The following is a 113614-nucleotide window of genomic DNA, read 5'->3' on the forward strand; positions in this document are numbered from 1 at the left end:
TGTTGTTCGATGCTGCCGGCCTCGACCTGAGTGCAGTTGAAGGCAGGTCCTGCAGCTTGGGTGTGCGACAGAGGCAGGGTGAGCAGCAGGGGAAGCCAGTGCTTCATGGGAACCACCATTAGCGATTCAGAATACTGGGCTCAGTCTAGCTCTGCGCTGACTGACGTGGAGGGTGGCCTAGCTTTTCGGCGGCTAATGACTGCTGTTGGCCGATTGCGGTACTTTGCGAGGGGCCACCTCACGCCCTGAGGAAGTCAGTAAACCCAAACCGGGCTCCCATAATCCTGACTTAATCGCCAACTGTGATGATCTCTACCTAGACAAAAATGAAACCTAGCAAAAGTCATTAGATTGCTCACACATAGGCAGACTGGCCTAACTTTTTTGTAATGGAGATACAGCATGACCTCTACCCGGACCCTACAAGGGAAAGTGGCTTTTGTACAAGGCGGCTCTCGCGGTATCGGTGCGGCCATCGTAAAACGCCTGGCCCGCGAAGGCGCAGCAGTGGCTTTCACCTATGCATCGTCAGCCGAGCGAGCTAATGCTTTGGCCAGTGAAGTGATTGCAGCGAGTGGTAAGGCTTTTGCTATCAAGGCCGACAGCACTGATGCTGCAGCCGTGCAGCAAGCTATTCGCGCGGCAGTCGAGCACTTCGGCGGCCTGGATATTTTAGTCAACAATGCCGGCGTACTTGCTTGGGGTAGCACCGAAGAGCTCACCCTAGAGCAACTTGACCATACCTTAGCGGTGAATGTGCGCAGTGTATTCGTCGCCAGCCAGGAAGCTGCCAAGCACATGGTCGACGGCGGGCGCATAATCAACATCGGCAGCACCAACGCTGAGCGTATCCCGGTTGCCGGCGGTGCAGTGTACGCTATGAGCAAATCGGCGCTGGTTGGCTTGGCCAAAGGCATGGCTCGCGATCTAGGTCCACGCAGCATCACTGTAAATAATGTGCAACCCGGTCCGGTGGACACAGAGATGAACCCGGCCGATGGAGATGGCGCCGAGTATCTGAAAAGTCTGATGGCATTGGATCGCTACGGCAAGGCTGAGGAAATTGCCGGCTTTGTTGTTTACTTGGCCGGTCCGGAAGCCGGCTACATCACCGGCGCCAGTTTGACGATTGATGGTGGTTTCTCCGCTTAATTATTTGCGACTCGGGACAGCTATTAAGTAAGTCGTCTGGAGTCGCCTTTGTTACCCCTACATATCTGATGGCCGAATTGGCCGGAAGCGATCCATAGTGGGTGGCTTCTGAATCGCCACAGGTTTCTTAGACACCTCGAACGGCTGCAAAGGGTCGACAGCGGACTGTGGGAGGTGGGTGTAGCTGACGACCCAGGACAGATCTTGGTTGGCAGAACGCCTGGATGGGGGAATAAAGCTGTCTAAAACCGCCCGAAAGCGTCTCGGTTTTATTGGGCCAAAGTCGCTGAAACTGGCTGAACCGTATTAGACAGGCCAGATGGTCCACCAGGCGGTCAAGACTGGGAAGGTAAAAGGGAGCAGCCCGAGGACCGCGACGATTGCGCGCAGACTCGGCCCTTTCGAGGCAGGCAGAGACCAGGCCCGCCGGACCCATCGCGGGCATCCAACGCCGAGCGCTATAGTTGTCACAAGCGCCCACTGGAGTAACTGCCAGTACAGTGTGTAAAGGCTGGCAGAAGTACTGTTCAGCCCAACTGATTGAAGCCCAGCCCCGCGCTGGTTTTTGCATTCATGCGACGCCATGAGGCGCTTGTGATAGCAGGGCCGGGCATCGACGTTCAGCGGTGGATGAGCGAGAGCTCGCTGATGATGCAGATTGAGCCGTCCTCGACGGGTGTTGCGTCGGTGTAATCGATCTGGTTGTAGACCCCGCCGTGGAACTCGAACAGGTGTGAAGCCCAGGTGCTGTCGAGCTGCAAATTGCCCGACGAGGCGGTTACCCCGTTGCATTCGGCCGTCACGGTTACCACGCCTTCAGACGTGGTGTGAAGGCTGATGTGGAACGTCGCACCCAGTGGCACCCCCTTCAGGACTGTGGAATTCACCGGGTCGGTCTGGTTGAAGGTTCGCCGAAACCCCAGGGTGATGTTGCCCTTGTTCCAGAACACCTTTACCGGCGGGCCGTCATCCCCGCGTACGTGCATCTGGGCAATGACCACCTTCTGCGCGGAGTTGACCTTGGTCAGCGTCATGGTCTGGCGATTCCAGTGATTCTGGGCGCTGGCCAGCGTCCAGTCATGCGTTTCTGTCCATTCGCAGCGTGTCCTGTGGGTGCTTTTGCTCGAAGCACCTTTGGTGGGGGCTGAGAACTGGATCGAGCCATCGCTGAGCACCGTCACGATGCTGGGAAAGCGGGCAATCGCTTTAGCACCGTTTAGCTCCAGAGCAACGGGATTGGTTGAGGAGACGGCTACCGGTGTGGCAATGGTGAGGTTGCTGATATCTACGGCCATGGGGAACTCCTGGCGAAAGGGTTTGAGTGGTGGAGCAGCCGTGCAAATGGCGGCTGAACACAAAGTTAGCCCACGGCTAAAATCAAATCAATAGCTTTCGGCTAAATTAATTTCGCTTTGGGGGATGTTACCTATTGGCGAAATTTTTCGCGGTGGGGGGCTTTACGCTGTATTTGGCGGTGAGATAAGCTTTCGCTAAGCACTGTACGAATATACAGCTATCAGGATAAGAATATGTCTAGGCACATGCAGTCGGAACCCCAACAGCGCCAGGAAATGACTGGAATAGAGCGGCTTAGCCTGCGGGTATCGTCAATGATCAACCACCCGCTCGCGCAGACGCAGCGTTGGGTAGTGGTGCACCGTCTGGATAACGACGGTGAAGCGGAATGGGAGGAGGTAATGGGCCAGTTGCGGGAAACGCCCGAGTTGCAGCTGACGTTTAATGATGACGCTAGCGTGACAGTGCGATGGGCGCGCTCTAGCGTGGAAGAGCGTGATGATTTTGTCGTCGAGCGCGACTGCGAGGTGCAGGTCGAGGAGGCGGCACCTTTCTGAGCTTCAGCAAAAGCCCGCCGGTCAGGGCGGGCTTCGGTTTACACCAGGTGGGCATTCCAAACCAGGAGGACCCTGGCCTGTATGTAGGTCTCTTCCCGACGAATCATGCGGTCTTTGTGCCGCGAGTTGTCGGAGATCATTTCGAAGTGGTCCTCGTCCGCGATCTGTAACCGCTTGATGTATATGTGGTCGCCCCAGGAAAAGAAGTAGATGCCATCGCCGACGAACTCGCGGATGCTGACATCGACGATCAGCGGGTCGCGGTGCCTGATGGTCGGCTCCATCGACTGACCCCAGCCGGTCACCATCTTCAGGTGATAGTGCTCGCTGAACTCCACGCCCAGCTCGCGCAGGTGGCTGGGGCTGACGCGAACGTCCTTGAACATCTCGGGGTAGTCGTGGGGGATCTGACCGCCGCCCATGGCAGCCCGCACGTCATAGTGGGCAATCCACACTTCGTCACCGACCAGGCCAGGGCGAAGCGGCTCGGCTTTCAGCAGCGTGGCATCTGCAGGCTCTTGCGCAGCTGCGAGCAGCCTTTGCCGGGTTTCTTCAGAAATGCCTTTGCCGCTTCGGGCAAGCATCTGCTTGACCAGGTCGGCTGCGGAGAGCCTGTTATCACCTGACTCGACTGCCGCTTGCACGTGTTCGCCTGGTGACAGTGCGTCGAACCAGCCCCGTGGCAAGCCTTCGATGCCCTCGATGCGGCGGGCCACGTCATCGCCCAGGTTTTTCACGGTTTTGTCGGAAAGAATCTGGCTCAGGTGTGCAGGCGCCATCCCCCAGCGCTCTGCGCAGGTGCCCTTTCTCTGGCTGCCGATCAGTTTCACCAGGTTGTGCTTGCGAATTTGGTAAATGTCCATGGGGTGAAGCATGCCAGTGTTTAGCTTGCTGCTAAATGTGCGCACGGCTAAATCTGCCCTTGTAGTAATGTTAGCTGTAGGCTAAATTAAACGCACGAACAAGGAAAGCTATCGAGACATTTTTCTCCAGGGCTGATCACACCATCATCTGTAATGAGGTTCACATGGATCCGACCGACCTCGGCCCGGGCACCGTCACTTGGTTGGGCGGTACGGGGACTGTACTGCTAGGTGCGTTTCTTTGGCTGCGCAAGTGGTTGTCCCGCGATGCAGTCGACCGTGCGATGGACAATGCCGAGATTGCAGTCATCCGTCGTCTGACAGAACTCCTGGATATCGAACGGGACGCCCGAAGAGAGGCGCAGGCAAAAGCTGATCTGCTGACCAAGGAACGAAACGAGCTGGTGATGACCGTGGGCCGGCTACAGGGCAAGGTCATGGTGCTGACCAGTCAGCTGGGCAGTAGCGGCCGAACACGAGGTGGCAACCCCGGCAATCCGTGAAGAACAAAAAAAGCCCGCCAGTTTGGCGGGCAACAGGGCTTAGGGAGCAACGCACAACAAATTCGGGTCAGGCAGCCAAGGTGCCTGGCTGCAACTGTTCGGCCAGTGCCCGGGCTGAGGCGAGCGTCGGCATCGGGCCGCTGACGGCTTCACCGTTGCGAACCAGGTACCAGCACGCCAGCAGGCCCTGCTCACGCAGTGAGGCGGGAACGGCGCTACCGACAACGGACATGATCTGGATAGTGGCCATGGGGACCTCCTGTGAAACATGGCTTCACCATACGCAGCAGCCGGGGCTGTTTGAAATTAACTTCCTCGATAGTGATCATTGGTTCTATCAACCGTTACCACGTCCGGCCTTGTTACTTTGACTCCGTTGTTTGTCAACCGAGCACAGTGAAGCGGTAAAGGTTGTGTCAGGGGCGACCAGTGGCTGACTCTGTTACGCTGGATAAACGTTTCAGTCATGACTAAGGAGCCTGTTATGCCGACAACTCCAAGCCGGGACACCGTGCTTTGCATCTCTCTGGCCGGTCGCCCGGGGACCTTCGGTGTGCGCTTTCACAACCACCTGTACCAGCAGCTGGGCCTGGACTTCTACTACAAGGCCATGCGCACCGATGACCTGCCGGCGGCGGTGGCAGGGATCCGCGCTTTGGGTATTCGCGGCTGTGGGGTGTCGATGCCCTACAAGGAAGCCTGCATGGCTTTGGTCGATGAAATCGATCCCTCGGCGGCGGCCATTGAGTCGGTCAATACCCTTGTCAACTGCAATGGCCGCCTGAAGGCTTACAACACCGATTACCTGGCCGTGCGCCAATTGCTGGTGCAGCACCAGGTCGATCCGGGCACTGCGTTTGCCCTGCGAGGCAGCGGGGGCATGGCCAAGGCCGTGGCCAGCGCCTTGCGCGATGCCGGCTTTGCCGAAGGCATTATCGTTGCACGCAACGAGCAGGCCGGGCGTCAGTTGGCGGATGTCTGTGGTTATCGCTGGATGCCTGAGCCTGGCGATATCTGCCCGCCGATGCTGGTAAACGTGACGCCGATCGGTATGGCAGGCGGGCAGGAGGCAGATGAGCTGGCGTTTCCCGAGCACGCCATCGCGGCGGCGGAGCGGGTGTTCGATGTGGTGGCGATGCCGGCGCAGACGCCGCTGATTCGTCGGGCTCAGGCGTTGGGCAAGCCGGTGATCACTGGGCTGGAGGTCATAGCGTTGCAGGCGCTGGAACAGTTCGTGTTGTACACCGGGGTAAGGCCATCGCAGGAGCAGGTGGATGCGACTGTGGCGTACGCGCGCGCTATCTAGTTGCCCCAGCCCCCTTCACGGTTTCAACTGCGAAGGGGGCTGGCGAAACCAGGGTCAGAACACCTTGTTCCCGCCATCGAGCTGCTTGTCGACCAGTGCACGGCCGTGGGCCAGTGACACATGCTGCGCATTCTCAAGGTCGGAGAAGAACTGCATCGGCATCGACATGCGCTTGCTGGTGTGCCCGTCAGGGGCCGTGATCAGGCAGCCGGCGGCATAGGGCAGGGGTGAGTCAGGGTGGGGCATCACGCTGGCGGTGATGGTGTGCTCGCGGTATTCACAGTGAAGAGATTGCATCGTCCTTACCTCGCTGTGGCATGTGAAGCAGTTACCTTCATATACCACAGCAAGAGGCCGGGAGTTCCCGGCCCGACGAGCGCGCCGCGACGAACGCTCAGCCTTTGAGCTCGGTTGGCTGGATCACTTCGACCCAGTAACCGTCCGGGTCCTTGACGAAGGCCAGGTGGTTCATGCGCCCGTCTTGCAGGCGTTTCTGGAACGGTACTTCCAGTTCCTCGAAGCGCGCGCAAGCGGCACGTACGTCGGGTACCGAAATGCAGATATGGCCAAAGCCGCGCGGATCGGTGTTGCCATTGTGGTAGGCGAACTCGGCATCGTTTTCGGTGCCATGGTTGTGGGTCAGCTCCAGCACGCCGGGGATCGACTTCATCCACTGGTGGCGGGCGTTGTCATCAGCGGGGATCTGTGCCGGGTCGACCAGGGCCAGGAAGTACAGGCTGAAAGCGGCTTCAGGGAAGTCACGCTTGTCCACCAGGCGGAAGCCCAGCACGCGGGTGTAGAAGTCCAGCGACTTCTCGATGTCCTTGACCCGCAGCATGGTGTGGTTGAAGACGAACTGGGCGGTGGCGGCGTCAGGTTGTGCGGTGACGCCAGGCAGGGTTTGCAGATCGTGCAGGCTCATGGGAACTCCTGAGACGGGGCCGGGCGCAAGGCGCCGGCAAAACAGACAGGCTGGCCATGATACGGCAGTGCGACGATTGCGCAAATGAAAGCGCCCTGCAAAGGCAGGGCGCTGAAATTAGAGGCCCGCATGTGCGGGCGCGTGATGGGGTCGCTAATCCTTTAGCTGTTTCGATACTGAGCCAGTCCTTGTGAAAAAAGTGTGAAGCCTGTGTGCACATTTCATCAGCGTACCCAGCTTTCTACCGTGGCGGCCCCATACTGTTCTTTCCAGGCTTTGAGGCCGCGGTGGTTGCCGCCTTTGGTCTCGATTCGCTCGCCAGTGTGCGGGTTCTGATAGACCTTGACCACCCGCGGGCGGCGTTGTTGCTTGGGCGGTGTGCTGGAAGTGCGGGCCACAGCTTTCGGGTCGAGGATGGCGATGATATCGCGCAGGCTCTTGTCATAGCTTTTCATCAGGCCGACTAGTTTCTGCTCGAATTCGATTTCGCGTTTGAGGCCGGCATCCTTTTTCAACGCTTCCAGTTGCGCCATCTGTTCCTGGAGCGCTTTTTCGGCAGCACGAAACTCTGCAAGTCTGGACACTGTAATCACTCCTGTACGTCAGTCGTGGCAGGGCGTGACGAACATTGAAGAAGAGTAAAAACGCCGGCCACGCAGGTGGGTTCCACTGTTCGCTGATATCGAGTGTAGTCATTCATGGCTACTGGGTAAACTGCTAACTTTTTGTAAGTAATCCGGGAACTTTCCCAGTTTTGCGGGCGATATTTGGCAGTTTTTCTGCGGTTGCGCGACCGGATGCCTAGACCATGGTCCAATGGCCCGCACCAGAGCCTTTACGCGATCATTTCAGATGATGGCCGACTCATGTTCGGACCTCCCGCAGTGCCGTGGCCAGCCCGTGCCACAGGTTGTTAACTCGTCTTCATTCTGGATGTTTCCTCGCATGTTTTCCCCTTTCCCCCTCGCTCCCGGGCGCCGTGTTACCGGCCTGTTTCTATTGTGTGCCGGTGTCAACGCCCAGGCTGCCGGGTTTCTTGAAGACAGCAGTGCCAGGGTCGAAGCACGCAATGTCTATTTCAACCGGGACTTCCGGGACGGTTACAGCAGTTCCAGCCAGGGCGCATCCAAGCGCGAAGAGTGGGCACAAGGCTTCATCCTCAATGTGCAATCGGGTTATACGCAAGGCCCGGTAGGTTTCGGTGTGGATGCGCTGGGCATGTTCGGCTTCAAACTGGATTCCAGCCCGGCCGACAGTAACAGTGGGTTACTGCCCTCGTCCGGTCACGATCCCCGGCACTCGGCCGACCAGTATGCGAAGATGGGCCTGGCGGCCAAGGTCAAGGTCTCCAGTACTGTGCTGAAGTACGGCTCAATGATGCCGGATGTGCCGTTGCTCAAGTACAACGATGGCCGTCTGCTCCCGACCCTGTTCCAGGGTGCCATGCTCACCTCCGAAGAACTGCACGACCTGAAGTTCACCCTGGCTCGCCTGGACAAATACACGGCTCGGGATTCCACCGACCGCCAGGACATCCGCGTGCATTGCAAGAACAAGCGTTATGCTTGCGGTACCGAAGCCGACCACTTCGACCTGGCCGGTGTCGACTATCGCTTCAACGAGCGTTTCAGCGCTCAGTACCAGGTGGCCAGGCTGGAGAACATCTATCGCCAGCACTTTCTCGGGCTGGTGGCCAGTCAACCGCTGGCGGTGGGCAGCCTGTCGGCTGACTTACGGCTGATCAAAAGTGATGACATCGGCAATGCCCGTGCGGGCGAAATCGACCATCGCGCCTTCAGCGGCATGTTTGGCTACAACGTCGGTGGCCACAAGATCAGCGCCGGCTGGCAACGCATGTATGGCAATAGCGCCATGCCGTACCTGGATGGCAGCAACCCGTATCTGGTCAACTACGCCCAGGTCAATGATTTCGCCGCTGCCCAGGAGCGCTCCTGGCAAATACGCTACGACTACGACTTCAAGGCGCTGGGTGTGCCCGGCCTGACCTTCTTCACCCGTTACATCAACGGCGACAATATCAAGGTGCCGGGCAGCCTTGCTGAAGGCAAGGAGTGGGAACGCGACACCGAGTTCAAGTACCAGGTACAAAGTGGCACTTTCAAGGATGTCAGCGTACGCCTGCGTAACTCCACCTACCGCAGTAACTATGAAAAGTGGGCGCGTGACATGGATGAGACGCGGGTCATTGTAAGTTACAATTTCTCGCTGTTCTAGACATCCCAGGGCAACGCATTCAATACTGCTGGCGCGCGGGGATGCAGGTAAGGACACCACGTCGTGTGAAGAAGTGCCCAAGCCTGTATCCTGCGCAGTGGTATTTTGCCATGTGGCGCAGTTTTTAATACTGACAGCCCGACTTGAAAATATCCTTGCCTGCCAGTTGTGCCAAGGGGCTGTGCCCCTCGCTCGAGCTCCAGTAATAGACGTTATAGTTCATCGCAAAGGGGTCTCGACCATAGAGGCCGAAGAAGATTGTCTGTGTAGTACTGCGGTTGTCGTCTGCCACGCTTCGCACGACCCACAACGGCTTGTCGGGTTCGGTCGCTTCCACCTGAATGTAATAAGGGATTCGGAAGTTAGGATTCGGGTCCTTCCATTTTAACGTCATGGTGCCTGAGATTCCGTTGAAGTTGTCTACGCACAAATCAGTAGGGGGATTTTCAAGAGCAGGCGTTGTAAATGTTCCTTTGTCCTCGCGGTCAGGCGCCTGACCTTCGCTTTGATATATCTTGATGGTGTACTCGTACCGAGTGTCAGGGCGCAGATCATAAAGTGGTGTGGCGTTATTGGACAGGTTGTGGCGAGTAAAGGGTTGGCCATTCAGGGAGATTTCCACGAACGGTAGGCGAACGTCCCGCGGCCTGTTTTCGTACATAAGCAGTCCGCTGATTGCATTACCGCCTGGCTGGGTACTGAATTTGAACGTCGGCGCGGGCGGGAGCAGGTGCAAGGGAATCGTGGTCGGCGTGGCGTTATCGGTGTCGTTGTTGGTGACGACATTGACAACCAAACGGCCTCGCCCCTCGTCCAGCTCGGCCGTGAGGAACCCTCGCCGGAAGCTTGCCCCAGCGTCATATACTGGCGTGTCGCCAATGGGTTGCTTGACTCCGACGTTGTGGTGGTGGCCATGGAAGATACTCAGGACCCGGTATTGTTTGACCAGGTTGTAAAACCGGTTCCTGTCGGCTGCCGATCCGAATGTGGCATCCCCGGGCGAGCGATGCATGTTGATGACAATATATTTGCCATTTTTGTTTGCCACCTCCATCTGCTGCTCAAGCCAGGCGAGTGAAGAGGTAATTTCGAAACGGACCTCTCTGGGGTGAAGTGGGCTGCTGTTGCTGGAAAAACTGTTGGTGTAGTTATAGTGGTCGTTGAGCTGGATGAACATGATGCTGCCAATGGTTTTGCTGTAACCGTAGCTTCCGGTCCAGCGTCTGTAGTCAGGCCGGTCTTCATCTGTTATGTGGAATGCGTCAACCTGCCATCCTCTCACCGCGGCCTCAAGGTGCTGGATGGAGTCTCGTGCGCAGCCGTTGTTGGCGCACTTGCCAACATTGTTCTGATAATCGTGGTTTCCCAAACTCCAGTAAGTGCCGGGCACCGTCGACAGGTGTTGGAACATCACACCCCATTCGCTGCCGTGGCCGAACTCCGTCACGTCACCATTAAGAAAAACAGGGATGGCACCGCCTGAGGCATTTCGCCAGTTGTTGATAGCGTTATCTTGTTCTGTCATTAACTGTTTCGACAGTAGCGGTTCGTCGGAGGAGTTTGGCCCACGAGGGTATTGGGTGTCCGCGCGTATGACGAAGCGTTGAATAGAATCTTGAGGGCTTGATACGTTCAATGCTTTCGGTGGAGCAAGCGAAGCGCATGCGGCCGTCGACAGGCCTGCCACAATCAGGGCAGCGCGTATCGTGTGTGTTGTAAGGTGCATTACCGGGAACCTGCATTTCAGACAAGGTCCCCGAGCGTATGGTTTTCCTTTGTTTTGAAATACTATCAGCCCCACCAGTTGCTGATGTACAAGGTATAAGGTAGATAAATGAATGCCAACATACTGTTGATAGGCATTGGGCCAGGCGATCCACGCCAGGTTACCTACGAGGCGGTGGAGGCGCTGCGACGCGCCACGCTGTTCTTCGTCCTTGCCAAGGGCCCGGAAACGGATGAACTGGTGCGCTTGCGCAAGGTTATCCTTGAGCGGTACCGACCCGAAGGCGGATATCGCTTGGTGCAGGTGGATGACCCACGTCGTGATGCTCAGGCCGAGGACTATGTGGGGGCTGTGCATGATTGGCACCGTCAGCGTGCAGCGCTTTATGCCCGGCTAATCGGCGAAGAAATGGCCCCTGATGATATTGGCGCCTTCCTGCTGTGGGGCGAGCCCACCCTGTACGACAGCACCCTGCGTATCCTCGACCTGGTCCGCGAGCGCGGCGTGACGCTGCGTTTGCAGGTCATCCCTGGCATCAGCAGTGTGCAGGCGCTGGCGGCGCGGCACCAGGTACCGCTCAACCGCATCGGCGAGCCCCTGACTGTGCTGCCGGGGCGGCGCCTGGCCGGGCAGGGGCCAATCGACAATGTGGTGGTGATGCTCGACGGGCAGTGCGCCTTTGCCGGGCTCGATGACCAGGCGTTGAACATCTATTGGGGTGCGTACCTGGGGACGGAGGATGAAGTGCTGATTGCCGGGCCGTTGCAGGCGGTGAAGGCACAGATATTGGAAGTGCGTGCGCGAGAGCGGGCGCGCAAGGGGTGGATCATGGATACCTATCTGCTGCGCAGAGCGCTGTGAGGTGGGTCGCCTGTGCCGGCCTCTTCGCGGGCAAGTCCGCTCCTGCAAGCGAAACAGGCGACACCGTGCTCAAGGGTTACCCAGAATACCCACCACCGTGTCCCGCAACTTGTCGATGCTGAAGGGCTTGCCGATCAGGTGCATGCCCTCCGGTACATTGAAGCTGTCGGCGTAGCCGCTGGCGAACAGCACCGGTAATAGTGGCCGCAGTTCGCGCGCTTTTCCCGCCAGCTCCTCACCTCGCATGTCCGGCAGCCCCACATCGGTCATCATCAGTGCCAGCGCCTGGCTGGGGTCTTCAAGTACACGCAGGGCGGCTGTGGCGTCTTCTGCCTCGATGACCTTGTAGCCCAACTCGTCGAGCACTTCGACCATCAGCATGCGTACGATGTCGTCGTCTTCGACTACCAGAAGGTGCATGGTTCAAATCCTGTACAAATGAGTGTCTTTAATCTGTGCACCGCGCGGCATCAGAAGTTCCCGAGGATACCGCTCCATGCAAATAGATGGAACGATTGCCGAACGCAACCTTCAAATACTGGCTTAATGCCCTGCCAGACCTGTCAAAGCTGGTTAGACTCGCTTATCAGGACAGTGCAGTGGCAGATAACAATAACGACTGATCGGCCACTCTTTTCAATGGACTTTTCTAGCTCGGGCGTTTTCTCATGATTCAAGCAGCCTCGATGGACCAGCGAAGCTTTCGCAAGCTGTTGAGCCGCAACATCGGCCTTCCCCTGGGGGTTGGCCTGCTGGGGGCCGTGGCCTTCGTCGCGGTGATCAACTACCTGCTTTCGGCCATGCAGTGGGTCGAGCACACTGACCGGGTGATCGGCAATGCCAACGATACGGTCAAGCTGTCGATCGACATGGAAACGGGCATGCGCGGCTTCCTGATCACAGGCGACGAGCGCTTCCTTGACCCCTACGAGGTGGCCAAGCCACGCATTTTCGGCAGCCTGCAGAGCCTGCGCGGCATGGTCGAGGACAACCCCCAGCAGGTCGACCGCATTGATCGGCTGATCGCCTTGCAGCAGGCCTGGAACGACTTCGGCAACCAGATGATTAACCTGCGCCGCAGCCAGGGCGATTACCAGACCTTGATCGGCAACGGCCGGGGCAAGCGCATCACTGATGAAATCCGCAAGGAATTCGACGACCTGATCAGTACCGAACAACAACTGCGCATGGCCCGCAACGAAAAAGTCAGTTCCGTCACTGTGATGGCGATCTCGTCTTTCGTGCTGTTCATTGTCGGCCTCAGCGCATTGCTGGCTTACCTGGGCCGTCGTGACCTGCTGGCACTTTCGGCCAGCTATGACGAAAACCTGCAGGCCCAGCAACGCTCGGCGCAGCGTCTGGAGCACCAGGCCTGGTTGCGCAACGGCCAGACCCAGCTGGCGCAGCAGGTGCTCGGACAGCTGACCTTGCCCATGCTTGGCGAGAACATCCTGCGCTTTTTTGCCTCTTATCTGGGCAGCGTGGTGGGTGCCGTGTACGTGCGCGACGAGCATGGCCGGCTGGTGCGCGTGGCCTGTTATGGCCTGGGAGCCGAAGAGCAGGCCCGCGAGCAAGTCGAGCCGGACCACCATGGCCTGTTGGCCCAGGCGGTCCGCGAAGGCCGCTTGCTGCGCCTGGACGACCTGCCCGAAGACTTCTATCGCCTCAGTTCCGGCCTGGGTAGCGGCTTGCCGCGCAGTGCGCTGCTGATGCCGGCGACCGAAGACGGGCAGATCAACGGGGTGATCGAGCTGGGTTTCCTGCGCCCCTTGCAAGAGCGGGATGAAGAGCTGCTGGAGCGGGTCGGCGGCAACCTGGGCATGTCGATCGAGAGTGCCCGTTATCGTCAGCGCCTGCAGGAAGTGCTGGCCGAAACCCAGCAACTCAACGAAGAGCTGCAGGTGCAGCAGGAAGAACTCAAGACTGCCAACGAAGAGCTCGAAGAGCAGTCACGGGTGCTCAAGGAGTCGCAGGCTCATCTGGAGACCCAACAGGCCGAACTCGAGCAGACCAACGAGCAGTTGTCAGAACGCACCGAAGCGCTGGACCGCAAGAACGATGAGCTGAGCCAGGCGCAACTGGAGCTGCAGGCCCGTGCCGACGACCTGCAGCGATCAAGCAAGTACAAGTCCGAATTCCTCGCCAACATGTCCCATGAGCTGCGAACGCCGCTCAACAGCTCGCTGATCCTGGCCAAGTTGTTGGCTGAGAACGGTGAGGGCAACCTCAGCGAAGAGCAGGTCAAGTTCGCCGAATCCATCTACTCGGCTGGCAACGATCTGCTTAACCTTATCAACGACATTCTCGATATCGCCAAGGTCGAGGCCGGCAAGCTTGAAGTACGGCCCGAGTCCACCCAGGTCGAGCGCCTGGTCGAAGGCTTGCGCGGCATGTTCCAGCCACTTGCCGGTCACAAGGGGCTGGCCTTCGAGGTCAAGGTCGAGCCGCAGGTACCGACCACGCTGTTCACCGACCGTCAGCGCCTGGAGCAGATCCTCAAGAACCTGCTGTCCAACGCCATCAAGTTCACCGAGCGTGGTCAGGTCAGCATGAACGTCAGCTTCCAGGCTGGCAGCGGTATCGTGTTCGCAGTCCGTGACACCGGCATCGGCATTGCGGCCGATCAGCAGCAGGCGATCTTCGGCGCCTTCCACCAGGTCGATGGCACCAGCAATCGCCGCTATGGTGGCACTGGCCTGGGCCTGTCGATCTCCCGTGACCTGGCGCATTTGCTCGGTGGCCAGATCAATGTCGATAGCAGCCCTGGGCAGGGCAGCGTGTTCAGCCTGATTCTGCCGGAGCGCTATGCCGCCGAGGCCGAAGACGTCGGGCCGCAAAGCCTGCGCCCGGCTGTCGATGCGTTGCCGCCTGCACCGCAAGCGCCGCTGGCTGCCGCGGTCATGCGCCCGGCACCGGCCTTTGCCGACGACCGCGAGCGTGCCCCTTTCGATACCCGTTGCATTCTGGTGATCGAAGACGAGCCCAACTTTGCCCGCATCCTCTTCGACCTGGCCCATGAACTGGGCTATAGCTGCCTGGTGGCCCATGGCGCCGACGAAGGCTTCGAGCTGGCGGCCCAGTACATTCCGGATGCGATCCTGCTGGACATGCGCCTGCCCGACCACTCGGGCCTGACTGTCCTGCAGCGCCTCAAGGAGCAGGCCGGCACTCGCCATATCCCGGTGCATATCATTTCGGTGGAAGACCGCGTCGAGGCGGCCATGCACATGGGGGCGGTGGGGTATGCGGTCAAACCCACCAGCCGCGAGGAGCTCAAGGAGGTGTTCGCTCGCCTGGAAGCCAAGCTTACGCAAAAGCTCAAGCACATCCTGCTGGTGGAAGACGACGACCTGCAGCGCGAGAGCATCGCCCGGCTGATCGGCGACGACGATGTCGAGATCACGGCCGTGGCCATGGCCCAGGATGCCCTGGCGCTGTTGCGCCAGAACATCTACGACTGCATGATCATCGACCTCAAGCTGCCAGACATGCTCGGCAACGAGCTGCTCAAACGTATGACAGCCGAGGATATTCGCGCCTTCCCGCCGGTGATCGTGTATACCGGCCGCAACCTCACCCGCGAGGAAGAAGCCGACCTGCTCAAGTATTCACGCTCGATCATCATCAAGGGCGCACGTTCGCCGGAGCGCCTGCTCGACGAAGTAACGCTGTTCCTGCACAAGGTCGAATCGCAGTTGTCCAACGAACGTCAACGCATGCTCAAGACCGCGCGCAGCCGCGACAAGGTGTTCGAGGGCCGCAAGGTGCTGCTGGTGGACGACGATGTGCGTAATATCTTCGCCCTGACCAGTGCCCTGGAGCACAAGGGCGCCATCGTCGAAATCGGCCGCAACGGGCGCGAAGCCATCGAGCGCCTGGAGCAGCACGACGACATCGATCTGGTGCTGATGGACGTGATGATGCCGGAGATGGACGGCTTCGAGGCCACCCGCCTGATCCGTCAGCAACCGCGCTGGCGCAAACTGCCCATCATCGCCGTGACCGCCAAGGCCATGAAGGATGACCAGCAGCGTTGCCTGCAAGCCGGTGCCAATGATTACCTGGCCAAGCCGATCGACCTGGACCGCCTGTTCTCGTTGATCCGTGTCTGGCTGCCGCAACTGGAGCGAATTTGACTAGCGAACGCAACACCGACATCGAGATCCGGCTGCTGATAGAGGCGATCTACCTCAAGTACAGCTACGATTTCCGCAATTATTCCGGTGCTTCGATCAAGCGCCGGATTCTCCACGCGCTGCGTCAGTTCGATTGCCTGACGGTGTCTGCGTTGCAGGAGCGCGTGCTGCACGACCCGGGCATGTTCATGCAGTTGCTGCAGTACCTGACGATCCCGGTCAGCGAGATGTTCCGTGACCCTGACCACTTCCTTGCCGTGCGCAACGAAGTGGTGCCGCTGCTGCGTACCTGGCCCTCGATCAAGGTCTGGATCGCGGGCTGCAGCACGGGGGAAGAGGTGTATTCCATGGCCATCCTGTTGCGTGAGGAAGGGCTGCTTGAACGCACCATCATCTACGCCACCGACATCAACCCGCATTCGCTGGACAAGGCCAAGCAGGGCATCTACTCGATGCAGAGCATGCGCGAATACGAGGAAAACTACCGCCTGGCCGGTGGCCGTCGTGACTTTGCCGAGTACTACACCGCCGCCTATGGCAACGCCATCATGGACAGCAGCCTGCGCGACAACGTGACCTTCGCCGACCACAGCCTGGCCACCGACAGCGTGTTCTCCGAGACCCAGCTGGTGTCGTGCCGCAATGTGCTGATCTACTTCAACAAGGACCTGCAGGATCGGGCGCTGGGCCTGTTTCATGAATCGCTCTGCCACCGGGGTTTCCTGGTGTTGGGTAGCAAGGAGTCGGTGGACTTTTCGGCCTACAGCGAACGTTTCGAGCCGCTGGTCAAGCCCCAACGGATCTTCCGTAAATCATGAACGGCGTACGTGCAGTGGTGATCGGCGCCTCGGCGGGTGGCGTGGCGGCATTGTTCCAGGTGCTCGGCACGTTGCCATCGGCGTTCGCCATACCGGTGCTCTGCGTGCTGCACCTGCCGGACGATCGCCACAGCCAGCTGGCTGGTGTGATGCAGCGGCGGCTGCATCGACCGGTGTGCGAGGCACGTGACAAGGAGAGGATCCGCAGCGGGCAGATCTATGTGGCGGGGCCGGGTTACCACTTGTCGGTGGAGCGCGACCTGACGCTGTCGCTGAGCCAGGAAGAACCGGTGCATTTCTCGCGCCCCGCGATTGACTTCCTGTTCATCTCGGCGGCCGATGCCTATGGCGACGGCTTGCTGGGTGTGCTGCTCACCGGGGCCAACGAAGACGGCGCCAGGGGCCTTGCCTACATCAAGAACAATGGGGGGCGCACGATTGTCCAGGACCCTCGTGACGCACAGGTTGCCCTGATGCCGGAGGCTGCTCTGGCCCTGCACCAGCCCGACCATATCCTTACTCTGAGCGGTATCGGGCAGTTGCTCGCGACCTTGGAATACAGCGCATGCTAAGCCACACCATCGCCAAACTGCTGATTGTCGACGACTTGCCGGAAAACCTGCTGGCGCTCGATGCCCTGATCCAGGGCGAGGACCGTGAGGTGCACCAGGCCCAGTCTGCCGAGGCTGCGTTGTCGTTGCTGCTCGAGCACGAGTTTGCACTGGCCATTCTCGATGTGCAGATGCCGGGCATGAACGGTTTCGAACTGGCCGAGCTGATGCGCGGCACCGACAAGACCAAGCATATCCCGATCGTCTTCGTCAGTGCGGCGGGCCGCGAGATGAATTATGCCTTCAAGGGCTACGAGAGCGGGGCCGTGGACTTTCTGCACAAGCCGCTCGACACCCTGGCAGTGAAAAGCAAGGTCTCGGTGTTCGTCGACCTGTTCCGCCAGCGCAAGGTGCTTGGCCGGCAGTTGGAAGCCTTGGAGCAGAGCCGCCAGGAACAGGAGCTGCTGCTCAGCCAGCTGCAGGTGGCACGGTGTGAGCTGGAGCATGCCGTGCGCATGCGTGACGACTTCATGTCGATCGTCTCCCACGAGGTGCGTACGCCGCTCAATGGCCTGATCCTGGAAACCCAGTTGCGCAAGATGCACCTGGCACGGGGCAACCTGGACGCGTTCAGTGTCGACAAGCTGCAGGCCATGGTCGAGCGCGACGAACGGCAGATCAACAGTCTGATCCGGTTGGTCGAGGACATGCTTGATGTTTCGCGCATCCGTACCGGTAAATTGTCGCTGCGGCCCAAACTGTTTGACCTGGGCCAACTGGTGCGTGGGCTGGTGGAAAACTTCACGGCGCAGGCCATGGCGCTGGACACCCACATCGAACTGCAGCGTTGCGAAGCGCTGAAGGGGGAGTGGGACGAATTCCGGATTGAACAAGTAGTGGCCAACCTGTTGTCCAATGCAATGCGTTACGGCGAGCGCAATCCGGTGCAGGTACGGGTGTTCGAGCAGGACGGCATGGCCTGGGTGCAGGTGCAGGATCACGGCATCGGTATCAGCGCCGTCAATCAGCAGCGGATCTTCCAGCAGTTCGAGCGGGTCGCTGCCCAGCAGGCCAGCGGAGGTCTGGGCCTGGGGTTGTACATCTCCGAGCAGATCGTCCAGGCGCACGGTGGCCGGATACAGGTTGAAAGCGAGGAGGGCAAGGGTGCCACATTCACCCTGCAATTGCCGCTGGCAACATTCAAAGAACAAAACGACCAGGCTCGGGCAACCTCTGTGTAAGCCTGGGGTCTGATGGCCAACTGTAAGTATTTCAAGGCGTTAACATGAGTGAAGATGCACAAGATGTGGTTCTGGTCGTCGAGGATGAACCGGCGATTCGCATGATTTTGCGCGATTACCTGGCGGGTGAGGGGTACCACGTCCTGGTGGCTGAAGATGGCGAGCAGGCGTTTGCCATCCTGGCCAGCAAACCGCACCTGGACCTGATGGTGACGGACTTCCGTTTGCCGGGAGGGATCTCGGGCGTGGATATTGCCGAGCCCGCGGTGAAGTTGCGGCCAGACCTGAAGGTGATCTTCATCAGCGGCTACCCGGCGGAGATTCTCGAGTCTGGCAGCCCGATCACTCGCAAGGCACCTATCCTGGCCAAGCCGTTTGACCTGGATACCTTGCACGAGCAGATCCAGTCGCTGTTGCGCTGAGGCATCCGGCCTCTTCGCGGGGCAAGCCCGCGCAGAGGCCATGGCAGGCTATCGCAGCGTCCGCTCAATCCCGCCGACCAGCAAGTTTTCCATCAGCTCCAACCCCTGCTCTTCAGGCATTGCTTTAAGCAACCCCGGCAGTTGGTTGAGAAGCGTCGCCAGTACATGCGCTGTGGCGTCCAACGCTTGCCCCGGCAGTTTCGCTTGCGGTGCGATCAGGCGCAGCAATCCTGCCTCATAACGCTTGCGCAACGCTGCCAGGTGCGCCTGTTGCGCCTCACTCAAACAACACAAATCCCGCTCGGCCAGCCGAAACTGCAGCGGCCGCTCGGCATGCAGCTGCCAGTGCGCAGCAATCAGGCAGCTCAACGCCGATGCCCCACGGGCCATGGCCCGACGGGCCTGGTCCAGCGTGGCTTGCAGCTCTTCGTACAACTCCTCGATCAAGTCGTACAGCAGGTCCTGCTTGCTGGGGAAGTGATGGTACAGCGAGCCGGCGGTCAGCCCCACATGGGCTGCCAGCTCGCGCATGCTGACCTGGCCAAAGCCCTTCTCGGCAAACAATGCCATGGCCCGGTCACGTCGCTCCTCAAAGTTGGCACAGCGCATTGCGGCATTGACCGGGGGCATGGCGCTTGGTCCTCAGTAGGTGAAGAAACCGCGACCGCTCTTGCGCCCCAGCCAGCCGGCCGCGACCATTTCCTTGAGCAGTGGAGCAGGGCGGTACTTGCTGTCGTTGAAGCCGTCATGGAAGGCCTCCATGATCGCCAGCAGGGTGTCCAGCCCAATCAGGTCGGCCAGGGCCAGCGGGCCGATCGGCTGGTTGCAGCCCAGGCGCATGCCGGTGTCGATGTCCTCTGCACTGGCCAGGCCTTCCTGGCGTACGAAGATTGCCTCGTTGATCATCGGCACCAGGATGCGGTTGACCACGAAGCCCGGGCGATTGCCGGCGGTGATCGGGGTCTTGCCGACTTTTTCGGTCACCACCAGGGCCTGGGCGTAGGTGCTGTCGCTGGTCTGCAGGCCACGAATGATCTCCACCAGCGCCATCATCGGTACCGGGTTGAAGAAGTGCACACCAATGAAGCGTTCGGGGTGCTCGATGCTCGCGGCCAGTTGAGTCACTGACAGCGACGAGGTGTTGGTGGCGATCAGGCAGTCGGCGGCGACGTTGGCTGCCACCTGCTGCAGGATGCGTTGCTTGAGCTGCAGGTTCTCGGTAGCCGCCTCGATCACCAGGTGGGCAGCGCTGAGCTGGGTGTAGTCGGTGCTGGTGCGGATGCGGGCTTTGGCGGCTGCGGCTTTGTCGGCGTCGAGGGTGCCTTTGCTGACCTGGCGCTCGAGGTTCTTGCTCAAGGTGGCCACGCCGCGCTCAAGCGCTGCATCGGAAACATCCACCAGCAGCACCTGGTAGCCGGCAATTGCGCACACTTGGGCAATGCCGTTGCCCATGGTGCCAGCGCCGATCACGGCGATCTGTTCAATGCTCATGTGTCAGCCTCCCTCAGACGCGCTCGAACACGACGGCGATACCTTGGCCACCGCCGATACACATCGTGGCCAGGGCGTAGCGGCCCTGGATGCGCTGCAGCTCATGGATGGCCTTGGTGGCGATGATCGCACCGGTGGCACCCACCGGGTGGCCCAGGGAAATGCCCGAGCCGTTGGGGTTGACCTTTTCCGGGTCGAAGCCCAGCTCGCGGGCAACTGCACAGGCCTGGGCGGCGAAGGCCTCGTTGGACTCGATCACATCCAGGTCTTGTAGGTTCAGGCCGGTTTTTTCCAGCACTTTGCGGGTGGCGGGGATCGGCCCCAGGCCCATCAGCTCAGGCTCCACCCCGGCGTGGGCGTAGCCCACCAGGCGTGCCAGTGGCTTCAGGCCCAGGCGGCGCACCGCGTCACCTGTGGCCAACACCAGGCCGGCGGCGCCATCGTTGATACCGCTGGCGTTGCCGGCGGTGACGGTACCGTCTTTCTTGAATACCGGCTTCATACCGGCCAGTTGCTCGGCGGTTACATCAGCACGCACATGCTCGTCGACACTGAACTGCACGCTGCCCTTGCGGGTTTTCAGCTCCAGCGCAACGATCTGGCTGGCGAAGCGGCCCTCGGCAATGGCCCGAGCAGCGCGGCGCTGGCTGGTCAGGGCCAATTCGTCCTGCATTTCGCGGGTAATACCGTGCTTGGCCGAAACGTTCTCGGCGGTAATGCCCATGTGGAAGTGCTGGAACGGGTCCTGCAGCACGCCGACGGTATAGTCGATGCCTTGCAGATCACCCATGCGTGCACCCCAGCGCGCTTGTGGCAGCAGGTAAGGGCCACGGCTCATGGATTCGGCGCCGGCCGCGACGGCCACGTCGGTGTCGCCCAGCAACAGGCCCTGGGCCGCAGAGACAATGGCCTGCAGGCCAGAGCCGCACAGGCGGTTGACGTTGAATGCCGGCGTTTCCTTGGGGATGCCGGCGTTCATTGCCGCTACCCGTGCCAGATAGGCGTCACGCGGTTCGGTGGGGATTACCGTGCCCATCACCAGGTGGCCGACTTGCTCGGCGGCCAGGCCCGAACGCTCGATGGCGGCGCGGGTCACGGCGCTGGCCAGGTCGGCCAGTGGCAGGTCCTTGAGGGAACCGCCGAAGCCACCAATGGCTGAACGGACGGCACTGACGACGTAGATTTCTGCGCTGCTCATAAGGGCTCCGATTGCGAAGGCGTGGCGGGACCGGGCCAGGCTCTGCGAGAATGGTCGGCGGCCCCGAAGTGGGTTCGAGTCTAGGCAAAGGCTCTGTTGCAGCCTATGCCGGATCTGTTCAAAGAACCTGGCACTTTTTGCCACTCAGCATAGACAGCGAAAACCGCCATGCGCGAAAGCGATTCAGTCGCCGTGTACTTTCTCAACGCCATGCTCCACGCCTTGCGCGACACCCCCGCCGAGCGTGATGCCCAGCTGCTTGCGGTGGGCATCGCCCCGCAGCTGCTCGATCAGCCTCAGGCACGGGTGCCGGCCAAGGCGTTCGCCCAGCTGTGGCTGGCGTTGATCCAGCGCCTTGACGATGAGTTCTTTGGCCTCGACAGCCATGGCATGCCGCTGGGCAGTTTCGCCCTGATTTGTCGGGGTTTGATCCTCGAGCCGAACCTGGAAAAGGCCTTGCGCCAGTGCATGGGGGGCTTCGGTCTGTTCCTGCGTGACCTGCATGGCAGCCTGACGGTACGTGGCGGGCGGGCGCTGATCAGTGTGCAGTCGAACATTGCCGACCCCTTGACCCGTGTCTATGCCGAGGAAACCTACCTGGTGCTGATGATCGGCATGCTGTGCTGGCTGGCCGGGCGGCGGATTGCCATCGACCGCACGGAGCTCGCAGTGTCGCGCCCGGCCCAGGAGGACGACTTGCTGCTGTGGGGGCCAGACCTGCGCCTGGGCAGCGGACGCACCGAGGTGGAGTTCGACAGCGCTTACCTGCGCCTGCCGGTGGTGCAGGACCGTGCAGCCCTGAAGACCTTTCTGCGCAGTGCACCTCAGGGGCTGGTGATCCGCTTTCGCAATCAGAACGGGCTGGTGGCTGAGGTGTATCGGCACCTGCGGGCATTGCGCTATGGGCAGTGGCCGACATTGGCCGCGCTGGCGCAGCAGCAGGGGATCAGTGCCAGTACCTTTCGCCGGCAGCTGGAGCGGGAAGGGCGTTCGTACCAGCAGATCAAGGATGAAGTGCGCCGGGCCATGGCCTTCGAGCGGCTGCGCGAAGGCACGTTGAGCATCGCCGAAATTGCCGAGCAGGCGGGGTTTCAGGAACCGAGTGCCTTCCACCGGGCGTTCAAGAAGTGGACCGGCCAGAGCCCTGGGAGCTACCGGGCGCGGCTGGCCGGCCTGCGTTCTACCTGTGGGAGCGGGCATGCCCGCGAAGAAACCAACGCGGTGGATGGCACCGGCTCTGCCGGTGTTCGCGGGTAAACCCGCTCCTACAGGGCACGCACAGAATTGTAGGAGCGGGCTTGCCCGCGAACAGGCCTGCACAGGCCACCCGAAAGGATCAGGCCGGCACCATGGCAAAGCCGACGCCGAACCGGTTCCAGGCATTGATGGTGGCAATTGCCAAGGTCAGGTTGGCCACCTCGGCTGGCTCGAAGTGTTCCTGCAGGGCTTCATATTGCCCCTGCGGCGCGCCCTGCTCAGGCAAGCGGGTCAGGCTCTCGACCCAGGCCAGCGCAGCACGTTCACGCGGCGTGAAGTAGCTGGTTTCCTGCCACACGCACAGGGTCTGCAAGCGTGCTTCGGTCTCACCGGCCTTGCGTGCATCGTTGGCGTGCAGGTTGACGCAGTAGGCGCAGCCGTTGATCTGCGACGCGCGCAGGCGTATCAGCTCCAGCAGCGAGTTTTCAAGGCCGCTGTTGGCCAGGGCCTGCTCCAGGCCGACCATGGCTTTGTAGGCTTGCGGCGCGTGTCTGGCCCATTCGATACGGTTGTGCATGGCAGTCTCCAAAGTGCGGGGTGGGTATGGCGCTACTGTAGCGCCGCTCATTGGTCACCCCGATAGCCAATTTTGCGCATAAGCGGGAGGCCAATCGCCCATTCAGGTGGCCACTGACCTGCATCCAATCTCTTCATTTCTGCCAAGCCAGCCGAGCCGGGATAATGGCCAGTTCCTGCTTCAAGAGAACCGATTCACAATGAGAGCTGCATTGAACCTGTTGCTGGTGATCCTGCTGGCGTTGAACCTGCGGCCGATCCTGACCAGTATCGGCCCGTTACTCGAACCCATGCGCGCCAGCACCGGCCTGGGTTACCAGCAGGCCGCCCTGCTGACGGCGCTACCGGTGCTGTGCATGGGCCTGGTGCCCCTGTTGCAACCGTGGCTGCGACGCTGGGTCAGCGAGCATGGCGGCATGCTTGCAGGCCTGGCCGCGATTGCCTTGGCCTGCCTGTGGCGCCTGCAACTGGACAGTGCCTGGGCGCTGATCGCCAGTGCGCTGGTCGCCGGCCTGGGCGTGGCGGTGGTGCAGGGCATGATGCCGGGGCTGGTCAACCGCTGGTTCCCCGGGCGTCTGGCCGGGGCAATGGGGCTGTACTCGGCGGCACTGATGAGCGGCGGCGGCCTGGCTGCAGTACTCGGTCCACACATCAGCGGCCATTTCGGTTACTGGCAGGCGGGCCTGGGCGTTTGGGCTGTCCCGGCCGTGCTGGCGGTGCTGGCCTGGGCCGTGCTGCGGCCAAGGCAGGAGGCGCCAAAGCTGTCTGGGGCCGCAGGCGGGCACTGGTTCGGCACCCGCCGGGCGTGGTTGCTGGCCCTGTACTTCGGCCTGATCAATGGCGGCTATACCAGCATGGTGGCCTGGTTGCCGGCTTACCACATCGAACACGGCGGCAGCGCCCAGGGCGGCGCCGACCTGGTGGGCTTGATGACCGTCTTCCAGGTGCTCGGTGCGCTCGGCTTGCCGCTGCTGCTGCGACGTTGGACAGACAGGCGTCCAGGGCTGTGGTTGGCGTTGACGATCCAGCTGGCGGGCTTCCTGGGGCTTCTGCTGATACCTACGGCGGCTTCCGGGTTTTGGGTAGCCATGATCGGCTTTGGCTTGGGTGCCTGTTTCAGCCAGTGCCTGACGTTGACCCTGGAACACCTGAAAACGCCTGCCAAGGCCGGCAGCCTGGCGGCGTTCGTACAGGGCATCGGCTTTATCATCACCGGCATCGTGCCGTATATCACCGGTTGGTTGCGGGATGTCAGTGGCGACTTCCAGGCTTCGTGGACGCTGTTGACCGTGACCGTGCTGGCAATGCTGCTGGTGACCGCGTGCTTCAACCCGCGCGGCTATACGGCAGCCATCGCCCGCCCGACTGCAACAGGCAAGGCCGCAGCAATCAACTGAGGCGTTGCAGGGTATCGCGCACCCGGTCCAGCGCCGGGTCGATATCCAGCAGTTCGATGGCGCCGAAGCCCATCAACAGCCCCGGCCGTACCGGCGCCTCGCTGAAGAAGGGCGCCAGTGAATACAGGCCGACTTCTACCTTGCGTGCGAGATTGGCCAGCAACTCCACATCCACCCCAGGTGTAGCCAAGGCACTGAGGTGGAAGCCGGCGCTGGCCGGGATGGTGCGGAACCACGGTGCCAGATCGCCGCCCAGGCGCGCCAGGATGCGCTCGCGGCGTGCGCTGTAGACCTCGTGGCAGCGGCGGATGTGCTTGTTCAGGTGGCCTTCGCCAAGAAAGCGCGCCAGCGCCCACTGCAGCAGGGTTGGGCTATGCCAATCGCTGAGGTGCTTGGCCACGCAAGCGGCCTGCAGTACGGCAGGCGGCAATACGGCATAACCCAGGCGCAGCTCGGGCAGCAAGGTCTTGGAGAAGGTCCCGACGTAGGCTACCAGCCCATGCCGGTCCAGGCGCTGCAGCGCGTCCGAGGCTGGCCCGTGGTAGCGGAACTCACAGTCGTAGTCGTCTTCGATGATCAGTGCACCCAGTTCGGCGGCCCGCGCAAGCAGGGCATGCCGGCGTGGCTCGCTCATCGGCATGCCCAGCGGGAACTGGTGCGAGGGTGTTACGTAGATCAGCCGGGTGCCGTCAGCGATCTGTTCCACGCACAGGCCCTCATCATCCACCGGCACCGATTGCAGGCGTGCACCCAGGGCCAGGAACAATTGCCGTGCCGGCGGGTAGCCAGGATCTTCCATGGCCACCTGGCAGCCCGGTTCGACCAGTACCCGGGCAATCAGGTCCAGCGCCTGCTGGGCGCCGTTGCACACCAGCAGGTCGGCTGCGCTGCAGTGCACCCCGCGCGAGTAGGCGATGTGGTGGGCAATGGCTTCGCGCAGTTCCGGCAAGCCCTGGGCCGGGAATTGGCGCTCGGGGTGGCGCTGGCTACGGCGCAGGGCGTAGTTCAGGCAACTGCGCCATTGGTCGAACGGGAACTGCGCCTTGCTCGAAGCCCCACCGACGAAGTCATAGCGCGATGGCGCCTGCAACTGGCGTTGGCTGAGCACGGTGGCGCGCTGCTGCCAGCGCTCGAGGGATGCGGCGCCGGCCAGGGGGATGGTGGCTGATTCGTTGCTGCGCAGCGGATGGCGTGGGGTGACGAATGTGCCACGGCCGACCACGCCGCTGAGCAGGTTATCGTAGGTCAGCCGCGAATAGGCCTCGGCCACGGTCTTGCGCGATACGCCCAGTTGTTCAGCCAGCAGACGGGTAGGCGGCAGTTGGGAGCCGGCGGCCAGGTGGCCGCTGTCGATACCGTCGCGCAGTTGCTGGTAAAGCTGATCGGCCAGGCCTTTGCGGCCCTCCAGGCGAATGTGCAGTTCCATGGTCGGGTCCGGAGCGGAGGATTGCTCAGGATAGCGGATTGGCTGCGACTCAGGTGCTTGTCACAGGCGACGAAGAGGCCGAGCCAACCGCTCAGAGCCGAGCGGTGCTGACGGTGATATAGCCTTTTTCTGCCAAGGCAATGCGTATCACGGTTTCGTCTTCCGGCGCGTTGCGGTTGCGCTTGATGCGCACGCCTTCAACCGTCGAAGCTTTCATATGCTCTGAAATGGCCCGCCCGTTGGCGTCGAAGAACACCTCGCTGGCCAGCAACTCGATGCGTTCGATCAATTGCCGGGAATGTTCATCGGTGGCGCAGAAGAACATGACCCCCGACAAGTGCGGGTCGTTGTCGGGGTTGGTCATGTCATGGGCCAGCATTTCGCGCAGGCTGCTGCGCAGTTCGGCGATGGGGCGGGCGTACGGGTGCATGCGGAGCCTCCTCTGGATCGCGACCTTGCGTCCTCCAGTGCCGATCATGTTTTCTGTGGGCAGAGGCAGCAAGTAGGGCGCTTCTGAGGGCTGCGTAGGAAACGTCTTAAGATGCTGGGCGGTGGTCGAACCCCAGGGTCTACAAGGCAGCAGCCCCCGCCTTGGCCACCTGGGCATCCTGTTCGGATTTGACGCCGGATACACCAATGGCGCCCACCACCTGGCCTTCCACCCGCAGCGGCACGCCACCTTCAAGGCTGGTCAGCAGGGGGGCGGTCACGAATGCAGTACGGCCACCATTGACCATCTCTTCATAATCCCGCGTCTCTTTGCGCCCCAGTGCGGCGGTGCGGGCCTTTTCCATCGCGATGTAGGCACTGGCCGGTGCGCAGCCGTCCAGGCGTTCCAGGGCCAGTGGGTGGCCGCCGTCGTCGACCACGGCGATGGTCACGCTCCATTGCCGGGCCTGGGCTTCCTGGCGGGCGGCGCTCAGTACGCGGGCGATTTCGGCCTGGCCGATAACGGATTTGCTAAGCATGGGCGGGCTCCGGGTTCAAGGCTGCTTCGACAATTTCGATCCAGTGGCGCACGGGCGTACGTCCAGCCCCGTCGAGGTGGGCCTGGCAGCCTATGTTGGCTGTGGCAATGAGGTGCGGCTTACCGCTTTCCAGCGCATTCAGACGATTGTCGCGAAGTTGCAGTGACAGCTCAGGCTGGGTCAGCGAATAGGTCCCCGCCGAGCCGCAGCACAGGTGGCCATCGGGCACCGAGGTCAGGGTAAAGCCGAGCCGCGTCAGCAACGCTTCTACCGCACCGCCCAGCTTCAGGGCGTGCTGCAGGGTGCATGGGCAGTGGAAGGCCAGGCGCTGTTCGGCGCACAGGGCCAATTGTTCGATCGGCTCATCGCGCAAGATTTCCACCAGATCGCGGGAAAGGGCGCTGACCCGGGCGGCCTTGACAGCGTAATGGGGGTCTTTTTCCAGCAGGTGCCCATAGTCGCGGACAAACGCACCGCAGCCGCTGGCGGTCTGCACGATAGCCTCGGCACCCGCTTCGATGGCGGGCCACCAGGCGTCGATATTGCGCCGTGCCCGCTGCAGGCCTTGCTCCTGGGCATTCAGGTGATAGTCCACCGCGCCACAGCATCCGGCTTGCCGGATCGGTTGCACGCTGATGCCCAGGCGGTCGAGCAGCCGCGCAGCAGCGGCATTGGTATTGGGTGACAGGGCCGGTTGCACGCAGCCTTCCAGCATCAGTACCCGGCGCGCATGGCGCACTGCCGGACGCTGGCAGGGTGGGGTGACCTGCGCCGGCAACTTGCGTTTGACTGAGGCCGGTAGCAGCGGGCGCAGCGCCTGGCCGCTGCGGGTCAGGGCCTTGAACAGTGCCGGGCGCGGCACCACCGCACGCAGGCCCAGGCGCAACAGGCGCTGGCTGAGCGGGCGTGGCACTTGCTGCTCGACCACTGCGCGGCCGATGTCCAGCAGATCGTGGTACTTCACCCCGGATGGGCAGGTGGTTTCGCAATTGCGGCAGGTCAGGCAGCGGTCCAGGTGCAGTTGGGTGCTGGCGGTGACCGGCTCGCCTTCGAGCATCTGCTTGATCAGGTAGATGCGCCCGCGCGGGCCGTCCAGCTCGTCGCCCAGCAACTGGTAAGTGGGGCAGGTGGCTGTGCAGAAACCGCAATGTACACAAGTGCGCAGGATGCGTTCTGCTTCGTCGGCGCGGGCCAGGCGGCGCGATGGTTCGCTAAGGTTGGTTTGCATGGTCTGGCCTCACAGGTCCGGGTACAGGCGGCCAGGGTTGAACACCCCCTGGGGATCGAGTTGCTGCTTGAGGGCGCGGTGGTAGCGCATCAGTGCAACCGGCAGTGGCGGGCTGCTGGTTGCACCGGGGGCGTAGCAGGTGGCGTGGCCACCCACCTTGGCCACCTGGTCGCGAATGGCCTGCGCTGGTGCGCGGGTCTTGAGCCAGCGCTGGGCACCACCCCAGTCGATCAGTTGCTGGCCGGGCAGTTCCAGCTCGCCGGTGATGGTGGGTACGGACAGGCGCCACAGGGGGGCGGCGTCGGTAAAGAACGCCAGGCGCTGCTCGCGCAGGTCGCTCCAGAAGCGGTTATCGAGTGTTTCGCCCCCCAGCCGCTGGCGTGCCGACTGCACCGACCCTTCGCCGCCTTCCAGGCGCAGGTACAGCGTTTCGCCGTCATGGCAGGCGGCGCTGATCGGCAGCGGTTGCTGGCCCCATTCGGCCAGCTCGGCCAGCGCTTCATTGCGGCCCATCGGCAGGCGCAGGCTCAGGCACAGGCGTGGCCGTGGCAGCACTTTCAACGAAACTTCGGTCAGCAGCCCCAGGCATCCGAAGCTGCCCGCCATCAGGCGTGACACATCGTAGCCGGCGACGTTCTTCATCACCTCGCCACCAAAGCGCAGCAGTTTGCCGTGGCCGGTGATCACCCGTGTACCCAGTACAAAGTCGCGCACCGACCCGGCCCACGGCCGTCGCGGGCCAGACAACCCGGCCGCGACCATGCCCCCCAAGGTGGCCTCGGGGCCCAGGTGGGGCGGCTCGCAGGGCAGCATCTGGCCAGCCTCGTGCAGGGCTGCCTCGATCTCGCGCAGGGGGGTACCGGCGCGGGCCGTGAGTACCAGCTCGGTGGGGTCGTAGCTGACAATGCCGCGGTGGTTGCGGGTGTCGAGTACTTCGCCGGCCACCGGGTTGCCGAGCATCGCTTTGCTGTTGCTGCCCTGGATACGCAGCGGCGTACCTTCGTTCAGCGCCTGGTTGACCTGCTCCAACAGCGTCTGGCTCATGTCGCGGTCCATGCTCATTAGAAGCGCTCCAGCTCGGGGAAGGGCAGTTGCCCATGGTGCACATGCAGGGCGCCGAATTCGGCGCAGCGGTGCAGGGTGGGAATGTTCTTGCCGGGGTTGAGCAGGCCCTGAGGGTCGAAGGCGGCCTTCACCGCGTGGAACAGGGTGATCTCGTCGCTGTTGAACTGCGCGCACATCTGGTTGATCTTCTCGCGCCCCACACCGTGTTCACCGGTGATGCTGCCGCCCACCTTCACACACAGCTCCAGAATCTTGCCGCCGATCGCTTCGGCACGCTCCAGCTCGCCGGGCAGGTTGGCATCGAAGAGGATCAAAGGGTGCATGTTGCCGTCGCCGGCATGGAACACGTTGGCCACCCGCAGTCCATACTTCGCGGACAGGTCGCTGATGCCCTTGAGCACCCGTGGTAACTCGCGGCGCGGAATGGTGCCGTCCATGCAGTAGTAGTCCGGCGAGATGCGCCCCACGGCCGGAAAGGCGTTCTTGCGTCCGGCCCAGAAGCGAACACGCTCGGCTTCGTCGCAGGCCTGGCGCACCTCGCGGGCCCCGGCTTGCGTCAGCACGGCGGCGACGCGCTGGCAGTCGTCGTGTACATCGGCTTCCACGCCATCCAGTTCGCACAGCAGGATCGCCGCCGCGTCCACCGGGTAACCGGCATGGATGAAGTCTTCAGCGGCGCGGATCGCCAGGTTGTCCATCATCTCCAGGCCACCGGGAATGATGCCGGCAGCGATGATGTCGGCGACTGCCCGGCCAGCGTCCTCGACGCATTCGAAACTGGCCAGTATCACCCGCGCCACCTGGGGCTTGGGCAGCAGCTTGACAGTGACTTCGGTGACGATACCGAGCATGCCTTCGGAGCCGGTGAACAATGCCAGCAGGTCGAAGCCGGGGCTGTCCAACGCATCGCTGCCCAGGCTCAGGCGTTCGCCCTCGACTGTGAGGATTTCCACCTTGAGCACATTGTGTACGGTCAGGCCGTACTTGAGGCAGTGCACGCCACCGGCGTTTTCGGCGACGTTGCCCCCGATCGAGCAGGCAATTTGCGAGGAAGGGTCTGGTGCGTAGTACATGCCATGGGGTGCGGCGGCCTGGGAGATGGCCAGGTTGCGTACGCCCGGCTGCACGCGGGCGTAGCGCCCCTGCGGGTTGACCTCAAGGATGCGGTTGAAGCGTGCCATCACCAGCAGGATGCCCTTGGCCAGCGGCAGGGCACCACCCGACAGGCCGGTACCGGCGCCACGCGCAACCACCGGTACGCCGCGCTGGTGGCAAAGCTTCAGCAGCGTCTGCACCTGTTCCAGGCGCTCGGGCAGCACCACCAGCAGTGGCACTGTGCGGTAGGCCGACAGGCCGTCGCATTCGTACGGTTTGAGGTCTTCATCGCGGTGCAGGATTTCAAGGTCCGGCAGGGCGTCGCGCAGCGCCTGCAACAGGGCGGCCCGGTCCACGTCAGGCAGCACGCCATCGACGCGTTCGTCGTACAGGATATTCATCGGCTCACTCGGCAACGGTTTTTATTGTTGTTGGCAAAGCGGTCACCGATGCAGCGTGCGCGGGCTAGCGGCCGGGGTCGAGTGAGATGTTGACTGGTCCTACCAGTTTCTTCGGACAGTGCTGGTTACTCACGGCTCTGTCCGGCTAGATTGGCGCTATAAGTCAAAGTGGTCCTACCAGCAGGAGTGTGTGCAGTGGGTACTGAAGGCAAGGTCAAGGTCGCTGATCAGGTGGCCGAACGGGTCGAGCGGCTTATCGTCGAGGGCGTGCTCAAGGTGGGGCAGGCGCTGCCATCGGAGCGGCGGCTGGTGGAGAAGCTTGGCTGTTCACGTTCGGCGTTGCGGGAGGGACTGCGCGTTTTGCGCGGGCGCGGCATCATCGACACCGAACAGGGGCGGGGTTCGTTTGTCGCCGATCTCACCGGGCAGGCGGGTGCTACGCCTTTGATGCACCTGTTCAGTTCGCAACCGCGTACGCTGTTCGACCTGCTGGAGGTCCGGGCGTTGCTGGAGGCTGAGTCGGCGCGGTTGGCTGCGTTGCGCGCTACCGACGTCGACCGCCTGCTGATCCGCCGGCGCTATGAAGAAATGCTGGCTGCGCACGAGGCTGCGCAGGCGCTCGATGCCCGTGAGCATGCCCGTCGTGACCATGCCTTTCACCGGGCGATCAGTGAGGCGTCGCATAACCCGGTGCTGGTGCATACGCTGCAATCGCTCAGTGACCTGACGCTGAGCACCGTGTTTGCTTCGGTCAACAATTTGTATTGCCGGTCAGCGCAGAAACGCCAGATTGATCGGCAGCATGCGCGGTTGTATCGCGCGGTGATGGAGCAAATGCCCGAGCAGGCGCAGCGGGCGGCGCGTGAGCATATCTACGGCATACGCGACAGTTTGCAGGAGATCGAGCAGGAAGAGCAGCGCCTGGTCAGGGCGACCATGCGCATGGATGGCTGGGGGTGAAGCGGCACTGTACCGGCCCTGTCGCGTTGAACCGCCGCGAAAGGGCCGGTACAGGTTTACTCAATGGTCAGCCACAGGGTCATCTTGCGACAGGATGGCCCGGGCCAGCTCTTCATCACTGGCCTGCAGCCCTGGGTGGTCCTTGCGGGCCTGTTCAAGCGCCGATTCCACATAGGCGCCACGGATTGCACCGCCGCTGGCGACGAACGCTGAAAGTTCGTCACGGGCCGGGATGATCCGTTTGTCATCCTTGAAGGTCGAATACAGCGAAGCGGAAATACCGGCCGAGGTGGCGACGTCGCCCGCATCGACGCGGGCCAGGGCAGCGCCGGCAGGCATCAGGAGCAGCAGCGCAGGGGCGAGCAGTAGGTGGCGCATGTCGTGTTCTCCAGTAGCGTGAAGCACAGGGAAATAAACCACTCAGTGTCTAAGACGGCCGGGGCGTTCGGGTAGTTCCCTGCTCTTGGGTGGAGCGTGTCGAGAGGGAAAGTGCACCTGCCGCTGACGAGGCGGCTGAACTCACGGTTTTCAAGGTGCCGGCGGAGTGCGTGATGGATTGACCGCGTCGGGATGCGCGTGATTTGCTTGGGTGGATGGCACTTCACGGGCAAGCCCGCAGAGGGCCCTGCCGATCATTCAAAGGAAACTGAAGGTTCGCCCATGTCCGACTACAAGCTGCATTGCTTCGCCGAATCCGGCAACGCCTACAAGGTTGCGCTCATGCTTGAACTCACCGGTCAGAAATGGCAGCCGGTGTTTGTCGACTTCTTCCATGGCCAGACCCGTGAGCAAGCCTGGCGCGATGAGGTGAACGAGCAGGGCGAGGTGCCGGTGATGGAACACGCTGGCAAGCGCTTCACCCAATCTGCGCTGATCCTGGAATACCTTGCCGAACAGACCGGCCAGTTCGGGCCCCGCGATGAAGACGAAAAACGCGAGATCTGGCGCTGGATGCTGTTCGACAACCATAAGTTCACCAGCTACTACGCTATGCTGCGCTTTCTGTTCTGCCTGAAGAACACCGGTGAAACCGATGTCACGAGGTTCCTGCGCGAGCGTGCCAAGGCGGCTTACCGTATTGTCGACGCGCACCTGGCGAAGACGCCATTCATGGTCGGTGGCCGGTTGACCATTGCCGACCTGTCGTTGGCGGGGTATGTGTTCATGCCAGAAGACACCGGTATCCCGCTGGCAGAGTTCACCCACATCGAGGCCTGGAAAGCCCGCATCCAGGCGCTGCCGGGGTGGAAGCACCCGTATGAGCTGATGCCGCGCACGGCATCCTGACTCGTTCGCGACCAAGGCCGTCTCCACTGCGGCCCCGCAAAATCAGGTGTGTGGCACACCCCGAGTGGGTGCGCCACCCGCATACTCCGGCTTCAGGTGCCCTTGCTCATCCAGCAGATAGGCGTCCATCACCTCCCGCACCACCGGCCCTGCGACTCGGCCCCCAGCTTCGCCGTTCTCGATCATCACCGCCACTACCACGCTGGGATGCTCGGCCGGAGCAAAGCCGACAAACAGGGCGTTGTCGCGGTGGCGCTCCAGGGTCTTGTTGCGGTTGTAACGCTCACCCTGCTTGATCGCCACCACCTGCGCGGTACCGCTTTTGCCGGCAATTCGGTACTGGGCACCGGCGGCCGCGGCGCGGGCAATACCGCGCGGGTCGTGCATGACCATCTGCATGCCCTGGTTGACCTGGTCCCAGGCATGCTTGTCGTGCAGAACGATGTCGGGCATGGGGTGGGGGTCGATCGGCGTGTCGCCGCCCACGGTCATGGCCAGGTGCGGGCGGTGCCATACGCCCTTGCTTGCCAATAGGCTGGTGGCCTGGGCCAGCTGCAGGGGGGTGACCTGCATATAGCCTTGGCCAATGCCCAGGATCAGTGTCTCGCCCGGGAACCAGGCCTGGCGTCGCGTAGCGCGCTTCCACTCGGGCGAGGGCATCAGCCCGGAGGCCTCCTCGAACATGTCCAGCGACACCTTCTGGCCCAGGCCGAACTCGGCCATGTAGTCGTGCAGGCGGTCGATGCCCAGCTTGTGCGCCAGGTCGTAGAAGTAGGTGTCGTTGGAACGCATGATGGCGGTGTACATGTCCACCCAGCCGTCGCCGCTGCGGTTCCAGTTGCGGTACTTGTGGTGATAGTTGGGCAGCTCGTAGTAGCCCGGGTCGAATACCCGGCTGCCAGGGGTGATCACCCCGCTGTCGAGGCCAGCGATGGCCACTTCAGGCTTCACGGTCGAGCCGGGCGCATACAGGCCGCGCAGGACGCGGTTGAACAGTGGACGGTCGATGGAGTCGCGCAGCGCAGCATACTGCTTGAAGCTGATGCCCTTGACGAACAGGTTGGGGTCGAAGCTGGGGTTGCTGACCATCGCCAGTACGTCACCATTGGCCGGGTCCAGCACCACCACCGAGCCACGGCGGTCACCCAGCGCTTTTTCTGCGGCTATCTGCAAATGGGCGTCCAGGGTTAAAACTATGTCCTGCCCTGGGGTTGGGTCCTTGTGGTTGAGCACGCGCATCACCCGCCCTTGAGCGTTGGTCTCGACCTCTTCGTAGCCCACGTGGCCATGCAGTTGGCTTTCGTAGAAGCGCTCGATGCCGGTCTTGCCAATCGATTGGGTGCCGCGGTACTCCGTGCTGTCGAGCGTCTTGGCTTCTTTCTCGTTGATGCGCCCCACATAGCCCACTGAATGAGCGAAATGCTCGGCCAGTGGGTACTCGCGGATGAATTGCGGCTCTACGTCCAGGCCTGGCAGGCGGAACTGGTTCACGGCGACCAGGGCGATCTGTTCCTCGCTCAGGCCCACCATAAGGGTCACGGGCTCGAACGGTTTGCGGCCACGGCGCAGGTCCTTGTCGAACTGCTTACGGTCGTCTTCGGTCAGGCCCAGCACCTGCGTCAGGGTGTCGAGCACTTTGGCCGAGTCGCCGCCGGCCCGCTCGCGGGTCATGGTCAGGTCGAAGCTGGGCTTGTTGTCGGCCAGCACCACGCCGTTGCGGTCGTAGATCAACCCGCGTTCGGGGGCGATGGGCAACACGTGCACGCGGTTGTTTTCCGACACGGCCGTTTGTTGGGCGTGCTGCAGCACTTGCAGCACATAGAGCCGGCCAACCAGGACGGCACACAGGCTGAACACCATGGCGGCGCAGGCCAGAAGCCGACGGTTGACCAGGTGTTTTTCCTTTTCGTGGTCCTTTAGAGGGATAGGTTGCGGCATCAGTGAATCGATCCTGAGGGGTAGCAGTACGCGCGCGATCGGGCCGCGGATGCTACGCAACCCGTACTGCCCCCTCAAGACGAGCCCCGGCTGCCCGCTGGCTGGCATCGGCTGTGTGCCCCATGATCAGGGCGCTGAGGGGGAACATGAAGATTTGTTCATTGCGCATTGATGAGGGTGGCACAAGTCTGGTTTGCGATGACTTTGTGGATCCATAATTGGATTTTGTGCGATAACCGAACATCAAGTTTCTAATGTTGTCATAGATTAAATAGTTGATTTAAATGGAAAAAATTATTGTGCTCACAGCTATTTACTGAAATTGGCCCGGAAAAATTGAGATTCAGTGCTTTCGTCATGTTGTCTATGGATCCATTATCTGGTTGATTAGCGCCTGACAACGGCCGGAGCCCTCCTGCCGTATGCGATAACAATTACAAAAAGGGTCCAGTCATGAATGGCTATCCAACGGCACTGAACCGTCAGGGTTCCGCCTGCGCGTGCGCATCTTTCCTCTCGCCTGTGGCCAAGCCTGGCCGACAGGTGACCCCATGAATACCGATCTCAAGCAACGTCTGGACAACGACCCGATGGGCCGCTTTCAGTGCCTGGCCATTGGTATTTGCATCATCCTCAACATGATCGATGGCTTCGACGTGCTGGTCATGGCCTTTACCGCCGCCTCTGTGTCTGCCGAGTGGAACCTGAACGGGGCGCAGGTAGGGCTTCTGCTCAGTGCCGGCTTGTTCGGTATGGCGGCCGGGTCATTGTTCATCGCGCCGTGGGCTGACCGCTTTGGCCGACGCCCGCTGATCCTGCTGTGTCTGGCGCTGTCCGGTATCGGCATGCTGCTCTCGGCACTGAGTCAGAGCCCGTTGCAACTGGCGCTGCTGCGTGGCCTGACCGGGCTGGGCATCGGTGGCATCCTGGCCAGCAGCAATGTGATTGCCAGCGAATATGCCAGCAAACGCTGGCGCGGCTTGGCGGTGAGCCTGCAGTCCACTGGCTATGCGCTGGGCGCGACCCTGGGTGGTTTGCTGGCGGTATGGCTGCTGGGGCATTGGGGCTGGCGTTCGGTATTTCTGTTTGGCGGCATCGTCACCGTACTGGTGATCCCGCTGGTACTGCTGTGGCTGCCAGAGTCGCTGGACTTTCTGCTGGCGCGCCGGCCGGCCAATGCTCTGGCCCGGGTCAACCGTCTGGCCGTGCGCCTCGGTCAACCGGCATTGGCGCAACTGCCGGCCGTTGCCGCAAGGGCAGAGGGTGCCAGCAGCGGTTTCAGGCAACTGCTGGCGCCGGCCATGCGCCGCACCACGCTGGTGATCTGGTTGCTGTTCTTCCTGGTCATGTTCGGCTTCTACTTCGTCATGAGCTGGACGCCGAAACTGTTGGTGGCCGCCGGCTTGTCGGCCCAGCAAGGCATCACCGGCGGCGTGCTGTTGAGCGTGGGCGGCATCCTTGGCGCGGCGCTGATCGGCGGCCTGGCTTCGCGCTGGCCACTGACTCGCGTGCTGGCGTTGTTCATGCTCATTACCGCAGCGCTGCTGGTGCTGTTTGTGGCCAATGGTGCCTCGGTCACTGCGGCGCTGGCGTTGGGGCTGCTGATCGGGCTGTTTTCCAACGGCTGCGTGGCTGGGCTGTATGCCTTGTCGCCGGTGGTCTACGACGCCTCGGTACGCGCCACCGGCGTGGGCTGGGGTATCGGCATCGGTCGCATGGGCGCGATCCTGTCGCCGACCGTGGCTGGCGTGCTGCTCGATGGCGGCTGGCAACCCCTGCATCTGTATGGCGTGTTCGCCATCGTGTTCGTGCTTGCCGCGGGTTGCCTGCTGTTGCTGCGCCCGATGAACAAGCCGGCGTCCACCCTGCCTGCTGATGCACTGAGTCACTGAGTGCAACCCGGCCTGGCCGGGTATCTGAATGCAACTTCCTGCTCCGGGTCAAGCTGGCCTGGGGCGGCCTGCTGCGCCTATTGAAAGCGGAGAACAATAATAATGATGGATACAACCTGCACGCTGGCCCGTTCGGCCCTGGCAGTTTCGCTGGCGTTTGGTCTCGGTTTGCCGGCCTGGGCCGATGAAGGGGGCTTCTTTGAAGGAGCCAAGGGCGGGCTGACACTACGCAACTACTATTTCAACCGTGATTTCCGCGACCCGGGGGCCGCCAAGGGCAAGGTTGAAGAGTGGGCCCAGGGTTTCATTTTCAAGTTCAGCTCGGGCTACACCCCAGGGCTGATCGGGTTTGGCCTGGACGGTATCGCCCTGTTCGGCGTGAAACTGGACAGCGGCCGCGGTACCAGCGGCTCAGAACTGCTGCCGGTGCACGATGACGGGCGTGCGGCCGACGACTACGGTCGGGCAGGGCTGGCGGCGAAGTTGCGTATTTCCGCGACCGAGCTGAAAGTGGGGGAGTTGTTGCCGGATATTCCACTGCTGCGCTACGACGATGGTCGCCTGCTACCGCAGACCTTCCGTGGCGCGATGCTCGACTCGCGAGAAATCGAAGGCCTGAGCCTGCAGGCCGGCCAGTACCGCGAGGTGAGCCTGCGCCACTCTTCGGACATGCAGGACCTATCTGCCTGGGCCGCGCCCGGGGTCACCTCGGACGGCTTCAACTACGCCGGCGCCGAGTACCGCTTCAACCAGCAGCGAACACTGATCGGCGCCTGGCACTCGCAGTTGGAGGACATCTACCAGCAAAGCTATTTCAACCTGCTGCACAGCCAGCGGGTCGGGGAGTGGACGTTGGGGGCCAACCTTGGCTACTTCATTGACCGGGATGACGGACAGGCGCGCATCGGCGACATCCAGAGCCGCACCGGCTACGCCTTGCTGTCAGCTTCACACAGTGGCCACACCCTGTACCTGGGGTTGCAGAAGGTCAGTGGCGACAGCCCGTGGATGTCGGTGTACGGCAGCAGTGGGCGAACCCTGGGCAACGACATGTTCAACGGCAACTTCAGCAATGCTGACGAGCGCTCGTGGCAAGTGCGTTACGACTACAACTTTGCCGCGCTGGGTGTGCCAGGGCTGTTGGCCATGGTGCGCTACGGCCACGGCGAGAATGCCACCACGGCGGCGGGCAGCAATGGCAAGGAGTGGGAGCGCGATGCCGAGGTGAACTACACCTTCCAGAGCGGGGCTTTGAAGAACCTCAACATCCGGCTGAACAACGCGACCAACCGGCGCAGCTTCAACAGTGATCTCGACCAGACGCGCCTGATCGTCAGCTATCCGCTGACCTTGTAGGGGCGGGTTCACCCGCGAACACCGGCGCAGCCGGTGCCATGTTCTGCGTCGCCTGCTTCGCGGGTAAACCCGCTCCTACATTTACGGCGCATGTCTTGCGCCAGGTTGGTTTCTTGGCGCGCGCCCCCCCGTAGGAGCGGGTTCACCCGCGAACACCGGCGCAGCCGGTGCCATGTTCCGCGTCGCCTGCTTCGCGGGTAAACCCGCTCCTACATTTACGGCGCATGTCTTGAGACAGGTTGGTTTCCATGCGTTAGCGCGCCCCCCGTAGGAGCGGGTTCACCCGCGAACACCGGCGCAGCCGGTGCCATGCCCCGCGTCGCCTGCTTCGCGGGTAAACCCGCTCCTACACAGGCCTGCAGCAACCCCTCGGCTTGCGCTAAGATGCCCGCTCATGTCTTTGGAAGTCGCCTGGATGAGCAAACCCGGTCAAATGGTGCTGGTCGCGTTGCGCAAGATGATCGCTTCGGGCGAGCTGGCGGCCGGCGAGCGCTTGATGGAAGTCCCAACCGCTGAACTGTTCGGCGTTTCACGCATGCCGGTGCGCATGGCATTTCGCACCCTCGAACAGGAAGGCCTGCTGGTGCGCTTTGGCGGCCGGGGGTTTCAGGTGCGCTCGGTCAGCGCCGACGACATCGCGGGTGCGGTCGAGGTGCGTGGTGTGCTGGAGGGGTTGGCTGCGCGTCAGGCTGCAGAGCGTGGCTTGTCGGTGCAGGCACGCGCTGCGCTGCAACAATGCCTGGTCGACGGCGACCAACTGTTCGACAAGGGCTTTGTGAGTGAAGACGACTTGCAGGCTTATCACGACCTGAACATGCGTTTTCATCAGGTGATCATCGAAGCCAGCCACAACCCGGCCATTGCCGTTGCCCTGGCGCGTAACGACCACCTGCCGTTCGCCTCGGTCACCGCACTGGCGGTGGATCGCCATGATCTGGCCCGTGAGTACCGGCGCTTCAACTTCGCCCACATGCAGCACCACGCTGTGTTCGATGCCCTGGTCAACCGCCAGGGTGCCCGCGCTGAAGCGATCATGCGCGAGCACGCCAATGCCACCTTGCGCTATGCCGAAACCTTTGGCGGGGCAGCGGCAGACGCGGGCATGAAAGTCATCCTGCCCTCGTCGTAAGCCGGGTCAGATATCCAGCACCAGCAGCGGCGTCTTCGAGCGCGAGCAGCAGGGCGTGAACTGATCGTTCAAGGCCTGCTCCTGTTCGGTGAGAAACAGATCGCGATGGTCCGGTGTACCCTGCAGCACGCGTGTCAGGCAGGTGCCGCAGATACCCTGCTCGCACGACATGGCGATCTCGATACCGTTTTCTTCCAGCACCTGCACCACGGTCCGGTCGGCTGGCACCTCGAACACCTGGCCCGTGCTGCCCACCTGCACCGAGAAACTGCCATCGTTGCTGGCATCCACCGGTGCTGCGGCGAAGTACTCGCGGTGCAGGTTGGCTTCCTGCCAGCCCAAGCCCTTCGCGCTGTCCAGCACATGCTGCATGAACCCGCCCGGCCCGCATACATACAGGTGCACATCATCTTGCGGGTTGCCCAGCACCTGGGCGATGTCCAGCGCCGTTTCCGGCTGCTCGTCAAAATGCACGAACAGCCGATCAGCGAACGGCGCACTGCGAATCCGCTCGACAAACGCTGCACGCTCGCTGGAGCGGGCACAGTAGTGCAGCTCGAAGGCATGGCCGCTGTGGGACAGTTGCTCGGCCATGCACAGGATCGGGGTAATGCCGATGCCGCCAGCAAACAGCAAGCTGCGCTGCGCCCCCTCGGCCAGCGGGAACAGGTTGCGCGGCGCACTGATACGCAACCGGGTGCCGGCCTGCACCTGCTCGTGCAGGCTACGTGAACCGCCCCGCGAAGCCGGGTCGTTGAGCACGCCAATCAGGTAGCGATGGCGTTCTTCGGGGTGGTTGCACAGCGAGTACTGGCGCACCAGCCCGTCGGGCAGGTGCACGTCGATATGCGCGCCAGCGCTGAACGCCGGCAGCAGGCTGCCATCTGCCGCTGCCAGCTCGAAGCTGCAGATACCCTGGGCTTCATCGTTACGGGATACCACTACGGCATCGATCATGTCGGCTGTTCCTCAGGCAGGGGTGGCGCTGGTGGCGATCAGTTGCGGCTGCGGCGCACGCTCTTTGGCGATGATCCGCTCCAGCACCTTGCGTGACTGCACGCCGCCGGCATCGATGTTCAGCTTCAGCAAGTTGCGCTCGGGGTGGGCCAGCAGGTTCTGCTGCTGGCGTTCGAGCATTTCCAGGTCTTCGCTGAAAATCTTGCCCTGGCCCTCCCGGATGTTGTCGGTCAGGGCCTGGTCGTGCGCAGCGAAGTTGCGCGCCATGCCCCAGAAGTACCAGATAGAGGTATCGCTTTCCGGGGTGATGAAGTCGACCACGATGCTCGACGCCTTGTGCTGTGCATCGGCGTGGTAGCCACCCTTGCCGGCATGCGCCACGCCCACTTCGATCAGTACATGGCTGGGTGGGGTGAAACGGCAGATCTGCCAGCGGTCCACCGGTACATCATCGGCCAGGCCGTTGCCACGCAAGGCCATGCGCCAGAAGGGCGGAGCCATGATGTTTTCCATGTGCCGGGCGGTGACCACTTCGTCGCCGGTGACGGTGGTGACCGGCGGTGCTTCGTCGATCTCCTTCTGGCCGATGCTGGACGCGTGCACATAGGTTTCATGGGTGAGGTCCATGAGGTTGTCGATCATCAGGCGGTAGTCGCAACCGATGTGGAACAGCCCGCCGCCGTAGGCCCACTCATCATTCACCGCCCATTCCAGATGCGGAATCAGCGCCGGGTCGGCCTGCGCCTGGTCGCCGGGCCAGACCCAGACGAAGCCATAGCGCTCGACAGCCGCAAAGGTCTTGTTGCAGGGGAAACCACGCACCCGCTGGCCCGGCATCGACACAGTCTTGCCGTCGCAACCCATGACCAGACCGTGGTAGCCGCACACCAGGTTGCCGTCCTCGACATAGCCCAACGACAACGGTGCGCCGCGGTGCGGGCAGAAGTCCTCGACGGCGGCCACTTGGTTCTCTTGGGCGCGGTAGAACACGATTTTTTCCCCGCAGATCTGCCGGCCCAGAGGTTTGGTGGCGATCTCATCGGGGGTGCAGGCGACGTACCAGGTGTTTTTGGGGTACATGGGAGGCTCTCCGGGGTTTTGTTTTTATTTAATGGATCCATTAAGGCTGCGCATGCAGTGAATGGTCAATGGGTTTTGCTCGTATTAAGTGAATTCTGTGCGATTATCGGTTTTTAGTGGATCCATTGATGGGCGTCTCCAGCGATTCGAGGGGGCGGCTACAGCAGCACGTCGTCTGACCAGAAGAGCGCTGGCGAGCGCCGGTGCAGAAGCAGGCCTGGCCGAACCTGCTATGCCTAAAGGGACACCCAACCCATCAAGGCCACTCGATGCTAGCCATCGAAAAACTCTACAAATCATTCCCCACCCCCCAAGGCCCGCTCCCCATATTGCAGGGGGTCGATGTGCGCCTGGCGCGGGGCAGCAGCCTGGCGCTGATGGGCGAGTCGGGCAGCGGCAAGAGCACTTTGCTGCACCTGGTGGCTGGCCTGGACCGAGCTGACAGCGGCCGTATTCTGATCGACGACGTTCCGCTTGACGGCCGTTCGGAAGCTTCCTTGGCGCAGTGGCGGCGGGAAGGGATCGGCCTGGTGTTTCAACAGTACAACCTGATCAGTAGCCTGGACGTAGGCCTGAACCTTACTTTCCAGGCGCGCCTGGCCGGGCGGCATGACCCGCATTGGGCGGCTTACCTGGCGCAGCGCCTGGGCCTGGCGGACCTGCTTGAGCGTTATCCGGAACAACTGTCTGGCGGCCAGCAGCAGCGGGTCGCGATCGGCCGTGCACTTGCCGGGCGTCCGGCCTGGCTGCTGGCTGACGAACCGACCGGCAGCCTCGATGAAGCCAGCAGTGACGAGGTGCTGAGTTTGTTGCTGCAGTTGGTCGCCGAAGCCGGCAGCGGGGTACTGATGGTGACCCACAGCCCGCGGCTGGCGGCGCGTTTGCAGCACCGTTGCTACCTGCAGGCCGGCCGTGTGCGGCCCGAGCAGGGATGATGAAGCTTTTGTCGCTGGCCCTGTTGGCGCTGCTCAGCCATTGGCGGCGCCATCGTGTGCAGTGCTTCAGCATCTTCACTGGCCTGTGGCTGGCCACGGCGTTGTGGACCGGTGTGCAGGCGTTGAACAGCCAGGCACGCAGCGACTATGCCCGGGCCAGCGCGGTATTGACCGGGCCGCTGCAGGCGCAACTGACAGCGCGTAATGGTGAGCGCTTCGATCAGGCGTTGTATGTGCAACTGCGCAGGCTGGGCTGGGCTGTTTCGCCGGTGCTGGAAGGGCGCTTGCGCTTGCCGGGTGAGCCCGCACGCAGTGTGCGGCTGATCGGCATCGAGCCGTTGAGCCTGCCGCCTGCCAGCAGCATTGCCGGAGTGCAGGTGCAAACATTCGACCTGCAAGCGTTCATCGGCTCACCCGGGCAAGCCTGGGTTGGGCCAGACACCTTGCGTCAACTGAACACAAGCCCCGGGCAGCCGACCCGCGACAGTGAAGGGCAGTTGCTGCCGCCTTTGGTTTTGCAGCCTGCGTTGGCGCCCGGGGTCATCGTGGTGGACATCGGCCACGCGCAGACGTTGCTGAACGCACCGGGGCAGTTGTCCCGTCTGCTGCTGGCCGATACGTCCAGGCCGTTGCCTGCGGATATCGCCCGCTACCTTGAACTGCAGCCGCAGCAGGACGATGGCGGTTTGCAGCGCCTGACCGACAGTTTCCACCTAAACCTGACCGCGCTCGGCCTGCTGGCGTTCGTCGTCGGCTTGTTCATCGCCCACGCCGCGATCGGTCTGGCGCTGGAGCAGCGCCGTGGGCTGATCCGCAACCTGCGCGCGTGCGGCGTCAGCCTGAAGCCCCTGCTGGGTGCCCTGGTGCTGGAGCTGTGCCTGTTCGCGGCACTGGGTGGGCTGGCCGGGGTGGCCAGTGGTTATGCATTGGCCGCATGGCTGCTGCCTGACGTGGCCGCCAGCCTGCGTGGTCTGTATGGCGCCCAGGTCGCTGGCACGTTGAGCCTGCCGGCGGGGTGGTGGCTGCAGGGTGTGCTGGTGAGTGTACTCGGGGCATTGCTGGCAGGGCTGGAGAGTGTAATGCGCGCTGCCCGATTGCCTTTGCTGGCGCTGGCGCAACCCCAGGCCTGGCGACTGGCGCAGGGGCCATGGTTGCAACGGCAGGCATTGCTAGCGGGCCTGCTGCTGTTGCTGGCCTTGGGTTGTGGTGTCTTCGGGGCTGGCTTGCTTGGCGCGTTCGGCATGCTGGCAGGGTTGCTGCTGGCGGCGGCGCTGCTGTTGCCGGCCTTGCTCGATCGGGTACTGGCCTGGCTGGCGCGTCGTTGCCACCGGCCATTGGCGCAATGGTTCGTGGCTGACAGCCGCCAGCAGTTGCCAGCGCTGAGCCTGGCGTTGGTCGCCCTTTTGCTGGCCCTGGCTGCCAGTGTTGGCGTGGGCAGCATGACCGAGGGTTTTCGCAAGACGTTTGTCGGTTGGCTTGACCTGCGCCTCTCCGCCGACCTGTATGTCACCCCGCGGGACACAGCCCAAGGCTTGCAGATAGTCGAGTGGCTCAAGCAGCAGCCCGGGGCCAGCATGGTCCTGCCCGGCTGGCGCGCAGACATGCAGCTGCAAGGTTGGCCGGTGCAAGTGCAGGGCATTGTCGATCACCCTGCCTATCGTACGCGCTGGCCATTGCTGGAACAGCATTCGCGTGCTTGGCAGCAACTGGCCAGCGGACAAGGCTTGATGCTCAGTGAGCAGTTGGCCAGGCGACTGAACCTGCAACTGGGCGACAGCCTGCAGCTGCCCGTAGACACGCCAGCCTTGCCCGTGGTGGGGATCTATGCCGATTACGGCAACCCCAAGGGGCATGTACTGGTCAATGCCGGCTGGTTGCGCGCCCACTGGCCACAGGCAACCCTAGCCGGCCTGAGTGTCGACCTTAGCGCTGAACGGGCGCCGGTGCTCAAGGCCGCGCTGCAACAGCACTTTGCCCTGGATGACAGCCGAGTGGTCGAGCAGGCGCGCCTGAAACGCTGGTCGACCGACGTCTTCAACCGCACCTTTGCCGCCACCGCAGCCCTCAACAGCCTTACCCTTGGCGTGGCCGGTGTGGCGTTATTCATCAACCTGCTGACCCTGGGCCAGGCCCGGCTGGGCCAGTTGGCGCCGCTGTGGGCGTTGGGGGTGCGGCGCATGCAACTGGTCTGGCTGAGCCTAGGGCAGACACTCATGCTAAGCAGCTTCACCGTGTTGCTGGCAATCCCGCTTGGGCTGTTGCTGGCCTGGTGCCTGGTCGCGGTGGTGAACGTGCAGGCCTTCGGCTGGCGCTTACCGCTGTATGTGTTCCCCATGCAACTGCTGCAGTTGACCGTGTTGGGCATGCTCACCAGCCTGCTGGCCTGCGCCTGGCCGCTGTGGCAACTGGCGCGCCGCCAGCCGCGCGAACTGTTGAGGCCGCTGGCCGATGAAGCTTGATGCGTGGCTGTTGCTGACCGGGTTGTTGTTGTGCGGCTGTGATCAGCCAGCACCGCAAAGCTATGCCGGGCTCGGGCAGCAGGCTGGCGAATTCAGCCAGGTGACCCGCGATCATCGTCTGGTCTTCCCGCATGACCACGGCCCCCACGATGGCTTTCGTATCGAGTGGTGGTATGTCACCGCCAACCTCAAGGACGCCCAGGGCCGAGATTGGGGCGCCCAGTGGACACTGTTCCGCTCGGCCCTGCGCCCCGGTCCGGAGACCATCGGCTGGAACAGCCCGAACCTGTGGATGGGGCATGCAGCACTGACCGGGCCGGGTGGCCATCAGGCTGCGGAAACCCTGGCGCGGGGTGGTGTCGGCCAGGCCGGCGTGCAGGCCCAGCCGTTTCGGGCATGGATCAATGACTGGGTGTTACAAGGCCAGGGCGGTATTGAACAGCTGCAGATGGCCGCAAGTGGCGACGGTTTTCGCTATGACTTGCAGTTGCACAGCGATCTTCCCTTGGTGCTGCACGGGGAGCAGGGCTACAGCGAAAAATCAGGCAAGGGCCAGGCTTCGTACTATTACAGCCAGCCGTTCTACCACGTCCAGGGGCAAGTCCAGCGTGGCAGCCTGTGCATCGCGGTTACCGGGCAGGCCTGGCTGGACCGGGAATGGAGCAGCCAGCCGTTGGCGCCCGGGCAGACCGGCTGGGACTGGTTTTCCCTGCACCTGGACAGTGGCGCCAAGCTGATGCTGTTCCAGGTACGGGAGACCCACGGGGAACCGTATCGCGCCGGGACCTGGGTAGGGCCACAGGGGGAGGTGGTGGCGCTGGACGCGGCACAGATCCGCCTGCAGGCGCTGGCCTGGTCTGCGCAGAAAAACGGCAAGCAGGTACCGACGCGCTGGCGGGTACAAGTGCCGGAGCATGGGGTGGATGTGCAGGTCGATGCCGTTGAGCCGCAGGCGTGGATGCAGACACGGTTCCCGTATTGGGAAGGGCCGGTACGCTTGAACGGGAGTGCGGGCGGGCGCGGGTATCTGGAGATGACCGGGTACTAGTGCAACAACGTTCAAGCAAGACAGTTGCGCCCATGAAGATCGCGCCAGCCCCTTCAATCCTTGATCATCCCTCGCAGCACTGCCCGCGCTTCTTCAGTACGCAAGCATTCGATGAACAGTCGGCTTTCCCGCGCCACCGTGGCCTCCAGCTCCGCCCGCTGGCTGTCCTTGAGCAGCCGCTTGCTGATCCGCAGTGCCGCCTGCGGGTAGCCTTGCAGCTGCCGCGCCAGCGTGCGGGCAGCGTCCAGGCACTGTTCGCCGTTTTCATGCAGCTCATTGGCCAGCCCCCAGGCCAGCATCTGTTCGCCATCCAGCAATGCACTGGTCAACAGCAAACGTGCCGCCCGGGCCTGGCCAAGCACACGCGGCAGCAGCAGGCTGGAACCAAACTCCGGGCACACACCCAGCGGCGCGAAAGGCATGCGCAGCTTGGTCGAGCGGCTGACCAGCACCTGGTCGCAGTGCAGCAACAGGGTGGCCCCGATGCCGATCGCCGCACCACTGACCGCTGCGATCAGCGGCTTGTCCAGGCCCATGACCACGTGCATCAGGCGGAACACCGGGCTGTCCAGGTCGCTGGGCGGGTTGTCGAGGAAGTCGCGAAGGTCGTTGCCAGCGCTGAAGCAGTGCGGCCCACCGGTGATGATGATGGCATCGACAGCGGGGTCTTCACCTGCTGCCAGCAACAGGTCACCCAGCAACTGGTACATGGCAGTGTTCAGGGCATTGAGCTTGTCGGGGCGGTTGAAGGCCAGGGTCAGCAGGCCTTGGTCCAGCTCGCGTGTGATCAGGTCGTTCATGGCAGCCGCTTTTGTTGTTGTGAGGGGGCCCTGCCGGGCAGTGGCGCTTAGGGTTTATCACGCAGTCCGGCTTGTTGTACAGTCGTTCAGCCCAGCCCCTAACCAGAGACCCACTGATGACTCAGGAAGCCCGCTACCACCGCATGCTGCCGGAATTGCGCAAAGCCAACCTGGTCGAGGCGACCCTGGTGTGCCTCAAACGCCATGGTTTCCAGGGGGCTTCGATCCGCAAGATCTCGGCCGAGGCCGGGGTCTCGGTCGGGCTGATCAGCCACCATTACGCGGGCAAGGACGAACTGGTTGCAGAGGCTTACATGGCCGTCACCGGTAGGGTGATGGGCCTGTTGCGTGAGGCCATGGCCCAGGCCGCGCCCAATGCCCGCGAGCGGCTGTCCGCGTTCTTTCGTGCCTCGTTCTGCGCCGAGCTGCTCGACCCGCAATTGCTCGATGCCTGGCTGGCCTTCTGGGGCGCGGTGAAGACCGCCGACGCGATCAACCAGGTGCACGACCACTCCTATGGCGAGTACCGCAACGAGCTTGGCCAGCTACTGGCCAGACTGGCCGAAGAGGAGGGCTGGCAGGGCTTCGATGCCGACCTGGCGGCCATCAGCCTGAGCGCCTTGCTCGACGGCCTGTGGCTGGAGTCGGGCCTGAACCCCGGCACCTTCAGCCCCGAGCAGGGCGTGATCATCTGCGAGGCCTGGGTCGACGGCCTGCAGGCCGGTGGCCGGAGGCGCTTCAGCCTGCCCGAGGGCTGTTGATCACCTGTTCAGTAACGAGTACGCTGCTGTCGCGAGTGTGTAGAACAACACCAATAAAAAAGAGACAACACGCAATGACGCCTCGGGTATTGATCGTCGATGACGATCCGCTTATTCGTGACTTGCTGCAGGCTTACCTGTCCCAGGAAGGCTACGACGTACACTGCGCCGATACAGCCGAAGGGGCCGAAGCCCTGCTTGCCAGCCAGGATGTCGACCTGGTGCTGCTGGACATCCGCCTGCCCGGCAAGGACGGCCTCACCCTGACCCGCGAACTGCGGGTGCGCTCGGAGGTTGGCATCATCCTCGTCACCGGGCGCAATGACGACATCGACCGCATCGTTGGCCTGGAATGCGGGGCAGATGACTACGTGATCAAACCGCTCAACCCCCGCGAGCTGGTGTCCCGGGCGAAAAACCTGATCCGCCGCGTGCGCCATGCCCGCGAGGCGCACCCCACCTCGGCCTGTGCGCAATCACTGAAGCAGTTCGCCGACTGGGCACTGGACACCGACCGCCGGCGCCTGATCGACGCCCGTGGCGGGCAAACCCTGCTGACCCACGGCGAGTTCCAGTTGCTCAGCGTGTTCCTGCGCAACAGTGGCCACACTCTCAGCCGCGACCAACTGATGGACCAGATTCGCAACCGCGAGTGGGTGCCCAACGACCGCTCCATCGACGTGCTGGTCGGCCGCCTGCGGCGCAAGCTGCATGACGACCCGGCCGAACCGCAGTTGATCATCACCATTCACGGCACCGGCTACCTGTTCACCGCCAGCGTGGCAGCATGATTCCTCGCGCCTGGCGGTTGGCGCTGGCCTTGACGTTGCCCACTCTACACGCCAGTGCCAGTGAACCGGTGCGTTACTGTGACTACCCGGTGTACCCGCCCATTTCCTGGAGCGACGGCCACCAGGTGCGGGGCCTGGCCCCGACCGTGGTGCGCGAACTGTTTGCGCGCATGGGCTACGAGGTGCAGACCGTGGTGCTGGGCAACTGGAAGCGCTGCCTGATGGACGCCGCCGCCGGGCGGGTGGACGTGGTGCTGGCCTACAACAGTGACCAGCGTGACCAGCGCATGCGTTTTTCCACAGAGCCGGTGGTGCGCGAGGAAGTGGCCGTGTTCTACAACCGCAAGCGGCCGGTGCAGTTCCAGCAGCTGGAGGACCTGGCGGGTTACCGCGGCGGCCTGCTGTACGGTGAAAGCTATGGCGCCGAGTTCGATCGCTTCGTCGCCCGCCACCAGAACATCGAGCGGGTATCGTCCAGCCAGCAGAACTTTGGCAAGCTGATCCGCGGGCGCATCGACTATGTGATTCAGGAGCGGCGCACCGGGCTGCTGTTCATCGAACACCTGCCCGGGGCGCAGGATATTCGCGCATTGCCCACGGCACTGAGCGTGGACTACCTGCGAGTTGCGGTATCGCGACAGTCACCCTTGAGCCAGCGCATGGCTGAAATCGATGCGCAGTTGCAGCGGATGAACCAGGCGGGTGAGATCGCGCGTTGGCTGGAGCAAAGTGAGGTCACTTACCGCGACATGATCAACCTGCCGGCGGATGCACGATGATCCACCTGCGCACCGATGGCCTGCTGCGTCGCCTGCTGCTGTTCATCCTGCTGTTCAGCTTGTGCTTCACGGTGCTGGCCAGCGGCGTGCAGTTGTACTTCGAGTACCGTCGCGAAATGCGGGATATAGAGGCACGCATGGCGTTGATCCGTGCCGGCTACCTGGCCAGCCTGGAACGCAGCCTGTGGGACCTCGACGAGGCGCAGCTGGATGTTCAGTTGCGCGGCCTGGTGGACTTTTCCGATGTGGCGCGGGTGCGTCTGCTCAGTGATGATTTCCCGCTGTTGCGCGGTGAGCCCGACCCCCAAGGGCCGCTGCGCATCGAGCGCTTTCCCCTCGACTACCAGCCGTTCTCAGGGCCGGTCAGGCATCTGGGGGAGCTGGAAGTCAGCATCGACCTTGGCGCGGTACACCGGCGGCTTTACGCCACGGGCCTTGCCAGCCTGCTATGGATGGGCGTGTTTCTGTGCGGCCTGGCAGTGGCGTTGTCAGGGCTGTTCTACCGTCTGGTCACCCGCCACCTGCAAGTGATGGCCGAGTTCGCCCGCCGCATTGGCGCCGGCCAGTGGCAGGAGCCCTTGCGCCTTGGCCGCCGCCGCTCATCGCGCCCCGACGAAATCGACACTGTGGCCAATGCCCTGGACGATATGCGCCGCGCCATCCTCAGCGATATCGAGCGCCGTGAGCGTGACCGCCTGGAACTGCAGGACAAACGCGACGAATTGCAGGCCATGGTCGAGCGGCGTACGGCCAGCCTGGCTCGGGCCAAGGACGAGGCCGAGGCTGCCAACCTGGCCAAGTCGCGCTTCTTGGCGACCATGAGCCATGAACTGCGCACGCCGCTCAACGGTATTCTGGGCATGGCCGAACTGCTGCGCGGCGGGCGCCTGGAGGTCGCCGACCGCCAGCGTGTCGAGGCCTTGTACAAGGCCGGCGAAGGGCTGTTGGCGATTCTCAACGAAGTGCTGTATTTCGCCCGGCTCGAAGAAGGCGAGAGCCGCGCCGAACGGGTGGTGTTTTCCTTGCGTCAGTTGTGCCAGGAAGTGCTGGCGTTGCTCGAACCCATGGCCATGGAGAATGCCGACACCCTGCAACTGCAGGTCGATGAGCAACTGGCCGCGTACCAGTACGGCGCAGAGCAGTACCTGCGACAGGTGCTGAGCAATCTGCTGGCCAATGCCATCAAGTTCACTGAGCACGGCCAGGTACAGCTTACAGTGCAGGTGCTTGCCGGTAACGAATGCTCGCAGCGCTTGCGGCTGTCGGTCCGTGACAACGGTATCGGCATCGAACCGGCCGTTCAGGCGAAGATCTTCGACCGTTTCGTCCAGGCCAGCGAAGCGGTGACCCAGCGCTATGGCGGCACTGGCCTGGGCCTGGCGATCTGCAAGCACCTGGTGGAGAAACTGGGCGGTAGCATCGGCCTTGAGAGCGTTCAAGGGCAGGGCAGCAGCTTTTGGTTCGAACTCGACATGGCTCGCGGGCAGCCTGTCTCGGCGGGTTTACCAGCCCCTTCGCCCTTGCCTAGCCTGGATATCCTGGTGGTCGAAGACGTTGCGCTGAACCGTGAGGTTGCCGGTGGCCTGCTGATGCGCGACGGTCACCGGGTAAGCTTTGCCGAAGACGCCAGCCAAGCCCTGCAGGCATGCGCGCAGCGGCGCTTCGACCTGGTTCTGCTGGACGTGCACTTGCCGGGCATGAACGGGGTGGCGTTGTGCCGACAGTTGCGTGCCTCGCCTGGGCCGAACCGCCACAGTCGGATCCTGGCGCTGACGGCCGGCGTGCAACCGGGCCAGGTAGCGGGTTATCTGGACGCTGGCATGCAGGGCGTACTGGCCAAGCCTTTGCGGCTGGACAACCTGCGCAGGGCGTTGGCTGACGTAGCGCCCGCTGAAGTGGCCAGCGCTGGCGCAGACATGGACTGGTCATTGCTCGACACCCACCGTTCACTGCTGGGGGAGCAGAAGTTGCAAGGCCTGCTGAAGGTCCTGCGCCAGTCACTGCAGCAGCACGCCACGGCGCTGGCCGAGGCGCTGCCAGCCCAGGACTTCACCGAAGTGCTGCACCTGGCCCACCGCCTGGCTGGCAGTTGCGATTCCCTGGGGTTTAGCGGGCTGGCTACGGTGTTGCGTGGTCTGGAGGTGGCGGCCCGGCAGCATGACCTACAGGCCATGCAAGCCCTCGGCAAGCCGCTGACCACCCAGCTAGGTCAGGCCAGTGCCACGCTGGAACAGTTGATCCAGGGCTGACGTACAAAAAACTTACGACTTTTTACATCTTCGATCCGTTCGTACAACGGCGCCTTACATCCGTTTCCAATAATCCATGGCAACCGTGTTGCACGCGGTCCATGAGGCTTATTGGAGACAAGAATAATGACATGCCGTAGCGCTCATCCCCTCATTCGAACCCTCCCACGCACCGGCCGCAAAGGCGAGGTGTGCCATGACTGACAGCGTTGAAAAGATCCAGCTCACCCGCGCCCTGAAAAGCCGGCACATCTTCATGCTGTCGCTGGGTGGGGTTATTGGCACCGGCCTGTTCATGGGCTCGGGCGTAACCATCAATCAGGGCGGGCCGGTGGGCGCGATCCTGGCCTACCTGGTCGCGGGCTTGCTGATGTACCTGGTGATGGTCTGCCTGGGCGAGCTGTCGGTGCAGATGCCAGTGTCCGGTTCGTTCCAGGCCCACGCCACCAAGTACATTGGCCCGGCCACCGGGTTCATGATCGGCTGGGTGTACTGGATGAGCTGGGCCACCACCGTAGGCCTGGAGTTCACCGCTGCCGGCATGTTGATGACCCGCTGGTTCCCGGAGGTGCCGATCTGGTACTGGTCGGCACTGTTCGTGGTGGTGCTGTTCGGCCTCAACGCCCTGGCCACGCGTGCCTTTGGCGAGGCCGAGTACTGGTTCTCGGGCATCAAGGTGGCAACCATCCTCGGCTTCATCGTCATTGGCCTGCTGGTGATCTTCGGTGCCATCCCCCTGAGCAGCGGGGCACCCGCACCGATGCTGAACAACCTGGTGGGCGAGTCGCTGTTCCCCCACGGCCTGTCGGCAGTGTTCGCGGTGATGATGACCGTGGTCTATGCCTTCCAGGGCTGCGAAATCATGGGGGTGGCTGCCGGTGAGACCGAGCACCCGGAAAAGAGCATCCCGCGGGCGGTGCGCAACGTGGTGTTCCGCGTGCTGATCTTCTATGTGCTGGCGATTGCCGTGCTGTCGGCCATTGTGCCGCACGAGCAGGCCGGGCTGATGGAAAGCCCGTTCGTGCAGGTGTTCGACATGGTCGGCATCCCTTACGCCGCCGACTTGATGAACTTCGTTATCCTCACGGCCATCCTCTCGGTGGGTAACTCCGGGTTGTATGCCTCTACGCGCATCCTCTGGGCCATGTCCAAGACTGGCATGGCACCCAAAAGCCTGTCGCCGCTGAGCAAGCGTGGCGTGCCGCTGCGGGCGCTGAGCATCACCCTGTGCTTTGCGCTGATTTCGCTGATGACCAGCTTCGTTGCGGCTGACACGCTGTTCATGGTGCTGATGGCGGTGAGCGGTATGTCCGGCACCGTGACCTGGATCGTCATCGCCCTGGCGCAGTACCGCTTCCGCAAGGCCTGGCTGCGCGACGGCGGGCAAGTGCAGGACCTGAAGTACAAGGCGCCGCTGTACCCACTGGTGCCGCTGCTGTGCATCACCCTGTGCAGTTCGCTGTTCGTGTTCCTGGCGCTGGATGAAACCCAGCGGCCGTCACTGTACTGGGGCTTTGGCTTCATTGCCCTGTGCTATGCGGCGTACTTCTTCGTCAACCGCCGCCGGCAGGGGGCCTTCGAGCCCAGCGCACCAAGGGTTTGATGCCGTAGCTCGTCGGCGGCAGGTGTTGGTCGCTGCATTTTCAGTACCTGTGAGGTCTTGCGCCGCCTGTGCGGCGCGCGATCTCACAGGCCATAAAGCCGTCATGACGAACACCCTTGTGTAACGCCAAACACCGAGTTGTGCGAAGTTGTAACAGCCCATCCCGCCTTGCTGAACACTCGTTTAGTATCTCTCTCGTCAAGCCCTCCAAAACCATCACAACAACACCGAGGCCCCCCATGACCACCCCGTCGTCGTCACTGTTGAGCAAGGTCGAAGCCGGCGTTGCCTGGATCACCCTCAACCGCCCCGAGCAACGCAACGCGCTGGACATTCCCACCCTCAAGCAACTGCACGCCTTGCTCGACAGCCATGCCAGCGACCTCACCGTTCGCGTGGTGGTGCTGACCGGCAGCGGCCGCAGCTTCTGCGCTGGCGCCGACCTGGCCGAATGGGCAGCCGCCGAAGCGGCGGGCACCCTGGAGAGCTACGGCTGGACCGAAACTGCCCATGCCCTGATGTTGCGCCTGCACAGCCTCGACAAACCCACCATCGCCGCCATCAACGGCACCGCTGTGGGTGGTGGCATGGACCTCAGCCTGTGCTGCGATCTGCGCATCGCCGCCGCCTCGGCGCGCTTCAAGGCCGGCTACACCAGCATGGGCTACAGCCCCGATGCCGGCGCCAGCTGGCACCTGCCACGGCTGATCGGTAGCGAGCAGGCCAAGCGCCTGCTGTTCCTCGACGAGTTGTGGGGCGCCGATCGCGCCCTGGCCGCCGGGTTGGTCAGCGAAGTCTGTGCCGACGAGCAGTTGCCTGCCGTCGTCGCCGAGCTGGCCGGGCGCCTGGCCAACGGCCCGACCTTCGCCTATGCGCAAACCAAGCGGCTGATACGCGACGGTGCCCGGCGCACGCTGGCTGAACAGCTGGAAGCCGAGCGCCACGCCGGCCTGTTGTGTGGCCGCAGCCAGGATGGCGCCGAGGCCCTGCAAGCCTCGGTGGAACGTCGCGCCCCCCGTTTTACCGGCCAGTAATCCGATACCCGACCCTCATCAGGACCTTCGCAGATGAATTTCCAACTGACCCAAGAACAAGAAATGTTGGTGGAAGCGGTACGCAGCTTTGTTGCCAAAGAGCTGCTGCCCCATGAGGAAGCGGTGGACCGCGCCGACGCCGTGTCACCCGAGCTGGCAGCGCAGATCCGTGGCAAGGCCATCGCTGCCGGGTTCTATGCCTTCAACATGCCCGAGGAAGTGGGAGGGGGCGGCCTGGACTACCTGTCCCAGGCGCTGATCGAACGTGAGCTGTCCAAGGTGTCCTGGGCGCTGCATGTCTTCGTTGCGCGGCCGTCGAAAATCCTCATGGCCTGCAAGGACGAGCAGATCAACGACTACCTGTTGCCGTGTGTACAGGGCGAGAAGATCGACTGCTTCGCCCTCACCGAACCGGGCGCCGGCTCTGATGCCAACGCCATCAAGACCCGCGCCGTGCGCCAGGGCGATGACTTTGTCATCAACGGTAGCAAGCACTTCATCAGCCACGCGGGCCACGCCGATTTCGCCATTGTCTTCGCTGTCACCGACACCTACGAGCACAACGGGCGCAAGCGCAATGCGGTCACCGCCTTGCTGGTCGACCGGGGTACGCCGGGCATGACCATCCGCCGTGGTCCCAAGTGCGTGAGCAACCGTGGTTATCACACCTACGAGCTGTTCTTCGGCGACTGCCGGGTGCCGGCCAGCAAGGTGCTGGGCGAAGTCGGCAAGGGCTGGGAAGTGGCCAACGCCTGGCTTACCGCCGGCCGGGTGATGGTCGCCGCCAACTGCGTGGGCCAGGCCCAGCGCGCCCTCGACCTGTCACTGCAATGGGCCGCCGACCGCAAGCAGTTCGGCCAGGCCATCGGCAGCTATCAGGGGGTGTCGTTCAAGTTGGCCGACATGGCCACGCAGATCCGCGCGGCCGAGATGCTCACCCTGCACACCGCCTGGAAGATGGACCAGGGCAACATGACCGACGGTGAGGCCGGCATGGCCAAGCTGTTTGCCAGCGAAGTGCTCGGCAAGGTCGCCGACGAAGCGGTGCAGATCTTCGGTGGCATGGGCCTGATGGATGAAGGGCCGGTTGAGCGCATCTGGCGCAACGCGCGTATCGAGCGCATCTGGGAGGGCACCTCGGAAATCCAGCGGCATATCATCGCCCGCGAACTGCTGCGCCCGCTGCTGCGCTGAGCGCCAGGAGAACACCCATGTCGCAATCGATTCGTGACAACCTCAAGCGCCTGCTGGCGCCCCGGCACCTGGCTTTTATCGGCGGGCGCAGCATGGCGCGGGCGCTCAAGCGATGCGCCGAAGGTGGCTTTGCCGGTGAGCTGTGGCTGGTCAACCCGCAGCATGAAAGCCTCGAAGGCATCCCCTGCGTGGCACGGGTGGCCGACTTGCCCTACGCCCCGGACGCAGTGTTCATCGCCACCAACAGTGAGCTGACCCTGCAGTGTGTTGCCGAGCTGGCTGCTCGCGGGGCCGGCGGCGCCATCTGCTATGCCTCTGGCTTTGCCGAAAGCGGGGAGGAGGGCTACCAGTTGCAGCAACGCCTACTCGACGTCGCCGGCAACATGGCCTTGCTCGGCCCCAACTGCTATGGCTTGCTCGACTATCTGCACGGTGCCGCCCTGTGGCCGGTGGCGCATGGTGGCCAGCAGGTGGAGAAGGGGGTGGCGATCCTCACGCAAAGTGGCAACTTCGCCTATAACCTGTCCATGAGCGACCGCTCCCTGCCGGTGGCCTACATGGCCTCGGTCGGCAACCAGGCGCAACTGGGTGTGGCCGAGCTGATGGATGTACTGCTCGACGACCCACGGGTAACCGCCATCGGCCTGCACCTGGAAGGCCTGAAGAACGTGCCGGGCTTCGCCCGCGCCGCGTGCAAGGCGCTGCAGCAGGGCACGCCGATCATTGCATTGAAGACGGGCGTTTCGCAGATCGGCGCTGAACTGGCGCTCAGCCACACCAGCTCGTTGTCTGGCTCTGATGCGTTGTACGACAGCCTGTTCCAGCGCCTGGGGGTGATCCGCGTCAGCGGCCCGGTGAGCTTTGTCGAAACGCTCAAGGCCGCAGCTTGCGGACGCTTGCCGGCAGATGGCGAGCTGATTGCGCTGGCCTGCTCAGGCGGCGATGCCGGCCTGATTGCCGACTATGCCGAACGCCACGATCTGCAACTGCCGAAGCTCGAGCAAGGGCAGGTGGCGGCACTGGCGGAGGTGTTGCCGCGCTATGCCAACCTGGTCAACCCACTGGACTTCACCACTGCCATCTGGGGCGATGAGGCCGCCCTGCAACGCATGCTCGACAGCACCCTGAGCGGCGCCGCGGGCGCGGCGATGCTGGTGCTGGACTACCCGGCGGCGTTCACTGGCGAGCGCAAGGAATGCGACCTGCTGCTGGGGTTGTACTGCGATGCCGTTGAACGCCACGGCAAGATCGGCTTCGTCACTTCGGCTTTCCCGGAACTGTTGCCTGCCAGTGCGCGTGAGCGCCTGCATGCACGGGGCATCGCTGCCCTGCAGGGCGTGGAAGACGGACTGGCGGCCTGGGGCCGTATCGTCGCTTACCAAAGGAGCCGCCAGCGGTTGCTGGACCAGGGCGAGGCTGCGCGGGTACCGCTGTGCCCCCAGGCCCTCACGGGCGAAAGCCTACTGTTGGACGAATGGCAATCCAAGCAGGCCCTGCGCGCCTTCGGCCTGCCCGTGCCTGCGGGCGTGCTGAGTACACCCGAATGCGCCGTGGCAGACGCCGCCCGCGTGGGTTACCCGCTGGTACTGAAGGCTGTCAGCGCGCAGCTGCCGCACAAGACCGAAGCTGGCGCCGTGGCGTTGAACCTGCGCGATGCCCGCGCCCTGGAAGCTGCACTGGTGCAGATGCGCCAGCGCATCGCTGCCTACGCCCCGCACGTCGCGTTCGACCAGGTGCTGCTCGAGCCCATGGCCGAGCCGCCCTTGGCCGAGCTCATAGTGGGCATCAAGCGTGAACACGACTTTGCCCTGGCCCTGGTGATCGGTGCCGGCGGCGTGCTGGTCGAACTGCTCAAGGACAGTGTCAGCCTGTTGCTGCCCACTACCGACAGCGCCATCCGAGCTGCGCTGCTGAGCCTGCGCAGTGCCAGCCTGCTGCAAGGCTTCCGTGGCCGTCCGGCCGCCAACCTCGATGCCTTGGTCTCGGCCATCCGCGCGGTGGCCGATTACGCCTGCGAAAACGCCGGGCAGTTGCTGGAGCTGGATGTGAACCCATTGATGGTCGGTGCCAATGGCACCACCGCGGTCGACGCGCTGATCCGCCTCGGCCAGGCGCAAGGAGAACGACATGAATGACCTTACCCTGACTGCCGGCCAGGCGCTGGTGCGGTTGTTGGCCAACTACGGCGTGGAGACCGTGTTCGGCATCCCCGGGGTACACACTCTTGAGCTGTACCGTGGTCTGCCGGGCAGCGGCATTCGCCATGTGTTGACCCGCCACGAGCAGGGCGCCGGTTTCATGGCCGATGGCTATGCGCGGGTCAGTGGCAAGCCGGGGGTGTGCTTCGTCATTACCGGCCCCGGCGTGACCAACGTCGCCACCCCCATCGGCCAAGCCTATGCCGACTCGGTGCCGATGCTGGTGATTTCCAGCGTCAACCACACCGCCAGCCTGGGCAAGGGCTGGGGCTGCCTGCATGAAACCCAGGACCAGCGCGCGATGACTGCGCCCATCACGGCGTTTTCTGCGGTGGCCCTGCGGGGCGACGACTTGCCCGAGCTGATCGCGCGTGCCTGGGCAGTGTTCGATAGCGAACGACCGCGCCCGGTGCATATTTCGGTGCCCCTGGACGTGCTGGCGGCATCGGTCAGCCGGGACTGGAGCGATGAGGTGGTACGTCGGCCGGGGCGTGGCCAGCCGTGCCGCGAAACCCTCGAACAGGCTGCCCTGAAGCTCGCCGCCGCCAAGCGGCCAATGATCATTGCCGGTGGGGGCGCGTTGCACGCGGCTGAACAGTTGCAGCAACTCAGTGCACGGCTGGCGGCGCCTCTGTTCACCAGCGTGGCCGGCAAGGGCTTGCTGCCGCCAGACGCGCCACTCAATGCCGGCGCCAGCCTGTGCGTCGAACCCGGCTGGCAGTTGATCAGCCAGGCTGATGTGGTGCTTGCCGTAGGCACCGAAATGGCCGACACCGACTTCTGGCGCGAGCGCCTGCCGATCCGCGGCGAGCTGCTGCGCGTCGACATCGACCCGCGCAAGTTCAACGATTTCTACCCCTGTGCCATTGCCCTGCAGGGCGATGCCCGGCAAACCGTGGACGGTTTGCTCGAACACCTGCCCGCACTTCAGCGTGACCCGGCTCAGTCCAGTGAGGCGGTGGCCAACCTGCGCCAGGCCATCCGCAGTGGGCATGCCCCGTTGCAGGCCACGCACCAGGCCATTCTGGACCGTATCGCCGCCGTACTGCCCGACGATGCCTTCATCAGTAGCGACATGACCCAGCTGGCCTATACCGGCAACTACGCCTTCGCCAGCCGGGCACCACGTAGCTGGCTACACCCCACCGGCTACGGCACCCTCGGCTACGGCCTGCCGGCCGGCATTGGTGGCATGTTCGCCAGCGACCACCGCCCCGGCCTGGTACTGGTGGGTGATGGCGGCTTCCTGTACACCGCCCAGGAGCTGGCCACTGCCGTCGAGGAGCTGCACCGGCCGCTGGTGGTGTTGCTTTGGAACAATGACGCCCTCGGCCAGATCCGCGACGATATGCTCGGCCTGGATATCGAGCCGGTCGGCGTGCTGCCGCGCAACCCGGATTTCATCGGCCTGGCCCGCGCCTTCGGTTGCACCGTGCACCAGCCACGTGACCTGGACGCGCTGCAGGCCGACCTGGCCAGTGGCTTCGCCACCCCCGGCGTGACGTTCATCGAACTCAAACACACCTGCGTCTGTTAAGGCGCGCACAACGACAAGAACACGAGTAACCACCATGCCCTTTCGCCGTACCCTTCTGGCTGCATCCCTGGCACTTCTGATCACCGGCCAGGCCCCCCTGTATGCGGCACCCCCGTTGTCGATGGACAACGGCACCAACGCCCTGACCGTGCAAAACAGCAACGCCTGGGTCGAGGTCAGTGCCAGCGCCCTGCAACACAACATCCGCACCCTGCAGGCTGAATTGGCTGGCAAGTCCAGGCTGTGCGCCGTGCTCAAGGCCGATGCCTATGGCCATGGTATCGGTCTGGTGATGCCGTCGATCATCGCCCAGGGCGTGCCCTGCGTGGCGGTGGCCAGCAACGAGGAGGCCCGGGTGGTCCGCGCCAGCGGCTTCACCGGGCAACTGGTGCGGGTCCGTGCGGCCAGCCTGAGCGAGCTGGAAGATGCCTTGCAGTACGACATGGAAGAGCTGGTTGGCAGCGCTGAGTTTGCCCGCCAGGCTGATGCCATCGCCGCGCGCCATGGCAAGACCCTGCGCATCCATCTGGCCTTCAACTCCAGCGGCATGAGCCGTAACGGAGTGGAGATGGCCACCTGGTCCGGCCGCGGTGAAGCGCTGCAGATCGCCGACCAGAAGCACCTCGAACTGGTTGCGCTGATGACCCACTTCGCTGTGGAAGACAAGGACGATGTACGCAAGGGCCTGGCGGCATTCAACGAGCAGACCGACTGGTTGATCAAGCACGCCAGGTTAGACCGCAACAAGCTCACCCTGCACGCTGCCAACTCGTTCGCTACGCTGGAAGTGCCGGAAGCGCGCCTGGACATGGTACGAACGGGGGGCGCGCTGTTCGGCGACACCGTGCCGGGGCGTACCGAGTACAAACGTGCAATGCAGTTCAAATCGCGCGTGGCGGCGGTGCACAGCTATCCGGCCGGCAACACCGTGGGCTATGACCGTACCTTCACCCTGGCCCGTGATTCGCGCCTGGCCAACATTACGGTCGGGTACTCCGACGGCTACCGCCGGGTATTCACCAACAAGGGCCATGTGCTGATCAACGGCCACCGTGTGCCGGTCGTGGGCAAGGTGTCGATGAACACGCTGATGGTCGATGTCACCGACTTCCCTGATGTGAAGGGGGGTAACGAAGTGGTGCTGTTCGGCAAGCAGGCCGGGGGCGAAATCACCCAGGCCGAGATGGAAGAAATCAACGGCGCGTTGCTCGCCGATTTGTACACCGTATGGGGCAGTTCCAACCCGAAGATGCTCGTCGACTGAAATTGCCATTGAAAGGAGATTGCCATGCGCTACGCCAAGCTCACCCAACGCATCGCCGGCGACGGGGCCGCGGCCTGGGACATCCACTACCGCGCCCTGGCGCTGCAGGCCGAGGGCAAGGACATCCTGCTGCTGTCGGTGGGTGACCCGGACTTCGACACTCCCGCGCCTATCGTCGAGGCGGCCATCGACAGCCTGCGCGCTGGTCATACCCATTACGCCGATGTACGCGGCAAGCTGGCGCTGCGCCAGGCCATCGCCAACCGTCACCGGCAACGCAGCGGCCAGGCGGTGAGCGCCGACCAGGTAACGGTGCTGGCGGGTGCCCAGTGCGCGTTGTTCTGCGTGGCCCAGTGCATACTCGACCCAGGCGACGAGGTGATCGTTGCCGAACCGATGTATGTCACTTACGAGGCCGTGTTCGGTGCCTGCGGCGCCAAGGTGGTGCCGGTACCGGTCAAGCCCGAGAATGGCTTTCGCGTGTGCCCGCGTGACGTCGCCGAGTGCATTACCCCGCGCACCCGCGCCCTGGCCCTGAACAGCCCGCACAACCCTTCAGGGGCGAGCCTGCCGCGCGCCACCTGGGAGGCGCTGGCCGAACTGTGCATTGCCCATGATCTGTGGCTGATCTCTGACGAGGTCTACAGCGAGCTGCTGTATGAAGGCGAGCATGTCAGCCCCGGCAGCCTGCCGGGCATGGCCGAGCGCACCGCAACGCTGAACAGCCTGTCGAAATCGCATGCTATGACCGGCTGGCGTATTGGATGGGTGGTCGGTTCGACAGCGCTGGCCACGCATCTGGAAAACCTCGCCCTGTGCATGCTCTACGGTTTGCCGGACTTCATCCAGGATGCCGCCATGGTGGCGCTGGAGCACCCGTTGCCCGAACTGGACGCCATGCGCGAAGCCTACCGCCAGCGGCGCGATCTGGTGTGCGAGCAGCTGGCTGGCTGCCCGGGCCTGAAGGCGTTGAAGCCCGATGGTGGCATGTTCGTGATGGTCGACATCCGTGAAACCGGCGTTAGCGCCCAGGCCTTTGCCGACTACCTGCTGGACAGCCAGGGCGTGTCGGTGCTTGCCGGCGAAGCGTTCGGCCCCAGTGCTGCCGGGCATATCCGCCTGGGCCTGGTGCTGGGCAATGCGGCGCTGGTCGATGCCTGCCAGCGCATTGCCCGCTGTGCCGGCGAACTGATGCACGGGCAGACGGTTGCGTGAGCACTCTGTCCAGCGTACGCGCCGCCTGGGTCTGGAGGAAGGCGCGTGCTGCTGAACCACTGCGGCAAGATAACCTGTTTTGTGTGAGGAGAATGCTTGTGAATGTACTGATCGTCCATGCTCACCCCGAGCCGCAATCGTTCACGGCTGCCCTGCGTGATCAGGCGGTGGAAACCTTTCGCGCCCAAGGCCATCAGGTGCAGGTCAGCGACTTGTACGCGATGGGCTGGAACCCGGTGGCCAGTGCCGATGACTTTACCCAGCGCGAGAACCCCGAGTACCTCGTGTATGCGCTGGAGCAGCGTCAGGGCGTCAAGCGCGGTGCCCTTGCCGCAGACATCCAGCAGGAGCTGGACAAACTGTTGTGGGCCGATTTGCTGGTGTTGAACTTCCCGATTTTCTGGTTCTCGGCACCGGCCATGCTCAAGGGCTGGATCGACCGGGTGCTGGTGTCGGGGGTGTGCTATGGCGGCAAGCGCTTCTACGACCAGGGCGGGTTGGCCGGCAAGAGGGCGCTGGTGACCGTGACCCTGGGCGGGCGCGAGCACATGTTTGGCGACGGCGCGATTCACGGGCCGCTGGAAGACATGCTGCGGCCGATTCTGCGTGGCACGCTGGCCTATGTCGGGTTCGAGGTGCTGCCGCCGTTCGTGGCGTGGCATGTGCCGTACATCAGTGCTGATGCGCGGCAGGACTTTCTGCAGCAATACCGGCAGCGTCTGGAGCAGCTCTCGGACGACCAACCTCTGGTGTTCCCGCGCCTGGCACAGTTCGATGAAGCGTTGTACCCCCTCAGCTGACACCCCACGCTGCTCTCAAGGCTGGCGGTAAGCCTGCAGAAGGTTGCCCAGCCTTTGGAGCCCTCGCTAAGTCAACGCATTAGCGGTTGTTCCCTGAGAGCGGCACTAAATACGGCTACCCACACATTCGGGGTATGTCACCCTTGGGCGAATCCACCGATAGTGAACTCATCGGCTCGATCCGGAGCACTCACACGATGGAGTTGCCATGCGCAAGGTACTGAAGGTGATGGGCGGTCTGCTGCTGGCGTCTGGCGCCAGCCTGGCCCAGGCGGCAGAGGTGGACAGCGGTAACACGTTACGGTTGTACAACTGGACCGACTACATCGGCGAAACCACCCTGGCCGACTTCGAGAAGGCCACCGGCATCAAGGTCATCTACGACACCTTTGATGGCTACGAAACGGTACAGACCAAACTGCTCACCGGCCGTTCCGGCTACGATCTGGTCATGCTCAATGCCGCGCTGGTACCCCCGCTGATCAGCGCCGGCGTGTTCCAGGCACTGGACAAGCAGCAACTGCCTAGCTGGCAAAACCTCGATCAGCAGGTGGTCAACAACCTGCAGGGCTACGACCCTGGCCTGAAGTACTCGGCGCCCTATACCTGGGGCAGTTCAGGAGTCACCTACAACGTCGACAAGATCACCGCACGCATGCCCGACGCGCCGATCGGTTCGCTGGCCATGCTGTTCGACCCCAAGATCGTCTCGCGCTTCGCCGACTGCGGCGTCACCCTGATGGACGCGCCTACCGAGGTCATTCCGCTGGCCCTGCAGTACCTGGGCAAGGACCCACGCAGCGCGTCGCCTGCCGACCTCAAGGCGGCCGAGCAACTGCTGCTGGGCATCCGCCCCTACATTCGCAAGTTCGATTCGGTGAATTACCTCACCAGCCTGCCCAACGGCGATGTCTGCCTGGCGCTGACCTGGTCCGGTGACTATGCCACCGCCCAGGCCCGCGCGGTGGAAGCGAAGAAGGACATCAAACTGTCGTTCTTCATCCCCCAGGAAGGCTCGCTGATCTGGTTCGACAACCTGTACATCCCCAAGGATGCGCCGCACGCGGCCAACGCGCACCGCTTCATCGAGTTCTTGTTGCAGCCGCAGACCATGGCCAAGGTCACCAACTACATCCACTACGCCAACAGCAACGCTGCCGCTACCGCGCTGGTGCGTGATGACATTCGCCAGGACCCGGCCATCTACCCCGACGCACCCACCCGCGAACGGCTGTTCGCACAGAAAACCCAGAGCCCGAAGGACATGCGCGCCATCACCCGGGTCTGGAGCACGGTCAAGACCGGTTTCTGAACACCGCCCAACGATTCCCGCCAAGGAGCTGCCCATGGCCACCCCAAGCAAAGCATTCGCCATTGCCCACGACCCGCTGGTGGACGCCGACAAGGCCCACTACATGCACGGCTACCATGTGTTCGACGAGCACCGCGAGCAAGGTGCATTGAACATCGTCGCCGGTGAGGGCGCCTATATTCGCGACACCCATGGCAACCGTTTCCTCGATGCCGTCGGCGGCATGTGGTGCACCAACATTGGCCTGGGCCGTGAGGAAATGGCCGTGGCCATCGCTGACCAGGTGCGCCAGCTGGCCTATTCCAACCCGTTCTCCGACATGGCCAACGACGTCGCCATCGAACTGTGCCAGAAGCTCGCGCAGCTGGCGCCGGGTGACTTGAACCATGTGTTCCTCACCACGGGCGGCTCCACCGCGGTCGATACGGCCTACCGGCTGATCCAGTACTACCAGAACTGCCGCGGCAAGCCGCACAAGAAGCACATCATCGCCCGTTACAACGCCTACCACGGCTCCACCACCCTGACCATGTCGATTGGCAACAAGGCCGCCGACCGGGTGCCGGAGTTCGATTACCACCATGACCTGATCCACCACGTCTCCAACCCCAACCCGTACCGCGCGCCAGACGACATGGACGAGGCGGAGTTCCTCGACTTCCTGGTGGCCGAGTTCGAGGACAAGATCCTCTCGCTGGGTGCCGACAACGTGGCGGCATTCTTCGCCGAGCCGATCATGGGCTCGGGCGGGGTGATCATTCCGCCCGAGGGGTACTTCCAGCGCATGTGGCAGCTGTGCCAGACCTACGACATCCTGTTCGTCGCCGACGAAGTGGTGACCTCGTTCGGGCGCCTGGGCACCTTCTTCGCCAGCGAGGAACTGTTTGGCGTCGTCCCTGACATCATCACCACCGCCAAAGGCCTGACCTCGGCGTACCTGCCGCTGGGCGCGTGTATTTTTTCCGAGCGCATCTGGCAAGTGATTGCCGAGCCGGGCAAGGGCCGTTGCTTCACCCACGGTTTCACCTACAGCGGCCACCCGGTGTGTTGCACGGCGGCGCTGAAGAACATCGAGATCATCGAGCGCGAGCAACTGCTCGATCATGTCAAGGACGTGGGGGGATACCTTGAGCAACGTTTGCAGAGCCTGCGCGAGCTGCCGCTGGTGGGGGATGTGCGCTGCATGAAGCTGATGGCCTGTGTCGAGTTCGTCGCCAACAAGGCCAGCAAGGCACTGTTCGCCGATGAGGTGAACATCGGCGAGCGGATCCACAGCAAGGCGCAGGAAAAAGGCTTGCTGGTGCGTCCGATCATGCACCTGAACGTGATGTCGCCTCCGTTGATCATCACCCATGCACAGGTGGACGAGATCGTCGAGACCCTGCGCCAGTGCATCATCGAAACCGCGCGTGAACTCACGGCGCTTGGCCTGTACCAAGGCCGATGAACCTGGCGCAAATGGCTGTGCGCGGGCGTGCCTGGCAGGCTAGACTGCCGGGCATGACCCAGGCCTCCCCCGATACCCCGCTTACCCTCACAATGGGCGCGCTGCAGCAGTGGCACGCGGCGTTGCAACGCGCCCTGGCCAATGGCGAAACCCCCGAGGCGCTGGAGTATGTGGCCGCTGCCATCGGCCAGTTGGTGCAGGTGGAGTCGATGATGATCAGCCTTGAGTGCCAGGGGCGGGCACCGCAGTTGCTGTACCAGCAAGGCATCCCCGAACGGCACCGGGCCGCCGTGCTGGAGCGCTATTTCAGTGCCGGCTACCTGCTGGACCCTTTCTGCCTTGCCGTGCAAAGCGGCCTGGCCGAAGGCTTCTACCACCTGCAGGAAATCGCCCCCGACAACTTCTTCGACAGCGACTACTACAAGGCCTATTACCTGGGTACAGGTTGCAGTGAGGACAGCTACTACATCGTCGACCTCAGCGCAGGCCGCAAGCTGTCGCTGAGCCTGTTCCAGGGCTGCAGCGGCACCCGCCTGAATGCCGGGCAGGTCGACCTGTTGCGTGCGTTGGAGCCGATGGTGCGCGAACTGCTGGGGCGTTATGCCCGGCACAACCTGGAACCGGGCGCTGCATCAACCGAGCGCAGCAGCCTGCAGGCAGCGTTCGACAGCTTCGGCTGCCAGGTGCTGACCGACCGCGAGCGGGAAGTGGCGCACATGATCTTGCGCGGGCACTCGGTGAAATCTACCGCGCTGGAGCTGGGTATCTCGCCGGAGACCGTGCGCATGCACCGCAAGAACCTGTACATGAAACTTGAGATCAACTCGCAATCGGAGTTGTTTGCACGGTTTATCGACTGGTTACGCGGTGATCATTTACCGACGATTTCTGATTGACTGTCTTGAGCCTTGGCAATTCGCGTGTCGCAGCATGAAACAGCTCAATGGGAGATCACCCAGCCCTTCCGGGCTGCGCTGTCGCACAGCAAACAGGATGCGCATGACGTCAGATCTGCACTGACATCGAGATCTAGAAAAGCATTCGCCGACTGATCCGGGTAGGTTAGCCGCCGAATACTTCGCTATGGTTCCCAATGCGCGGGAAAGAGGCCGTAGACCGCACTGGTGTGCTGCTTTGCTCCCGAATGAGAGAGTGGCCCAAATGGCATCGGCGTTAATCCCTGTCGGCACAGCTTGCTGTGACCACGTATAGAAGAGTGAACACTTCGCCGCCATTGACCCCGCGCGCCTGTTTTTTCGCTAGAACGAACAGTGGGTTATCTTTTGTTTGATAGAAGTATCCCTATACCGATGGTTATATGGGGCAGGTATAGGCAATAGGGCAGGGCTATACAGCCCCTGTGGGCATGGTGTGTTCATATGGCCTGTTGCTCGATCAACCCCAGGCACCGCTGCACGATCGGGCTTACATCACCCTTGCGTCGGCTGAGGATGATCGGGCTGACAGCGCCGCTATCAAGCAGGCCAACATACTCGATATCGGTACGGTGCTGCTGCTGTACCGATGCCGGCACCAGGGTCACGCCAACGCCAACCGCTACCAGGCCGATGGCGGTCTGCAGTTCGTTGGCCCACTGGCTGACACGAATGCTCATGCCGTGGTGGGCGAACAGCGCCAGCACGTGGTCGGCATAGCTGGGCCGGGGATTGGCCGGGTAGAGGATGAACGCTTCGCCAGCCAATTGGGCCAGACTGAGGGGGCGGCCCGCCAGGGGGTGGCCCTTGGGTAGCACGGCCACCAGTGGGTCCTCGCACAGCACCTGCTGGTGAATCACCGGGTCGTCGATGCGAATGCGCCCGAAGCCAATGTCGATACGCCCGCTTTTCAGCGCCTCCACCTGTTGCAAGGTGGTCATCTCGTTCAGGCCCAGTTCCAGCTCGCTGTCCTGGCGCAGCTCGCGGATCAGTTCCGGCAGCACGGTGTACAGGGTAGAGGGCGCAAAGCCGATGCCCAGCCACTGGCGCTGACCCTGGCCGATGCGGCGGGTGTTGTCGCTGATGTTCTGCAACTGCTGCAGCACGGTGCAGGTCTGCTCGTAGAAGAAGCGGCCGGCTTCGGTCAGCCGCAGCGGACGTTCGCGTACCACCAGCAGGGTGCCGAGCTGGTCCTCCAGTTGGCTGATCTGCCGGCTCAGTGGTGGCTGGGCGATGTGCAGCAGCTCGGCGGCGCGGGTGAAGTTCAAGGTCTCGGCCAAGACTTTGAAGTAACGCAGGTGGCGCAGCTCCATCAGACCTCCAGGGTATGGTGGGAGATTCATTTGATATTGGACGGTCGTCAGGGTCTCGCGCAATCCTTCAACAATCAAGTAAACGCATCACTCGGGCCTGCAACTGAAAGCCCGACCTGACGGGACCTGGCAACAATGACAAGCGCGCTGATTGAACACATAGAGGCAATTATCGTCGACCTGCCGACCATTCGCCCGCACAAGCTGGCGATGCACACCATGCAGCAGCAGACCCTGGTGGTATTGCGCCTGCGCTGCAGCGATGGCGTGGAAGGCATCGGCGAAGCCACCACCATCGGTGGTCTGGCTTATGGCTACGAAAGCCCCGAAGGCATCAAGGCCAATATCGACACGTACCTTGCCCCGGCGCTGATCGGCCTGCCGGCAGATAACATCAATGCCGCCATGCTCAAGCTGGACAAGCTGGCCAAGGGCAACACCTTCGCCAAGTCTGGCATCGAAAGCGCCTTGCTCGACGCCCACGGCAAACGCCTGGGTCTGCCGGTCAGCGAACTGCTGGGGGGCCGCGTGCGTGACAGCCTGGAGGTGGCCTGGACCCTGGCCAGCGGCGACACCGCCCGCGACATCGCCGAAGCACAGCACATGCTGGAAATTCGCCGGCACCGCGTGTTCAAGCTGAAAATCGGCGCCAACCCGGTGGAGCAGGACCTCAAGCATGTGATCGCGATCAAGCGCGAGCTGGGTGACAGCGCCAGCGTGCGGGTCGACGTCAATCAGTACTGGGACGAGTCCCAGGCCATCCGCGCCTGCCAAGTATTGGGCGACAATGGCATCGACCTGATCGAGCAGCCGATTTCGCGCATCAACCGCGGTGGCCAGGTGCGCCTGAACCAGCGCAGCCCGGCACCGATCATGGCCGATGAGTCAATCGAAAGTGTCGAGGACGCCTTCAGCCTGGCCGCCGACGGCGCCGCCAGCATCTTCGCCCTGAAAATCGCCAAGAATGGCGGCCCGCGCGCCGTGCTGCGCACTGCGCAGATCGCCGAAGCCGCCGGCATCGCCTTGTACGGCGGCACCATGCTCGAAGGTTCGATCGGCACCCTGGCGTCGGCCCATGCATTCCTCACCCTGCGCCAGCTCACCTGGGGTACGGAGCTGTTCGGGCCGCTGCTGCTGACCGAGGAAATTGTCAACGAGCCGCCGCAGTACCGCGACTTCCAGCTGCACATCCCCTATACCCAAGGCCTTGGCCTGACGTTGGACGAACAGCGCCTGGCGCGTTTCGCCCGTCGCTGATCAGCAAGCAAGGAGATAACCATGTTGTTCCACGTAAAGATGACCGTGAAGCTGCCGGTCGACATGGACCCGGCCAAGGCCGCCCAGCTCAAGGCTGATGAAAAGGAACTGGCCCAGCGCCTGCAGCGTGAAGGCACCTGGCGCCACCTGTGGCGCATTGCCGGGCATTACGCCAACTACAGCGTGTTCGATGTGCCCAGCGTCGAGGCGTTGCATGACACATTGATGCAGCTGCCGCTGTTCCCGTACATGGACATCGAGGTCGACGGCCTGTGTCGGCATCCCTCGTCTATTCACAGCGACGATCGCTGATTCGCACCTGTATGCCTGACAAGAACAATACGAGGTAAGCACGATGACCGTGAAAATTTCCCACACTGCCGACATTCAAGCCTTCTTCAACCAGGTGGCTGGCCTGGACCATGCCGAAGGAAAACCGCGCTTCAAGCAGATCATTCTGCGCGTGCTGCAGGACACCGCTCGGCTGATCGAAGACCTGGAAATCACCGAGGACGAGTTCTGGCACGCCGTCGACTACCTCAACCGCCTGGGCGGCCGTAATGAGGCGGGCCTGCTGGCTGCTGGCCTGGGCATCGAGCACTTCCTTGACTTGTTGCAGGATGCCAAGGATGCTGAAGCCGGCCTTGGCGGCGGCACCCCGCGCACCATCGAAGGCCCGTTGTACGTTGCCGGGGCGCCGCTGGCCCAGGGCGAAGTGCGCATGGACGACGGCACTGACCCAGGCGTGGTGATGTTCCTTCAGGGCCAGGTGTTCGATGCCAACGGCAAGCCGTTGGCCGGTGCCACCGTCGACCTGTGGCACGCCAACACCCAGGGCACCTATTCGTACTTCGATTCGACCCAGTCCGAGTTCAACCTGCGCCGGCGTATCATCACCGATGCCGAGGGCCGTTACCGCGCGCGCTCGATCGTGCCATCGGGGTATGGCTGCGACCCGCAAGGCCCAACCCAGGAATGCCTGGACCTGCTTGGCCGCCACGGCCAGCGCCCGGCGCACGTGCACTTCTTCATCTCGGCTCCAGGGCACCGCCACCTGACCACGCAGATCAACTTTGCAGGCGACAAGTACCTGTGGGACGACTTTGCCTATGCCACCCGTGACGGGCTGATCGGCGAACTGCGTTTTGTCGAGGATGCCGCGGCGGCGCGCGACCGCGGCGTGCAAGGCGAGCGCTTTGCCGAGCTGTCGTTCGACTTCCGCTTGCAGGGTGCCCAGTCGCCTGACGCCGAAGAGCGAAGCCATCGGCCGCGGGCGTTGCAGGAGGGCTGAGCCCGAGGTTTTGTCACTGTGATTTTGCCTGGGGCTTTCCGTGCGGGGAGGTCCCGGGCTTTTTGCTGCAAGGGCCTGGTGATCTAGAATCGTCCTTTTGCTCAGGCCCCACACCATGCTCCCCCTCGCGCTGCTGCCAACCACCATCGACCAGGCTCCACTGATCCGCAATCTCTACCAGTTCTATTGCTACGAGTCCTCCGACTGGGAGCAGGAAGACGTCGAGGCGGATGGCCGCTTCTACATCCACGAGCAGCACCTGCAACGTTACTGGCAGGACGACGGCTGGGGCGCGTATCTGGTGCTGGCAGACGGGTTCATCGCCGGCTTCGTGCTGGTCGAGCGCAGCGAACTGCCTGGTATCGATGCGCAGGAGCTTGCCGACCTGTTCATCTTGAAGAAGTACCGTCGCCAGGGCATCGGCCAAGCGGTGGCGTTGCAGTTGCTGGGGGGCAAGGGCGACTGGCTGCTGCGCTGCTACGCACAGGATCTGGCCGCCGTGGCTTTCTGCAATGCAGTGCTGGCGAGCCTGCCGCGACCGGCGCAGGCTATCGCCTTGGGGGATGAGCCGGACTTGCTCAATTTTCTGGTGACTGGCACCCGCCATTGAGGGGGCGTGCGCTTTCGTTCGGCCTGATAACGAGAAGCGTCATTTTTGTGAGTTGCTTCACAAAATTTTCATTGGCAGCATAATGCCATTATCGCTTTCCAAGACCCGGCCGCCGCTTGCCGGGGTCCCTTTTCATGCGTTTCGAAAGTTCAGGTAAAGTTCATGTCGCTCGCAGCAAACCCCGACATCATGTACCGGCTATTGATCCAGAGCGTGGTGGATTATGCCATCTACCTGCTTACCCCTGAAGGTATCGTCGCCAACTGGAACCCCGGGGCCCAGCGCGCCAAGGGGTACCATGCCGAAGAAATCGTCGGCCAGCACTACTCTGTGTTCTACACCGATGCCGAGCGCGCAGCCGGGTTGCCGACATTTAACCTGGAGCAGGCGCGCAGCACCGGACGCTTTGAAGAAACGGGCGCACGCCTGCGCAAGGACGGTACGGCCTTCCACGCCCATGTGGTCATCGAAGCGGTGTACGACGATGCCGGGCAACTGGTGGGTTTCGCCAAGGTCACCCGCGACATTTCCGAACGCCACCGCCAGGAGCTCGAACTGCTGCAGGCCAAAGAGCTGGCCGAGCAGTACAGCCAGGAGATGGCCAAGCTGTCGCAGTTCCTCGATTCGGTCATTGCCAACATTCCCGCGAGCGTCATCGTCCAGGACCTGGAAAGCCAGCGCATCCTGTTGGCCAACCAGCAGGCCGAACGCCTGTTCGGTGGGCCGCAGCGCAGCATGATCGGCCAGTTGCCCAAGGAATGCCTGGCACCGGCTGCCGGTGACTACCTGGAGCAGCAATTCGTGCGTGGTGCCCGCAGTACCAAGGGGCACGCCGCCGAAACCCGCGTCGACACTGCCCGTGGTCCACGCACCCTGCGCAGCCGTACCCTGCTCAGCCAGAGCCGCGAGGGGCAGGCCGATTACGTGTTGTTCGTGGCAGAAGACGCCACCGAAGAGCTGGCCGCCCATGCGCAGATCCACCACATGGCGCACCATGACGCGCTCACCGGGCTGCCCAACCGCACGCTGTTCCACGAACGGTTACGCCAGGCCCTGTTGCGCGGCAGCGAAAACGCCAAGCTGACCGCTGCCCTGTGCCTGGATCTGGACAACTTCAAAAACATCAACGACTCCCTTGGCCATGCTTTCGGTGACAAGCTGCTACGCGAGTTGGGCAAGCGTCTGCGTCGCGAACTGCGTGAGCACGACACCTTGGCCCGCCTGGGTGGCGATGAGTTTGCCGTGGTGCTGACGGGCCTGGAGGGGCGGGATGCCGCATGTAATACCGCGCAACGCCTGATCAAGGCCATCAGCCCGCCGTTCCAGATCGAAGGGCATCAGTTCGCGGTGGGGGTGAGCATCGGCATCGCCATCGCGCCTGATGACAATGACCAGGCGGAGCAGCTGTTGGGCTATGCCGACATGGCGCTGTATCAGGCCAAGCGTAACGGCCGTAACCGTTATGAATGCTTCGATGTCGAACTGGACGTTGCCGCCCGCCAGCGCCGTCTGATGGAAACCGACCTGCGCACAGCGCTGCACCTGGGGCAGTTGCAGCTGCACTACCAGCCGGTAGTCGATCATCAGACCAGCAGCGTTACCGGTTATGAGGCGCTGCTGCGCTGGGAACACCCGACCCGTGGCATGGTCATGCCGATGGATTTCATCCCCATTGCAGAAGAAACCGGGTTGATCCACGAGCTGGGCAACCGTGCGCTGAATCTGGCCTGCCAGGAGGCGGCCAGCTGGGACGGTGAGCAGACGGTGTCGGTCAACCTGTCCGCGGTGCAGTTCAAGAACGGCGATCTGGTGCATACCGTCGCCCTCGCGCTGGCCGACTCTGGCCTGCCGCCGCAGCGACTGGAGCTGGAAATTACCGAATCGGTGCTGCTGGGCAACAGCGAGGAAAACGTGCGCACCTTGCGCGCCCTGAAAGACCTGGGCGTGTCCATTTCACTGGATGACTTTGGTACGGGCTACTCATCGCTGGGCTACCTGCGCTCGTTCCCCTTCGACCGGATCAAGATCGACAAGTCGTTCGTGCATGACATGTGCGACAGCCGCGAGGCCATGTCGATCATTCGCGCCATTACCGAGCTGTCCAACAGCCTGATGATCAAGACCACGGCCGAAGGCGTGGAGTCGGAGGAGCAGATGCGCCGGCTCGCGGCGGAAGGCTGTTCGCACTTCCAGGGCTACTTTTACGGGCGGCCGGCACCGGCGAGCGAGCGGTTGAAGCAGGTCATCACGCAAGAATAGTGACTTGCGCGGCGGCCTCAGCTGTTCCAGTCCGGCGCAAACGGCGGGCTGACCACGCGCTGGTCTTTCGGCAGCCCGGCAATGGCTGCGCGGTCTTCGTCATCCAGCTGCACGGTCAATGCGGCCAGGTTGGCTAGCTGGTTTTCGCGGCTGCTGGCTTTGGGGATCGCCGCCACGCCGTCCTGATCCAGCAGCCATTTCAGCGCTACCTGGCTGGGCAGCACGCCATGCTTGCGGGCAATCGCCTGGATCACCGGCTGCGCCGCTGCCTGGCCGCGTGCCAGCGGGGTATAGGCGGTGAGCAACAAATCATGGCTGCGGGCGAAGTCGAGTAGCGGTTGCTGGCTGAGCAGAACATGGTATTCCACCTGAATCGCCGACAACGGCGCGCCCAGGGTTTCCACGACCTGGCGCAATAACCCCAATGGGAAGTTGGCCACGCCGATGTGGCGCGCCTTGCCTTCGTCACGCAGGGCTACCAGGGTGTCGATGCTGCGGGCCAGGTCCCAGTCTGTGCCTGGCCAGTGGATGTGGAACAGGTCAACCTGTTCGGTACCCAGCGCGCGCAGGCTGTCTTCCAGCGACTGACGCATGGCTTTGGGCTCCAGACGGTCCCACCAGACCTTGGTGGTCAGGTGAATCTGCTCGCGTGGCACGTCGCTGTCGCGCAGTGCCTGGCCAACGGCCGCTTCGTTTTCGTAGGCGGTGGCGGTGTCGATGTGTCGGTAACCCACGTCCAGTGCCTGGCGCACGGCCTGGGTGCATTCACTGCCGGTCATTGGCCAGGTGCCCAGGCCGATGGCGGGCAGGTCCAGGCCGGTGCGGGTGGTGAGCCTTTGCATGTAAATTCCTTGTAGGGTGCAGGGGTCGGTCGATGGTCAGCGATCAACCGTGCACGGGCCATGCATGCCAGGTGGAAAGTGGTCGATCAGCGAACAGAAATTGCACTTGGCCGGGGCAAGCGGCAAATGAACTTCCTTATTCTGCGGCATCTCTTCTAGAATCCCAGCTGTTACATCCGCCGGGCAATGCCTGCGCATCCTTCCCCGGGCGCGGCTTGCTGCCGCGCCGTCATCGAGAGAGCCATGAGTTCCAGCACACCGCTGTCCGGCGTCAACCAACCCCTGCGCGGCATCGCGTTAGTGGTGGTGGCGACGTTCCTGTTCGCCAGCCACGATGCCTTGTCCAAATTCCTGGGTGGCCTGTACCCGATAGTCATGGTGGTGTGGGCGCGTTATGTGGTGCACACGTTGCTGATGGCCGGCATCTTCCTGCCCAAGTCTGGGCTCAACGTGTTGCGCACCCGCCGGCCGGTATTGCAGACCTTGCGGGCCCTGAGCCTGCTGAGCACCAGCCTGCTGTTCACGACCGGCTTGCAGTACCTGCCACTGGCGGAGGCCACGGCCGTCAACTTCCTTGCCCCGGTGCTGGTCACCGCGCTGTCGGCGCCGCTGCTGAAAGAGCGAGTGACAGTGGGGCAGTGGGTGGCGGTGGTGATGGGCTTTATTGGCGTGCTGGTAGTGGTGCACCCGGGTGGGGCGATGTTTACCCCGGCCATTCTGTATCCGTTCGGTTCGGCATTGGGCTTCTGCTTCTATCAGTTGCTGACGCGCATTCTGGCGGCGCATGACAGCCCGACCACCAGCAACTTCTATGCAGGGTTGTGCAACACCTTGGCGGTGAGTGCGCTGGTGCCGTTCTTCTGGGAAGTGCCGCGCTGGGACCATGCTCTGTTGATGCTGGCACTGGGCGGCTTTGGCATGACTGCGCACCTGCTGCTGACCCAGGCCTTCCGCCATGCAGCGCCAGCGTTGCTGGCGCCGTTCAGCTATTGCCAGATAGTGTTTGCCGGGTTGCTCGGCTTCGTGGTCTACAGCCAGGTGCCGGATACCCTGAGCCTGGTGGGGATTTTGGTGATCTGCCTCAGCGGGCTCGGTGCAGCGTGGATGCAGCGCGGCAAATAGCAGCCGCGTGCTTCAGGTTGTACGACCGTTAGGCGCAGCGTTGCGCTGCGAAGAGGGCATCACTGCGTGGCCATGAACTGCAGGATGCGGTCGCGCAGCCAGCGCTCGGCGGGGTCGTTGTCCTGGGCGCCGCTCCAGACCATCGACAGCTCGGCCTCGGTGATGTCGAACGGCGCCGGGTCGGCGCGCAGGCTGCCGTCGTCGGCGAGGGCACAAGCGGCATAGTCCGGCACCGTGGCGATCAGTTCGGTGTTGCGCAGCAGGGCACGCAGGCTACCGAACTGCGGCACCGCCAGCACTACCTTGCGGCAACGACCGATGCGCGCCAGGTCGAGGTCGATGTTGCCGCTCATGTCACCGGAGAACGACACCATCACATGCGGGCGGGCGCAGTATTCGTCGAGGGTCAGCGGCCCCGGGCGGTCGTCGGCGCGCAGCACCCGTACGCCGATGTCGCGCAGCTTGCGGCGTTTGGCGGTGGCCGGCAGGTCGGTGGTATAGCTCACGCCTACCGAGATCTCGCCGCTGGCCAGCAGGCCGGGCATCAGCAGAAAGTTGGCCCGCCGCACTACCACGCTGATCTCCGGGGCCTCTTCGCGCAGGGCCTGAAGCAGGGCCGGAAACAGGCCGAACTCGGCATCGTCAGAAAGCCCCAGGCGGAACACGTTGCAGCTGTTGGCCGGGTCGAACTCGCGGGCGCGACTGATGGCGGCGGAAATCACGTCCATGGCCGGGCCAAGTTCGGCAAAGATCTGCAGGGCCCGTGGGGTGGGTTCCATGGCCCGGCCGTTGCGGATCAGCAGCGGGTCGTCGAACAGTTCGCGCAGGCGGGCGAGGGCGGCGCTGACGGTGGATTGGGTGATAAACAGCTTTTCGCCGACGCGGGTCAGGTTGCGTTCGATCATCAGGGCTTCGAACAGCACCAGCAGGTTCATGTCGACGCGGCGCAGGTCGTTGCGGTTCATGAGGGCTCGGCGTCCGGGGCAAAGGGTATGGCTGTGTATTTAAGCAGGGTGCCGGGCCTTGTGCCTTGTATGGATGTGCCGGCCTGGTCGCGGGCTTGATCGCGATGCGGCCGATACAGGCCAGTGCCTGACAGAGCCAGCCTATCAGGCTCCAACAGCCACTCTATTAGAACTCTGCGCAAGCTCGACTAGTCTTTCCCGTGGCCCCGCGAATTCCGCGACCGGGCAGCGCGTCAGCACCTGTGTGCAAGACCGTGGCACCCCCGGCGTGACAGCTTCGCAAGCCCCGTGTACACCTGATGAGGGGTAGTACGAGCCCACCCGCTCGGCTGAAAGAACACTGGCATAGACCGGAAATCTGGATAACCGACCCAAAGGTACCCGCAGATGTCGAACGAATCGAAATGCCCGTTCCATCAAACCGCAGGTGGCGGCACCACCAACCGTGACTGGTGGCCTGACCAGCTCAACCTGAGAATTCTTCACCAGCATTCCTCCAAGTCCAGCCCCGACCCGGACTTCGACTATGCCAAGGCGTTCAAGAGCCTCGACTTCCAGGCCCTGAAGAAAGACCTGACCGCCCTGATGACCGACTCGCAGGACTGGTGGCCGGCCGATTTCGGCCACTACGGCCCGCTGTTCATCCGCATGGCCTGGCACAGCGCCGGCACCTACCGCATTGGTGACGGCCGTGGGGGGGCGGGCTCTGGCCAGCAACGTTTCGCCCCGCTCAACAGCTGGCCGGACAACGTCAGCCTGGACAAGGCCCGGCGCCTGCTGTGGCCGATCAAGCAGAAGTACGGCAACAAGATTTCCTGGGCTGACCTGATCGTACTCACCGGTAATGTTGCCCTTGAGTCCATGGGCTTCAAAACCTTCGGCTTCTCCGGCGGGCGTGCCGATGTGTGGGAGCCGGACGAAGACGTGTACTGGGGGTCGGAAAAGGAGTGGCTGGGCGGCGATACCCGTTACGGCAAGGATCAGGCCAAGGCGCAGGCGCCAGGGCAGGGTGACCTGGTGGCTGAGCCGGCCAAGCATGGCGAAGAGCAGAATCGCAACCTGTCGGCCGAGCGTAACCTGGAAAACCCGTTGGCCGCCGTGCAGATGGGTCTGATCTACGTGAACCCGGAAGGTCCGGAAGGTAACCCGGACCCGGTGGCCTCAGGCAAGGACATCCGTGAAACCTTTGGCCGCATGGCCATGAACGATGAGGAAACCGTGGCGTTGATCGCCGGTGGGCACGCGTTCGGCAAGACCCACGGTGCCGGCCCCGCCGACAACGTCGGCCCCGAGCCGGAAGCGGCAGGCCTGGAGATGCAGGGCCTGGGCTGGCATAACAAGTTTGGCTCCGGCAAAGGCGGGGATACCATCACCAGTGGCCTGGAAGTGACCTGGACTTCTACCCCGACCCGGTGGAGCAACGAATACCTGAATAACCTGTTCGACTTTGAGTGGGAGCTGACCAAAAGCCCGGCTGGCGCGCACCAGTGGCGGCCGAAAGACGGCAAAGGCGCAGGCACGGTGCCAGATGCACACGATCCCGGTAAAAAGCACGCACCGTCTATGTTGACCTCCGACCTGGCATTGCGTTTCGACCCCATTTACGAGCCAATCGCTCGCCGCTTCAAAGAAAACCCTGACCAGCTGGCGGATGCTTTTGCCCGTGCATGGTACAAGCTGATCCACCGCGACATGGGCCCGCTGGCGCGCTACCTGGGCCCGGAAATGCCCAATGAAGAGTTGCTGTGGCAAGACCCGCTACCCAAAGCCGACCCAGCCACGATCAGCGAGCAAGACATCGCGACCCTCAAGTCCAGGATCCTGGCCTCGGGTTTGAGCGTGGGCGAACTGGTCTCCACCGCCTGGGCATCCGCGTCGACCTTCCGCGGCTCCGACAAGCGCGGTGGTGCCAACGGCGCGCGTTTGCGCTTGGCCCCACAGAAGGACTGGGCTGCAAACCAGGGCGTGGACAAGGTGCTGGCGGTGTTGGAGAAGATCCAGGCCGAGTTCAACAACAGCGGCAAGAAGGTTTCCCTGGCTGACCTGATCGTGCTGGCCGGTACCGCGGCAGTCGAAAAAGCTGCCAAGGATGCCGGTTACAGCGGCAGCGTAGGATTCCGCCCGGGCCGGGTCGATGCGTCTCAGGAGCAGACCGACGTCGAGTCGTTCGCCGTGCTGGAGCCGCTGGCCGATGGCTTCCGCAACTTCACCAAGGCACGTTACAGCGTCAAGGCCGAGAAACTGTTGCTGGACAAGGCGCAGTTGCTGACCCTGACCGCGCCGGAGCTGACCGTGCTGATCGGCGGCCTGCGCGTGCTCGGTGCCAACCATGGTGGCAGCAACCTCGGCGTGTTCACCGACAAGCCGGGAACGCTGAGCAACGACTTCTTCCGCAACTTGCTGGACATGAGCGTGGAGTGGAAACCCACCTCGGCGGACAACGAGACCTTTGAAGGGCGCGACCGCAAGACCGGGCAGGTGAAGTGGAGCGGTAGCCGGGTCGATCTGGTGTTCGGTTCGCATGCCCAGTTGCGGGCGTTGAGCGAGGTGTATGGCAGCAGTGATGGGGGTGACAAGTTTGTCCGGGACTTTGTGGCCGCCTGGCAGAAGGTCATGGAACTGGACCGCTTTGATTTGAAATAGCGTTGCCTGGCGGGGGGCGCTTAGCGCCCCTCCTTGGCCACTGGTTATTCCGCCAATTCCAGGTCGGATAGATACAAAAGTGTCCTCGTCGGTTCTGTTGCAATGCTTCTCAGGCGGCCGGCCTGAACAGCGTGCTCACAACGACAAGGAACCCCGACCATGCAAATGCCCAAGACCCTGAAAATCCGCAATGGCGACAAGGTACAACCAACCTTCTCCGCTCAGGAATACGCTGCTCGCCACGCCCGGCTGCGGGCCTATATGGCCGAGCAGGATATCGAGGCGGCAATCTTCACCTCGTATCACAACGTCAACTATTACAGCGATTTCCTCTACTGCTCGTTTGGCCGCCCTTATGCGCTGGTGATCACCCAGGACAAGGTGGTCTCGATCAGCGCCAATATCGACGGCGGGCAACCCTGGCGGCGCACGGTGGGCACTGACAACATCGTCTACACCGACTGGCAGCGCGACAACTATTTCGTCGCCATCCAGCAGGCGTTGCCGCTGGCCTCGCGCATCGGCGTGGAGTACGACCACCTGAACCTGCAGAACCACGGCAAATTCGCCGCCTGCTACCCCAAGGCCGAGCTGGTGGACATCGCTGCGCCGTGCATGCGTATGCGCATGATCAAGTCGGCCGAGGAGCAGGCGCTTATCCTTCACGGTGCGCAGGTGGCCGACATCGGCGGGGCGGCAGTGGTCGAGGCCCTGCGTGAGCATGTGCCCGAGTACGAGGTGGCACTGCATGCCACCCAGGCGATGGTGCGCGAAATTGCCAAACGCTTCCCTGACGCCGAGCTGATGGACACCTGGACCTGGTTCCAGTCCGGGCTCAATACCGATGGCGCGCACAACCCGGTCACCAGCCGCCGTGTGGGCAAGGGCGAGATCCTCAGCCTCAACTGTTTCCCCATGATCGCCGGTTATTACACTGCGCTGGAGCGCACCCTGTTCCTTGACCACTGCCCGGACGAGTACCTGCGCCTGTGGCAGGCCAATGTCGAAGTGCACGAAGCCGGGCTGCAACTGGTGCGCCCGGGCATGCGCTGCAGCGATATCGCCCGCGAACTGAACGAGATTTTCCTGCGCCACGACCTGCTGCAGTACCGCACCTTCGGCTATGGCCATTCGTTCGGCACGCTCAGCCATTACTACGGCCGCGAGGCGGGGCTGGAGCTGCGCGAGGACATCGATACCGTGCTGGAGCCGGGCATGGTGGTGTCGATCGAGCCGATGATCATGCTGCCTGAAGGGCGACCGGGGGCTGGCGGTTATCGCGAGCATGACATCCTGATCGTCAACGACAGCGGCGCCGAGAACATCACCAAGTTCCCGTATGGGCCGGAGCACAACATCATTCGCAAATAAGCATCGGCGTCGGCTGCTTCGCGGGTGAACCCGCTCCTACAAAGATTTCACCGTTTTCGTAGGCGCGGGTTCACCCGCGAAGAGGCCGGCCCAGACAACAACAAGATCCCCGTATGACCACCAGACCCTGCCTCCAATTAAAAGAATCAGAGGGTACACGTCATGTCCAGCACCACCCTTGACCCGTCCGCTATTGCCGGCCCCGCACACAACGCCGAACGCCAGGCGCTGCGCAAGGCCGCCCGGGCCAGCTTCATGGGCAACTTCGTCGAGTGGTTCGACTACGCCGCCTACGGCTATCTGGCCACCATCATCGCCGCCACCTTCTTCCCGCAAACTGACAAGACCACCGGTTTGCTGGCCACCTTTGCGGTATTCGCCCTGTCGTTCCTGGTGCGCCCGCTGGGTGGCATCGTCTGGGGCCATTTTGGCGACCGACACGGTCGGCGCAACGCGCTGTCATGGTCGATCCTGATCATGTCGGTATCCACCTTCTGCATCGGCTTGTTGCCGGGCTATGCGCAGATCGGGCTGTGGGCGCCGGCCTTGCTGTTGCTGATCCGCCTGGTACAGGGGTTTTCTGCCTCGGGTGAGTACGCCGGGGCCGCTGCGTTCCTGGCCGAGTACGCGCCGCCTGGGCGGCGTGGCTTGTACACCAGCATCGTGCCGGCCAGCACGGCAGCGGGGTTGTTGTTCGGTGCGGCGTTCGTCGCGGTGCTGCATGAGCTGCTCAGCAGTGAAGCCCTGCATGAGTGGGGCTGGCGACTGCCGTTCCTGCTGGCGGCGCCGTTCGGCCTGGTAGGGCGCTATATCCGCATGAGCCTGCAGGACACGCCCAAGTTCCTGGAGATGGAACAGCGCCTGGAAAACAAGGCCGGCATGGCCACGACGCCGCTGCGCGAACTGCTGGGCCAGCACCGGCGCAGCCTGGCGATCGGCATAGGTGTCACCTGCCTGAATGCGGTTGCGTTCTACCTGTTGCTCAGTTACATGCCGACCTACCTGTCCAGTGAAATGGGCATGAGCGAGCGGGATTCGTTCATCGCCTCGACGGTGTCGCTGGCCACCTATATCGGCTTGATCTTCCTGATGGGACGGTTGTCCGACCAGTTTGGTCGCAAGACCATGCTGGTGGTGGCCTCGCTGTTGTTCCTGGGGTTGACCGTGCCGTTGTTCCGACTGCTTGATGGGCAACCGCTGCTGGTGATTCTGGCCATCCAGATTCTTTTCGGTGCGATGCTGGCGATGAACGACGGGACCTTGCCGTGCCTGCTGGCCGAAATCTTTCCGACCCGGGTGCGCTTCAGCGGGTTTGCCCTGAGCTTCAATGTGGCCAATTCGCTGTTTGGCGGGACTGCGCCGTTCATTGCCACCTGGTTGATTCAGGTGACGGGCAGCAAGCTTGCCCCGGCAGGATACTTGCTGGCGGCAGCACTGGTGGCGCTGGTGGCCATGCTGATGTGTCGGGAGACGGCGCACGCGGCCCTTGAAGATTAGTTGACCTGCACTGGCCCCTTCGCGGGCAAGCCCGCTCCTACAACGGCCTGTGTCGGACCACCGATGTGCGTGCAGGAGCGGGCTTGCCCGCGAAAAGGCCAGCCAAGCCAGTACATGACCCCATTCAATGGAGAGAGGCCTGCCGCCGCTCCCCTAAAGGCGACAGCCCGAAGAACCGGCTATAACTCTTGGAGAAATGCGCAGGCGAACTGAAGCCGCAAGCCAGCGCTACCTCACGGACTTGCACGTCACTGCGCAGCAGTAACTCCCGCGCCCGCGACAGCCGAAGCTCCAGGTAATACTGGCTGGGCGTGCGCTGCAGGTACTTGTGGAACAGCCGCTCCAGTTGGCGCACAGTCACTTCGTTGAGGCTGGCCAGTTCCTCCAACCCCAGCGGTTCCTCCAGATTGGCCTCCATGATCGCCACCACCTGGCTCAGTTTGGGCTGAGCGCTGCCGAGCAGGGTGCGCAGCGGCACACGCTGGCGCTCACGCTCACCGCGTACGCGGTCGCACAGCAACAGCTCGGCGGCCTTGGCCGCGATGTCCTGGCCGCCCGTATCCCGGGCCACCAGTTGCAGCATCATGTCCATGGCCGCCACGCCACCTGAGCAGGTGTAACGGTCGCGGTCCAGTTCGAACAGCTGGCTGGAGATCACGATACCGGGGAAGTGCGCCTGCAACGTCGGCAGGTCTTCCCAGTGGATGGTGCAGCGGTAACCCTTGAGCAATTCGGCCTTGGCCAGCAGGTAGCTACCGGTGCAGATACCGCCCAGTGGCAAGCGCTGGCGGGCCAGTTGGCGCAACCAGTCGATCAGAGGGCGGTTGCTACGGCTTCGGTCGATCGGGTTGGCGCCGACCACCAGCAAGGCATCCAGCGCGGGGGCGTTGGCGATGTTGTAGTCGGGCAGCACGCGCATGCCGTTGCTGGCCACCACCGGCGCGTCGTCTGCGGCGATCAGCACACTGCGATACAGTGGCTTGCGCGCGGCCAGGTTGGCCATGCGCAGGGTCTCCACCGCGGACGCAAGGCCGATGGTGGTGAAATTGGGCAAAATCAGGAAGCCAAAAGTCTTTGCCGAACAACCCTTTACAATAGACGGCGATAGGTTTGCAGAAGCGGGGTGGACCATTGCGCTGTTCCTGTGCAAGCTGAGGCCTGGTTGGTCAGGGGCAGTGAGAAAGCAGAGCCTCGCGTGGTTCTTGTTGTTATGTGTCGTTGCGGGGTCGATCATACACCCCGGATGCAGCGGCCAGGAATGGCCCTGCCGGCTGGCAGGGCCGACAGTGATTGCACAGAGAAGGTGAGCGTCAGTGAACCCCGAATCCATGCTGGCGGGCTTGTCAGGCTACGCCATGCCCCCCGAAGCGATACAGGTGCTGCCCGATGCCAAGGCTTACCGCGCGTGCCTGTTCGAGCGCATCCGTACGGCGACTCGGCGCATCGTTATTGTCGCGCTGTACCTGCAAGAGGACGAGGCTGGCCAGGAAGTGCTGGATGCCTTGTACCAGGCCAAGGCCGCGCGGCCAGGCCTGGAGATCACCATCGTGGTCGACTGGTTCCGCGCCAGGCGAGGGCTGCTGGGGGCCGGGCGTCAGCCGGGCAATGCTGCCTGGTACCAGGCCCAGCGCCAGTTGCGCGGGCTGGATATTGCCATCCATGGCGTGCCAGTGCAGACCCGCGAACTGTTCGGGGTGTTGCACCTCAAAGGCAGCATCATCGACGATTGCGTGATCTACACCGGTGCCAGTCTGAACAACGTCTACCTGCACCGTTTCGACCGCTATCGCCTGGATCGCTACCACCTGTTCCAGTCACCGGCACTGGCTGATGCCATGGTCGGCCTGGTGCAGCGTTTGCTGCATCACACTGCCACACCGCGCCTCGACCTGCCGGCGCCACCTTCTACCCGCAGCTTGCGCGGCGACATTCGGCGCTTGCGCGCACGGCTGCGGCGCATGGCCTATGAGGTACCGGCCAGCGTGACGGGGCAGGGCCTGCAGGTGATCCCGCTGCTGGGTGTGGGCCGCGGCAATCCGCTGAACCGGGCGCTGTGCGCCTTGCTGGCAGTGGCGCGCACGCAGATCATCATCAGTACGCCGTATTTCAACCCGCCTCAGGTCGTGATGCGCGAACTTGACCACGCCCTGGCGCGAGGGGTTGGGGTGGAACTGATTGTCGGTGACCGTACCGCCAACGACTTCTACATCGCCCCTGGCGAACCGTTCAGTGCCAGTGGTGCATTGCCCTATCTGTATGAGGATAACCTGCGCGCCTTCGCCCGCCGCCGCCACGCCGCGATTGCCAGTGGCCAGCTGCAAGTACGCATCTGGAACGATCCCGGGCATACCTTCCATGCCAAGGGCGTGTGGATCGACCAGCGTTATTCGCTGCTGACCGGCAACAACCTGAACCCGCGCGGGTTCAACCTGGACCTTGAGAACGGCCTGCTGATCGACGACCCGCAGGGGCAATGGCTGGCGCCACGGGAAGCGGAGTTGAGCGAACTGCGGCGCTTTGCGCCGAAAATCGGCTCAGCAGAGGCGCTGGGGGCGAAGGCCGAACATCCCAAGCAAGTGCGCAAGTTTCTGCGTCGGTTGCGCTATAGCCGGTTGGAACCGTTGATCAAGCGGGTGCTCTGACGTCGCCTCTACTGGCCCTGTCGCCGGCAAGCCAGCCACAGGGCCAGAGTGGTGCGCACCGTGCATTGATGTCATTATGATATTGCTGCCCACGGCCCTTTTCAGGGGCTGGATTACAATGTGCAGGCAACCGTGCAAGGCCCCTCTGAACGTGATCACGATCGCATACAGTCGGGCCTTTTCCCGTTAACCAGACAGGCCAATGCGTATATGGCGTTAGATCCACCCACGATGCTGACTATTTCAGTCGCTTTGGCCGCTGCGGCCGCCTTGTACCTGGCGATTGAATGGCGCAGTGTGCGCGAAACCTCGTTGCTTTACTGGAGTGCGGGTTTCGCCACGATTACGGTTGGTAGCACCCTGGCATTGTTGCGCGGGGCCGGCTTGCTGTTCATCGGTATCTGGTTCGCCAATGGCTTGCTGGTGGTGGCCCACGTGTTTTTCCTGATCGGCGTGCTGCGCTTCACCCAGGAGCGCTTGTCACGTGCCTGGCTGATGATCGTGGTGGTCTGGTTCGCCTTGCTGCTGCTGCCCGTGGGCCCGCAGTGGTCGAAGGTGATGCTGATGGTCAACTCGTTGTTGGTGGCCTCGCTGACGCTCAAGGCCAGTTTCCTGCTGCGGCCACATGGCAAATCGCTGAGTGTCGGCGCCGTGCAACTGCGCTACGTGTTGCTGATCCATGGGCTGTTCTATGTGGCCAAGGCGGCCATCGCGATCACGCCAGGTACGCTGATTGACCTGGCGACCTTTGGCGGGCTGATCATTCAGGTTTCGCTGGTGGAAGGCGCGATGGCGATCATGCTGATTGCCTTGTCGATGACCGGCACCGTACGTTACCGGCGTGAAGAGCGCATTGCCCGGCTGGCAGCCCGTGACCCGCTGACTGCGTTGTACAACCGGCGTGCGCTGGAGGTGCGGGCGGGGCATTTCTTCAAGGACGTGAGCCCGGCGCAGCCCGGGGCATTGCTATTGATCGACATCGACAACTTCAAACTGGTCAACGACCTGCATGGGCATATAGCCGGTGACCGATTGCTGATTGCCTTGAGCGAGATGATTCGTACGGCGCTGCCCGAGCGCTCGCTGGCGGCGCGTTTGGGCGGGGATGAGTTCGTCATCTTGCTGAGTGGCGCGAGCAGTGAACGGGTCATGGAACTGGGAAGTGGGCTGCGTGAGCAGTTCCAGCATTACGCCGACAAGACCGTGCCTACGCCCCAGGCGGTTACCTTGAGCATTGGTGCCAACGTGTTCGATCAGCCACCGGCGAGCCTGGCGGCGTTGATCGAGCAGGGGGATGTGGCGTTGTACCAATCCAAACGTGGGGGGCGCGACAGCATTCGGTTTTTCGAGCGGGCGATGGCTGAACTTCGCCAGTGAGCGAGTCACCTGGGTGGCTGAGCTTTCATGAAACCCATGTGGGTGGTCCGTACAGGCGCTCCTGTCACCCGGCCCCCGCGTTTGACGGGCATCCATGCCCGTCGTCAGCAAAGCGGAGTGGTCAGGTCGCCACCTGATAGCACGGCACATACTCCGCGCCACCGGGCAGCTTCATCCGGTGCTGGTCGACGAATGCCTGCAGCAGCCGGCCCAGTGGGTCCAGTACGGCGCTGTCGCCGTGGATCTGATACGGCCCGTGTTCCTCGATCAGGCGGATGCCTTTGTCCTTGACGTTGCCTGCGACAATGCCGGAAAACGCCCGGCGCAGGTTGGCCGCCAGTTCATGGGGCGGCAGCTCGCGGCGCAAGTCCAGTTCAGCCATGGCCTGGTGGGTCGGGTCGAACGGTCGCTGGAAGCTCTCCTCGATCTTCAGCAGCCAGTTGAAGTGGAAGGCATCGTTGCGTTCGCGGCGGAACTGCTTGACCGCTTTGAGGCCGTCGACCATGTGCCGGGCGACTTCCGCCGGGTCGTCGATGATGATTTCGTACAGGCGATGGGCGGCCTCACCCAGGGTGGCGCCGACGAAAGCGTGCAACTGTTGCAGATAAGGCTCGGCGCTGCGCGGGCCGGTGAGCACTACCGGGAACGGCAGGTCCTCGTTGTCCGGGTGCATGAGGATGCCCAGCAGGTACAGGAACTCCTCCGCTGTGCCAGCACCGCCCGGGAAGATGATGATGCCGTGGCCGACACGCACGAAGGCCTCCAGGCGCTTCTCGATGTCTGGCAGGATCACCAGTTCGTTGACGATCGGGTTGGGCGCTTCGGCGGCGATGATGCCGGGCTCGGTGAGGCCCAGGTAGCGGCTGCCATGCATGCGTTGCTTGGCGTGGGCGATGGTGGCGCCCTTCATCGGGCCTTTCATCACGCCCGGGCCGCAGCCGGTGCAGATATCCAGCTTGCGCAGGCCCAGTTCGTGGCCGACCTTCTTGGTGTACTGGTATTCCTCGGTGCTGATCGAGTGGCCGCCCCAACACACCACCATCTTCGGCTCCACGCCCGGGCGCAAGGTGCGCGCGTTGCGCAGCAGGTGGAAAACATAATCGGTGATGCCCTGGGAGCTTTCCAGGTCGATGCGCTGGCTGGCCAGCTCGCTTTCGGTGTAGACGATGTCGCGCAAGGCGCTGAACAGCATTTCACGGGTGCTGGCGATCATTTCGCCATCGACGAAGGCGTCGGCCGGGGCATTGAGCAGTTCCAGGCGCACGCCGCGGTCCTGTTGGTGGATACGCACCTCGAAGTCCTTGTAGGCCTCGAGGATGGTCTTGGCATTGTCGACATGGGCGCCGGTGTTGAGGATTGCCAGGGCGCACTGGCGGAACAGCGTGTAAAGGCTACCGGTACCGACTTCACTCAGTTGCTGCACTTCACGTTGTGACAGCGTTTCCAGGCTGCCTTTGGGGCTGACGGATGCATTGATGACATGGCGTTGAGGCATCTAAGTCTTTCCTGTGCGGGTAAAACATCCTTCTTTGACACCACCATACCGAGAAATGTGGGCGGCAACGAGGGGGGCGTGGAAAAACCTTGAGACCGAGCGGCCTGCTTCGCGGGTAAACCCGCCCCTACAGGGGCCTTGCCGTCTTCAGGGCAGCACCCACCTGTAGGAGCGGGTTTACCCGCGAAGCAGCCAACCCGGTCTCGAATCAGCCCAACAGCTTCTGCACCCCCAGGGTAATCGCCAGCCCCCCGCCAACCAGCCACAGGTTCAGAATCGCCCCGGTAGCCAGCGCCCGTGGCCCAGCCTGGCGAATCTGGCTGAAGCGCGTTTCCATTCCCAGCGCGGTCATGGCCATGGTCAAGGCAAAGGTGTCCAGGCTGTTCACTGCCTGGGTCACGCTGCCGGGCAGCACGTGCAGCGAATTCACCAGGACCAGTGCCAGGAAGCCGAAAGCGAACCAGGGCATGGCAATGCGCCCGTTGCCCTGCGCCTGGCCAGCCTTGCGCGAACGGCTGATCCACAGGCCCACCACCAGCAGTACCGGTACCAGCAGCATGACCCGGGTCATCTTGACGATGGTGGCGACGTGCGTGGCTTCGGGGCTGACATTGCTGGCCGCGCCTACCACCTGAGCCACTTCGTGGACAGTGCCGCCCAGCAACAGCCCGGCGCCCATGGTATCCAGATGCAGCCAGCCGGCATTGATCGCCAGTGGGTAAAGGAACATGGACAAGGTACCGAACAGCACCACGCTTCCGACTGCCATGGCGCTTTTATGGGGGGCGCTGCGCAGCGCCGATTCGAATGCCAGCACGGCGGCAGCGCCGCAGATGGCGCTGCCGGCGGCGGTCAGCAAGGCGGTATCGCGGTCGAGCTTGAACACTTTCATGCCGCACCACAGGCCGATCAGCAGGGTACTGGTGACGACCAGCACCGACACGACAAGCCCCGACCAGCCGACTTCGGCAATCTCCTGCAGGCTTACCCGCAAACCAAAGAACGCCACGGCAATGCGCAACAGGCCGCGAGCGGAAAAATTGATACCTGCTGCCCAGCTTGCCGGTACGCCGTCACGCAGCGCGTTGCCATACAAGGCACCTGCGACAATACCCACGATCAGCGGGCTGATGCCCAGGTTGGCGATAGCGGGCATGGCCGCCAGTTGCGTGACTGCGACCGCGAACAGCGCGACGAACAGGATGCCATTGAGCCGCCCTCGGGTGGAGAGGGTAGGGGCAAAGGCGGGGTTGGACGGAACCGTGGCCATGTGAGTCCTCCGGAAAAGGTGTTTCGACAAGGCCTACGTTAATCTGGTTATAAGCTTATAAAAAATCGTAATTTAGGATGGCAAATATCCGCTTAGCTGATATTTTTGAATCATGACCCCAGAACAGCTGATAACATTCGCCACGGTTGCCGAGCACGGCAACATCAGCCATGCGGCTCAAGCCCTGCACCTGTCGCAGCCGGCAGTGTCCGGCCAGCTCAAGCTCTTGCAAGAGGCGTTTGGCGAACCCCTTTACCAACGCGCCGGCCGCGGTGTGCGGCTGACTGCGGCCGGTGAGCAGTTGCTGGCGCATGCCGAGCGCCTGCGCGAAACCTTCCGCCAGGCCCAGGCGCTGCGCGAGGCCATGCGCGGGCTGGAGCGCGGCACCTTGCGCATCGGCGCCAGTACCACGCCCGCCAGTTACCTGCTGCCTTACCTGATCGCCGACTTTCACGGGCGTTATCCGGATGTGCTGGTCAGCACCTCGCATGGCAATACGGCGGAGATCGTCGCCGCCCTGGACAGTGTCGATATCGCCCTGATCGAGGGGCCGCCCGGGCAGGAGTTGCCGTTAGGTACGCAAGTGACGCCGTGGCGCGAGGACGAGATTGTGGCGATTGTGCCCCGTGGGCATCCCTTGGCAGGCAGTGACCAGCAGATGCTGGCGGCGCTCGGCGATTACCCGTTGGTACTGCGTGAAAGCGGCTCGGGCGTGCGACAGATTGTCGAGCGGGCGTTTGCTCGTGATGGCGTGGCGATGCGTGTGGCGCTGGAGATTGCTGGCGTTGAGGGGGTAAAAGAGGCGGTCCGGGCCGGGATGGGCGTTGGCTTTGTTTCGGCGATGTCCATTCGTCACGAAGATGGGGTGCTGCACCGGCTGCAGGTTACGCCGCAGGCGTTGGTGCGGCGCTTTTCCATTCTGTTGCCGCATGCGGCTACGCCTTCGCGGGCTGCCTCGCGGTTTCTTGAATTGTGTGTTGCCATGCAAGAGGTGGGTTGATTGTACTGGTCTCTCTGCGGGTGTGCCTGTGAAGAGACCAGTACAGACACCCTCAATTCAACTGAAAGACGTGTTTCAGATAGGCAACGAAATTCTCATCCCGGCACTGTGTCTTGCCCGGGCTGTCGGAAATCTTCGCAACCGGCGCCCCGTTGCAGTCGGTCATCTTGATCACGATGTTCATCGGTTCCACCCCCGGTATGTCGCAGGTCAGCCGGGTGCCAATGCCGAAGCTCACATTGATCCGATTATGCAACGCCCGGTATAGCACCAGTGCCTTGGCAAAATCCAACCCGTCGGAAAAGATCAGGGTTTTGCCTTTCGGGTCGATCCCCAGCCGTTCATAGTGGGCAATGGCCTTTTCCGCCCAGGCCAGCGGGTCGCCCGAATCGTGAAAGGTGATCCCAATACCGTCCTATAAAGTGTAGGGTATAGAGTAAGCACTTGATTTATATTTGATATTTTTGGGGCTAGATTTAGGAGATGATTGCTATCCAAACCCAAATGTGGGGGCTATCCTGCGTTGTGAATAGCTTGCCGGGATCTTTGCCAAGCATCTCAAGACTCAGGTGGCGCAATTTCTCACAAGTGCACGTGGGAATTTGCTGAGCTAATGCATGCACGTCCAAGCCATCGGCGACGCCTTACAGGTTCTCAGTGGTTACGCCGGTCTTTACGGCGAGTCTGTTATGCGCCTCAATCGGGCGCAGGTACCAAATTTTGATCAGATGGGTGGCTTAGTCAGAAAGCGCTGCACAGTCGTTTTTGACACACCCAATTCCTGGGCTATCTCAGCGTTCGACATGCCGGCTTCCTTCAAAAGGGGGGCCCGTTGGAGTGCTTTCTGTATGTCGCGGGTAGCAGGTCTACCAATTGGTCGCTCGGGCTGTGCAGCGATGTTCTCGATGACACCATCCTGTTTGAGAGCGCTGAGCTTGGACGAGATACGCTTGAGCGCGACGTCGACAGGTTCACCGGAGTGAGCAGAGTGGGCGAGCAGGAGAAGGAGAGCGGGGTCGACTTCGAGCATTGAGGCTACTTTAGAAAGCGTGTCTATCGTCACGTTAGCCTTCCCGCCCTCGATGCGGCTTCTTCCCCTCCGACCGATCATGGTCAGATCGTCCTGAGTCATTTTCCGGCTTTGTCTCAGTGCTCTGACAACCGCCGCCATGGCCTCGCTAAGAGACATGTTCTTCACCTGTAAAAGACAGGATGAAGCCACATTGCGCCGATCCATAACACGCCATATAATGACCGTTAAGGATCGAAAGCATCTATTCCCTATGCGCAAAAATCATGCGGGGGAGTCCTGCGCCCATAATTCAGGCGGTTTCAATATATGCCGTAAATTGACAAAAGTTGGGGTGGAGGCACAGATCCCTTCAGCCCATATGGTGGCAGTTTGGCAAGTCTGAATATGTGTTCGGCGGCACTTCGCTGCAAGGCGCTGGCTTTCGGCCAAGCCCTCATGTGCGAGTAAAAATGAAAGGATCGAAAAATGTTTGTCACCCATGAGTCATGGAGTTCGAATGCATCTGCGCTGTTAGGTGAGGGCCACACGTGCATGAGGATTGTGGAATGGCAAAGCTACCATCACTTCTATCAGGTTGTGGTAGAAGAATTGGAGAATGGGAAATTGGCATCGCGTCAGTATTTTTTAAGCGATGTGAATGTGCTTGAAGACGTTCTTGAAAAGCAGTGCGAAAATTTTAAGGTGACTGAGGTTTTGCTGATAAGTCCTGCCTGGATGAACGGAAGTGGTGGTTGGGCTATGAATAAGATCTTAAGTTTGATCGTTGGCCGGGGGGAGGAGGGCGGCAAAGTTTCGATGCACAAGGTTGCAGAGGGTGTTGTTTATACATCACCGGCAGGTGGGAAAATTGATACGCTCGAAGAGGAAGGTTTTAATGTTCTTATTTAAGTCCTCTATAAAGTGGCTGGGTTCTGTGGATTAATCTCTAGCGTTAAACAGAAGCCACGCTCCGCAAGCTCGCGTGAATTTTCGAGGTTTTTAGGCAGAGTGTTGTCACGAGGAGACGTGTGTGAGTATGGCCGTAGCCGGGGGCGTATCATGATAAATTCTTTACGACCTCGCGTCATTCGACCAGACGACGTGATCTTGTTTTTGGATTTCGATGGCGTGCTTCATCCTGATGCAGCTTTCCGAACTAGGCATGGGATTGAGCTTAGAGCTGAGGGTAAACTCATGATGCATGCGCCGATCTTATATGGAATTTTGCAGGGCTTCCCGACTGTCAAAATCTGTTTATCTACGTCATGGGTGCGAATGCTCGGGTATCAAAGAGCTCGTGCAGCTTTGCCAGTGAATCTTCAAGATCGCACAGTTTCGGCGACTTGGCACTCCCGGATGCGGGCTACGGCTAGGGAAGGGTATGACCTTTTTACTCGCTATGAGCAGATTTGTGGTGCGGTGACTCGTGCAGGGATAACGCAATGGATAGCGATCGATGACGATCCAGATTTCAGCTGGCCGGAGTATGACGATAGGCTCGTGAGGTGTGACCCAAATCTCGGGCTTGGTAGTAAGCAGACTCAACTCCAACTGAGAGCCAAGCTGCAACGTCTTTTTCGGATGAGAGGTTATGATGAGGCTCAGCGGTGAGTCAGAACCAAGCGCGGTTCCCGATGCGCTCTGCGATGTCTGCGGAGAATCGACGCGTGTAGGAGGCGAGTTTCAGTTCGCTACCTTGCAGGCATCCTGGAGAGAGGGATCAGAACACAGTGGTGAGGACTACGAGCTGCATCTTTGTGAGAGATGCTTTTTCACTCAAGTAGCAGGTATGAAACGCATGAGATGGCTCGGGTGCATGTTCGAAGACGCCGGTGATTCGCTTCTGCAGAATGAGTCGTACGGGCGGGTATGGAAGGCGAGCAGAGATGACGCAAAGGATGAAGAGTAAGTGTTGTCGTCTGTCTTAATCAATAGGCTATGAGAGGTGCTACATGGCTAAGAAGCGAGCTCCGTTGTCTACTTGTCATGCTGGCCAGGATGTGGCTGCCGCTTTGCCGACTAGTGTTGTCAACGCTATGCGGAGAGATTTCGGGGTGCCGGTTACAGCATATATTTCGGCGGCTGCTTATGGGCTAGGGGATCTCTATCTGGAGGGAGTGGTCTTCGCCGATCAAGGAGGACGTTTCGATGACGGTGACACCATACGCACATCAATCATCATGCATAGTTCGACTGTTGACGGTTTCCTGCTTGTACAGACGTTGAGCAGCATTTATGTGGTTTGCGATTGGCTCGGTGGAAGATTTTCTGACACTAAGATTTCTAATCACTGATCCATTTGAGGCGCGGTTGCGTGGCCTTGCGGTTCGGTAGTAGTGAATCAAGCCGAACTGCGTTCTGCTTTGGCCCTACTCGCTTCCATCCTCATTGCGCGCTCCGCTTGCAGCCCGCTTCGCGGAAAATGCGATCCTATTGTGGAGGGCGGCATGGTTCCGGTTTTGTGATTCTCATGCAACGGTTGAGATCAAGCCCCTAGTCCGTTTCATCCAGGTAAAAGCAGCATTTAATTGCTGCTTCCATCAGCGCTACAAAGCGGCGAGGAGGGTGCGGAGGAAGGTTTGCCGCCGGTGAATGTTGCTGATGATCAGGTAGTCACGCTCGCCGTCTTGGCTGAGATGACCTGCATCCACGAGGCCTAGAATGTACCCCTCCGCTTTGCCTCTGGCTTCGCGGAGGTCATGCTCACTGTTGCTTCTGTGGATGTCGTCTACCAGACGTTTCCAACAAGCGGCCTGGCGCTTACCGACCGCATCACTTAAAAATGTCGGCGCGTATAGCAGGGCGTCGTAATAACTTGGGGCAGTTTGCGTGTTCAAACGAAGGCTCCAGAGGGATATCCTGAACACATTCTATCATGCGGTCATTCAATTGCCTGTAACTTCCCTGTTGGCTGCTGACCATTTTGTGCGAAATTTATGTCGCTGATGGTCGTTGGCTATCAGAGGGCTTGGGTTTAGGGTGAATTATGGTTTGGATATAATTAATGCGAATCTATAATTCTGTCAATTTATGTATATTGTCGTGTTTTATTGGTTTGTTGACGGTGCAGAAAAAATTTGCTTCCAGTGATTTGGTGGTCTAGCTTTCAAGCTAATGAGTTTGATTGTATCAGTCTCTGATTTTTTGGAAATCATTGGAGGGGTACATGTGTGAAAATAAAGATAGTGCAGAGTTTTCACGTATCGCTCACTATTTCCGAGAGGTCGAGTTCTATAGCGATTCGTCCCCATCCTTCATGCCGGAGTATTTCTCGACTAACTGCTACGTCTCTGATGCGTTTTGGCCTGCTAATTTTCTGCTCAGAATTGGAATTCGCTTCCACCACCTCTGGCCCACCTTCGGCATCAGGAACGGCATTGAAACCATCCAGGGAACGCAGCCTGCCGTATGTTTCGCTGGGCTCAGTGTGGCTGACCTGATCGCTGTGAGGGACGGGTTGCCGGCAAAAAATGAACACGTGACCCAGTATGCGATCACTTTCCCAGCGAGTTCAGTGCTAAACGGAGGGGTAGCGCAGGTAATACAAACTGGCGATTTACGTGCTGTGCTGGAGGAGGAGAGCGGCTCAAAGGTTGTCACGTCGGAAGATATGCTTCGCAACCAGTTTCGATGCACAAATGTCCAGTTCGATTTGTTCAGCGACCATGTAAGCCAACCAGAGTGGCGATGGCCCTACACTGGGGATTACCAGCATGCGATTACGAAAATCAAGGAAGAGGGGCTTGAGGCTAATCCAATACCCGGATTAGATCTGACCGAGGAAAAATGGTCGGGAATCGGTATAGTGGTAGCTAATCAGGCCGAAGCTCTTAGGCTCCAATACGACATCCTCACCCTGATCGATCGCGGGCTTGTTGCTCCAAGCCATTTTGACCACATTCTGGTCTGCAAGCGTTTGCCTGCGAGCTTGAGCAGTCTCAGCAATTCAGGCGCTCAGCAAGCGATCCAAGATGCTTGCTACGACTTTAAGTCATGCTTGGCCATTTCAGACGATGAAACCGCCGCAGCTCTGCAAGACTTTTCATCACGCGTAGCACAGTTAGAGCTGCTCTATCCGATTAGTGCAGCGAAAGAGACAGGTGGTTGCTGGGTGTCTTTTGATGACAACACTCGTCCATATGTACGAGCGCTGTTAAAGGCTGGAAGAATTAAGGTCAACAGGCTGGGGCGCTATCTGGGTAGTCTGGATGAGCTAGACGCTAGCCGAGATCTTCGGGAGCGTCAGGGGCTTGTTAAAAATCTCTGCAAGCAACTGCAGGAAGTGCATGGGGTAATGTGCTCCTACTATAGCGTACCTGACTCCTGGTCGGTTGATGATCACCCTTTCTATTGCGGAAAACCTTGGAGAGGGTTGTATCGAATAACGGATGAGCCGGACGGTGTAGACGAAGAGGAGGATGAGGACGAGTGGGATGATGAAGACGAAGAAGACGAAGATAATGAGAGTGGGGTTGATGGGGAGGAAGAAGATGGTGAAGCCTGGCGTTAGCTTCTCCAGTTTCAGTATTTACCATTACCTCGACCTTAAGTGTCGCGCTTCCATGTTGAAAGCATGCGATCATGGTCTCGCCAAGTGCTAAATAACACTCCGACGGCGGGTGCTGACGGATGCAGAGTTTTCACAAGCTCGCGGATAGTGGGGCGATCGCCTGGGCCCGTGATGATCGAAAGGCGTAGTGCATCAGTTGCGCACGGCTGTCGTGAACCGAAACCAGGTTCACCTGGTCTCGGCCCTGCAGGCTGCTCAACTGCTGAGCTTGGTCGTGAGATACTCAACACGGGAAATTTCAAAGACCGACACACCATCCTTTGACGCGATGAGATCGAACTGAGGTACCCATTCAGGTATCTGCAGTGCTTCAAGGGGACTTCGGTCGAAAAGCACATAGTTAACACCGCCCTCTCGCTGAACTGAGCGGAACGAGATGCCATCAAACCTCTGCTTGTCATAGTACCGGATGAATTCAGCAAGCGCTTGGGTCACAACATAATCCGTGTCATTAGCGCGCACAGGCCGGGCGATCAAGTCGTGGAGATACTCAAGCAATAGCCGACGATCAGTTCGCTTCTGGTAACCAGGCTCAAACCAGCTCATTGATTGGTGCTCAAGCGAAGTGAGCGCGGTGAAATCAAAGAATTCCAACGGTCGGGTGGAGACGAATTCTGCCACCACCACTTTATCCCCAATCGAGGGCCGTACCTCCGCAATCCCCGTCTGTGCGTCGGCGGCGACGTAAAGCAGTGGTACGCCTGAAGGGCTCATCCTGTTATTGGCAGCGCGATCCTTTGGGGGCGCTCCTAGCTCCTTCGCGGGATCATTTTGAAATGCCAGGAGCTGATTATGAGTGGAGGCAATTCGAGCTCGATAAAAGCGAGTAGCTTCCGGGGCAACCTTGACGACAGCAGTCACATCAGGGGTTTCGCGCCTACTTGCTCGCATCGCTTCAAAAATCAGGGACTCGAAAAACATGCTGGCATTGGTATTAAAAAACCTGCGGCCATGCACCAGTTCAGTCGCTATACGCGTCCAATCACCCTCGACCCACCAGCGCTCGTGCTCCTCAGATTCAAACGGGCTTGATACCCGGCAATACTCCTGCCCGTTGAAGTAAAAGTCTTCCTCATCAGCATCTGTATCAATGAGCCGTTCGGCCACCGCATTACATACGGCTTCCGATTCGCACCGGATGGCAATACCAATTATCCGACTGAGGCCCATCTCGTAACCTGGGTGAAGTCCGTGGTCGATGGCAAAATGATCCGAAAGGTGCCTTTTGATCGTCGATGCAATTTTGCTGGAGGTGAGCGCCTCGAGCACTGAGCGGCCGCAGCAGGAGCAGAGCTGCTCCTGCGAACGTCTTGAGGCCTGTTTCTTGAGCCAAGTGTCGCCAATGCAGGTCACACAAACAAACATGGGTTCCTCAGCATCTTCTTTGGCGAGGATCTCATGCAAAATATTATCCAGTAAGGCCATCGAATTGCTTCCTTGTAGCGTTTGAGCAAGGCCAAATCGTATCACCGTCAATTAACTGCGGCACAATCTCCGAAGATCTACGCTTGCCGGCGCTGCATCAGCTATTGCTCCTCAATCTCAATGAACAAGGGCTGCTTCCCTGTTGATGACAATCGCCACCAACTGAGCTCTAGCGTTCGATTCAACCGGAGAGTGTCGCCGTAGCTGCCAACAACGTCACCGTCGTGGCTGCGAGGCCAAGTAAACGGGGGGGAGGGTGAGCAAGGCATGAGCAAACCATTACATTCGACATGTGGTTCGCTATCTCGAATCTGCGCTAGTTGAGCATGACAGGGCCGTCAATCTGAGGCCGCGTGCGTTCGATCAGCCAGGCAACTGCGTTGTGCGCCATTTCTGTGAAAGCACGAGGATTACTTGAGCACGATGCGCGATAAGTCGACGCTACATACTCGTGTCTGGGGCCTTGCCTTCCGTTTACCCCAATGCTGGCCAAATGGTATTGTCGGCGGGATCTCGTCTATCGCGACTTGCCCGGCAAAGGAGACGCCAGCTTGGGAGCTTTACAAAATTCGCCATTCCTCTCTCGATTTGCGACGCCAAGAACAGGGGAGGACACCATACCTGGCTTCTATTCTCCTGACCTCCAGATGTGGGCGGTTCAGGCTCCGAATGGTGAAGTCCCAATCATCGCTGACGGTGCCCTGAACGAGCTGATGACCAAGACGAAGGTCAACGCCGAACAAGATGATGAGGCGTGCTGGCAGATTGAGTTGTTGACCAAAACCTATCAGAAGGTCGAAAGCGATGACGATGATCCCAGTCCCTATCGTGGACAGTCGGCAGATCTGGGTGATTTGCGTAGTTTCGATTCCAGTAACCACCTGCTGCAGCTCGTGACCAAAACTGATGCGGTCACTGAGAGAGACGATCGGTGTAATGCCAACCACATCCTCGAACTGATCACGAAAACCAACGTCGAGCTGGAGCGCGATGACAATGGTGATCCTACGTTCGGCTTGGACACACGTTACTATTCAGACTAACCTGGAAGCGCAACATGTTGCTGTTGGTGACAAATCGCCGTGACATCACGATGGACTACGTGGTTGCTGAGCTTCGCCGGCGCGGCCAGCCTTTTTTCCGCCTCAATACCGAGGAATTGCCCGAAGCACTGTGCTCGATGGCAGGATTTCCTCGGGACGCTTGGTCTATTTCGCTGGACGGGGTAGTTGTTCGTGGTTCGCAGATAACTGGGGCCTATTTCCGCAGACCAGGAGCCCCTGTTGTAGCTGACACGGTCACAGATCCTGGCGAGCGGGCCTACGCCGAAGCAGAGTGGAGCAGCTTTCTCAAAAGCCTGTATTCCAGATTAGAGGGGCGGTGGCTGAACTCACCCTCAAAGATTTTTATGGCTGAGGACAAGCCGATGCAACTCCTCCTTGCGCAGGAGATTGGCTTCCAGGTACCTCAGGCTTTTGTCACGAATGACATTTCCTCTGCACAAGCTATCAATGCACTCGGCAAGGCGATTGGTAAGCCCCTTCGGCAGGCGGTATTGGGGGGTGAAACGGAGCGAGTAATCTTCACCACGCGACTCGCTGAGATTGAGGATGATCAGGCTGAATCAATCAGGCTGACCCCATTCATTGTGCAGTCAGAAATCCTGAAACAATACGATGTTCGAGTGACTGTTGTGGGCGAGGGTGTTTTCGCAACGGCGATCTGGTCGCAAGATAACGAGGAAACGGAAACTGACTGGCGAAAGGGTAGCCGGCCTGATCTTCGCCACGAGAAGATCGTACTTGAGCCTCGTGTTCAGCGCCAATGCGTGAAGCTCGTTAAACGTCTTGGTCTTCGGTACGGCGCCATCGACCTGGTATGCGATCGAGCGGGGAAATTGTGGTTTTTGGAGATCAACCCGAACGGGCAGTGGGCGTGGATCGAGAATCTAACAGGCTACCCAATTGCTTCAGCGATCGTAGATGAGCTGACGGTGAACAGTATTGCTCAAACTTAAAGAACGGCTCCGCTGGCTGTGGCCGACGGTCATCCCTCTGGCACCTACTGAACTGGCCGCGGATGCAGAGTGGAAGCAGCAGATTGCTGCATCAGTGCGTGAAGGGGATTGGACGACCGACAGCGATGTGGTGCTGGACGAATCTAGGCGACTTTTCGATGCGGAGGTTGACCGCCGCAAGAGTGCTGACGCCAAGGCAGGAATTTACCTCGCAGCCATCACGGCGCTGATACCCGTATTAGTCTCGTTGTTGCCGGCGCTGTGGAGTGACAAAGCGAGCAAATGGCTAGGCTGTGCGGGGCTCATGCTGTTCGGGTTGGCAGTTGCCTTCTTGTTGAGCGCAGGGGCCTGGGCGTTCAGAACGTTGAAAGTTGCAGGTTTCGCCCAGCTCGGCCCTGGGGAGCTAGCCACCACCTGGAAAGAAAACTCGCCTAGAGCGGGTTTAGCCAAACAACTCGCCCGCGCTGTCCTACATAACTATTCGTTGGTCAACGAGAAGGTTACCGGCATCAAGATGACACATGAGTACCTGCTACGGGCCTTCCTGACCTTTACAATTCTCATGGTGCTTCAAGTGGTATGGCCGGTTGGCGCCTGGGTGGTTGAGGAAAGCGTCAGACTGATGGACACTCCGGCCCCGGTTCCTTTAATCATGTGCTATTCGTGATCATAGTCCTGAAGGATGGTCGCTAAAGGTGATATGTAACCCCTGTGTCCCGAAGATTTTTGATCCTGCATTGTTTTGAGAATGAGGAGGCCGGCGTATGGGTGGCGTCAAGAGGATGATGGAAGAGGACATGGATCGGGGCTTCTCGCGAGTTGAGGACACGTTCGTATGCTTACGCTGCGTCGAGGATGAAGCTTTAAAAGCTTTCGTCAGGAAAAACTCGGTGCGAGGAAACTGTAGCTATTGCGATCAAAGCCGACGTGTCACTGACATGAACGACGTCATTGAGCATGTCGTTACCAGCTTCTCATTAGAGTGGGGCGACGCTGCTAACGAGGGACTCGCCTACGAAACCCGGGAAGGAGGATGGCAGGGGCGGGTTTACAGTACGTGGGAGCTTCTATACAACTACGGCCCCGAGTGCTCGGAAGAGGTGTTGAATACTCTCGCTGGATCCATATACGATGTGGCGTGGTGCGAGCGGGATCCCTATTCATTACCAATAGATCGAACTCTGGTTTACGGTTGGCAGAGCTTCAGTAACTTCATCATTCATACCGCACGATTTGTATTTTACAAAGCTGTGAACACCTCGTATGCGGCTGACCAGCACGATGAGATGAACCCGGTCGACATTCTTGAAACGCTGGGGAGCGTTGCCAAAAAGCTCGAACTGATAGGAACAGTACCAGCAGGACAGCCGATCTTCCGCGTTCGTATCGTCGATCCTGAAACTCAACTCACCCGATCGAGTGAGCTTGGGCCCCCACCGGCGGCTCATGCCAACATGCCGAACCGGATGAGCCCCGTTGGCATCCCCATGTTTTACGGTGCGTTCGATCAAGAAACCGCTATTCGTGAAACCTACGATCCAGGATGTGAAACCCTGAAGAAGGCTGCGACTGGAGAGTTTGTGCCTATCAGAGATCTACGGATTGTTGACCTATCCCGCTCGTTTTTTGTACCGAGTCTGTTCGATCCTGCACTGCAGACACTCAGGCCATACTTCCGCTTCATGCGAGACTTCATTGAGGATTTCACCAAACCGATTGAGCGAAGCGATCGTGCCCATGCTGAATACGTTCCGACTCAGGTCGTCACCGAGTATTTTCGGCACGTTTACCGCACCGATGATGATCATCAAATTGATGGGATCATCTACCCGAGCTCCAAGACTGGAGCCAAGGCGATTGTCATTTTTGCAGATGCCTCGGGATGTATCGATGTTGACGATCCACCCAATGATCGCGCGCTTTTGCGGCTGAACAGGGCATTCGACGTTGACCTGTCCGGGATCGCCGCGGCCTATGATGACGATGAAATTTTCTGACTAGCTCCTCAGTCCCGGTTTTTTCCAAGGCATCTGCCCCTCGGTCTGGGGCAGAGTGCCTATGCCGCCTAATCCTAAACGTTAGCGAAGGTAGCTGGCCTGGCCGGCGGACAGAGACAAACCGACTGAAAACTAGACCAGCCTCAGCGCAGCTATACGCTTATGCAGGCGTAGAATAAAACCATCTCCAGTCTCCAATTTGTTGCCGGCAAAGAGAACTCAGTTGAAGGCCTTGATGCCTCGCGGCAATAGGAATTCTGCAACAAAGTGCTGAATGAACAGTCCTCGCTGGACTTCAATAGGTAAGCCTTCTTCAAATTCGAAGTCGCGCAATTCCTGAGAGTAATTAGGCAGTAGCGTCAGGCACCGATTTAAGAGCTCTCTTTTGTCTAGGGCACGAAATGGGTTTGATACGATGAAGCCGAAGCTGTCCGACAAGCTCCAGTGATTGGAAATGTTCGATTTCGATGAGTAGTCCTTGTGCCGGTGATACAGATTGGTCAGGTATACCGCGTCGACCCGCGAGTAGGCGGCCTGTGGTGTGAACGACTCTTGTGTGAACAAGCCTTCAGCGCCAATCAGGTAGTGATACCACTTTTGCATATCCTGAGGTGTATCGCAGCAGACAGCGAGTATGTTCACTGCGTCGTCGGTAGGAGTTGAGCTGAATTTTTGATGGGCGCTTTCTAGGTAGTCCTTCATTTTGTTATCCATGTTTTGCTGGACAACAAGGGGCTTACCATCCTCGGGCGTCTCGAAAATTGGCGCAAGTTGATCGCGCAGCGTTAGAAAATCGGGATGGCGTCCGAGAAAGCTAATTTTGAATGCATCCTGTCCATCGATAGCTTGCGCTTTAGTGTAGTCAGCGCATTTGACTTCAATATTGTATGTCACGCCCTCCACGCCAAATGAACAGTCTACATCCTTAGGAGGATTGAGGGCTGGCTCATACTTAAAGGTATCGGGATATGCAGCAGCAAAGTGTCCGCAAACCGTAAGTTCACACGCCGTCTGAAGATACTGCTTCTCGGAGAACGACTGTGGATTCGGTCTCAATTTGGACTCGCGAAGGTTCCTAAGCTTTTTAGTAGAAAGGAACGGCGTCAGTTTTTCCAAAAGTTGGTGCAGATCGTTCTGATACGCGACGGATGCTTCAGAGTCGTTGAAGTATGCATTATGAGGCGAAGATTGCTGGTCGTTCATGGGGCTCTGCCGGTAAAAGGTCTATTCTAGGCGCGCTGCTAGATGATCAAGTAAATTTGCGCTCAGGTGGAGATGGCTCCGAATCACCCTTGTGATTCGCCAGTCCTTATCAGCCTTAAAGGGGGCATAGGTACCTTAAGCATGAATTGGGCCTCGACCATCTGACTCGTCAGCCCCGCCCCTGCAAGAACCCGGCTCCATGTCGAGAAATCCAGTAGATCGATTGCGCGCTGAACAAGCAGAGGAGACTCCATAGGAATGAGCTCATCGAACTCTTCATGCTTGGTAAACCCTTTCCGCGCGAGGTAGGTAAATCCGCTCTTGGCTTGATCTGCGGTAAGCAGATCCAAAGCCCGGGCGCGATAAATTAGCGCCTTGAAGCTGACCTTCCAGCGAAGCTTCAGCTCTTTCAATGCTGGCCAGTTCAGATACTTGCCCCGCATTGCCGGAAACTCCGCGGCGAAGCTCGCCCTCGGCATAAGGAGGGCGCTGGCAAACTGGTTGGCTTGCTCTTCTGTTTCACGGCAACCAGTCTCTATACCTTGGTGCATAACCAGATGACCGAGCTCGTGAGCCAGATCGAAGCGCTGCCGTCCAGGGTTTACTTTTGAGGTGTTGCGGACGATCAATGGACGTTTGTTGAATAGCGAGAATGCGTCAATGCGATCGTCTGCGTCAGCCAGGTTAACGACGAGCACACCTATTTTTTCCGCCAGCTTGGTAACGCTCGAGAGTGGGCCTAGGCCAATGCCTTGCTCTCTTCTGAAACGCTCGGCAACCTGCTCAATTTTCCCGGCACCGGTAACCGGTTCCTCAATCACGTGAAAATCAACCGCGGGGAACGCTACCTCTTTGTCCAACTCATCAACGAGAAGCTCAAACATTTCTACCTGAGCTGCGATGGTTTTCTTCAGCGTCTGTGTCGAGGTGCGCACACTGCGGAAGTTACATTGCTCAAGCTCAACACCACTCTTGCGGGGGGCAAAGAAAAAGCTTTCTTTGACGTTCAGGATTTCGCAGAGCTGCTTCAACTGTCCTGGGTTGGGAATTGAGTTGATCTCGAGCTTGTGTGCGTATTGCCTAGTCACTCCAAGGAGCTCGCCGATTTCAGCAAGGGAGCGCCCCGAGGCGCACCTCGCGAGGCGGAGCTTGTCGGGTGAGAACTCATCACCCAGAGGCAGGAGGCCTGTTGTGTCATTCATCTTTCAGGTCAGCGTCTTTCGTTTCTTTCTGCCCAGCGTCCTTGTCGCGACGAACTGGTAGAGAATCATCAATTTCAACAACAGGGGAGAGCTCAGTGGTGCGGACAGAAACCAGAGGTTCGTAATTGTGTGTCCACTTGCTGATGACATTGCGGTTGGTGTCGAAGCCCAAGACAGATACGGTCAGCGTTGGGCCATCTGGGTTCCTATCGCTGTCAACATACAACCGCCAGGTAACGTTCCCGTCAGTGGCCGGCCCAAGCAAACTGTCGTGGTAAAGCTCTACGACGTTCTTCTCCAAGCGATAACCTTTCTTACGTGTGTCCGGGTCATCCGTCACCACCTGCATCAAAATCCCATCAATGCTGATCGTGTAATCCAACGTGTTGTTGACGAGCTTGAACCAAGGGAGGTCACCCTGACGATGTAAACGCTTAAACCGACCATGGATGCGACCGTAAGGAAAAATCCCTTTCGTCCAGTTGGTGTCATCTTCAGTGGATGTAGCCTCAAGAGCTTTGTAAGCAGCATCCAAAAGGTTGTTGCAGACGACATCAAGATGGGCGCGGCTGAGCTTCGGCTCGAGCTCACTTGGATGCTGATATTCAGGCATGCATTTCTCCGAAAAGCGTGCAAATAATCTGTAGTGTCAACCAGGATTTTTGTGCATAATTCTAAGAATGTCAACCTTTGGCGTTCCGGGGATTGAGTGTTCAGTTGCCATGCCGCATTGGGGCGCGCTACGGCCGCTCAGGCGCATATGAGCTTGGCGAATCTTGGGGTGATTGGGGGTTTTTATGAACGTGTTCATCAGCTCTGTCGTGCGTAATTTTGAGAGCTATCGTGCCGCTGCCAAGAAGGCTGCCTTACTGCTCGGGCATGTGCCAGTCATGTGTGAGGACTTTGGTGCTTGGCCGTATTCCTCTCAGGAAGCCTGCATGACTGAAGTAGAGCAGGCGGATGTGGTGGTGCTTGTCTTGGGTGCTGATTTCGGATTCAAAACTGAATCTGGGGAGTCGGTGACGCAGCAGGAGTTCCGGCGCGCTCGAGCCACTGGCAAACCGATCCTGGCATTCCTGCATGACGTTGCGGTGGAAGGGCCACAGCAGGAGTTTCGATGGGAAGTATCGGATTACGTCGACGGACTCTTCCGTGCTACATTTACCAATGAGCACGAGCTATCTGATTGTGTCGTCCGGGCTCTGAATCAGCTAAGTACGAGCCGCAGTGCCGGCAGTGAGGCGGAGTTTGCGCAGAGGCTGCAGATTCGCAACGCAAACGGACGATGGGGCGGCAGAGATCACGAAACCCGACTTGAGCTGGCTTTCCTGCCTCAGCCGGCTAATCCGGGTAGCTTGCGCTCCATCCACTCTGAACACGAATCCTATTTCTTAAAGTTTTGCCAAGCTGGACTAAGCACCCTCAAATCTGGCTATGAGGATTTCGATAGGGATGAACTCACAGGAATTGACGCTCCTGGTCTGGTCTGGCGGCATCACGACAGTGGCCTGTCTTGGTTGTCGATGACTCTCACAAACCCAGCGCGTTCGTCTAACCACTTCGACGGGTACTACGTATCGCCAACCCAAGTGAGGCGCTTGGCGGAAGCTGCGCATGTCATCCTTTGCCAAGGCCGAGGAGGGTGGTTTCAGCTGTCTCTGCATGGCGTGTCATACAAAGTTTTTGCAGAGCCGCCTGCGGTTGCGACAGGGCATTTCACTATGTCGCACCGCTCAGAGCAGGAGCTGCAGGAGCGTCGGCTGCTCATTCCGGCGACTCCTGCAGCTTATGGGCGATGGCTAGACGACGTGATGTTTAAGTTCAAGCGTAAGCTTTCGTCCTAGCACTCATCCGCGCTTGGCGTTGGTCTGTCAAGCGCAGTTCGCGCCTAGCCGGGCGAAACGTGCAATGCCATCCCGTGTTCCGCCACCTCCTCGAGCTTGAAAAACCGGCCAGCCACTTTCAGGGCGGGGAAGACAATACATGCGGCGTAGGGCTCACTGTATTGGGTAGTTAGTCCTTGAACGTCGAACACGATTTGACCTGGTGGGAACCCCAGGTTTTGGGCTTGCTCAAGGTTATGAAGTGCACCCTCCTGTTCCCCATTAGCCTCAGCGACTTCAATGACCTTCTGGCGGAGCGTGGCCACGTCGCTGTCAGTCACTTCTGTGAAAAACTGCTGCCTGCGATGCTTTCCGTAGCCAAAGCCTGCGGAGTTTGCAGAGCCAATCCGATTTAACGCAATGCATGCAACAGTAACAAGCTCCATCTCTTTCCTCATACGGTTTGCCGGTGCAGCTTTTACACATAGATCAGAAAGTCGAGTCACGCCAAGATTGCTCAATTGCCTGCCGGCACCCTAGATGCATCGTCATCCTCAATCCGTATCAGCGTCGTGTTTTGGATTCACGAATCTTAAGGGTCTACCGCTCGAGGAAGAATTTTCTAAACGGTTCTATTCACAGTGCTGCGTGAGGATTGCGCTCCCTCCAGATAACGGCATCGAGTTCAGCCAGATTTTTAGCGGGATAGGTTTTGGCCCGACTCAGCGCGATGCGGAGCAATCGCGCCGATCGGATGTAGTTGGCTCCCTGGCTTGCACCTCTCACCCTGTCAGCGCCTGTTGCTAGCAGCCAATCGCGGATTGGGGAATTGAGGACGAAGTAACGTTTTGGGAAAAATTGGCAGAGCATCTCAGAGAATAGAGCTCCACGTGTGCTGACCCCAGCGCTGGCAAGATGATCAATTTCTACCCTGACAACCCTATCCCGCGATATCTCTTTGGCATTGAGCACTTTTACTAAGCTTATGGCCAGCTGCTGGAAATTACTGCTCCTTCCCTGACGCTCCCAGCCGGCACCTTGGAAACGATTTTGATGGTCATAACACCAGAGACTGTTGAGCTGGGCATAGAATTTTGCATCGTCGCTCGCCTTCCAATTTTTTTTATCTGCTGCTGCCCTGAACGCTGCCTCCAGTTCGGAGCGGAATTTGGCGAACTGCCGCATTTGCCCTCGTCGTCGAGCCAGCACTTGGTCGAGCCTTGAAAGGGATTTGGGATTAGGTAGCTCTAGCTCGAACACCGCCCCATCGTCATCCCCATCCTGCCGCCCCGGTCGCTTAGGTTTACTTGGCTGCTTTGCTTCCTGATAGCCCGCAAGCCAGTTCGAATCGAGTGTCGCGCAATTGTTTGCGAGATTCTCAATCCATTTCTCAGCCGCTCGGAACGTTGTCTTCGAAATACGCGAATATCCGTTGGCCTCGTGGTTGGATGAAAACGCAGCTTTGGAGAGATTGGATGAGCCAACGAGTGCATAGCATGATCCATTCACCTCCTGCCAAAAAACCGCCTTCGGGTGAAAGCCCACAATACCTTCTGCAACGAGGAACTCCTCGTGCCATTTTTCAGGAAGCCATTTGAGCACCTGCTTGCAAGCCGCTATCCGAGTGATGCCAAAGTCCTTGCCGACGATGAAAGTAAAGGTCTCGCACTGCCTCCCTAAATCTTCTTCGATGTCCCAATGGGTGAGGTAGGCGCTGACTATGTACAGATGGGTTGAGTTGCGGAAAGCGCGACGGTAGATGTCCGCAAGCTCTGTTTTCGAGCGCTGAGGGAGCAGCAGTAAATCCATTCGGTGGCATCCATGCAGAGAAAAGTAGCGGCAGAATTAGCCCAGATGACTTGGAAGTGGTGCCACTCCCAGCGAAGTCTAGTGCTAGTAAATGGTACAGCTGCACAGGCAGCAAAATTGCCGTCCAGGGATGCTGTCATATGGCTATCAATGCTTGCGTATGCCCCCAGCTTTTGCAAGCTTTCGAGCCCGCTACGTTAAGGGTGAGCAGAAAAGGGCGGCTGTCACGTGCGTGGCACATTGTGCGCGTTGCTGGCAATGATTCCAGCACGTCCAAACTGGTTTTGAGTGACTGACTCCCGACTTGACGTGGTCTCGAATTTTTCTCACTATTGAGCCCACGCCATTGACGGTGGCGTTCAGCCCTAGCTAGGTAAAGCCCCTGCACCGTCGTTTCATCCTCCTCCTTTGTCACCTTGATTGGTCAACAAATACTAGGGCTTAGAGTTGATCGTGAGAGGCTAGGCGATCGTGTCCCAGGAAGTGGTGTAACTCATCATGGCTCTGGCCACTGAGTTTGCCGTTTAGTTGATCACGGCCGACAGCTTGGCCTGTGGATTATCGCTGACTGCCTCAAAGGCCTCCAACTGCATGTAACGCCGTTGCAGGCACCACTCGTCGTTCTGCTCCAGCAGCATCGCGCCTACCAGACGCGTAATGGCCGGATCGTTGGGGAAAATCCCCACGACATCGGTGCGGCGTTTGATTTCAGCGTTGAGCCGCTCAAGCGGGTTGGTGCTGTGCAACTGCTGTCGATGAGCCTTGGGAAACGCCATGTGCGCCAGCACTTCATCCTCGCAACCATCCATGAGCGCCGCGATCTTGGGGTATTTTTCGCGTAGCTGATCAGCCACCAAACGCCATTGCTGATGGCATTCGGCACGGCTGTCCTGGGCGAAGACCGTGCGCAGCAGCGCCGCTACCATGGTGCGCTGGCCCTTGCCGACATGGGCCATGGCGTTGCGCATGAAGTGCACGCGACAGCGCTGCCAGGTCGCATTGAAGACCTTGGACACAGCTGCTTTCAGGCCTTCGTGGGCGTGGGAGATGACCAGCTTCACGCCCCGCAAGCCACGTCGCATGAGGCTGCGCAGGAAGTCTGTCCAGAACGGCTCGGCCTCCGATGGCCCAACCCGCATGCCCAGGACTTCGCGGCCACCGTCAGTGTTCACGGCCACGGCGATTATTACGGCGACCGAGACGATGCGCCCGGCCTCCCGCACCTTGACGTAGGTGGCATCGATCCAGAGGTAGGGCCAGTCACCTTCAAGTGGCCGATCAAGAAACGCATGAACGCGTTCATCAATCTCGCCTGCCAGCCGTGACACCTGGCTTTTGGAAATGCCGGTCATGCCCATGGCCTTCACCAGCTCATCTACTGAACGCGTTGAAACGCCTTGAATGTAGGCCTCCTGGATGACCGCCGCCATGGCCTTCTCGGCGGTGCGTCGAGGTTCGAGGAAGCCCGGAAAGTAGCTGCCTTGGCGCAACTTGGGTATCTTCAGGTCGACGTCGCCGGCACGGGTTTGCCACAGGCGGTCACGGTAGCCATTGCGGCTGTTTGTCCGGTCTGGGCTTTTGACATCGAAGCCGGCACCGCACAGGCCTTCGACATCGAACTCCATCATGCGCTGGGCAACGAACTGGATCATTTGCTTGAGCAGATCAGTGTCTGCCCCTTTCTCAACCAACTCGGTCAATGCGATAGTGGGCTTGGTCATCGTGGTTTCTCTGGTGAAGGTTAAGTCCGCAAACTCAACGTTAGCCAAGAACCACGATGACCATCCTCTTTCGCCCGCAGGGCGCCTTCGGCTGGTTCAGTTACACCACTTCCCGGGACACGATCGGCTAGGCAATGAAAACTACTCATACCCCATCGCTTGCTGCGTTCAAATCCGACGCAGTGGCGCTGCGCAATGATTTCCGAAACGGTTGTCCTGAAGCGATTGAGAGAATTGCTGCTGCTGGAATGCGTGGCCCAGGTGCCAAGCTCGCCACCTGGCTCCGTGTGATTGCTAACGAGTACGGTCTGAAATACGAAGATATCGTTTCCGTTGACCGGATGATCTCGACGTATGCCCAGCACAGCTACTCAGCGGGGCGCTGGGTAGAGCCCTATCAGGGAGCGTTCCGTCGAGCTCGCTTTTTGCTGCAGTTTGACGCGCTTGTGGAGTGCCTTCGTGACCAGGTTCCGTTAGCTGTAGCTGCCGACAAGAGGGGAGTAGACTTCAGTGGGTTTCATTTCAGTCTGTTGTTGTTCAGCAGGATCGATCGTGTAGTTGATCGGCTGAGCCTCCCCGATTTCAGTGGTCTGCAGGCTCCTGGAAGCTTGGTGCATTATCACTGGCTGCAAGATGTCACGAAGCTGAGCCGCTCAAATTTCAGCAACGCTAAATTCTACACGATCACTGCCGACCCACTGGTTCAACCTGGTGCTTACGGCTGGGAGGCAGACTTCAGCTATGCAGACCTTAGAGGTGCAGACTTTCGTGGGGCTTACCTGAGACGAGCTCGATTTGTAGGCGCTAAGGTGGATGGTGCTGACTTCCGCAATGCGAACATTAACGAGTGCATGTTCACAGGGGCTCAGGGAGTCTATGTGGGCGGAAACGTTAAGAATCGAAATTGGGATGTAGGCCCGAGAGGGCCTGTTTTTGATCCCTTTGAAAGCGACGATTAAACCCAACAATGAAGGCTTTTCCATTATGAGAGCTGTTTTTCATGCTGGTCTTAATCATAAGTTTAGACGGATCTACCCGATAGCATGGACATCTGATGCGATACCGATGCTATTGGGGTAATTGCATGGATGTTAAAACACCAGAATCCGCAGAGCTTATACGGGAAGCTTTCGTTTCTTGTCAGGGGGCTTGATGCCTTGGATCCAGGCGCCTCAGGAATGCGTCGGAATTGCGATGGTCATGAGTCAGGTGTAAGTCGAAAGCAGTGTTCGCAAGAAGTCTTGCCGACGGTGCACGCTACTGAGGATTTTGTAGTCGCGTTCTCCGTCTTGGCAGAGATGACCCGCTTCGACTAGGCCGATAATGTAACCCTCAGCCTTCCCCCGAGCCTCGCGCAGGTCTTGCTCTGTCGAGCTTCTGTGGATGTCGTCAACCAGACGTTTCCAGCGCTCGGCTTGGCGTTTGCCGGCAGGGTCGGAGGAGAAAGTAGGAGCGTGAAGCAGTGACTCGTAATAACCGGGCGCAGCTAGCGTGCTCAAGCGGGATGCTCCAGAGATTGAACTTGAGGCAAGGGTATCATGCGTACACTCAATCGCCTGTTACTGGCCCGTCAGGGGCAGGCTGCTCGCATCTAGGCGCTGCAAGCTGAGCATTGAGTTGTGGCGTCTGGCAGGGCACATGCTGGCAGTTTGCGGAGGTGTGGTAGGAAGGTCACGCAAGCAGGTGAACATGACATAGCCATCGACGTGGTTTGCGATGTTTGCGGTGTGTCTACATGGGATGGCGCAGGTGAGCCTCAGTACGGAACGATGCATGCGTCATGGGGCAATGGCTCAGCGCACTGCGGCCAAGAGTACGAGCTTCACCTCTGCGAACGCTGTTTTTTCTCTCAAATAGCTGAGATGAAGAGGGCGCGTTGGCTTGCTGTGATGTTCGATCAGGAAGGCGACACGATTTTAGGTGATGACGCCTACGGTCGGATCAGAACACCTACCCCAGATGGTGGTTGCGAGAATACCTGACCGTTTGCCCGATCGTTTTAGGTCAAACTATGGAAAACCAATAATTATTGTTCAGACATAATTCTCGTAATTCTGAGCCCGTTGCCATGCTAGGTATCAGTTTTTGGGTATTTCACGGCTGCATGTCGCTATTGCTATGTGCTAGCTGAAAATTTGACCTTTTCATTGTCTGAGAGGTGCCGCACGTAATCGCTCGGGCTCTTACTTTTCGATGATGCCCCAGATGATATCGCGCTTGCCGCGGGGCAGCTTCTTGACGACATTCTTGCGGGTTCTGCGGATCCCTGTATCGGTGCCATGGATACGATGTGCGAGCAGAAGCACCAGGAGTGCATGCTACATCGTCATGCGATCACCTGGGTCTTAGCGTTCGATTCAATCGGACTGTATGGCTTTAGCACTCCACGGAGGTCGACCGTGGTTGTGGCTTGTGTGATGTGGCACCTGCTTGCAGGAGCGACCGTGCAGAAGGTCGTCTGCCGCGAGCTACTAGTTCCCTAATTCAAGCCTGTAGAGGCTCAGCCGATAAAAGCTGCAGACCACAGCAGTAAGGCTGTCACTGCTGTGAAAATTTCTGACTCTCGAGGAATTTCCTATGGCCCACGCATGGCACCTGTTCGAGGCGTCGTTGCAAGCGCACAACCCAGCAATTTTGGCCGACCTGAATCCACCTGCGACGAGTAAAGATCTTCAACGATTGCAAAGTGAGCTGGGCGTCAGCTTGCCTGAAGATTTCCTCGATGCCCTGCGTGGGCACGATGGTCAGATGGGAAACAGCGAGCCGCTGCTAGGTGCTTATCAATGGCTCTCCAGTGCGCGGGTCTTGGATGCCTGGGCCTTCTGGAAAAAACAGTCCGAAAGTTCAGGGTTCGATAACAGCGGGGCTGAAGCAGACCCGGGTGTGCAGGACGATTGGTGGAACATTGGATGGATTCCATTCGCTACCAATGGGAGTGGCGACTATCTGTGCCTCGATCTTAGGCCTACTGCTGGAGGCAAATTCGGGCAGGTGATTTCGGTATGGCACGATGACGGCGCGCGCTGTGTAGTCAGTGAAAGCTTCTCGGCCTGGTTCGCTCAGTTTTTCTGAAAGACTCTCTGCTCACCCACTACGTTATTCAAGGAATAGGTATGGAACCGACCCTTACCGAATTGAAGGAACAGAGACTCCAGAAGTTGTTCAGCGATTGTCAGCAACAGGTCATTGCTCAAATCATTGGGCCATTCGGCCTGTCTACCGCTATGTTCGATGATCGCAATGGCGGCAATGTTACCACCGTACATAACTTCGAAAACGCCAGTGCCGATTATGTGGCGGAAAAAGACCAGAACACCTACGCCGCTTCCCGCGAGCGGTACGACCGCAGCAAGCTCAAGGACATCAAGCAGAGTGTCAAGGATAGGTTGAAGGCAGCAGGAGTAGACGGTTATACCGGTAAGCAGGTCGATCCTGTAAATCTTGAGGCCGATCATGTGACGGCCTTGAAGAAAATTTATGGCGATCGCAAGAACCATCTGGCTTACAACACAGGTGAGGGCTTGGATCGTCTTAGCGATGTGGCCAACAACACCGAAAACCTGGTCGCCACGCATCGGGATGTGAACAACCCCAAGCGAGCTAAAGACATCCTTGAGTTTGCTGATGAGGTAGTCGATGGCAAGACCCAGGCCGAACGTCTGGAGCTCGATTCGGAGCGGATGAGGGCGGCAAAGGAACGTTCTGAGGATTTCCTTGAGCGCACTGCGAACCGTGCGATCAGAGTCAAGCAAACCGGTGAACTCCTCAAGACAGGCGCAAACCAAGCAGCCCAGATGGGGATGCGCCAAGCTTTGGGTGTGCTGCTCAATGAGTTAGTGAGTGGGTTGTTCAATGAGATCAAAGCTCTGATCAAGCATGGGGTAGAGCAAGGAAAAACCTTGTTCGAAGAAATCCGCCAGCGCTTGGCTAGCGTGGCAGTGCGGGTGCTAAAGAAAATTCCCGATGCAGTCTCCCAGATGTTCCAAGGGGGCATCAGCGGCTTTATGAGCAATTTGCTGACCTTTGTGCTCAACGAATTTCTGTCCACCGCCAAGCGCTTCGTCACTGTCATTCGTGAGGGTCTGATCGGTTTATTCAAGGCCTTCAAGATGATCCTCTTTCCACCCGCGCATCTGACGCCCGATCAAGCGCTGCAGGAGGGTTTGAAGCTCCTGAGTACGGTGGTGATCTCATCGGTGGGCATCCTGCTTCAGGAGACTGTGAAAACGTTCATCTCAAGCATGGCGTTTCTGCTACCTGTGGCAGATATCTTATCGTCGGCGTTGATAGGAACCTTGAGCGGTTTGTTGTCGGCGTTTCTTGCCTATCAAATCGACTGCATGTTCGATCGCTATCGTCATGGCTACGACGAGAGATTCTTGGATGAACTTATCGCTGACTCTCGGCGCCGGGAGGAGTTCGCGCAAGGCTTGGTTGAGCTGTCTGAGAGCTCACTGCGCAATGTGAGCGCTTTCAACCGGTCGATCATGCTCTACCAAGATATCGGACAGACGTTAGCGGATTCGGGGCGAATGGCGGATTCGACCTTGGCCAGCCTCGAGCAAACTGTATCCCAGACACGCGAACAGGTGGCTAAAAGCGTGGCGATGATCGAGTACATCGAATCGAGCCAACGAGACATCGAAGATTTTCTGGAATCGCTTTGATATGGAAATGAACAACCGCACTGCGACGCGACAAGACCTCCAGATTGTCGAAGCATTTTCTTCGGTTAGCGTGCCGGAGCAGATTATCCGCCAGAGCAACATCAGGGAGCTGGTGCAGGGAATGACCGATGCCCAAGCGTCGGTTCAATCAACCACCAGTAAATTGGAGCGTGCGCGGCGAGAGCAAAAGGAAGGTAATTTCCTCGGCAACTGGTGGAATGATAGGGACGATGCGGTTCAGGATGCGCAACTGGACTTGAACAAGTCAATTGGCAGCCTGACGCAGAAGTCCTCACAGCTTTTGATCGTTAATACAGCGATCTCCAAGATCCTGCATGATCAGCAAGGTGTTCTGTTGCAGCAGCAGAATATCTTGAAAGGTCAGACCGATACGCTGCAGACGCAAAACAGCAAGATTCTCAGTCAGCAAAGGCTACTAGAGCAGCAGCAACGAGAAATTAATGCTGCCAACGAAGGACTGATGCAAGCGAAAGGGATCTCCCAGGAGCAGGCGAAAAAGCTTGTGGGGTGTGTGGTGCGGGTGAGTGATGCCGAGAAGGCCATTCACCAGGCAAACCAAGACTTGAGTCAAAGTGTCGATCTTCGGTTGAGAGAGTCTGCTCAGGATTATCTAGCGTGCTTGCGTCAAGGGTTAGAGGAGCGGGATGAGCGTTGGTCGATTGCAGAGCGGCAGGTGCACCAGGCGCTCGATGCACAGAACAGGCAGATGCAGCATGACCAAGCTGCGTTGCATGAGCAGCTCGTGGTTCTTGAAGAAAGCCTGGAGCTGAAGCTGCAAGCTAACGAGCAAGCGTTCAAATCGAGCGCGACCGCTCAGCGGCAGATCATCCAGCAAATGGAGGAGCGCTTCACGCTAGAGGTCGATAGCGTTCAGCGGGCTTTCGTGGAGTCTGCCCAACGAAGCGAGTTGGCTCTCGAAAAGACGCATGAGGCTTTCGAGTCGCAGAATGCCCAACTGAAGCATCAGCAGACTGCCATACGGGAGCAGCTCGGTGCCCTTGAAGGGAATCTTGATCAGCAAGTGCAAGCCGGTGTGCAGGCGCGTGAGGCATTCGAAGCGCAGAATGAGCAACTGCGGAACCAGCAAACGGCTTTGCGTGAGCAGCTCGGCATTGTTGAAGAGACTCTTGAGCAGCAGCTGCAAGCAAGCGTGCAGGCGCGTCAAGCATTCGAGGTGAAAAACGCGCAGCTGCAAGATGAGCAGACTGCTATGCGTGACCAGCTCGGTACCCTAGAAGAGAATCTTGAGCTGCAGGTGCAAGCAAGCGTGCAGTTGCAGGATGAGCAGGCTGCTATGCGTAAGCAGCTCGGTGTCCTTGAAGAGAATTTTGAGCAGCAGCTGGAAGCCAGCGTACAGGCGCGAGAGGGATTCGAGGCGCATTACGCGCAACTGCAAAGTGAACAAACTGCTTTGCGTGAGCAGATTGATGTTCTTGTGGAAAGTCTGGAGAAAAAGCTGCAAGCCAGTGTGCAAATGTTAGATTCGGGCATGACTGCTCAGCAGGAGTCCATCCACCAAATGGAGGAGCGCTTCTCGCTGCAGGTCGAAAGCGTTCAGCGTGCTGTCGTGGCATCTGCCAAGCAAAGCATGTTGGCGATACT

Annotated in this window: 99 protein-coding genes and 2 pseudogenes (2 of these 101 only partly in view); 60 read left to right on the forward strand and 41 right to left on the reverse strand. The window is 60.7% G+C overall.

The features are described from left to right. A protein-coding gene (locus ACF8EA_RS22270; protein WP_392523243.1) for an MliC family protein crosses the window boundary here: on the reverse strand, positions 1–107 show its 5' end (the start). The gene continues 475 nt to the left of window position 1, outside the view; the window shows 107 of its 582 coding nt (coding positions 1–107); it begins with the start codon at positions 105–107; the stop codon falls past the left edge of the window. A 295-nt stretch (positions 108–402) separates the two neighbouring features. On the opposite strand from ACF8EA_RS22270, the gene ACF8EA_RS22275 reads away from it, so the two are divergent. Next, positions 403–1152: a 3-oxoacyl-ACP reductase family protein gene (locus tag ACF8EA_RS22275; RefSeq protein ID WP_070096540.1), complete on the forward strand. Its 750-nt coding sequence runs from the start codon at positions 403–405 to the stop codon at positions 1150–1152. 620 nt (positions 1153–1772) lie between these two features. Here ACF8EA_RS22275 and ACF8EA_RS22280 read toward each other — a convergent pair. Next, positions 1773–2447 carry a polysaccharide lyase family 7 protein gene (locus tag ACF8EA_RS22280; RefSeq protein WP_392523245.1) on the reverse strand — a complete coding sequence of 225 codons (675 nt, stop codon included), beginning with the start codon at positions 2445–2447 and terminating at the stop codon, positions 1773–1775. Positions 2448–2681: 234 nt separating this feature from the next. Between ACF8EA_RS22280 and ACF8EA_RS22285 the strand changes: the two genes are divergently transcribed. Further along, complete coding sequence (locus tag ACF8EA_RS22285) at positions 2682–3005, forward strand: DUF1654 domain-containing protein (RefSeq protein WP_021782105.1); 324 nt, start codon at positions 2682–2684, stop codon at positions 3003–3005. A gap of 38 nt (positions 3006–3043) precedes the next feature. Here the strand turns inward: ACF8EA_RS22285 and ACF8EA_RS22290 are convergent, their stop codons facing one another. Beyond that, entirely contained in the window at positions 3044–3868 is an 825-nt protein-coding gene (locus tag ACF8EA_RS22290) for a S24 family peptidase (protein ID WP_021782104.1), read from the reverse strand. A 164-nt stretch (positions 3869–4032) separates the two neighbouring features. Here ACF8EA_RS22290 and ACF8EA_RS22295 point away from each other — a divergent pair, with 164 nt between their 5' ends. Further along, entirely contained in the window at positions 4033–4371 is a 339-nt protein-coding gene (locus ACF8EA_RS22295; RefSeq protein ID WP_021782103.1) for a hypothetical protein, read from the forward strand. 67 nt (positions 4372–4438) lie between these two features. Here the strand turns inward: ACF8EA_RS22295 and ACF8EA_RS22300 are convergent, their stop codons facing one another. After that, positions 4439–4621: a hypothetical protein gene (locus ACF8EA_RS22300; RefSeq protein WP_021782102.1), complete on the reverse strand. Its 183-nt coding sequence runs from the start codon at positions 4619–4621 to the stop codon at positions 4439–4441. 234 nt (positions 4622–4855) lie between these two features. Between ACF8EA_RS22300 and ACF8EA_RS22305 the strand changes: the two genes are divergently transcribed. Then, positions 4856–5677, forward strand: coding sequence for a shikimate 5-dehydrogenase (locus ACF8EA_RS22305; RefSeq protein WP_392523246.1), 822 nt, complete (start codon positions 4856–4858; stop codon positions 5675–5677). A 54-nt stretch (positions 5678–5731) separates the two neighbouring features. Here the strand turns inward: ACF8EA_RS22305 and ACF8EA_RS22310 are convergent, their stop codons facing one another. From ACF8EA_RS22310 to ACF8EA_RS22320, 3 genes are all read right to left on the reverse strand, one after another. Then, entirely contained in the window at positions 5732–5974 is a 243-nt protein-coding gene (locus ACF8EA_RS22310) for a hypothetical protein (RefSeq protein ID WP_021782100.1), read from the reverse strand. Between the two features lie 97 nt (positions 5975–6071). After that, positions 6072–6599: a lactoylglutathione lyase gene (gene gloA / locus ACF8EA_RS22315; protein WP_021782099.1), complete on the reverse strand. Its 528-nt coding sequence runs from the start codon at positions 6597–6599 to the stop codon at positions 6072–6074. A gap of 224 nt (positions 6600–6823) precedes the next feature. Next, positions 6824–7183 carry a histone-like nucleoid-structuring protein, MvaT/MvaU family gene (locus tag ACF8EA_RS22320; protein ID WP_021782098.1) on the reverse strand — a complete coding sequence of 120 codons (360 nt, stop codon included), beginning with the start codon at positions 7181–7183 and terminating at the stop codon, positions 6824–6826. 361 nt (positions 7184–7544) lie between these two features. Between ACF8EA_RS22320 and ACF8EA_RS22325 the strand changes: the two genes are divergently transcribed. Further along, a complete protein-coding gene (locus ACF8EA_RS22325) occupies positions 7545–8834 on the forward strand; it encodes an OprD family porin (protein WP_392523248.1) in 1290 nt (429 codons plus the stop codon). A gap of 124 nt (positions 8835–8958) precedes the next feature. Here the strand turns inward: ACF8EA_RS22325 and ACF8EA_RS22330 are convergent, their stop codons facing one another. Then, positions 8959–10359 (reverse strand): metallophosphoesterase, encoded by a 1401-nt coding sequence (locus ACF8EA_RS22330; protein ID WP_392523250.1) that lies wholly within the window; start codon positions 10357–10359, stop codon positions 8959–8961. 309 nt (positions 10360–10668) lie between these two features. Between ACF8EA_RS22330 and cobF the strand changes: the two genes are divergently transcribed. Further along, on the forward strand, positions 10669–11421 hold the full coding sequence (gene cobF, locus ACF8EA_RS22335; protein ID WP_392523251.1) for a precorrin-6A synthase (deacetylating): 753 nt from the start codon (positions 10669–10671) through the stop codon (positions 11419–11421). A 69-nt stretch (positions 11422–11490) separates the two neighbouring features. Here the strand turns inward: cobF and ACF8EA_RS22340 are convergent, their stop codons facing one another. After that, a complete protein-coding gene (locus ACF8EA_RS22340; protein ID WP_021782094.1) occupies positions 11491–11841 on the reverse strand; it encodes a response regulator in 351 nt (116 codons plus the stop codon). Between the two features lie 248 nt (positions 11842–12089). Here ACF8EA_RS22340 and ACF8EA_RS22345 point away from each other — a divergent pair, with 248 nt between their 5' ends. The 5 genes from ACF8EA_RS22345 to ACF8EA_RS22365 are packed head-to-tail and all read left to right on the forward strand — an operon-like array spanning position 12090 to position 18589. Next, positions 12090–15557, forward strand: coding sequence for a response regulator (locus tag ACF8EA_RS22345; protein WP_392523252.1), 3468 nt, complete (start codon positions 12090–12092; stop codon positions 15555–15557). Next, entirely contained in the window at positions 15554–16375 is an 822-nt protein-coding gene (locus ACF8EA_RS22350; protein ID WP_021782092.1) for a protein-glutamate O-methyltransferase CheR, read from the forward strand. Before ACF8EA_RS22345 ends, ACF8EA_RS22350 begins: the two co-directional genes overlap by 4 nt. Continuing rightward, positions 16372–16947 carry a chemotaxis protein CheB gene (locus tag ACF8EA_RS22355; RefSeq protein WP_103444227.1) on the forward strand — a complete coding sequence of 192 codons (576 nt, stop codon included), beginning with the start codon at positions 16372–16374 and terminating at the stop codon, positions 16945–16947. The genes ACF8EA_RS22350 and ACF8EA_RS22355 overlap by 4 nt, the downstream gene beginning before the upstream one ends. Next, complete coding sequence (locus tag ACF8EA_RS22360; RefSeq protein ID WP_021782090.1) at positions 16941–18167, forward strand: hybrid sensor histidine kinase/response regulator; 1227 nt, start codon at positions 16941–16943, stop codon at positions 18165–18167. The genes ACF8EA_RS22355 and ACF8EA_RS22360 overlap by 7 nt, the downstream gene beginning before the upstream one ends. A 44-nt stretch (positions 18168–18211) precedes the next feature. Then, the gene (locus ACF8EA_RS22365) at positions 18212–18589 is read left to right on the forward strand and encodes a response regulator (RefSeq protein ID WP_003256176.1); all 378 of its coding nucleotides are present in this window, start codon (positions 18212–18214) and stop codon (positions 18587–18589) included. 48 nt (positions 18590–18637) lie between these two features. Here the strand turns inward: ACF8EA_RS22365 and ACF8EA_RS22370 are convergent, their stop codons facing one another. The 3 genes from ACF8EA_RS22370 to ACF8EA_RS22380 are packed head-to-tail and all read right to left on the reverse strand — an operon-like array spanning position 18638 to position 21278. Continuing rightward, entirely contained in the window at positions 18638–19219 is a 582-nt protein-coding gene (locus ACF8EA_RS22370) for a TetR/AcrR family transcriptional regulator (protein WP_021782089.1), read from the reverse strand. A 12-nt stretch (positions 19220–19231) separates the two neighbouring features. Beyond that, on the reverse strand, positions 19232–20080 hold the full coding sequence (locus ACF8EA_RS22375) for a 3-hydroxybutyryl-CoA dehydrogenase (RefSeq protein ID WP_392523254.1): 849 nt from the start codon (positions 20078–20080) through the stop codon (positions 19232–19234). Between the two features lie 13 nt (positions 20081–20093). Beyond that, positions 20094–21278 carry an acetyl-CoA C-acyltransferase family protein gene (locus tag ACF8EA_RS22380; protein ID WP_003256172.1) on the reverse strand — a complete coding sequence of 395 codons (1185 nt, stop codon included), beginning with the start codon at positions 21276–21278 and terminating at the stop codon, positions 20094–20096. 168 nt (positions 21279–21446) lie between these two features. Between ACF8EA_RS22380 and ACF8EA_RS22385 the strand changes: the two genes are divergently transcribed. After that, positions 21447–22535, forward strand: a complete 1089-nt coding sequence (locus ACF8EA_RS22385) for an AraC family transcriptional regulator ligand-binding domain-containing protein (protein WP_392523256.1) — start codon at positions 21447–21449, stop codon at positions 22533–22535. A 79-nt stretch (positions 22536–22614) separates the two neighbouring features. Here the strand turns inward: ACF8EA_RS22385 and ACF8EA_RS22390 are convergent, their stop codons facing one another. Then, positions 22615–23052 (reverse strand): carboxymuconolactone decarboxylase family protein, encoded by a 438-nt coding sequence (locus ACF8EA_RS22390; RefSeq protein ID WP_392523257.1) that lies wholly within the window; start codon positions 23050–23052, stop codon positions 22615–22617. A 199-nt stretch (positions 23053–23251) separates the two neighbouring features. Here ACF8EA_RS22390 and ACF8EA_RS22395 point away from each other — a divergent pair, with 199 nt between their 5' ends. Beyond that, positions 23252–24448: a CynX/NimT family MFS transporter gene (locus ACF8EA_RS22395; protein ID WP_392523258.1), complete on the forward strand. Its 1197-nt coding sequence runs from the start codon at positions 23252–23254 to the stop codon at positions 24446–24448. On the opposite strand, the gene ACF8EA_RS22400 is transcribed toward ACF8EA_RS22395, so the two are convergent. The 6 genes from ACF8EA_RS22400 to glcD all read right to left on the reverse strand — a co-directional run bounded on the left by ACF8EA_RS22400 (position 24441) and on the right by glcD (position 30631). After that, a complete protein-coding gene (locus tag ACF8EA_RS22400; protein WP_392523259.1) occupies positions 24441–25874 on the reverse strand; it encodes a PLP-dependent aminotransferase family protein in 1434 nt (477 codons plus the stop codon). The two genes, ACF8EA_RS22395 and ACF8EA_RS22400, sit on opposite strands and share 8 nt — an antisense overlap. A gap of 91 nt (positions 25875–25965) precedes the next feature. Beyond that, entirely contained in the window at positions 25966–26304 is a 339-nt protein-coding gene (locus ACF8EA_RS22405; protein WP_012051955.1) for a hypothetical protein, read from the reverse strand. Positions 26305–26443: 139 nt separating this feature from the next. Further along, the gene (locus ACF8EA_RS22410) at positions 26444–26842 is read right to left on the reverse strand and encodes a heme-binding protein (protein ID WP_392523261.1); all 399 of its coding nucleotides are present in this window, start codon (positions 26840–26842) and stop codon (positions 26444–26446) included. Beyond that, a complete protein-coding gene (gene glcF, locus ACF8EA_RS22415; protein WP_392523263.1) occupies positions 26835–28070 on the reverse strand; it encodes a glycolate oxidase subunit GlcF in 1236 nt (411 codons plus the stop codon). The genes ACF8EA_RS22410 and glcF overlap by 8 nt, the downstream gene beginning before the upstream one ends. A gap of 9 nt (positions 28071–28079) precedes the next feature. Next, positions 28080–29132 (reverse strand): glycolate oxidase subunit GlcE, encoded by a 1053-nt coding sequence (gene glcE, locus ACF8EA_RS22420; RefSeq protein WP_392523265.1) that lies wholly within the window; start codon positions 29130–29132, stop codon positions 28080–28082. Continuing rightward, a complete protein-coding gene (gene glcD, locus ACF8EA_RS22425; protein WP_274102593.1) occupies positions 29132–30631 on the reverse strand; it encodes a glycolate oxidase subunit GlcD in 1500 nt (499 codons plus the stop codon). Before glcD ends, glcE begins: the two co-directional genes overlap by 1 nt. A gap of 195 nt (positions 30632–30826) precedes the next feature. On the opposite strand from glcD, the gene glcC reads away from it, so the two are divergent. Then, positions 30827–31591: a transcriptional regulator GlcC gene (gene glcC, locus ACF8EA_RS22430; protein WP_103469785.1), complete on the forward strand. Its 765-nt coding sequence runs from the start codon at positions 30827–30829 to the stop codon at positions 31589–31591. 60 nt (positions 31592–31651) lie between these two features. Here the strand turns inward: glcC and ACF8EA_RS22435 are convergent, their stop codons facing one another. Then, positions 31652–31969 (reverse strand): DUF2388 domain-containing protein, encoded by a 318-nt coding sequence (locus tag ACF8EA_RS22435; RefSeq protein ID WP_064493044.1) that lies wholly within the window; start codon positions 31967–31969, stop codon positions 31652–31654. 282 nt (positions 31970–32251) lie between these two features. Between ACF8EA_RS22435 and ACF8EA_RS22440 the strand changes: the two genes are divergently transcribed. Further along, positions 32252–32878: a glutathione S-transferase family protein gene (locus tag ACF8EA_RS22440; protein ID WP_103444235.1), complete on the forward strand. Its 627-nt coding sequence runs from the start codon at positions 32252–32254 to the stop codon at positions 32876–32878. Between the two features lie 42 nt (positions 32879–32920). Here the strand turns inward: ACF8EA_RS22440 and mrdA are convergent, their stop codons facing one another. Then, positions 32921–34816 carry a penicillin-binding protein 2 gene (gene mrdA / locus ACF8EA_RS22445; RefSeq protein WP_392523267.1) on the reverse strand — a complete coding sequence of 632 codons (1896 nt, stop codon included), beginning with the start codon at positions 34814–34816 and terminating at the stop codon, positions 32921–32923. A gap of 551 nt (positions 34817–35367) precedes the next feature. Between mrdA and ACF8EA_RS22450 the strand changes: the two genes are divergently transcribed. The 3 genes from ACF8EA_RS22450 (at position 35368) to ACF8EA_RS22460 (ending at position 39193) form a co-directional block, all read left to right on the forward strand. Then, positions 35368–36708 (forward strand): MFS transporter, encoded by a 1341-nt coding sequence (locus ACF8EA_RS22450; RefSeq protein ID WP_021782074.1) that lies wholly within the window; start codon positions 35368–35370, stop codon positions 36706–36708. Between the two features lie 102 nt (positions 36709–36810). Beyond that, complete coding sequence (locus ACF8EA_RS22455) at positions 36811–38064, forward strand: OprD family porin (protein WP_103444237.1); 1254 nt, start codon at positions 36811–36813, stop codon at positions 38062–38064. 415 nt (positions 38065–38479) lie between these two features. Continuing rightward, positions 38480–39193, forward strand: coding sequence for a GntR family transcriptional regulator (locus ACF8EA_RS22460; RefSeq protein ID WP_392523318.1), 714 nt, complete (start codon positions 38480–38482; stop codon positions 39191–39193). A 6-nt stretch (positions 39194–39199) separates the two neighbouring features. On the opposite strand, the gene ACF8EA_RS22465 is transcribed toward ACF8EA_RS22460, so the two are convergent. Both ACF8EA_RS22465 and ACF8EA_RS22470 read right to left on the reverse strand, forming a co-directional pair. Next, complete coding sequence (locus ACF8EA_RS22465; protein ID WP_392523269.1) at positions 39200–40150, reverse strand: PDR/VanB family oxidoreductase; 951 nt, start codon at positions 40148–40150, stop codon at positions 39200–39202. 12 nt (positions 40151–40162) lie between these two features. Then, the gene (locus ACF8EA_RS22470) at positions 40163–41230 is read right to left on the reverse strand and encodes a Rieske 2Fe-2S domain-containing protein (RefSeq protein WP_392523271.1); all 1068 of its coding nucleotides are present in this window, start codon (positions 41228–41230) and stop codon (positions 40163–40165) included. A gap of 269 nt (positions 41231–41499) precedes the next feature. Between ACF8EA_RS22470 and ACF8EA_RS22475 the strand changes: the two genes are divergently transcribed. The 3 genes from ACF8EA_RS22475 to ACF8EA_RS22485 are packed head-to-tail and all read left to right on the forward strand — an operon-like array spanning position 41500 to position 45672. Next, entirely contained in the window at positions 41500–42165 is a 666-nt protein-coding gene (locus tag ACF8EA_RS22475) for an ABC transporter ATP-binding protein (protein ID WP_392523272.1), read from the forward strand. After that, positions 42165–44624, forward strand: coding sequence for an FtsX-like permease family protein (locus ACF8EA_RS22480; RefSeq protein WP_392523320.1), 2460 nt, complete (start codon positions 42165–42167; stop codon positions 44622–44624). The genes ACF8EA_RS22475 and ACF8EA_RS22480 overlap by 1 nt, the downstream gene beginning before the upstream one ends. Beyond that, entirely contained in the window at positions 44614–45672 is a 1059-nt protein-coding gene (locus tag ACF8EA_RS22485) for a lipocalin-like domain-containing protein (RefSeq protein ID WP_392523273.1), read from the forward strand. Before ACF8EA_RS22480 ends, ACF8EA_RS22485 begins: the two co-directional genes overlap by 11 nt. A gap of 53 nt (positions 45673–45725) precedes the next feature. On the opposite strand, the gene ACF8EA_RS22490 is transcribed toward ACF8EA_RS22485, so the two are convergent. Continuing rightward, positions 45726–46472 (reverse strand): enoyl-CoA hydratase-related protein, encoded by a 747-nt coding sequence (locus ACF8EA_RS22490; protein ID WP_392523275.1) that lies wholly within the window; start codon positions 46470–46472, stop codon positions 45726–45728. 116 nt (positions 46473–46588) lie between these two features. Here ACF8EA_RS22490 and ACF8EA_RS22495 point away from each other — a divergent pair, with 116 nt between their 5' ends. The 15 genes from ACF8EA_RS22495 to ACF8EA_RS22565 all read left to right on the forward strand — a co-directional run bounded on the left by ACF8EA_RS22495 (position 46589) and on the right by ACF8EA_RS22565 (position 65552). Next, positions 46589–47233 carry a TetR family transcriptional regulator C-terminal domain-containing protein gene (locus ACF8EA_RS22495; RefSeq protein WP_014756232.1) on the forward strand — a complete coding sequence of 215 codons (645 nt, stop codon included), beginning with the start codon at positions 46589–46591 and terminating at the stop codon, positions 47231–47233. Between the two features lie 74 nt (positions 47234–47307). Next, the gene (locus ACF8EA_RS22500; protein WP_103444245.1) at positions 47308–48024 is read left to right on the forward strand and encodes a response regulator; all 717 of its coding nucleotides are present in this window, start codon (positions 47308–47310) and stop codon (positions 48022–48024) included. Next, on the forward strand, positions 48021–48803 hold the full coding sequence (locus ACF8EA_RS22505; RefSeq protein WP_279934839.1) for an ABC transporter substrate-binding protein: 783 nt from the start codon (positions 48021–48023) through the stop codon (positions 48801–48803). The genes ACF8EA_RS22500 and ACF8EA_RS22505 overlap by 4 nt, the downstream gene beginning before the upstream one ends. After that, on the forward strand, positions 48800–51052 hold the full coding sequence (locus ACF8EA_RS22510; protein WP_392523277.1) for an ATP-binding protein: 2253 nt from the start codon (positions 48800–48802) through the stop codon (positions 51050–51052). The genes ACF8EA_RS22505 and ACF8EA_RS22510 overlap by 4 nt, the downstream gene beginning before the upstream one ends. 196 nt (positions 51053–51248) lie before the next feature. Continuing rightward, complete coding sequence (locus ACF8EA_RS22515) at positions 51249–52655, forward strand: amino acid permease (RefSeq protein WP_021782066.1); 1407 nt, start codon at positions 51249–51251, stop codon at positions 52653–52655. 239 nt (positions 52656–52894) lie between these two features. After that, a complete protein-coding gene (locus ACF8EA_RS22520) occupies positions 52895–53689 on the forward strand; it encodes an enoyl-CoA hydratase/isomerase family protein (RefSeq protein WP_392523278.1) in 795 nt (264 codons plus the stop codon). Between the two features lie 33 nt (positions 53690–53722). Continuing rightward, on the forward strand, positions 53723–54883 hold the full coding sequence (locus ACF8EA_RS22525; RefSeq protein WP_392523280.1) for an acyl-CoA dehydrogenase family protein: 1161 nt from the start codon (positions 53723–53725) through the stop codon (positions 54881–54883). Positions 54884–54900: 17 nt separating this feature from the next. Then, a complete protein-coding gene (locus ACF8EA_RS22530) occupies positions 54901–57018 on the forward strand; it encodes an acetate--CoA ligase family protein (RefSeq protein ID WP_392523282.1) in 2118 nt (705 codons plus the stop codon). Beyond that, positions 57011–58618 (forward strand): 5-guanidino-2-oxopentanoate decarboxylase, encoded by a 1608-nt coding sequence (locus ACF8EA_RS22535; RefSeq protein ID WP_392523283.1) that lies wholly within the window; start codon positions 57011–57013, stop codon positions 58616–58618. The genes ACF8EA_RS22530 and ACF8EA_RS22535 overlap by 8 nt, the downstream gene beginning before the upstream one ends. 34 nt (positions 58619–58652) lie before the next feature. After that, positions 58653–59882, forward strand: a complete 1230-nt coding sequence (alr, locus tag ACF8EA_RS22540; RefSeq protein ID WP_392523284.1) for an alanine racemase — start codon at positions 58653–58655, stop codon at positions 59880–59882. Between the two features lie 24 nt (positions 59883–59906). Next, positions 59907–61097, forward strand: a complete 1191-nt coding sequence (locus ACF8EA_RS22545) for a pyridoxal phosphate-dependent aminotransferase (RefSeq protein WP_392523286.1) — start codon at positions 59907–59909, stop codon at positions 61095–61097. A gap of 98 nt (positions 61098–61195) precedes the next feature. Then, positions 61196–61897, forward strand: a complete 702-nt coding sequence (locus ACF8EA_RS22550) for an NAD(P)H-dependent oxidoreductase (protein ID WP_021782059.1) — start codon at positions 61196–61198, stop codon at positions 61895–61897. Between the two features lie 208 nt (positions 61898–62105). After that, entirely contained in the window at positions 62106–63209 is a 1104-nt protein-coding gene (locus tag ACF8EA_RS22555) for a polyamine ABC transporter substrate-binding protein (protein ID WP_021782058.1), read from the forward strand. 34 nt (positions 63210–63243) lie between these two features. After that, complete coding sequence (locus ACF8EA_RS22560) at positions 63244–64656, forward strand: aminotransferase (protein WP_392523287.1); 1413 nt, start codon at positions 63244–63246, stop codon at positions 64654–64656. Then, the gene (locus ACF8EA_RS22565; RefSeq protein WP_392523288.1) at positions 64653–65552 is read left to right on the forward strand and encodes a LuxR C-terminal-related transcriptional regulator; all 900 of its coding nucleotides are present in this window, start codon (positions 64653–64655) and stop codon (positions 65550–65552) included. The genes ACF8EA_RS22560 and ACF8EA_RS22565 overlap by 4 nt, the downstream gene beginning before the upstream one ends. A 479-nt stretch (positions 65553–66031) precedes the next feature. On the opposite strand, the gene catR is transcribed toward ACF8EA_RS22565, so the two are convergent. Continuing rightward, positions 66032–66904, reverse strand: a complete 873-nt coding sequence (catR, locus tag ACF8EA_RS22570) for an HTH-type transcriptional regulator CatR (RefSeq protein WP_392523290.1) — start codon at positions 66902–66904, stop codon at positions 66032–66034. Between the two features lie 135 nt (positions 66905–67039). Between catR and ACF8EA_RS22575 the strand changes: the two genes are divergently transcribed. The 5 genes from ACF8EA_RS22575 (at position 67040) to ACF8EA_RS22595 (ending at position 72321) form a co-directional block, all read left to right on the forward strand. After that, positions 67040–68161, forward strand: coding sequence for a muconate cycloisomerase family protein (locus ACF8EA_RS22575; protein WP_103469777.1), 1122 nt, complete (start codon positions 67040–67042; stop codon positions 68159–68161). A gap of 21 nt (positions 68162–68182) precedes the next feature. Then, on the forward strand, positions 68183–68473 hold the full coding sequence (gene catC / locus ACF8EA_RS22580; RefSeq protein ID WP_003256111.1) for a muconolactone Delta-isomerase: 291 nt from the start codon (positions 68183–68185) through the stop codon (positions 68471–68473). Between the two features lie 43 nt (positions 68474–68516). Then, complete coding sequence (catA, locus tag ACF8EA_RS22585) at positions 68517–69452, forward strand: catechol 1,2-dioxygenase (protein WP_021782052.1); 936 nt, start codon at positions 68517–68519, stop codon at positions 69450–69452. Between the two features lie 115 nt (positions 69453–69567). After that, on the forward strand, positions 69568–70062 hold the full coding sequence (locus tag ACF8EA_RS22590; protein ID WP_392523291.1) for a GNAT family N-acetyltransferase: 495 nt from the start codon (positions 69568–69570) through the stop codon (positions 70060–70062). Between the two features lie 162 nt (positions 70063–70224). Beyond that, a complete protein-coding gene (locus ACF8EA_RS22595; RefSeq protein WP_338444812.1) occupies positions 70225–72321 on the forward strand; it encodes an EAL domain-containing protein in 2097 nt (698 codons plus the stop codon). A 17-nt stretch (positions 72322–72338) separates the two neighbouring features. On the opposite strand, the gene ACF8EA_RS22600 is transcribed toward ACF8EA_RS22595, so the two are convergent. Continuing rightward, on the reverse strand, positions 72339–73163 hold the full coding sequence (locus tag ACF8EA_RS22600) for an aldo/keto reductase (RefSeq protein WP_021782049.1): 825 nt from the start codon (positions 73161–73163) through the stop codon (positions 72339–72341). Positions 73164–73406: 243 nt separating this feature from the next. Here ACF8EA_RS22600 and ACF8EA_RS22605 point away from each other — a divergent pair, with 243 nt between their 5' ends. Next, the gene (locus ACF8EA_RS22605) at positions 73407–74285 is read left to right on the forward strand and encodes a DMT family transporter (protein ID WP_392523293.1); all 879 of its coding nucleotides are present in this window, start codon (positions 73407–73409) and stop codon (positions 74283–74285) included. Between the two features lie 59 nt (positions 74286–74344). Here the strand turns inward: ACF8EA_RS22605 and ACF8EA_RS22610 are convergent, their stop codons facing one another. Then, on the reverse strand, positions 74345–75250 hold the full coding sequence (locus ACF8EA_RS22610; protein ID WP_021782048.1) for a LysR family transcriptional regulator: 906 nt from the start codon (positions 75248–75250) through the stop codon (positions 74345–74347). 387 nt (positions 75251–75637) lie between these two features. Between ACF8EA_RS22610 and katG the strand changes: the two genes are divergently transcribed. From katG to ACF8EA_RS22625, 3 genes are all read left to right on the forward strand, one after another. Then, positions 75638–77893: a catalase/peroxidase HPI gene (gene katG, locus ACF8EA_RS22615; protein ID WP_392523294.1), complete on the forward strand. Its 2256-nt coding sequence runs from the start codon at positions 75638–75640 to the stop codon at positions 77891–77893. Between the two features lie 159 nt (positions 77894–78052). After that, on the forward strand, positions 78053–79264 hold the full coding sequence (locus ACF8EA_RS22620; RefSeq protein WP_392523296.1) for a M24 family metallopeptidase: 1212 nt from the start codon (positions 78053–78055) through the stop codon (positions 79262–79264). Positions 79265–79426: 162 nt separating this feature from the next. Then, positions 79427–80761, forward strand: coding sequence for an MFS transporter (locus ACF8EA_RS22625; protein WP_274148266.1), 1335 nt, complete (start codon positions 79427–79429; stop codon positions 80759–80761). A 124-nt stretch (positions 80762–80885) separates the two neighbouring features. Here the strand turns inward: ACF8EA_RS22625 and ACF8EA_RS22630 are convergent, their stop codons facing one another. Then, positions 80886–81893, reverse strand: coding sequence for a GlxA family transcriptional regulator (locus ACF8EA_RS22630; protein WP_103444257.1), 1008 nt, complete (start codon positions 81891–81893; stop codon positions 80886–80888). Between the two features lie 181 nt (positions 81894–82074). Here ACF8EA_RS22630 and pssA point away from each other — a divergent pair, with 181 nt between their 5' ends. After that, positions 82075–83403, forward strand: a complete 1329-nt coding sequence (gene pssA / locus ACF8EA_RS22635; RefSeq protein ID WP_392523298.1) for a CDP-diacylglycerol--serine O-phosphatidyltransferase — start codon at positions 82075–82077, stop codon at positions 83401–83403. A 231-nt stretch (positions 83404–83634) separates the two neighbouring features. Continuing rightward, positions 83635–84780 carry a GGDEF domain-containing protein gene (locus ACF8EA_RS22640; RefSeq protein WP_392523299.1) on the forward strand — a complete coding sequence of 382 codons (1146 nt, stop codon included), beginning with the start codon at positions 83635–83637 and terminating at the stop codon, positions 84778–84780. A 121-nt stretch (positions 84781–84901) separates the two neighbouring features. Here ACF8EA_RS22640 and ppnN read toward each other — a convergent pair whose 3' ends face one another. Then, the gene (gene ppnN / locus ACF8EA_RS22645; RefSeq protein ID WP_392523300.1) at positions 84902–86275 is read right to left on the reverse strand and encodes a nucleotide 5'-monophosphate nucleosidase PpnN; all 1374 of its coding nucleotides are present in this window, start codon (positions 86273–86275) and stop codon (positions 84902–84904) included. 208 nt (positions 86276–86483) lie between these two features. Further along, a complete protein-coding gene (locus tag ACF8EA_RS22650) occupies positions 86484–87545 on the reverse strand; it encodes a YeiH family protein (protein WP_021782040.1) in 1062 nt (353 codons plus the stop codon). Between the two features lie 112 nt (positions 87546–87657). Between ACF8EA_RS22650 and ACF8EA_RS22655 the strand changes: the two genes are divergently transcribed. Next, complete coding sequence (locus ACF8EA_RS22655) at positions 87658–88545, forward strand: LysR family transcriptional regulator (RefSeq protein ID WP_392523302.1); 888 nt, start codon at positions 87658–87660, stop codon at positions 88543–88545. Positions 88546–88597: 52 nt separating this feature from the next. Here the strand turns inward: ACF8EA_RS22655 and ACF8EA_RS22660 are convergent. Then, a pseudogene (locus ACF8EA_RS22660) lies at positions 88598–88939 on the reverse strand (nicotinate phosphoribosyltransferase); the annotation flags it as partial. 330 nt (positions 88940–89269) lie between these two features. Next, positions 89270–89734, reverse strand: a complete 465-nt coding sequence (locus ACF8EA_RS22665; protein WP_189638527.1) for a helix-turn-helix transcriptional regulator — start codon at positions 89732–89734, stop codon at positions 89270–89272. A 309-nt stretch (positions 89735–90043) separates the two neighbouring features. Between ACF8EA_RS22665 and ACF8EA_RS22670 the strand changes: the two genes are divergently transcribed. Then, positions 90044–90466 (forward strand): hypothetical protein, encoded by a 423-nt coding sequence (locus ACF8EA_RS22670; protein WP_135192953.1) that lies wholly within the window; start codon positions 90044–90046, stop codon positions 90464–90466. Between the two features lie 150 nt (positions 90467–90616). Then, a complete protein-coding gene (locus ACF8EA_RS22675) occupies positions 90617–91168 on the forward strand; it encodes an HAD domain-containing protein (protein ID WP_223271196.1) in 552 nt (183 codons plus the stop codon). 935 nt (positions 91169–92103) lie between these two features. Here ACF8EA_RS22675 and ACF8EA_RS22680 read toward each other — a convergent pair. After that, on the reverse strand, positions 92104–92394 hold the full coding sequence (locus ACF8EA_RS22680) for a hypothetical protein (protein WP_135192952.1): 291 nt from the start codon (positions 92392–92394) through the stop codon (positions 92104–92106). Positions 92395–92723: 329 nt separating this feature from the next. Between ACF8EA_RS22680 and ACF8EA_RS22685 the strand changes: the two genes are divergently transcribed. Continuing rightward, the gene (locus tag ACF8EA_RS22685) at positions 92724–94067 is read left to right on the forward strand and encodes a DUF4427 domain-containing protein (RefSeq protein ID WP_135192951.1); all 1344 of its coding nucleotides are present in this window, start codon (positions 92724–92726) and stop codon (positions 94065–94067) included. A gap of 255 nt (positions 94068–94322) precedes the next feature. On the opposite strand, the gene ACF8EA_RS22690 is transcribed toward ACF8EA_RS22685, so the two are convergent. Further along, complete coding sequence (locus ACF8EA_RS22690; protein WP_135192950.1) at positions 94323–95552, reverse strand: RES family NAD+ phosphorylase; 1230 nt, start codon at positions 95550–95552, stop codon at positions 94323–94325. 551 nt (positions 95553–96103) lie between these two features. Here ACF8EA_RS22690 and ACF8EA_RS22695 point away from each other — a divergent pair. The 4 genes from ACF8EA_RS22695 (at position 96104) to ACF8EA_RS22710 (ending at position 99566) form a co-directional block, all read left to right on the forward strand. Further along, on the forward strand, positions 96104–96595 hold the full coding sequence (locus ACF8EA_RS22695; RefSeq protein WP_223271195.1) for a hypothetical protein: 492 nt from the start codon (positions 96104–96106) through the stop codon (positions 96593–96595). Positions 96596–96609: 14 nt separating this feature from the next. Continuing rightward, complete coding sequence (locus ACF8EA_RS22700) at positions 96610–97569, forward strand: hypothetical protein (protein ID WP_274119337.1); 960 nt, start codon at positions 96610–96612, stop codon at positions 97567–97569. Beyond that, a complete protein-coding gene (locus ACF8EA_RS22705; RefSeq protein ID WP_135192948.1) occupies positions 97556–98236 on the forward strand; it encodes a hypothetical protein in 681 nt (226 codons plus the stop codon). The genes ACF8EA_RS22700 and ACF8EA_RS22705 overlap by 14 nt, the downstream gene beginning before the upstream one ends. 130 nt (positions 98237–98366) lie before the next feature. Next, positions 98367–99566 (forward strand): HEPN-associated N-terminal domain-containing protein, encoded by a 1200-nt coding sequence (locus tag ACF8EA_RS22710; RefSeq protein WP_392523322.1) that lies wholly within the window; start codon positions 98367–98369, stop codon positions 99564–99566. A 219-nt stretch (positions 99567–99785) separates the two neighbouring features. Here ACF8EA_RS22710 and ACF8EA_RS22715 read toward each other — a convergent pair whose 3' ends face one another. The 3 genes from ACF8EA_RS22715 to ACF8EA_RS22725 all read right to left on the reverse strand — a co-directional run bounded on the left by ACF8EA_RS22715 (position 99786) and on the right by ACF8EA_RS22725 (position 102584). Beyond that, positions 99786–100769 (reverse strand): hypothetical protein, encoded by a 984-nt coding sequence (locus ACF8EA_RS22715; RefSeq protein WP_135192875.1) that lies wholly within the window; start codon positions 100767–100769, stop codon positions 99786–99788. An 83-nt stretch (positions 100770–100852) separates the two neighbouring features. Further along, complete coding sequence (locus tag ACF8EA_RS22720) at positions 100853–101971, reverse strand: XRE family transcriptional regulator (RefSeq protein ID WP_135192874.1); 1119 nt, start codon at positions 101969–101971, stop codon at positions 100853–100855. Next, the gene (locus tag ACF8EA_RS22725) at positions 101964–102584 is read right to left on the reverse strand and encodes a hypothetical protein (RefSeq protein WP_135192873.1); all 621 of its coding nucleotides are present in this window, start codon (positions 102582–102584) and stop codon (positions 101964–101966) included. The genes ACF8EA_RS22720 and ACF8EA_RS22725 overlap by 8 nt, the downstream gene beginning before the upstream one ends. Before the next feature lie 184 nt (positions 102585–102768). Here ACF8EA_RS22725 and ACF8EA_RS22730 point away from each other — a divergent pair, with 184 nt between their 5' ends. Beyond that, positions 102769–103815, forward strand: a complete 1047-nt coding sequence (locus ACF8EA_RS22730) for a DUF4062 domain-containing protein (protein ID WP_392523307.1) — start codon at positions 102769–102771, stop codon at positions 103813–103815. Between the two features lie 44 nt (positions 103816–103859). On the opposite strand, the gene ACF8EA_RS22735 is transcribed toward ACF8EA_RS22730, so the two are convergent. The 3 genes from ACF8EA_RS22735 to ACF8EA_RS22745 all read right to left on the reverse strand — a co-directional run bounded on the left by ACF8EA_RS22735 (position 103860) and on the right by ACF8EA_RS22745 (position 107324). After that, complete coding sequence (locus ACF8EA_RS22735; protein WP_135192871.1) at positions 103860–104240, reverse strand: hypothetical protein; 381 nt, start codon at positions 104238–104240, stop codon at positions 103860–103862. Positions 104241–104430: 190 nt separating this feature from the next. Then, a complete protein-coding gene (locus tag ACF8EA_RS22740) occupies positions 104431–105603 on the reverse strand; it encodes a phospholipase D family protein (RefSeq protein WP_135192870.1) in 1173 nt (390 codons plus the stop codon). A gap of 524 nt (positions 105604–106127) precedes the next feature. Beyond that, positions 106128–107324 carry an IS256 family transposase gene (locus tag ACF8EA_RS22745; RefSeq protein ID WP_135192869.1) on the reverse strand — a complete coding sequence of 399 codons (1197 nt, stop codon included), beginning with the start codon at positions 107322–107324 and terminating at the stop codon, positions 106128–106130. Between the two features lie 134 nt (positions 107325–107458). On the opposite strand from ACF8EA_RS22745, the gene ACF8EA_RS22750 reads away from it, so the two are divergent. Next, the gene (locus ACF8EA_RS22750; RefSeq protein WP_392523308.1) at positions 107459–108283 is read left to right on the forward strand and encodes a pentapeptide repeat-containing protein; all 825 of its coding nucleotides are present in this window, start codon (positions 107459–107461) and stop codon (positions 108281–108283) included. Between the two features lie 1157 nt (positions 108284–109440). Here ACF8EA_RS22750 and ACF8EA_RS22755 read toward each other — a convergent pair. After that, positions 109441–109633 (reverse strand): annotated as a pseudogene (locus tag ACF8EA_RS22755) (hypothetical protein). A gap of 268 nt (positions 109634–109901) precedes the next feature. Here ACF8EA_RS22755 and ACF8EA_RS22760 point away from each other — a divergent pair. The 3 genes in view from ACF8EA_RS22760 to ACF8EA_RS22770 are tightly spaced (at most 41 nt apart) and all read left to right on the forward strand, a layout consistent with a single transcriptional unit that may run on beyond the window. Then, complete coding sequence (locus ACF8EA_RS22760; protein WP_135192865.1) at positions 109902–110396, forward strand: SMI1/KNR4 family protein; 495 nt, start codon at positions 109902–109904, stop codon at positions 110394–110396. 41 nt (positions 110397–110437) lie between these two features. Continuing rightward, on the forward strand, positions 110438–111991 hold the full coding sequence (locus ACF8EA_RS22765) for a hypothetical protein (protein WP_135192864.1): 1554 nt from the start codon (positions 110438–110440) through the stop codon (positions 111989–111991). Position 111992: 1 nt separating this feature from the next. Continuing rightward, on the forward strand, positions 111993–113614 hold the 5' portion of the coding sequence (locus tag ACF8EA_RS22770; RefSeq protein ID WP_135192863.1) for a hypothetical protein. The gene runs 283 nt beyond the window's last position; the window shows 1622 of its 1905 coding nt (coding positions 1–1622); its start codon is at positions 111993–111995; the stop codon falls past the right edge of the window.

It is taken from the genome of Pseudomonas sp. YQ_5, assembly GCF_043103305.1.
Classification (GTDB): domain Bacteria; phylum Pseudomonadota; class Gammaproteobacteria; order Pseudomonadales; family Pseudomonadaceae; genus Aquipseudomonas; species Aquipseudomonas putida_Y.

Bases quoted from the DNA above. Each gene is read 5' to 3' on its own strand.
- ACF8EA_RS22525 (WP_392523280.1), top strand. From the start codon at position 53,723: ATGAATTTCCAACTGACCCAAGAACAAGAAATGTTGGTGGAAGCGGTA.
- ACF8EA_RS22730 (WP_392523307.1), top strand. From the start codon at position 102,769: ATGAACGTGTTCATCAGCTCTGTCGTGCGTAATTTTGAGAGCTATCGT.
- ACF8EA_RS22600 (WP_021782049.1), bottom strand. From the start codon at position 73,163: ATGCAAAGGCTCACCACCCGCACCGGCCTGGACCTGCCCGCCATCGGC.
- ACF8EA_RS22520 (WP_392523278.1), top strand. From the start codon at position 52,895: ATGACCACCCCGTCGTCGTCACTGTTGAGCAAGGTCGAAGCCGGCGTT.
- ACF8EA_RS22555 (WP_021782058.1), top strand. From the start codon at position 62,106: ATGCGCAAGGTACTGAAGGTGATGGGCGGTCTGCTGCTGGCGTCTGGC.
- ACF8EA_RS22655 (WP_392523302.1), top strand. From the start codon at position 87,658: ATGACCCCAGAACAGCTGATAACATTCGCCACGGTTGCCGAGCACGGC.
- ACF8EA_RS22380 (WP_003256172.1), bottom strand. From the start codon at position 21,278: ATGAGCAGCGCAGAAATCTACGTCGTCAGTGCCGTCCGTTCAGCCATT.
- ACF8EA_RS22435 (WP_064493044.1), bottom strand. From the start codon at position 31,969: ATGCGCCACCTACTGCTCGCCCCTGCGCTGCTGCTCCTGATGCCTGCC.
- ACF8EA_RS22275 (WP_070096540.1), top strand. From the start codon at position 403: ATGACCTCTACCCGGACCCTACAAGGGAAAGTGGCTTTTGTACAAGGC.
- ACF8EA_RS22545 (WP_392523286.1), top strand. From the start codon at position 59,907: ATGCGCTACGCCAAGCTCACCCAACGCATCGCCGGCGACGGGGCCGCG.
- glcF (WP_392523263.1), bottom strand. From the start codon at position 28,070: ATGCAAACCAACCTTAGCGAACCATCGCGCCGCCTGGCCCGCGCCGAC.
- gloA (WP_021782099.1), bottom strand. From the start codon at position 6,599: ATGAGCCTGCACGATCTGCAAACCCTGCCTGGCGTCACCGCACAACCT.
- ACF8EA_RS22295 (WP_021782103.1), top strand. From the start codon at position 4,033: ATGGATCCGACCGACCTCGGCCCGGGCACCGTCACTTGGTTGGGCGGT.
- ACF8EA_RS22765 (WP_135192864.1), top strand. From the start codon at position 110,438: ATGGAACCGACCCTTACCGAATTGAAGGAACAGAGACTCCAGAAGTTG.
- ACF8EA_RS22370 (WP_021782089.1), bottom strand. From the start codon at position 19,219: ATGCCCCCGGTCAATGCCGCAATGCGCTGTGCCAACTTTGAGGAGCGA.
- ACF8EA_RS22290 (WP_021782104.1), bottom strand. From the start codon at position 3,868: ATGGACATTTACCAAATTCGCAAGCACAACCTGGTGAAACTGATCGGC.
- ACF8EA_RS22675 (WP_223271196.1), top strand. From the start codon at position 90,617: ATGATAAATTCTTTACGACCTCGCGTCATTCGACCAGACGACGTGATC.
- ACF8EA_RS22690 (WP_135192950.1), bottom strand. From the start codon at position 95,552: ATGGCCTTACTGGATAATATTTTGCATGAGATCCTCGCCAAAGAAGAT.
- ACF8EA_RS22685 (WP_135192951.1), top strand. From the start codon at position 92,724: ATGTGTGAAAATAAAGATAGTGCAGAGTTTTCACGTATCGCTCACTAT.
- ACF8EA_RS22710 (WP_392523322.1), top strand. From the start codon at position 98,367: ATGGATCGGGGCTTCTCGCGAGTTGAGGACACGTTCGTATGCTTACGC.
- ACF8EA_RS22670 (WP_135192953.1), top strand. From the start codon at position 90,044: ATGTTTGTCACCCATGAGTCATGGAGTTCGAATGCATCTGCGCTGTTA.
- mrdA (WP_392523267.1), bottom strand. From the start codon at position 34,816: ATGCCGCAACCTATCCCTCTAAAGGACCACGAAAAGGAAAAACACCTG.
- ACF8EA_RS22325 (WP_392523248.1), top strand. From the start codon at position 7,545: ATGTTTTCCCCTTTCCCCCTCGCTCCCGGGCGCCGTGTTACCGGCCTG.
- ACF8EA_RS22565 (WP_392523288.1), top strand. From the start codon at position 64,653: ATGAACCTGGCGCAAATGGCTGTGCGCGGGCGTGCCTGGCAGGCTAGA.
- ACF8EA_RS22575 (WP_103469777.1), top strand. From the start codon at position 67,040: ATGACAAGCGCGCTGATTGAACACATAGAGGCAATTATCGTCGACCTG.
- ACF8EA_RS22285 (WP_021782105.1), top strand. From the start codon at position 2,682: ATGTCTAGGCACATGCAGTCGGAACCCCAACAGCGCCAGGAAATGACT.
- ACF8EA_RS22410 (WP_392523261.1), bottom strand. From the start codon at position 26,842: ATGCTTAGCAAATCCGTTATCGGCCAGGCCGAAATCGCCCGCGTACTG.
- cobF (WP_392523251.1), top strand. From the start codon at position 10,669: ATGAATGCCAACATACTGTTGATAGGCATTGGGCCAGGCGATCCACGC.
- catR (WP_392523290.1), bottom strand. From the start codon at position 66,904: ATGGAGCTGCGCCACCTGCGTTACTTCAAAGTCTTGGCCGAGACCTTG.
- ACF8EA_RS22700 (WP_274119337.1), top strand. From the start codon at position 96,610: ATGTTGCTGTTGGTGACAAATCGCCGTGACATCACGATGGACTACGTG.
- ACF8EA_RS22505 (WP_279934839.1), top strand. From the start codon at position 48,021: ATGATTCCTCGCGCCTGGCGGTTGGCGCTGGCCTTGACGTTGCCCACT.
- ACF8EA_RS22375 (WP_392523254.1), bottom strand. From the start codon at position 20,080: ATGAGCATTGAACAGATCGCCGTGATCGGCGCTGGCACCATGGGCAAC.
- ACF8EA_RS22465 (WP_392523269.1), bottom strand. From the start codon at position 40,150: ATGATCGATGCCGTAGTGGTATCCCGTAACGATGAAGCCCAGGGTATC.
- ACF8EA_RS22725 (WP_135192873.1), bottom strand. From the start codon at position 102,584: ATGCCTGAATATCAGCATCCAAGTGAGCTCGAGCCGAAGCTCAGCCGC.
- ACF8EA_RS22385 (WP_392523256.1), top strand. From the start codon at position 21,447: ATGCGCGAAAGCGATTCAGTCGCCGTGTACTTTCTCAACGCCATGCTC.
- ACF8EA_RS22595 (WP_338444812.1), top strand. From the start codon at position 70,225: ATGTCGCTCGCAGCAAACCCCGACATCATGTACCGGCTATTGATCCAG.
- ACF8EA_RS22395 (WP_392523258.1), top strand. From the start codon at position 23,252: ATGAGAGCTGCATTGAACCTGTTGCTGGTGATCCTGCTGGCGTTGAAC.
- ACF8EA_RS22490 (WP_392523275.1), bottom strand. From the start codon at position 46,472: ATGAACGACCTGATCACACGCGAGCTGGACCAAGGCCTGCTGACCCTG.
- ACF8EA_RS22495 (WP_014756232.1), top strand. From the start codon at position 46,589: ATGACTCAGGAAGCCCGCTACCACCGCATGCTGCCGGAATTGCGCAAA.
- ACF8EA_RS22510 (WP_392523277.1), top strand. From the start codon at position 48,800: ATGATCCACCTGCGCACCGATGGCCTGCTGCGTCGCCTGCTGCTGTTC.
- ACF8EA_RS22405 (WP_012051955.1), bottom strand. From the start codon at position 26,304: ATGCACCCGTACGCCCGCCCCATCGCCGAACTGCGCAGCAGCCTGCGC.
- ACF8EA_RS22560 (WP_392523287.1), top strand. From the start codon at position 63,244: ATGGCCACCCCAAGCAAAGCATTCGCCATTGCCCACGACCCGCTGGTG.
- ACF8EA_RS22365 (WP_003256176.1), top strand. From the start codon at position 18,212: ATGAGTGAAGATGCACAAGATGTGGTTCTGGTCGTCGAGGATGAACCG.
- ACF8EA_RS22665 (WP_189638527.1), bottom strand. From the start codon at position 89,734: ATGTCTCTTAGCGAGGCCATGGCGGCGGTTGTCAGAGCACTGAGACAA.
- ACF8EA_RS22535 (WP_392523283.1), top strand. From the start codon at position 57,011: ATGAATGACCTTACCCTGACTGCCGGCCAGGCGCTGGTGCGGTTGTTG.
- glcE (WP_392523265.1), bottom strand. From the start codon at position 29,132: ATGAGCATGGACCGCGACATGAGCCAGACGCTGTTGGAGCAGGTCAAC.
- ACF8EA_RS22715 (WP_135192875.1), bottom strand. From the start codon at position 100,769: ATGAACGACCAGCAATCTTCGCCTCATAATGCATACTTCAACGACTCT.
- ACF8EA_RS22740 (WP_135192870.1), bottom strand. From the start codon at position 105,603: ATGGATTTACTGCTGCTCCCTCAGCGCTCGAAAACAGAGCTTGCGGAC.
- ACF8EA_RS22640 (WP_392523299.1), top strand. From the start codon at position 83,635: ATGCTGACTATTTCAGTCGCTTTGGCCGCTGCGGCCGCCTTGTACCTG.
- ACF8EA_RS22480 (WP_392523320.1), top strand. From the start codon at position 42,165: ATGAAGCTTTTGTCGCTGGCCCTGTTGGCGCTGCTCAGCCATTGGCGG.
- glcD (WP_274102593.1), bottom strand. From the start codon at position 30,631: ATGAATATCCTGTACGACGAACGCGTCGATGGCGTGCTGCCTGACGTG.
- ACF8EA_RS22300 (WP_021782102.1), bottom strand. From the start codon at position 4,621: ATGGCCACTATCCAGATCATGTCCGTTGTCGGTAGCGCCGTTCCCGCC.
- ACF8EA_RS22360 (WP_021782090.1), top strand. From the start codon at position 16,941: ATGCTAAGCCACACCATCGCCAAACTGCTGATTGTCGACGACTTGCCG.
- ACF8EA_RS22750 (WP_392523308.1), top strand. From the start codon at position 107,459: ATGAAAACTACTCATACCCCATCGCTTGCTGCGTTCAAATCCGACGCA.
- catA (WP_021782052.1), top strand. From the start codon at position 68,517: ATGACCGTGAAAATTTCCCACACTGCCGACATTCAAGCCTTCTTCAAC.
- ACF8EA_RS22515 (WP_021782066.1), top strand. From the start codon at position 51,249: ATGACTGACAGCGTTGAAAAGATCCAGCTCACCCGCGCCCTGAAAAGC.
- ACF8EA_RS22590 (WP_392523291.1), top strand. From the start codon at position 69,568: ATGCTCCCCCTCGCGCTGCTGCCAACCACCATCGACCAGGCTCCACTG.
- alr (WP_392523284.1), top strand. From the start codon at position 58,653: ATGCCCTTTCGCCGTACCCTTCTGGCTGCATCCCTGGCACTTCTGATC.
- ACF8EA_RS22455 (WP_103444237.1), top strand. From the start codon at position 36,811: ATGATGGATACAACCTGCACGCTGGCCCGTTCGGCCCTGGCAGTTTCG.
- ACF8EA_RS22450 (WP_021782074.1), top strand. From the start codon at position 35,368: ATGAATACCGATCTCAAGCAACGTCTGGACAACGACCCGATGGGCCGC.
- ACF8EA_RS22650 (WP_021782040.1), bottom strand. From the start codon at position 87,545: ATGGCCACGGTTCCGTCCAACCCCGCCTTTGCCCCTACCCTCTCCACC.
- ACF8EA_RS22610 (WP_021782048.1), bottom strand. From the start codon at position 75,250: ATGAACCGCAACGACCTGCGCCGCGTCGACATGAACCTGCTGGTGCTG.
- ACF8EA_RS22485 (WP_392523273.1), top strand. From the start codon at position 44,614: ATGAAGCTTGATGCGTGGCTGTTGCTGACCGGGTTGTTGTTGTGCGGC.
- ACF8EA_RS22735 (WP_135192871.1), bottom strand. From the start codon at position 104,240: ATGGAGCTTGTTACTGTTGCATGCATTGCGTTAAATCGGATTGGCTCT.
- ACF8EA_RS22530 (WP_392523282.1), top strand. From the start codon at position 54,901: ATGTCGCAATCGATTCGTGACAACCTCAAGCGCCTGCTGGCGCCCCGG.
- catC (WP_003256111.1), top strand. From the start codon at position 68,183: ATGTTGTTCCACGTAAAGATGACCGTGAAGCTGCCGGTCGACATGGAC.
- ACF8EA_RS22460 (WP_392523318.1), top strand. From the start codon at position 38,480: ATGAGCAAACCCGGTCAAATGGTGCTGGTCGCGTTGCGCAAGATGATC.
- ACF8EA_RS22400 (WP_392523259.1), bottom strand. From the start codon at position 25,874: ATGGAACTGCACATTCGCCTGGAGGGCCGCAAAGGCCTGGCCGATCAG.
- ppnN (WP_392523300.1), bottom strand. From the start codon at position 86,275: ATGCCTCAACGCCATGTCATCAATGCATCCGTCAGCCCCAAAGGCAGC.
- ACF8EA_RS22310 (WP_021782100.1), bottom strand. From the start codon at position 5,974: ATGCAATCTCTTCACTGTGAATACCGCGAGCACACCATCACCGCCAGC.
- ACF8EA_RS22345 (WP_392523252.1), top strand. From the start codon at position 12,090: ATGATTCAAGCAGCCTCGATGGACCAGCGAAGCTTTCGCAAGCTGTTG.
- ACF8EA_RS22760 (WP_135192865.1), top strand. From the start codon at position 109,902: ATGGCCCACGCATGGCACCTGTTCGAGGCGTCGTTGCAAGCGCACAAC.
- ACF8EA_RS22330 (WP_392523250.1), bottom strand. From the start codon at position 10,359: ATGACAGAACAAGATAACGCTATCAACAACTGGCGAAATGCCTCAGGC.
- ACF8EA_RS22625 (WP_274148266.1), top strand. From the start codon at position 79,427: ATGTCCAGCACCACCCTTGACCCGTCCGCTATTGCCGGCCCCGCACAC.
- ACF8EA_RS22280 (WP_392523245.1), bottom strand. From the start codon at position 2,447: ATGGCCGTAGATATCAGCAACCTCACCATTGCCACACCGGTAGCCGTC.
- ACF8EA_RS22500 (WP_103444245.1), top strand. From the start codon at position 47,308: ATGACGCCTCGGGTATTGATCGTCGATGACGATCCGCTTATTCGTGAC.
- ACF8EA_RS22340 (WP_021782094.1), bottom strand. From the start codon at position 11,841: ATGCACCTTCTGGTAGTCGAAGACGACGACATCGTACGCATGCTGATG.
- ACF8EA_RS22470 (WP_392523271.1), bottom strand. From the start codon at position 41,230: ATGTACCCCAAAAACACCTGGTACGTCGCCTGCACCCCCGATGAGATC.
- ACF8EA_RS22620 (WP_392523296.1), top strand. From the start codon at position 78,053: ATGCAAATGCCCAAGACCCTGAAAATCCGCAATGGCGACAAGGTACAA.
- ACF8EA_RS22305 (WP_392523246.1), top strand. From the start codon at position 4,856: ATGCCGACAACTCCAAGCCGGGACACCGTGCTTTGCATCTCTCTGGCC.
- ACF8EA_RS22440 (WP_103444235.1), top strand. From the start codon at position 32,252: ATGTCCGACTACAAGCTGCATTGCTTCGCCGAATCCGGCAACGCCTAC.
- ACF8EA_RS22630 (WP_103444257.1), bottom strand. From the start codon at position 81,893: ATGGTCCACCCCGCTTCTGCAAACCTATCGCCGTCTATTGTAAAGGGT.
- ACF8EA_RS22745 (WP_135192869.1), bottom strand. From the start codon at position 107,324: ATGACCAAGCCCACTATCGCATTGACCGAGTTGGTTGAGAAAGGGGCA.
- ACF8EA_RS22390 (WP_392523257.1), bottom strand. From the start codon at position 23,052: ATGCACAACCGTATCGAATGGGCCAGACACGCGCCGCAAGCCTACAAA.
- ACF8EA_RS22720 (WP_135192874.1), bottom strand. From the start codon at position 101,971: ATGAATGACACAACAGGCCTCCTGCCTCTGGGTGATGAGTTCTCACCC.
- ACF8EA_RS22475 (WP_392523272.1), top strand. From the start codon at position 41,500: ATGCTAGCCATCGAAAAACTCTACAAATCATTCCCCACCCCCCAAGGC.
- ACF8EA_RS22355 (WP_103444227.1), top strand. From the start codon at position 16,372: ATGAACGGCGTACGTGCAGTGGTGATCGGCGCCTCGGCGGGTGGCGTG.
- katG (WP_392523294.1), top strand. From the start codon at position 75,638: ATGTCGAACGAATCGAAATGCCCGTTCCATCAAACCGCAGGTGGCGGC.
- ACF8EA_RS22605 (WP_392523293.1), top strand. From the start codon at position 73,407: ATGAGTTCCAGCACACCGCTGTCCGGCGTCAACCAACCCCTGCGCGGC.